The 115,343-nt window shown below is 68.5% G+C and carries 89 protein-coding genes and 2 pseudogenes (1 of these 91 running past the window's edge); 69 read left to right on the top strand and 22 right to left on the bottom strand.

Features of this window, described 5'->3' with window-relative positions:
• Positions 1–522: the 3' portion of an AraC family transcriptional regulator gene (locus tag ACL03I_RS27125; protein WP_412807258.1), read on the top strand. 417 nt of this gene lie to the left of the window's left edge; only the last 522 of its 939 coding nucleotides appear in the window; the start codon falls outside the window, past its left edge; the stop codon is at positions 520–522.
• A 306-nt stretch (positions 523–828) separates the two neighbouring features.
• Here ACL03I_RS27125 and ACL03I_RS27120 read toward each other — a convergent pair whose 3' ends face one another.
• Positions 829–1,647: an alpha/beta fold hydrolase gene (locus tag ACL03I_RS27120; RefSeq protein WP_355076106.1), complete on the bottom strand. Its 819-nt coding sequence runs from the start codon at positions 1,645–1,647 to the stop codon at positions 829–831.
• Positions 1,648–1,750: 103 nt separating this feature from the next.
• Here ACL03I_RS27120 and rpsN point away from each other — a divergent pair.
• The 10 genes and pseudogenes from rpsN to ACL03I_RS27070 form a co-directional block, all read left to right on the top strand.
• Positions 1,751–1,855 (top strand): annotated as a pseudogene (rpsN, locus tag ACL03I_RS27115) (type Z 30S ribosomal protein S14); the annotation flags it as partial.
• Between the two features lie 114 nt (positions 1,856–1,969).
• Positions 1,970–2,389, top strand: a complete 420-nt coding sequence (locus tag ACL03I_RS27110; protein ID WP_412807257.1) for a WXG100 family type VII secretion target — start codon at positions 1,970–1,972, stop codon at positions 2,387–2,389.
• Between the two features lie 10 nt (positions 2,390–2,399).
• Positions 2,400–2,699, top strand: coding sequence for a WXG100 family type VII secretion target (locus ACL03I_RS27105; protein WP_412807256.1), 300 nt, complete (start codon positions 2,400–2,402; stop codon positions 2,697–2,699).
• On the top strand, positions 2,696–4,009 hold the full coding sequence (locus tag ACL03I_RS27100) for a polymorphic toxin type 24 domain-containing protein (protein ID WP_412807255.1): 1,314 nt from the start codon (positions 2,696–2,698) through the stop codon (positions 4,007–4,009). The genes ACL03I_RS27105 and ACL03I_RS27100 overlap by 4 nt, the downstream gene beginning before the upstream one ends.
• On the top strand, positions 4,009–4,416 hold the full coding sequence (locus tag ACL03I_RS27095; RefSeq protein ID WP_412807254.1) for a HEAT repeat domain-containing protein: 408 nt from the start codon (positions 4,009–4,011) through the stop codon (positions 4,414–4,416). The genes ACL03I_RS27100 and ACL03I_RS27095 overlap by 1 nt, the downstream gene beginning before the upstream one ends.
• A gap of 48 nt (positions 4,417–4,464) precedes the next feature.
• On the top strand, positions 4,465–4,938 hold the full coding sequence (locus ACL03I_RS27090; protein WP_412807253.1) for a hypothetical protein: 474 nt from the start codon (positions 4,465–4,467) through the stop codon (positions 4,936–4,938).
• A gap of 176 nt (positions 4,939–5,114) precedes the next feature.
• Positions 5,115–5,459 carry a hypothetical protein gene (locus ACL03I_RS27085; RefSeq protein ID WP_412807252.1) on the top strand — a complete coding sequence of 115 codons (345 nt, stop codon included), beginning with the start codon at positions 5,115–5,117 and terminating at the stop codon, positions 5,457–5,459.
• 173 nt (positions 5,460–5,632) lie between these two features.
• Complete coding sequence (locus ACL03I_RS27080) at positions 5,633–6,016, top strand: hypothetical protein (protein WP_412807251.1); 384 nt, start codon at positions 5,633–5,635, stop codon at positions 6,014–6,016.
• A gap of 65 nt (positions 6,017–6,081) precedes the next feature.
• Complete coding sequence (locus ACL03I_RS27075; protein WP_412807250.1) at positions 6,082–6,495, top strand: hypothetical protein; 414 nt, start codon at positions 6,082–6,084, stop codon at positions 6,493–6,495.
• Positions 6,496–6,819: 324 nt separating this feature from the next.
• Positions 6,820–7,647: a Fic family protein gene (locus ACL03I_RS27070; protein ID WP_412807249.1), complete on the top strand. Its 828-nt coding sequence runs from the start codon at positions 6,820–6,822 to the stop codon at positions 7,645–7,647.
• A gap of 352 nt (positions 7,648–7,999) precedes the next feature.
• Here the strand turns inward: ACL03I_RS27070 and ACL03I_RS27065 are convergent, their stop codons facing one another.
• From ACL03I_RS27065 to ACL03I_RS27055, 3 genes are all read right to left on the bottom strand, one after another.
• Positions 8,000–8,206 carry a DUF397 domain-containing protein gene (locus ACL03I_RS27065; RefSeq protein WP_412807248.1) on the bottom strand — a complete coding sequence of 69 codons (207 nt, stop codon included), beginning with the start codon at positions 8,204–8,206 and terminating at the stop codon, positions 8,000–8,002.
• Between the two features lie 116 nt (positions 8,207–8,322).
• The gene (locus ACL03I_RS27060; RefSeq protein ID WP_412807247.1) at positions 8,323–8,529 is read right to left on the bottom strand and encodes a DUF397 domain-containing protein; all 207 of its coding nucleotides are present in this window, start codon (positions 8,527–8,529) and stop codon (positions 8,323–8,325) included.
• Entirely contained in the window at positions 8,519–9,418 is a 900-nt protein-coding gene (locus ACL03I_RS27055) for a helix-turn-helix domain-containing protein (protein ID WP_412807246.1), read from the bottom strand. The genes ACL03I_RS27060 and ACL03I_RS27055 overlap by 11 nt, the downstream gene beginning before the upstream one ends.
• Positions 9,419–10,098: 680 nt before the next feature.
• On the opposite strand from ACL03I_RS27055, the gene ACL03I_RS27050 reads away from it, so the two are divergent.
• On the top strand, positions 10,099–10,713 hold the full coding sequence (locus ACL03I_RS27050; protein ID WP_412807245.1) for a hypothetical protein: 615 nt from the start codon (positions 10,099–10,101) through the stop codon (positions 10,711–10,713).
• A complete protein-coding gene (locus ACL03I_RS27045; RefSeq protein WP_397073863.1) occupies positions 10,710–10,919 on the top strand; it encodes a hypothetical protein in 210 nt (69 codons plus the stop codon). The genes ACL03I_RS27050 and ACL03I_RS27045 overlap by 4 nt, the downstream gene beginning before the upstream one ends.
• Positions 10,920–11,057: 138 nt before the next feature.
• Here the strand turns inward: ACL03I_RS27045 and ACL03I_RS27040 are convergent, their stop codons facing one another.
• The 3 genes from ACL03I_RS27040 to ACL03I_RS27030 form a co-directional block, all read right to left on the bottom strand.
• Positions 11,058–11,261, bottom strand: coding sequence for a hypothetical protein (locus ACL03I_RS27040; protein ID WP_355076126.1), 204 nt, complete (start codon positions 11,259–11,261; stop codon positions 11,058–11,060).
• A 151-nt stretch (positions 11,262–11,412) separates the two neighbouring features.
• Positions 11,413–11,739: a helix-turn-helix domain-containing protein gene (locus ACL03I_RS27035; protein WP_355076127.1), complete on the bottom strand. Its 327-nt coding sequence runs from the start codon at positions 11,737–11,739 to the stop codon at positions 11,413–11,415.
• Between the two features lie 123 nt (positions 11,740–11,862).
• A complete protein-coding gene (locus ACL03I_RS27030; protein ID WP_412807244.1) occupies positions 11,863–12,519 on the bottom strand; it encodes a Uma2 family endonuclease in 657 nt (218 codons plus the stop codon).
• 283 nt (positions 12,520–12,802) lie between these two features.
• Between ACL03I_RS27030 and rpsH the strand changes: the two genes are divergently transcribed.
• The 9 genes from rpsH to map all read left to right on the top strand — a co-directional run bounded on the left by rpsH (position 12,803) and on the right by map (position 18,344).
• A complete protein-coding gene (gene rpsH / locus ACL03I_RS27025; RefSeq protein ID WP_039795549.1) occupies positions 12,803–13,201 on the top strand; it encodes a 30S ribosomal protein S8 in 399 nt (132 codons plus the stop codon).
• A 14-nt stretch (positions 13,202–13,215) separates the two neighbouring features.
• Positions 13,216–13,755 (top strand): 50S ribosomal protein L6, encoded by a 540-nt coding sequence (rplF, locus tag ACL03I_RS27020; RefSeq protein WP_356964784.1) that lies wholly within the window; start codon positions 13,216–13,218, stop codon positions 13,753–13,755.
• A gap of 2 nt (positions 13,756–13,757) precedes the next feature.
• Positions 13,758–14,165 carry a 50S ribosomal protein L18 gene (gene rplR, locus ACL03I_RS27015; RefSeq protein ID WP_355076134.1) on the top strand — a complete coding sequence of 136 codons (408 nt, stop codon included), beginning with the start codon at positions 13,758–13,760 and terminating at the stop codon, positions 14,163–14,165.
• A 31-nt stretch (positions 14,166–14,196) separates the two neighbouring features.
• Entirely contained in the window at positions 14,197–14,856 is a 660-nt protein-coding gene (gene rpsE, locus ACL03I_RS27010) for a 30S ribosomal protein S5 (protein WP_039795557.1), read from the top strand.
• A complete protein-coding gene (gene rpmD / locus ACL03I_RS27005) occupies positions 14,856–15,035 on the top strand; it encodes a 50S ribosomal protein L30 (RefSeq protein WP_039795559.1) in 180 nt (59 codons plus the stop codon). Before rpsE ends, rpmD begins: the two co-directional genes overlap by 1 nt.
• Before the next feature lies 1 nt (position 15,036).
• Positions 15,037–15,480, top strand: a complete 444-nt coding sequence (gene rplO, locus ACL03I_RS27000; protein ID WP_039795561.1) for a 50S ribosomal protein L15 — start codon at positions 15,037–15,039, stop codon at positions 15,478–15,480.
• Positions 15,481–15,652: 172 nt separating this feature from the next.
• Complete coding sequence (secY, locus tag ACL03I_RS26995) at positions 15,653–16,975, top strand: preprotein translocase subunit SecY (RefSeq protein ID WP_355076137.1); 1,323 nt, start codon at positions 15,653–15,655, stop codon at positions 16,973–16,975.
• Positions 16,972–17,517, top strand: coding sequence for an adenylate kinase (locus ACL03I_RS26990; protein WP_355076139.1), 546 nt, complete (start codon positions 16,972–16,974; stop codon positions 17,515–17,517). Before secY ends, ACL03I_RS26990 begins: the two co-directional genes overlap by 4 nt.
• Positions 17,518–17,546: 29 nt before the next feature.
• Positions 17,547–18,344: a type I methionyl aminopeptidase gene (gene map, locus ACL03I_RS26985; protein WP_355076141.1), complete on the top strand. Its 798-nt coding sequence runs from the start codon at positions 17,547–17,549 to the stop codon at positions 18,342–18,344.
• A 433-nt stretch (positions 18,345–18,777) separates the two neighbouring features.
• On the opposite strand, the gene ACL03I_RS26980 is transcribed toward map, so the two are convergent.
• The 4 genes from ACL03I_RS26980 to ACL03I_RS26965 form a co-directional block, all read right to left on the bottom strand.
• A complete protein-coding gene (locus tag ACL03I_RS26980; RefSeq protein WP_397277082.1) occupies positions 18,778–19,575 on the bottom strand; it encodes a class I SAM-dependent methyltransferase in 798 nt (265 codons plus the stop codon).
• 36 nt (positions 19,576–19,611) lie between these two features.
• The gene (locus tag ACL03I_RS26975) at positions 19,612–20,043 is read right to left on the bottom strand and encodes a DUF4254 domain-containing protein (RefSeq protein ID WP_355076145.1); all 432 of its coding nucleotides are present in this window, start codon (positions 20,041–20,043) and stop codon (positions 19,612–19,614) included.
• Positions 20,040–20,498, bottom strand: coding sequence for a DNA-directed RNA polymerase subunit beta (locus tag ACL03I_RS26970; protein ID WP_356964781.1), 459 nt, complete (start codon positions 20,496–20,498; stop codon positions 20,040–20,042). Before ACL03I_RS26970 ends, ACL03I_RS26975 begins: the two co-directional genes overlap by 4 nt.
• Positions 20,499–20,845: 347 nt before the next feature.
• Positions 20,846–22,369, bottom strand: coding sequence for a hypothetical protein (locus ACL03I_RS26965; RefSeq protein ID WP_355076149.1), 1,524 nt, complete (start codon positions 22,367–22,369; stop codon positions 20,846–20,848).
• 166 nt (positions 22,370–22,535) lie between these two features.
• Here ACL03I_RS26965 and dtd point away from each other — a divergent pair, with 166 nt between their 5' ends.
• From dtd to ACL03I_RS26870, 19 genes are all read left to right on the top strand, one after another.
• Positions 22,536–22,979: a D-aminoacyl-tRNA deacylase gene (gene dtd, locus ACL03I_RS26960; RefSeq protein ID WP_355076151.1), complete on the top strand. Its 444-nt coding sequence runs from the start codon at positions 22,536–22,538 to the stop codon at positions 22,977–22,979.
• Between the two features lie 184 nt (positions 22,980–23,163).
• Entirely contained in the window at positions 23,164–23,487 is a 324-nt protein-coding gene (locus ACL03I_RS26955) for a hypothetical protein (RefSeq protein WP_412807243.1), read from the top strand.
• 18 nt (positions 23,488–23,505) lie between these two features.
• Positions 23,506–24,006, top strand: a complete 501-nt coding sequence (locus ACL03I_RS26950) for a YbaB/EbfC family nucleoid-associated protein (RefSeq protein WP_412807242.1) — start codon at positions 23,506–23,508, stop codon at positions 24,004–24,006.
• Between the two features lie 37 nt (positions 24,007–24,043).
• The gene (locus ACL03I_RS26945; RefSeq protein ID WP_412807241.1) at positions 24,044–56,971 is read left to right on the top strand and encodes a WXG100-like domain-containing protein; all 32,928 of its coding nucleotides are present in this window, start codon (positions 24,044–24,046) and stop codon (positions 56,969–56,971) included.
• A gap of 45 nt (positions 56,972–57,016) precedes the next feature.
• A complete protein-coding gene (locus tag ACL03I_RS26940; RefSeq protein WP_039795825.1) occupies positions 57,017–57,301 on the top strand; it encodes a hypothetical protein in 285 nt (94 codons plus the stop codon).
• A gap of 29 nt (positions 57,302–57,330) precedes the next feature.
• Positions 57,331–57,822: a DUF6301 family protein gene (locus ACL03I_RS26935; RefSeq protein WP_364430821.1), complete on the top strand. Its 492-nt coding sequence runs from the start codon at positions 57,331–57,333 to the stop codon at positions 57,820–57,822.
• Complete coding sequence (locus ACL03I_RS26930; protein WP_355076160.1) at positions 57,819–58,262, top strand: TY-Chap domain-containing protein; 444 nt, start codon at positions 57,819–57,821, stop codon at positions 58,260–58,262. The genes ACL03I_RS26935 and ACL03I_RS26930 overlap by 4 nt, the downstream gene beginning before the upstream one ends.
• A 105-nt stretch (positions 58,263–58,367) precedes the next feature.
• Positions 58,368–59,966: a hypothetical protein gene (locus tag ACL03I_RS26925; RefSeq protein WP_412807240.1), complete on the top strand. Its 1,599-nt coding sequence runs from the start codon at positions 58,368–58,370 to the stop codon at positions 59,964–59,966.
• A gap of 474 nt (positions 59,967–60,440) precedes the next feature.
• Positions 60,441–62,267, top strand: a complete 1,827-nt coding sequence (locus ACL03I_RS26920) for a hypothetical protein (protein WP_412807239.1) — start codon at positions 60,441–60,443, stop codon at positions 62,265–62,267.
• Positions 62,264–63,037, top strand: coding sequence for an ESX secretion-associated protein EspG (locus tag ACL03I_RS26915; protein ID WP_412807238.1), 774 nt, complete (start codon positions 62,264–62,266; stop codon positions 63,035–63,037). Before ACL03I_RS26920 ends, ACL03I_RS26915 begins: the two co-directional genes overlap by 4 nt.
• A gap of 55 nt (positions 63,038–63,092) precedes the next feature.
• Positions 63,093–63,449 carry a hypothetical protein gene (locus ACL03I_RS26910; RefSeq protein WP_355076168.1) on the top strand — a complete coding sequence of 119 codons (357 nt, stop codon included), beginning with the start codon at positions 63,093–63,095 and terminating at the stop codon, positions 63,447–63,449.
• A gap of 38 nt (positions 63,450–63,487) precedes the next feature.
• On the top strand, positions 63,488–63,775 hold the full coding sequence (locus ACL03I_RS26905; protein WP_412807237.1) for a YbaB/EbfC family nucleoid-associated protein: 288 nt from the start codon (positions 63,488–63,490) through the stop codon (positions 63,773–63,775).
• A gap of 99 nt (positions 63,776–63,874) precedes the next feature.
• A complete protein-coding gene (locus ACL03I_RS26900) occupies positions 63,875–64,192 on the top strand; it encodes a type VII secretion target (RefSeq protein WP_412807236.1) in 318 nt (105 codons plus the stop codon).
• Positions 64,189–65,571, top strand: a complete 1,383-nt coding sequence (locus ACL03I_RS26895; RefSeq protein ID WP_412807235.1) for a hypothetical protein — start codon at positions 64,189–64,191, stop codon at positions 65,569–65,571. The genes ACL03I_RS26900 and ACL03I_RS26895 overlap by 4 nt, the downstream gene beginning before the upstream one ends.
• 32 nt (positions 65,572–65,603) lie before the next feature.
• A complete protein-coding gene (locus tag ACL03I_RS26890; RefSeq protein WP_355076176.1) occupies positions 65,604–65,945 on the top strand; it encodes a PE family protein in 342 nt (113 codons plus the stop codon).
• 34 nt (positions 65,946–65,979) lie between these two features.
• Positions 65,980–66,981 carry a PPE domain-containing protein gene (locus ACL03I_RS26885; RefSeq protein ID WP_412807234.1) on the top strand — a complete coding sequence of 334 codons (1,002 nt, stop codon included), beginning with the start codon at positions 65,980–65,982 and terminating at the stop codon, positions 66,979–66,981.
• Entirely contained in the window at positions 66,978–67,769 is a 792-nt protein-coding gene (locus ACL03I_RS26880) for an ESX secretion-associated protein EspG (RefSeq protein WP_412807233.1), read from the top strand. Before ACL03I_RS26885 ends, ACL03I_RS26880 begins: the two co-directional genes overlap by 4 nt.
• 62 nt (positions 67,770–67,831) lie before the next feature.
• Complete coding sequence (locus ACL03I_RS26875) at positions 67,832–68,140, top strand: WXG100 family type VII secretion target (protein WP_355076182.1); 309 nt, start codon at positions 67,832–67,834, stop codon at positions 68,138–68,140.
• Positions 68,141–68,199: 59 nt separating this feature from the next.
• Positions 68,200–68,493 (top strand): WXG100 family type VII secretion target, encoded by a 294-nt coding sequence (locus ACL03I_RS26870; RefSeq protein WP_356964767.1) that lies wholly within the window; start codon positions 68,200–68,202, stop codon positions 68,491–68,493.
• A 68-nt stretch (positions 68,494–68,561) separates the two neighbouring features.
• Here the strand turns inward: ACL03I_RS26870 and eccE (ACL03I_RS26865) are convergent, their stop codons facing one another.
• Positions 68,562–70,214: a type VII secretion protein EccE gene (gene eccE / locus ACL03I_RS26865; protein WP_412807232.1), complete on the bottom strand. Its 1,653-nt coding sequence runs from the start codon at positions 70,212–70,214 to the stop codon at positions 68,562–68,564.
• Between the two features lie 265 nt (positions 70,215–70,479).
• Here eccE (ACL03I_RS26865) and eccB (ACL03I_RS26860) point away from each other — a divergent pair, with 265 nt between their 5' ends.
• Complete coding sequence (eccB, locus tag ACL03I_RS26860; RefSeq protein ID WP_412807231.1) at positions 70,480–71,988, top strand: type VII secretion protein EccB; 1,509 nt, start codon at positions 70,480–70,482, stop codon at positions 71,986–71,988.
• A 25-nt stretch (positions 71,989–72,013) separates the two neighbouring features.
• On the opposite strand, the gene eccA is transcribed toward eccB (ACL03I_RS26860), so the two are convergent.
• The gene (gene eccA, locus ACL03I_RS26855; RefSeq protein ID WP_364430858.1) at positions 72,014–73,846 is read right to left on the bottom strand and encodes a type VII secretion AAA-ATPase EccA; all 1,833 of its coding nucleotides are present in this window, start codon (positions 73,844–73,846) and stop codon (positions 72,014–72,016) included.
• A gap of 237 nt (positions 73,847–74,083) precedes the next feature.
• Between eccA and eccD (ACL03I_RS26850) the strand changes: the two genes are divergently transcribed.
• Genes eccD (ACL03I_RS26850) through eccCa (ACL03I_RS26840) form a run of 3 tightly spaced genes read left to right on the top strand, consistent with a single transcriptional unit; the run spans position 74,084 to position 81,099 of the window.
• Positions 74,084–75,562: a type VII secretion integral membrane protein EccD gene (eccD, locus tag ACL03I_RS26850; RefSeq protein ID WP_412807230.1), complete on the top strand. Its 1,479-nt coding sequence runs from the start codon at positions 74,084–74,086 to the stop codon at positions 75,560–75,562.
• Positions 75,559–76,974 carry a type VII secretion-associated serine protease mycosin gene (gene mycP / locus ACL03I_RS26845; protein WP_412807229.1) on the top strand — a complete coding sequence of 472 codons (1,416 nt, stop codon included), beginning with the start codon at positions 75,559–75,561 and terminating at the stop codon, positions 76,972–76,974. The genes eccD (ACL03I_RS26850) and mycP (ACL03I_RS26845) overlap by 4 nt, the downstream gene beginning before the upstream one ends.
• A 45-nt stretch (positions 76,975–77,019) precedes the next feature.
• Positions 77,020–81,099, top strand: a complete 4,080-nt coding sequence (eccCa, locus tag ACL03I_RS26840; protein WP_412807228.1) for a type VII secretion protein EccCa — start codon at positions 77,020–77,022, stop codon at positions 81,097–81,099.
• Positions 81,100–81,264: 165 nt separating this feature from the next.
• Here the strand turns inward: eccCa (ACL03I_RS26840) and ACL03I_RS26835 are convergent, their stop codons facing one another.
• Together ACL03I_RS26835 and ACL03I_RS26830 are read right to left on the bottom strand one after the other, a co-directional pair.
• Positions 81,265–81,870, bottom strand: coding sequence for a GNAT family N-acetyltransferase (locus ACL03I_RS26835; RefSeq protein ID WP_356964761.1), 606 nt, complete (start codon positions 81,868–81,870; stop codon positions 81,265–81,267).
• A gap of 3 nt (positions 81,871–81,873) precedes the next feature.
• Positions 81,874–82,677, bottom strand: a complete 804-nt coding sequence (locus ACL03I_RS26830) for a GntR family transcriptional regulator (RefSeq protein WP_355076198.1) — start codon at positions 82,675–82,677, stop codon at positions 81,874–81,876.
• A gap of 358 nt (positions 82,678–83,035) precedes the next feature.
• On the opposite strand from ACL03I_RS26830, the gene ACL03I_RS26825 reads away from it, so the two are divergent.
• On the top strand, positions 83,036–83,347 hold the full coding sequence (locus ACL03I_RS26825; RefSeq protein WP_355076200.1) for a DUF4254 domain-containing protein: 312 nt from the start codon (positions 83,036–83,038) through the stop codon (positions 83,345–83,347).
• Between the two features lie 50 nt (positions 83,348–83,397).
• Here the strand turns inward: ACL03I_RS26825 and ACL03I_RS26820 are convergent, their stop codons facing one another.
• On the bottom strand, positions 83,398–87,009 hold the full coding sequence (locus tag ACL03I_RS26820; protein WP_412807227.1) for a nucleotide-binding protein: 3,612 nt from the start codon (positions 87,007–87,009) through the stop codon (positions 83,398–83,400).
• A 512-nt stretch (positions 87,010–87,521) separates the two neighbouring features.
• Between ACL03I_RS26820 and infA the strand changes: the two genes are divergently transcribed.
• The 8 genes from infA (at position 87,522) to truA (ending at position 92,397) form a co-directional block, all read left to right on the top strand.
• A complete protein-coding gene (infA, locus tag ACL03I_RS26815) occupies positions 87,522–87,743 on the top strand; it encodes a translation initiation factor IF-1 (RefSeq protein WP_003418601.1) in 222 nt (73 codons plus the stop codon).
• A 150-nt stretch (positions 87,744–87,893) separates the two neighbouring features.
• On the top strand, positions 87,894–88,007 hold the full coding sequence (rpmJ, locus tag ACL03I_RS26810; RefSeq protein ID WP_011207363.1) for a 50S ribosomal protein L36: 114 nt from the start codon (positions 87,894–87,896) through the stop codon (positions 88,005–88,007).
• 248 nt (positions 88,008–88,255) lie between these two features.
• A complete protein-coding gene (gene rpsM / locus ACL03I_RS26805) occupies positions 88,256–88,627 on the top strand; it encodes a 30S ribosomal protein S13 (RefSeq protein WP_039795645.1) in 372 nt (123 codons plus the stop codon).
• 9 nt (positions 88,628–88,636) lie between these two features.
• Positions 88,637–89,050 carry a 30S ribosomal protein S11 gene (gene rpsK / locus ACL03I_RS26800; RefSeq protein ID WP_039795647.1) on the top strand — a complete coding sequence of 138 codons (414 nt, stop codon included), beginning with the start codon at positions 88,637–88,639 and terminating at the stop codon, positions 89,048–89,050.
• A gap of 20 nt (positions 89,051–89,070) precedes the next feature.
• A complete protein-coding gene (gene rpsD, locus ACL03I_RS26795) occupies positions 89,071–89,676 on the top strand; it encodes a 30S ribosomal protein S4 (RefSeq protein ID WP_355076205.1) in 606 nt (201 codons plus the stop codon).
• Between the two features lie 108 nt (positions 89,677–89,784).
• Positions 89,785–90,843: a DNA-directed RNA polymerase subunit alpha gene (locus ACL03I_RS26790; protein ID WP_039796155.1), complete on the top strand. Its 1,059-nt coding sequence runs from the start codon at positions 89,785–89,787 to the stop codon at positions 90,841–90,843.
• 50 nt (positions 90,844–90,893) lie between these two features.
• A complete protein-coding gene (gene rplQ / locus ACL03I_RS26785; RefSeq protein WP_355076207.1) occupies positions 90,894–91,415 on the top strand; it encodes a 50S ribosomal protein L17 in 522 nt (173 codons plus the stop codon).
• A gap of 106 nt (positions 91,416–91,521) precedes the next feature.
• Entirely contained in the window at positions 91,522–92,397 is an 876-nt protein-coding gene (gene truA / locus ACL03I_RS26780; RefSeq protein ID WP_412807272.1) for a tRNA pseudouridine(38-40) synthase TruA, read from the top strand.
• Between the two features lie 142 nt (positions 92,398–92,539).
• On the opposite strand, the pseudogene ACL03I_RS26775 reads toward truA, so the two are convergent.
• Positions 92,540–92,977, bottom strand: a pseudogene (locus ACL03I_RS26775) (Hsp20/alpha crystallin family protein); the annotation flags it as partial.
• A 173-nt stretch (positions 92,978–93,150) separates the two neighbouring features.
• Between ACL03I_RS26775 and ACL03I_RS26770 the strand changes: the two are divergent.
• The 5 genes from ACL03I_RS26770 (at position 93,151) to ACL03I_RS26750 (ending at position 98,760) form a co-directional block, all read left to right on the top strand.
• Positions 93,151–93,984 carry an LLM class F420-dependent oxidoreductase gene (locus ACL03I_RS26770; protein WP_412807226.1) on the top strand — a complete coding sequence of 278 codons (834 nt, stop codon included), beginning with the start codon at positions 93,151–93,153 and terminating at the stop codon, positions 93,982–93,984.
• Positions 93,985–94,268: 284 nt separating this feature from the next.
• Entirely contained in the window at positions 94,269–95,672 is a 1,404-nt protein-coding gene (locus ACL03I_RS26765; protein ID WP_412807225.1) for an MFS transporter, read from the top strand.
• A gap of 46 nt (positions 95,673–95,718) precedes the next feature.
• The gene (locus tag ACL03I_RS26760) at positions 95,719–96,378 is read left to right on the top strand and encodes a response regulator transcription factor (protein WP_195084845.1); all 660 of its coding nucleotides are present in this window, start codon (positions 95,719–95,721) and stop codon (positions 96,376–96,378) included.
• Between the two features lie 28 nt (positions 96,379–96,406).
• Entirely contained in the window at positions 96,407–97,828 is a 1,422-nt protein-coding gene (locus tag ACL03I_RS26755; protein ID WP_397277113.1) for a sensor histidine kinase, read from the top strand.
• Positions 97,825–98,760, top strand: a complete 936-nt coding sequence (locus ACL03I_RS26750) for a TAXI family TRAP transporter solute-binding subunit (protein WP_412807224.1) — start codon at positions 97,825–97,827, stop codon at positions 98,758–98,760. Before ACL03I_RS26755 ends, ACL03I_RS26750 begins: the two co-directional genes overlap by 4 nt.
• A 5-nt stretch (positions 98,761–98,765) precedes the next feature.
• Here the strand turns inward: ACL03I_RS26750 and ACL03I_RS26745 are convergent, their stop codons facing one another.
• Positions 98,766–99,089: a metal-sensitive transcriptional regulator gene (locus tag ACL03I_RS26745; protein WP_355076219.1), complete on the bottom strand. Its 324-nt coding sequence runs from the start codon at positions 99,087–99,089 to the stop codon at positions 98,766–98,768.
• Positions 99,090–99,285: 196 nt separating this feature from the next.
• Between ACL03I_RS26745 and ACL03I_RS26740 the strand changes: the two genes are divergently transcribed.
• Together ACL03I_RS26740 and ACL03I_RS26735 are read left to right on the top strand one after the other, a co-directional pair.
• A complete protein-coding gene (locus tag ACL03I_RS26740; RefSeq protein ID WP_379252010.1) occupies positions 99,286–100,095 on the top strand; it encodes an S-methyl-5'-thioadenosine phosphorylase in 810 nt (269 codons plus the stop codon).
• A 5-nt stretch (positions 100,096–100,100) separates the two neighbouring features.
• Positions 100,101–101,090, top strand: coding sequence for an NAD-dependent epimerase/dehydratase family protein (locus tag ACL03I_RS26735; protein WP_412807223.1), 990 nt, complete (start codon positions 100,101–100,103; stop codon positions 101,088–101,090).
• 1 nt (position 101,091) lies between these two features.
• On the opposite strand, the gene ACL03I_RS26730 is transcribed toward ACL03I_RS26735, so the two are convergent.
• Complete coding sequence (locus ACL03I_RS26730; protein WP_412807222.1) at positions 101,092–101,277, bottom strand: hypothetical protein; 186 nt, start codon at positions 101,275–101,277, stop codon at positions 101,092–101,094.
• A 200-nt stretch (positions 101,278–101,477) separates the two neighbouring features.
• On the opposite strand from ACL03I_RS26730, the gene ACL03I_RS26725 reads away from it, so the two are divergent.
• Complete coding sequence (locus tag ACL03I_RS26725; RefSeq protein ID WP_355076227.1) at positions 101,478–102,038, top strand: NADPH-dependent FMN reductase; 561 nt, start codon at positions 101,478–101,480, stop codon at positions 102,036–102,038.
• 15 nt (positions 102,039–102,053) lie between these two features.
• On the opposite strand, the gene eccE (ACL03I_RS26720) is transcribed toward ACL03I_RS26725, so the two are convergent.
• Positions 102,054–103,697 (bottom strand): type VII secretion protein EccE, encoded by a 1,644-nt coding sequence (eccE, locus tag ACL03I_RS26720; RefSeq protein ID WP_412807221.1) that lies wholly within the window; start codon positions 103,695–103,697, stop codon positions 102,054–102,056.
• 112 nt (positions 103,698–103,809) lie between these two features.
• Here eccE (ACL03I_RS26720) and eccB (ACL03I_RS26715) point away from each other — a divergent pair, with 112 nt between their 5' ends.
• From eccB (ACL03I_RS26715) to ACL03I_RS26700, 4 genes are all read left to right on the top strand, one after another.
• The gene (gene eccB, locus ACL03I_RS26715; protein ID WP_412807220.1) at positions 103,810–105,294 is read left to right on the top strand and encodes a type VII secretion protein EccB; all 1,485 of its coding nucleotides are present in this window, start codon (positions 103,810–103,812) and stop codon (positions 105,292–105,294) included.
• A 548-nt stretch (positions 105,295–105,842) separates the two neighbouring features.
• The gene (locus ACL03I_RS26710) at positions 105,843–106,022 is read left to right on the top strand and encodes a hypothetical protein (RefSeq protein WP_412807219.1); all 180 of its coding nucleotides are present in this window, start codon (positions 105,843–105,845) and stop codon (positions 106,020–106,022) included.
• A gap of 23 nt (positions 106,023–106,045) precedes the next feature.
• Entirely contained in the window at positions 106,046–106,252 is a 207-nt protein-coding gene (locus ACL03I_RS26705) for a hypothetical protein (RefSeq protein WP_397277123.1), read from the top strand.
• An 85-nt stretch (positions 106,253–106,337) separates the two neighbouring features.
• The gene (locus ACL03I_RS26700) at positions 106,338–106,622 is read left to right on the top strand and encodes a hypothetical protein (RefSeq protein WP_355076237.1); all 285 of its coding nucleotides are present in this window, start codon (positions 106,338–106,340) and stop codon (positions 106,620–106,622) included.
• A 150-nt stretch (positions 106,623–106,772) separates the two neighbouring features.
• Here ACL03I_RS26700 and mycP (ACL03I_RS26695) read toward each other — a convergent pair whose 3' ends face one another.
• Positions 106,773–107,888, bottom strand: coding sequence for a type VII secretion-associated serine protease mycosin (gene mycP, locus ACL03I_RS26695; RefSeq protein WP_355076322.1), 1,116 nt, complete (start codon positions 107,886–107,888; stop codon positions 106,773–106,775).
• On the opposite strand from mycP (ACL03I_RS26695), the gene ACL03I_RS26690 reads away from it, so the two are divergent.
• The gene (locus ACL03I_RS26690; protein ID WP_355076325.1) at positions 107,862–107,993 is read left to right on the top strand and encodes a hypothetical protein; all 132 of its coding nucleotides are present in this window, start codon (positions 107,862–107,864) and stop codon (positions 107,991–107,993) included. The genes mycP (ACL03I_RS26695) and ACL03I_RS26690 overlap by 27 nt on opposite strands.
• A 185-nt stretch (positions 107,994–108,178) precedes the next feature.
• Here the strand turns inward: ACL03I_RS26690 and eccD (ACL03I_RS26685) are convergent, their stop codons facing one another.
• Positions 108,179–109,645, bottom strand: coding sequence for a type VII secretion integral membrane protein EccD (gene eccD, locus ACL03I_RS26685; protein ID WP_412807218.1), 1,467 nt, complete (start codon positions 109,643–109,645; stop codon positions 108,179–108,181).
• A gap of 170 nt (positions 109,646–109,815) precedes the next feature.
• Here eccD (ACL03I_RS26685) and eccCa (ACL03I_RS26680) point away from each other — a divergent pair, with 170 nt between their 5' ends.
• Together eccCa (ACL03I_RS26680) and ACL03I_RS26675 are read left to right on the top strand one after the other, a co-directional pair.
• Entirely contained in the window at positions 109,816–113,847 is a 4,032-nt protein-coding gene (gene eccCa, locus ACL03I_RS26680; RefSeq protein ID WP_355076241.1) for a type VII secretion protein EccCa, read from the top strand.
• Entirely contained in the window at positions 113,847–115,274 is a 1,428-nt protein-coding gene (locus ACL03I_RS26675; RefSeq protein ID WP_412807217.1) for a type VII secretion-associated protein, read from the top strand. The genes eccCa (ACL03I_RS26680) and ACL03I_RS26675 overlap by 1 nt, the downstream gene beginning before the upstream one ends.
• Positions 115,275–115,343: the final 69 nt, after the last annotated feature.

Below are 115,343 nucleotides of genomic sequence, written 5' to 3'. Positions count from 1 at the left end.
CCCGTCCTGGTGGTGACCGACGACGTGGAGGTGTGCGCGTGGATGGAGTCGATCGCCGCCGATGCCGCCCGGCGTCCGGCCGGAGCGCAGGCGATGATGGACCGGCTGCTCGACTGGGCGCTGGTCTGCACGCTGCGCGACTGGTTCGAAGAACTGGACGCCGACGCGCCGGGGTGGTACAGAGGGCCGGCCGATCCGGTGGTCGGGCCGGCGTTGGAGGCCATGCACGGAAAGCCCTCCGCCGGTTGGACAGTCGCGTCGCTGGCCGCCGAGGCGGGGGTATCCCGGGCGCTGTTCGCACGGCGGTTCTCCGAGGTCATGGGCCAGTCGCCCCTGGCGTACCTCACCGAATGCCGGATGGATGAGGCGGAGGAACTGCTGGCTGACCGGAGTCTCACCGTGGCGCAGGTGGCGAGGGCCGTCGGCTATGCGGACGCTTTCGGTTTCAGCGCGGCGTTCAAGCGACTTCGAGGTATCCGCCCCACTGATTTCCGCGCTGCCACCACCGGTCTCGGAGCGTGAACCGGTTCCGCCGCTTCGAGACCGACTCCAGCGCGTTCTGGATCGGCAGAGCCGAGTGAAGACTTCCGACGTCGTCGATACACATCGAAGAGGTGCGGGAATTTCGCCTCGACGCCCACGCCGCCGAGTACCGCCCGCACCGTGACGGATTCGTCCGCCTGGAACACGTGGCGCTCGGCGACATCAGCTTCGCCGACCTGGTTCGGTAGTCGCTGGCTCGGCCAACCTGCCGGTACCGAAAGCACTGGTCGGGGGTCGCGTGGTAGCGGCGGGGGTAGGACAAGTATCCGCCGCTACCGCACCGCCTCATGCCTTGATGAAATCGAGGATGTCGGCGTTGAGCTGCGTGGCGTGCGAGATCATGATGCCGTGTCCGGTCGCCGGGTATTCCTTGTAGGTGTTGCCGGGAATCAGATCCTTGATCACCCGACCGCAGAGGTCGATGGGAGCCGAGGCGTCGGCGTCACCGTGGATGACCAGCGTGGGCACGGTGAGCGCGCGCAACTCGTCGCGGAAGTCGGCGTGGTAGATCGTATTCATGATCTCGTCCGCGGCGAGAAGTGAACAGTCCATGCACTTCTGCACCATCCACGCGATCCGCGCCGAAGACACCTGGTTGCCCAGATGCGTCGCGAAGAATGCCTGCGCGTTCTGTTCCATCCACAGCGGCCGATCCGCGGCGCGGGCCGCGTTCACCGCATCGAAGACCGCCTTCGGCACGCCGTTCGGATTGTCCTCGGCCTGTGCGAAATACGGCATCGTCACCGATACCAGCGCGACCCGGCTGATCCGATCGCTGCCGTACCGGGTCAGATACCGGACGATCTCACCGCCCGCCATCGAATGCGCGACCACGGTGACGTCGCGCAGATCGAGATGGTCCAGGAAAGCGGCCAGATCCGCGGCGAGCGTGTCGTAGTCGTACCCGTGCCCGACCCAGTCCGACTTGCCGTGTCCACGCCGGTCATACGACAGGCACCGCAGGCCCTGCTTGGACAGCGGCAGCATTTGCAGCTCCCACGAAGTGCTGCTCAACCAGCCACCGGCCAGGAAGAGCACCGGCTGTCCGGTACCCCAGTCCTGGTAGTGCAGGGTGGTGCCGTCGTGCGATTCGAAGTAGGGCATCGTTTTCTCCAATCCTTGGTTGCCCATCATCATCTCGGGTCTTGATAATGAAGTCGATTACCTCTCGGGTAAGTGCCCTGCTTCCCGACGAGCAGCGCCGATTTCTCGATGTGTTCGCTGCCGCCGCCCCCATACGGTCTACCGCAAGCTCGGCCTGTGCCACGTCTGCCGCGACGACCTGCCGGGCGTGCACAAGAGCTCCTGGTGAGCTGGCGCTCGGCTGAGCGTCACCAACTGCATCGCGAGCGAGGGCACGGACTCCATACGAGTCCGTGCCCTCGCTCGCGTTTGGGGCAGCGGTCGTTCGGTGTTCCGAGGCCGGGTGAGCGCCGTTTTCGCGTTCGGCATTGTCGGGCAGCGCTTTTCCCGTCGCTATGGCCGGAGTACTTTGTCGGTGGGACTGTTCGGTGACAGAGGGGGCAGAGGGTTGGTCGGGGAGCAGCCATCGCTGTCGGTCGATACCGATGCAGTCAAAGCCTTGGGGCGCTTGGCCTTCGATGTCGCCACTCAGTGTCGGGACGGGTATTCGGCATTGGAGACCGATGTCCGCGACTTGCTGGAGAGCTGGACCGGTAGCAACGCAGGCGCTTTCGCGGCCGGATGGGAAGAGTTCCATCAAGGGGCGGTGCAGGTGTGGGATGCGCTGTTCGAGCTGGCGGAGAAGCTGGGAATTACCGCGGACACCGTGCGCGGCGCCGATCAATCATTCGCGGCGGGCGTCAGCTCGCTCGATCTGCCTTGAGGGGGACCGCATGTCCGACGCAGAGGCCTTCTCGGTCGAGCTCGAGAAACTCGAGAACTTGGCCGCCCGGATCCGAGGCTTCGCGGGGTTGCTTGCCGATCAGCTGGCGGCGATCGACCAGAAAGTCAAGGAAGTCGACGCCGCGTCGGCCGGTGCGGCGATGGTGGCCTACCGGGAAGCGCACGACGAGTGGTTGGCGGGAGCCACCGACATCGCCGAAGGGCTCACGGCTTTGGAGGAGGCCGTGAACCTCGCCCACGACGGCTATACCGGAGCTGTTGCCAAGGGCTTGAGGATCCTCGGCGTATGACGGCTTTGGCTGTCGATCCGAAGGCTTACTACCAAGCGGCCACCAACTGCTTCGACGCGGCCTCCGCGCTGCGGGACAGCTTTCTGTACATCTTCGCGGAGCTGTCCGAATGCGGATCGATGGCGGGCGTGGACGAGAACGGCCAGGAGTGGGCACGCTCCTACAACACCTCCGCCTACGAAGCGGTGGGATTCTTCCAGGACGTCCACTCCACGCTGTACGCATACGGCAGCGCCCTCAACGACATCGGCTTCACGCACGCGCAAGCCAACGCAACCATGAAGGGCGCACCGCAGACGGACCGGCCGACAGACCCGGGAATGCCTGTGTTCGGCCCGTTCTCGGTCCCGGCTTCCGCTGGTGGACCCGGCCACGGGATCGTGGACAAGGGCATCAATATCATCAGCCACATCGGCATCCCCGTTCCCGACGGCGACACCGGAAAACTCGCCAAGGCAGCCGACGCCTGGGATCGCCTCGGCACGATCTACCAGAACACGAACGCCCGCGACAAGATCACGATCGCGGCGAGCCTGTTCGACAGTGTGACCGCCGACGACGCGGGCCACATCCGAGACGGTCTCAAATCCCTTGCGAGCTCCATCGATCAACTGCTGACCGCTTGCACGCAGATCAGCGAATCCTGCCTCGCATACAAGGACGCGCTGACGGAACTCCGCAATGAGATCAAGGGCTTCTTGGATTCTCTCGTCCAAGAGCTTGCCATCGATGCCGCGATCACCGTGGGTCTGTCGTTGATCAGCTTCGGTGCGGGAGCGGTTACCGCCGCCAAAGCTCTGGACTCGGTGCGGAAATGGGCCGGGAAGATCAAAGACGGCATCATCGCCTGGCGAGCCCGCAAGGCGCTCCAGATCGCCGGTATCCGCCAGGAGGCTAGGGACGCCGCTGTCAAGGCCAGAAAGGTGGTCACCGACCTACGTGATCGGCTGCGTAAGAAGGCTGACGACTCCCCTAAGCCACCGAAAAAGTCACTCAAGGAAGAGTTGGACAACGCCCAGGTATGGACCGGGCGAAACTTACCAACTCAGGGCGGTCCGCCGAACGGATACCTCGTCAAACGGGACGCTCAGGGAAACATCACGCATTACTCACATTTCGATGCTGACGGGGTGGCGACCAGCCGAGTAGATGTTGTCGGAAAGCCGCACATGGACAAGACGACAGGGCAATATATTCCGACACCGCACGTTGTGGAAGTTCAGAAGAATATAGACCCCGCCACAGGCCGGATTTTCGCGCGTACCATCAATGACAGTGTCAGACCCGCTCTACCTGAGGAGATCCCATAGTGAACACAGCAGATGAGCAAGTTGGTCTGCGGGCAGCGCTGGAGCATTCCCGAAGCGACGAAGGACTGGTACGGCTTCGCGCCATCTCCGAGTTGAGTGCCCTGATCTTCGATCCTCAGGCGCGCAGGCGTCTTGTGGAGATGCTGGACGATGACGTGGTCACGATGCAAATCGAAGCGGCCGAGGTTCTGGTGCGATATGGCGGCCAGGAGGGCCTGCTGTCGGTTCTGGAAGAACTTGGCCGGCGAGATGACGGTGATGTCGATTACATCGCATACCGACTCAGCGATCTGGACAATTTAGGGGATTTTCCGGTTCTGGAGACCGCATCCGCCATTGCTGAATCGGACATATCACCCGATGCGCGACGCGGTCTGAAAGATCTGCACGACGTCATGGGGCGATGAAGGAGTGTGGAGGAATGTCCGGGGTGCGCTACCTGAGGAGATTTCAAAGTGGACACCGGTGAAGCCGATGCTGCGCTGTCGTCGATATTGGCGCACTCCCGGAATGATGATAATGCCATAAGGGTCGAAGCAATACCTGGCCTCGGGCGAAACATCCGCTCCAGCAGTGCGCGAGAACGACTGCAGGAGATATGGTCGCTCCCATCGGAGCAAGTGATTCAACGACTGTCCGAACTTCTCGGTGACGATGATATGGCGGTAGAACTGGAAGCGACCGAGGTTCTGGCTCGTTTCGGTGGCCGAGCCGGGCTCGTGGCCATCCTCGGAGAGTTAGGGCGACGTGTCGACGATCCTGATTCCGACTATATCGCCTACCGTTTACAAGAGTTGCAAACAAATGATGGATTACCGATCCTGCAGAATTCTCGTAAGATCATGGATCAGTCTCCCTCGCATGAAGTGAGCGAAGGAATAAATCAGATCGAACAGCTTTTCGGATATTTGGCTCCGAAAGATAAATAGTATGCACTCGGTAAGTGCATGGTCGTGAGGTTTCGGACAATCAAACGTCGACGGAAACGGCTTCGCCGGAGTGGCGTTCATACGCGCCCGGACCGCCACACTCTCAGTCTGTGACGCGGTATGTTTTCGCGAATGGTAGTCATTAGAACGCGATTTCGAAGGTTGGAGGAGTGTAGGTGGACGACCATGAGTTCATTGAGCCGGAAGAGTCGGAGTTCTTGGAGGCTTTCGGGGCCGATCGTGTAGCCATCCCCGAAGCTACCGCTTCCTTTGTGGTGAGTATCGACTCCGACGATCGGAACAAACTGGAATTATCATACGATGTAATAGCGCGGTCCGCCCGAGTGTGTTGGTTACAGGACTCGATGCTCGTGGTGGATATTTTCCGAGAACAGGTGAACCGTATTGCGGTCGAACGGGGCGGGGTATTCATGATATCGACCAGCGGAGTCGATCTGTCGGGCGAATTATCTGTAGAGGTTTATCCGATCCGGATCAGAGATGTGTCGTTGACCCGGTGAATTATGTCGGTCGTATGCCGCTCGCGCGGAGCGCTGTCGGAGACAGGATTTATACATCGGTCGACGCGGCGTGGTTGGTACTCTCATCTTGTGAAGAGCTCGGACAATTGCCACGTCGATGGCATGGCTTTGTCGAATAGTTGGCCGGTATCCCCACCGAACTGGATTCGTACATGACGCGAGATTACTCGGACTATCCAGCCCTTTCTAATCTGTACCTCGAGGATAGCTACGTCCTCGATATCATCGAGCGGCCCGCCGAAGTCGTGTTCGTCCTCGAGGCGGTGCTGACACCCGAGCACCCGAGGTATCGCGCCCCGGGCGCCCGGGAGCAGCATTGCTACGTCCGTGGCAACCTCTTTTTCGTGAAAGTGAGCCGCATCGAATGGCTAGAGCGATCTTTTCGGAAGTATAAGGATGCTTCAGGCTCGGAAGATTTGGGAAACGTGGATGTGTTGACCAACACTGACGCGGTGTATTACATGGAGGGCGATTGGGGAAAGGTGCGAATCTGGAGCAACGACGATCCACAGTTCGAGTTTTCGGAGAAGCCGTAGTCAATGTTAGCGTGGATAGGCAAAAAGTTTGGAGCTGGTGCTAGGGTGTTGAAGGCATATTTTCCGTGATCGAGAAGTTGAAAAACTTTCTTCTCTGCAATATCGCGGACGACTGGGCCGCGATCGGCGAGTTCGATGGGACGATCGAAAAAATCGCTGCGGGAGAATACTCGCGAAGTTACGTACTGGGTGTTATCGAAGAATTGGCGAACGATGGATACATCGAGTTCGGCGCGTTCCCGGGGGGTGGCGAGGGGTGGGAACCCTGGAAAGTCGGTATCGAGGAATCGATCAGGCGTATTTCTGATGGCTATAACGGAGTGCCCGGATACCTGAGCATCGCTGATGACGAGATCGGCTCCAGCGAGATTTTCAGAGCGAAGATAACCGAAAGTGGCAGACGGCGATTGCAGGAGCTGGGCGATCCGTACGAGAACTATGGCGATCCGTGGGCAGATGATCCCTACTTGCGTGCATAAGAAGGTCATGCCCTTGCCATCGCAGTTGAGGTGGCGTTGTTCGTAGTCCTTGCTGTTGAAGGGTAAGGCTCGGCCGTTCGGAACGGGATCGCGGTCTCCCTATCGGGACCGGGGCTTCGATCCTGGTGCCGCTTCGTGCGCGGTGACGCCAGGCTTGCCGTATCCGGTGCGCAGCGTCTGCGATGTGGCGATTGGAGAGGCTCCCGGCGATCTGGCCGGAGCGTGCCCGCCCGGATGCAGTCCCGCGCTGCCGTCTCGCGGGGAACCTTAAAGCCGAGCCAGTCTTATTAAAGGTTATCTGTTAACGTTTAATAAGGAGGTGGCATGGCAAAGTTTGCGCGACGGCGGTGGGCCGGCAACCTGGATGGTGGCGGCCTGTCTCGACGGGACCGTGGCTCTGGCACATACGAGGTGTACCTGCCCGATTCGCTGGCTGGTCGCCGCATCGTCTTGACCAGCGAGACCGCCGCCGACGTGGTCGACGCGGAGGTGGCGATCACTCGTCTCGATACCGAGGCGGTAGCACTTGTGGAGACCGAAGCGTTGTCTCGGTTGCTGCTGCGCGCCGAGGCCATCGCATCGTCACGGATCGAGGGGCTGGTGGTCGGCGCGCGTCGGCTATTGCGCGCGGAGGCGGCGCGCCAGCTGGAGGGCGAATCATCGGACGTGACGGCCGCCGAAGTTCTGGCGAATATCGACGCTATGGCACTGGCCACCAGTGCGGTCGGCCGTGGTGAGCCGATCACTGAGGATGTTCTGCTCGAAATCCACCGGCGGCTGCTCACCGGCACCAGACTCGCACAGCACGGCGGGTGTTTCCGAGACGCGCAGAACTGGATCGGCGGCAGCTCCTTCAATCCCTGCTCGGCCGCATTCGTTCCGCCGCCCCCAGAGCTCGTCCCCGAACTGATGAAGGACTTGATCGCGTTTTGTAATAGCGACGATCTGCCCGCTGTCGCGCAAGCCGCCATCGCCCACGCACAGTTCGAGACGATCCACCCCTTCATCGACGGCAACGGCCGAACCGGTCGAGCATTGATCCATCTGATCCTGCGCCGTCGTGGCGTGGCCGAACGCGTCGTCGCGCCTGTCTCGCTCATCCTCGCCACGTGGAGCGACAGCTATATCGACGGTCTGACTCGCTTCCGGTAGCCGTACAGCGTCTGGCCGAAGCCGGAATCCTGCGCCAGCTCACCGTCGGTCGCCGCAACAGGGCCTTCGAGTCGCCTGAGGCGATCAGTGCTTTCACCGCCTTGGAACGACGTCTTGCCAGCCCAGAGGGCAACACTCGAACATCGGACCCAGCACGCCCGGTGCCGTCGAGGAAGATGCAGTCTGGCCGCTGACCTGCGGCCGACGAGGGCATCGGCTCTCCCCCGATTCGAGCGCCCGCGAGCTTCTCGGGACGCCAGCGTCATCACGCACGGCTCGTCGTTCGACTGGGAGTTGGCTGCTGTTGGACTACTGATCGTCTGGCGCTCGGGAAACGATCCAAGGCACGGAATTATCGGCAGGTGAATTCGCCGTCTTTGGTTGCGGACAGGAAGGTGTCCCAGGCAGCGGGGGTGAACGTGAGGGCCGGGCCGGTCGGGTTCTTGGAGTCGCGCATGCCGATCGTGCCGTTGTTCAGGTGGGCGATCTCTACGCATTGGCCGTTGGAAGCGCTGTAGCTGCTCTTGAACCAGCGGGCTCCGGATAGGTCAGCGGTCACCGTCAAAACTCCTTGCTGCTCGGCGGAGCAGGTCGCGCGTGGTCTTCTCGGCCGGGAGAGTTGGTGGGGCCGGGAGGTGTGAGCCCGGCCGCGGGGGCGGCCGGGCTCGAAAGTTCTCAGCTGTGGGTGAATTCGCCGTGTTTGGTTGCGGACAGGAAGGTGTCCCAGGCGGTGGGGGTGAAGGCCAGGGTGGGGCCGGTCGGGTTTTTGGAGTCGCGCATGCCGACTGTGCCGTTGTTCAGGTGGGCGATCTCTACGCATTGGCCGTTGGATTCGCTGAAGCTGCTCTTGAACCAGTGCGCTCCGGATAGGTCAGCGGTCACCGTCAAAACTCCTTGCTGCCCGGCGGAGCAGGTCGCGCGTGGTCTTCTCGTCCAGGGCCGTCTCTCGGATGGCGTCGGCCATTTCAGTGTAACGCTGCACCAATTCGGGCCTTTCCAGGTAGAGATCACTGCTCATCCCGCCGTCGAGGTAGACGACCGGAGGTTCGATCGGTCTTCCTCTGCTGTCCGTGCCGAAGTCCAGGAGCACGAATGAGCCGTGCAAGATGCCGCGCGTGTATCCGGCCGAGTACGGGTGGATTCGCAGAGTGACGTTCGGCCGGGTGCTGACATCGGCTAGATACCGATGTTGTGCGGCCATCACCTTCGGGCCGCCGACCACCCGGTAGACCGCTGATTCATCGAGAAGCACGTGAAGGTCCACCGGGCGGGTCTTGCGGGTGACCGCCACTTGCCTGTTGAGGCGAAGACGCACTCGTTGCTCGATGTCCTCGTGAGGACCGTCGTGCAGAAAAGCGCCGATCAGTGCGCGGGCATAGTCGGCGGTTTGTAGCAGTCCAGGGACCTGCACCGCATAAGACGTGAGCCGCCGCGCCGACCGCTCCATCCCGACGTACATGTTGAAAGCATCCGAGAACAGTCCGCCGAGCGGCGTGATGCCGTCCTCGTCTCGCGCCGTCGCCGCGCGCGACGCCAGTCCCACCGCCTGTTCGGTCTGCTCGGCGGTCACCTCGTAGAGCATGCACAGTTCGCGCACGTCCTGGCGGCGTGGTTTCACCGCTCGTCCGGTTTCCAGGCGTTGTAACCCGTTGAAACTGAGTTGAACTTCCTTCGCGGCGATGGCGATCGTCAGGCCGCAGCCTTCACGCGCCTCGCGCAGAAATCTGCCGAGCTGGCGGCGCAGCAGCGTCGGCGACTCGACTTCGGTCATCGGCTTTCCCCCAGGTGAATGAATCCAGCACACGGTCTGAACTGCATCCATTGATACACCGAAAGTCGATGCTGTCCTGGGCTTTCGGAGAAGTTGTCGGGAATACGCGAATCAGGTCGAAGTAGGCGGTGCCCGGCTGGTGTGCTGTGCGTGCGCCAGGCCGCTGAACAGGACTTTCTCGATGCCAAGCGGCAAGCATTCCGCGATAGGGCGCGCTTCCGACTCACTCGATGGCAGGGGAACACCATGCAGGATGGCTCCTTTCGGGACACTCCCACAACCAGGTGCGCGTTCTACCGCCGTATCGGCGGACTCGCCGCACGTGTGGACCCGCACACCGGCCGCATCACGGTCCCGGCTGGCAGCGTATGGGGATTGGGGATGGCGGCGTATCTCGGCCACGAGGTCCGCGAGGAACTCCGGCGGCGAGGAAGCGCTATCGGGCCGATCGTGTCGTACCCGAGATCGGGCTGCTGGGTCTTTCTCGTGCGTCCCGATCTCCCGGACTCGACCGCTGCGTGCGCCCAGTTGTATCGGGCTGGTGTCACGGTTTACGGCCACGGCCGGGCGATCGCCTTGCCGTCGCCGGCCGATCGCCCTCCTGCGGTGCGGCATTGGGTCGAGCCGCCTCGAGACGGTTTTCGTCCCTCGGCGATGGTGGTGATCGCGGCGATCAGCCGATGCCTTCCGCCGCGAGCGATCAACCTGTCCGCGCTCGGTTTTGCCGGAACTTCAACGCCGACCAGGGGAGTTCGGTGACAACCGGTCGGCGAATTGACCCGGATGAGAAGCAAATTCGTGAGCTGCGCCTGCCCGGCACCCGTGCATTCTTCGATATCTTCAACGGCCGCATCGAACCGGCGGACGCGCTGATGGTGTCGGCCGTGGGGCTGCTCGGCGTGTGGGTCCGGCACTACGAGAGCCGCAAGCCTGGTCGTCCGATGAGCCACCGGCTCGCCTATCCGATGGACCTGCATATCTGGGCGATCGACCGATATGTGGAAGACCTGCTCGAAACGGCGAGCCGCGAGGGTTACCGGCCTGCTCCGGATGCCCAGGAGACGCATTACTCCTACGGCGAGCTGGTCAGCCTGCTGACTGCGGATTTCGTGCGCTGCCGCCGAGAGGAACAGCAACCCGGCGGCATCACCGAGGATCAGATTCTCCACCACGTGCGGCACTGGGACGGGTTCAACGCCATGGTGGAAGCGGTAGCCGCCGGGCGACTGCGACCGAAGATTCCGCGCAACACGGGACCCGCGCCTGCCGCCGCCGAGCCGCAGGAGAGGGCGTGACAACCCCGCGCCCGGAGGAGCCCGATGTCCACCTGCGCGTACTGATCGGCGGCCTGAGTCTCGACTTCGCCGCTTGCCATACCGCAGCCGTGCGGTTCATCAAGGAGTGGCGTGCGGTGCGCGCTGCTGCCGACCTCATCGTTGTTCCTGGTGATACCGCCGGCCTGCCACGTTTGCCGTGCGAGCGCCTCTACTTGCAGCCGTGAAGACGCTCGCGCCACAAGCCGCGGACGAATCTTCGACTCGGGCATAATCACCCCGTGCGACGGGGCCGCGAGTGGCACACCGTCGAGAGGCCTACTCGGCCGATGGCGCGGTGGTGTGCCACTCGCGGACGCCGCGTGTCATCGGCGGTCCGGGTTGCAATTGAGGTCACCGGCGAGGATGTCGTCGATGCGTGCGGCGAGTGTGGGATCGCCGCTGGCGAAACGATTCAGGCGTAGCGGCCGCGATCGGCGGACCCGCATCGCGGCCAGGTGAATAGCGTCGCGAAGGATATCCGCACTGCTGACGCCCGTCCGCATTGCCGCGTCCTCGATGACGGCCAAGTCGGCAGTATCAGCGTGGACCGTGATTCGCTCGAGAGGCATATGCACACTGTGGCAGAGGTGTGCGCGAAGCTGTCGCGAGCCATATGGGAGGCGGTTCATTTCGGCTCTGTGCGAGGGGACGAACGCCGGAAGCCGGGCGCAGCGAGCGCTACGCCGCGCTGGTGTGCGGTGTGAAGCTGACGCGTGCGTCGTCGGCGTCGATGGTGATGTGCAGCGAAGCGTCCAGGGCTCGTGCCAGCTTTGTCAGCAGCGGAAGGGTGGGGACGGCGTCGGATCCCTCGATCCGGGAGATCTTCGCCTGCGTCGGTCCCGCCCGGTCGGCGAGTTCCGCTTGGGTGAGTCCGAGCTCCGTGCGACGGTTGCATACGGCGGCGGCGAGTTCCATGGCCAGTCTGATTTCATGAAGCACTTCGCTGACGGCCTCGGGCTCGGTCAGCCCTTGGTCGCTACCCGTCTGCCATCGACTGTGGGGCATCACAGCTCTTCCTTCTCGATAGTGCGAAGGAACTCGTCGTGGGTGGGGCCGTGTTCGGCCTCGCATATTCTTCGCATCTCGATAGCGGGTTTGCCCTCGGCCTCCTCGCGGTAGGCGGCGCGGTCAGAACTCCAGCTCCGACCAGGGGATGTGGATCGGGAACGGGAATTCGATGGTGATGGCATCGGAGTTCTTCGGGGACCACTCGTCCGTTACGAGGTAGTTGGCCGTGCGCAAGGGGTGCACGCCGGGCGGAAGCAGCTTGCCGTGGGTCGTCTCCAGCGCGAAAGCGCGGACCATCTCGATGGCACTCCTCTCGCGTTCCAGCGTCACCTCCCAGTACATGGGGATGCCTGCCCTGGCATAACGCGCCTGCTTGGCGTACATGTCGGTCTGGGTGTTCGACGGAGAAAGGACCTCGCCGACCAGCAGGACGTCGTCGGCTCGGATGTCTTGATACGGAGCATCCAGGCAGCGATAGACGAGAAAATCGGGTGTCACGAAGTCGGATTTTCCGGCCTGGCCGAAGAACACATCGGTTTCGAAGTCGACGCGCCAGCAGCGCTCGGGCTGCTTCGCCATGCCTTCGCGAGCGCTTTGCTTCAGGGCGCTGGTCAGCGCGAATGTGAACGCCTGATGTTCGGCAGGCCCCCGTCGTAGCCAGACGACACGCCCATCCCACAGTTCGATCTGCCCGGCGATTTCTTCGGGCAGCTGCTCGAGCTCCTCCCACGTCATGTACTCGGGGAGGTCCGGTCGTTCGGTGCTCGGACTTGCCATGGCTTCATGTTAGCCCGGTCACGGGCTGTTTCCGCTGGTCATGAGTCCAGCGAAGCGGGCACCTCACAGACCCCGATTTTGCCCAGGTGAACCCCTTGCCTACACTAGAGCGGTTGCCTGGGCACCTCCATGTCCGCATGCGTGCGCTCGGGCGATCGAACCTCCTCCGGTCGGCAAGGGTCGGCCGGACCATCCGAATTGTCGTAGGCCCACCGCTGGGCATGCCGATGTGCATGGCTGCGCTGTATGGGAACCGCGGCGAGAAAGGTGTCTAGGTCGAACCATGACCATGACTGATCCGATCGCAGACTTCCTGACACGTCTGCGCAACGCCAACTCGGCGTACCACGATCAGGTGAAGGCTCCGCACTCGAAGCTCAAGGCGAACATCGCCGAGATCCTCAAGCGCGAGGGTTACATCGCCGACTACCGGACCGAGGACGCACAGGTGGGCAAGACGCTCATCGTCGACCTCAAGTACGGCCCGAGCCGTGAGCGCAGCCTTGCAGGCGTGCGCCGCGTCTCCAAGCCCGGTCTGCGCGTGTACGCGAAATCCACCAACCTGCCCAAGGTGCTCGGCGGCCTCGGCGTGGCGATCATCTCCACGTCCTCCGGCCTGCTGACCGACAAGCAGGCGGCCAAGCAGGGCGTGGGCGGCGAAGTCCTCGCTTACGTCTGGTAAGGGAGGTCAGGACAATGTCGCGTATTGGTAAGAAGCCCATCGCAATCCCCGCTGGCGTCGACATCACCATCGACGGCCAGGACATCTCGGTGAAGGGGCCCAAGGGCACCCTGTCGCTCACCGTCGCCGAGCCGATCACCGTCGCCAAGGGCGAGGACGGCCAGCTCGAGGTCGCCCGTCCGGACGACGAGCGCCGCAGCCGCGCGCTGCACGGCCTGACCCGCACTCTGGTGTCGAACATGGTCGTCGGCGTGACCCAGGGCTACGAGAAGAAGATGGAAATCTTCGGCGTCGGTTACCGCGTGGCGCTGAAGGGCCAGAACCTCGAGTTCGCCCTCGGCTACAGCCACCCGGTGCCGATCGAGGCCCCCGAGGGGATCACGTTCGCGGTGGAGTCGCCCACCAAGTTCTCCGTGTCCGGAATCGACAAGCAGAAGGTCGGCCAGATTTCGGCGGTCATCCACGGCCTGCGCAAGCCCGACCCGTACAAGGGCAAGGGCATCCGCTACGCCGGCGAGGTCGTTCGCCGCAAGGTCGGAAAGACGGGTAAGTGATCATGGCGCAAACCGAAAACCAGAAGGCCAAGCGCATCCCCCTGGGCAAGGACGTGTCGACGCAGCGCCGTCTGTCGAAGACGCGCCGTCACTTCCGCCTGCGCAAGAAGCTCGCGGGTACCACCGAGCGTCCGCGCCTGGTGGTCAACCGCTCCTCGCGCCACCTGCACGCGCAGCTGGTCGACGACTCGGTCGGCAAGACCATCGCCGCCGCCTCGACCATCGAGGCCGACGTGCGCGCGGTGGACGGCGACAAGTCGGCCAAGAGCAAGAAGGTCGGCGCCCTGCTGGCCGAGCGTGCCAAGGCCGCCGGTGTCGAGGCCGTCGTGTTCGACCGTGGTGGGCACGACTACCACGGCCGGATCGCCGCACTGGCCGATGCCGCTCGCGAAGGTGGGTTGAAATTCTGATGATCGATAACAAGAACGGAAGGAACGTCTGATGCCGGGACGTCAGAGGCGTGACGGCGGAAGCGGACCCGCCGGACAGAATGGCAGCGCCCCCGAGGGCGGCCGCGGCGATCGTCGCGGTGGCGGCGACCGTAGGGGCGGTGGCGACCGTCGCGACAACGCCGCGGAGAAGAACCAGCTCGAGCGGGTCGTCGCGATCAACCGCGTCTCCAAGGTCGTGAAGGGTGGTCGGCGCTTCAGCTTCACCGCCCTCGTGATCGTCGGTGACGGCAACGGCCTGGTCGGCGTCGGCTACGGCAAGGCCAAGGAAGTTCCCGCGGCCATCCAGAAGGGTGTCGAAGAGGCTCGCAAGAACTTCTTCCGCGTCCCGATGATCGGCTCCACCATCACGCACCCGGTTCAGGGTGAGGCGGCCGCCGGTGTGGTCATGCTGCGTCCGGCCTCGCCGGGTACCGGTGTGATCGCCGGTGGCGCGGCTCGTGCCGTGCTGGAGTGCGCCGGTATCCACGACATTCTGGCGAAGTCGCTCGGTAGCGACAACGCCATCAACGTCGTGCACGCGACTGTCACTGCCCTCAAGCAGCTGCAGCGTCCGGAAGAGGTCGCGGCTCGCCGTGGCCTGCCGCTCGAGGACGTCGCCCCTGCCGGCATGCTGCGTGCGCGCGCTCAGGCTGCCGGAGGTGTCAAGTAATGGCAGATCTCAAGGTGACCCAGATCAAGAGTTCGATCGGCGCCAAGAAGAATCAGCGGGACAGTCTTCGGACCCTCGGTCTGCGCGGTATCCGCAAGACCGTGGTCCGCGAGGACAACGCCCAGAACCGCGGGCTGATCAACGTCGTGCGCCACCTCGTGACCGTTGAGGAGGTCTGACATGACCATCAAGTTGCATCACCTGCGTCCGGCTCCCGGCGCCAAGACCGAGAAGATCCGTGTGGGTCGCGGTGAGGGCTCCAAGGGCAAGACGGCGGGCCGTGGTACCAAGGGCACCAAGGCGCGCAAGAACGTCCCGGCCGCCTTCGAGGGTGGGCAGATGCCGATCCACATGCGGCTGCCCAAGCTCAAGGGCTTCACGAACCCGTTCCGCACGGAATACCAGGTCGTGAACGTCGGCAAGATCGCGAAGCTGTTCCCCGAGGGCGGCGAGGTCGGCAAGGCCGAGCTCGTGGCGGCCGGTGCGGTTCGCAAGAACCAGCTGGTCAAGGTCCTGGGCGATGGTGAGATCGGCGTCGCGGTCCAGGTGACCGCGGACAAGGTCACCGGCGCGGCGAAGGAGAAGATCACCGCCGCCGGTGGCACCGTCACCGAGCTGGGCTGACGGTACTCTGCATTACAGCGGCGCCGGACGAGTGGAGAGCTCGTCCGGTGCCACTGTTAGAGTTCAATTGTTGTCTGCCAAGCCTCGTCGTGGTTTTCGGCGTCCCTTCTATGTCGAGCAGGGACATCGCTGAACATCCATGTCATGACCATGTCGTTCGCCAGGAGGATCAGTGCTTTCCGCCTTCGTATCGGCCTTCCGGACTCCGGACTTACGGCGGAAGATTCTCTTCACGCTGGGGTTGATCGCGTTGTACCGGCTGGGTGCCTCGCTGCCGTCCCCCGGCGTCGACTACAAGGCGGTCCAAGAGTGCATCGACCTGGTCTCGGGCGGTGAGTCCGGCGGCATCTACCAGCTGATCAACCTGTTCTCCGGTGGTGCGCTGTTGCAGCTGTCGGTCTTCGCGATCGGCATCATGCCCTACATCACCGCGAGCATCATCATCCAGCTGCTCACGGTCGTCATCCCGCGGTTCGAGGAACTGCGCAAGGAAGGCCAATCCGGCCAAACCAAGATGACGCAGTACACCAGATACCTGTCGATCGCCCTCGCGATCCTGCAGGCCACCGGCCTGGTCGCGCTCGCGGCCCGCCGCCAGCTGCTGCAGGGCTGCCAGAAGGACATCCTGGCCGACACCAGCATCTTCGGCATGATCATCATCGTGCTCGTGATGACCGCGGGCGCGGCGCTGGTGATGTGGTTCGGCGAGCAGATCACCGAGCGCGGCATCGGCAACGGCATGTCCCTGCTGATCTTCTCGGGTATCGCCGCCCGCATCCCGAGCGAGGGCAAGGCGATCCTGGACAGCCGGGGCGGTCTGGTCTTCGGACTGGTGTGTGTCGCCGCGCTGGCGATCATCACCGCCGTGATCTTCGTCGAGCAGGGCCAGCGCCGGATCCCGGTCCAATACGCCAAGCGCGTGGTCGGCCGGAAGATGTACGGCGGCTCCTCGACCTACCTGCCGTTGAAGGTGAACCAGGCGGGCGTGATCCCGGTCATCTTCGCCTCGTCGCTGCTGTACCTGCCGAACCTGGTGGCGCAGCTGACGGGGTCGCAGAACAACCAGAATCCGAGCTGGTGGCAGGAGATCATCCAGAAATACCTGGTGAATCCCGGCAACCCGGTGTACATCGCGATCTACTTCAGCTTGATCGTGTTCTTCACCTACTTCTACGTCGCGATCACCTTCAACCCGGAGGAGCGCGCCGACGAGATGAAGAAGTTCGGCGGCTTCATCCCGGGCTACCGGCCCGGCAAGCCGACGGCCGACTACCTCAACTTCGTCCTGAGCCGTATCACCCTCCCCGGCTCGATCTATCTCGGTCTGGTAGCGGTGCTGCCGAACCTGTTCCTCGACATCGGCGCCTCCGGCGGTACCCAGAACCTTCCGTTCGGCGGTACCGCGGTGCTGATCATGGTGAGCGTCGGTTTGGACACCGTGAAGCAGATCGAGAGCCAGCTGATGAATCGAAATTACGAAGGGTTCCTCAAGTGAGAGTTGTACTGCTCGGTCCGCCGGGCGCCGGTAAAGGCACCCAGGCCGTCCTGCTGTCGGAGAAGCTGGGCGTTCCGCACATCTCCACCGGGGACCTGTTCCGCGCGAATATCAGCCAGCAGACCCCGCTGGGTCGCGAGGCGCAGAAGTACATGGACGCGGGCGACCTGGTGCCCAGCGACGTGACCAACCGCATGGTGGAGGCGCGGGTCAACGAGCCCGACGCCGCCAACGGCTTCGTCCTCGACGGCTACCCGCGCACGGTCGACCAGGCCGACGCGCTGGAGAAGATCCTCAAGCACATGAACACCACGCTCGACGCGGTGCTGCGCTTCGTCGTCCCCGAGGACACCGTTGTCGAGCGGATGCTCGCGCGCGGCCGCGCCGACGACAACGAGAGCGTGATCCGCAACCGGCTGCGGGTGTACCGCGAGGAGACCGAGCCGCTGCTGGACCACTACGACGGCCTGGTCGTCTCGGTGGACGGCGTCGGCGAGGTCGACGACGTCAACGCGCGGGCGCTGCGCGCGCTGGGCCACTGAGCCGACTCGCGATGGAGCGCTGAGGGCGGATGGTCTTCAACCGCAAGAAGAAGGTCGTGCCGTTCCGGACGGCAGGCGAACTGGACGCCATGGCGGCGGCGGGCGCGATCGTCGGCCGCGCTCTGGTGGCCGTGCGCGCGGCCGCCAAGCCCGGCGTGTCCACCGCGGAACTGGACGAGGTCGCCGAGCAGGTGATCCGGGACGCGGGCGCGGTGCCCTCCTTCAAGGGCTACCACGGCTTCCCGGCGTCCATCTGCGCATCGGTGAACGACCGCGTGGTGCACGGGATTCCGACGGCGGGGGAGATTCTCGCCGAGGGCGACCTGGTGTCCATCGACTGCGGCGCGATTCTCGACGGCTGGCACGGCGATTCGGCCTGGACCTTCGGCGTCGGCACCATCATCGAGGCCGATCGGTTGCTCAGCGAGGCGACCAAGTCGTCGATGGAGGCCGGTATCGCGGCGATGTTGCCCGGTAACCGGCTGACCGACGTCTCGCACGCCATCGAGCTGGGCACCCGTGCTGCCGAGAAGGAGCACGGGCGCGGCTACGGCATCGTCGACGGCTACGGTGGGCATGCCATCGGGCGCGAGATGCACCTCGATCCGTTCCTCGCCAACGAAGGCGAGCCCGGTAAGGGCCCGAAGCTCGTGGTGGGATCGGTGCTCGCGATCGAGCCGATGCTCACGCTCGGTACCACCCAGACGAAGGTGCTCGACGACGACTGGACCGTGGTCACCGTGGACGGCAGTCGTGCGGCACATTGGGAGCACACGGTCGCCGTCACGGAGGACGGACCCCGGATCCTGACGTTGCGTCCGGAGTAGTGCACGGCCGTCGGACGGGTCCGGTTCGGTGACACTGCGCGGCGAGGAAACGAGCCGCACCGACGCCAGGATTCCTGGTCGATCTCGCCGCTTCTCCGCGTGCAGGCACCATGCGCCGACACGCCACCGGGCGATACCCAGCGTTCGCTGGATCGGTGACGTCGTTCCTTGCACCCGCGTCCTTCGCGTCGAGCCGAAGCGGTGGGCCGGTCGGTGCCCGTGCGGGGTGGAACGGTTACTTTCTCCTTGGTTTCGAACTGTTCTGAACGATGCCGTCAGCGTATGGCGGGGCAGTAGCCGGTGACCTGAGTAGACCGCTACTCGAATCGGCTTGGCGCACGCCGCAGTTCGCCGCTATCCGGCCTGCTCCGTGGACACCGCGACGGGGCGGGCAACGCTGTGGCCTGGCTATTTCGTGTGCGTAAGTAGCCGTTCAATCCGCGCGGCGCAGAGTCGTTCGCAGCACCAAAGTGACTATCGGCAGATCGAATTCGCCTTCGGCCGTCTCCGGCCTCGCCAGCAGATAGGCCCTGGTCCGGGCGAGCACCTCGGTCCGCTCGTCGGGGGAGATCACCACCGTGTGCGATTGCGTACCGATGGTCGCGGTCAGGGACTCTGCGGTGCGCCGATGTCGGTGCGGGAAGGTGGACCGCTCGAACACGTGCCGGCGGAACAGCGGGTGGTCGGGTAGCGCCACTTGTTCGCTCGGCGGCAGGGGCGTGGATACGCTGGACCCGGCCACCTTTTTCAGCCCCGCGACCCACTCCACGGAGCTGTCGTCGGTGTTCCACAAGGCAGCGAGAACGCCGCCGGGCCGCAGCACTCGGAGGAACTCCGGATAGGCACGGTCCAAGTCAAACCAGTGGAAAGCCTGCCCCGCGACGATCGCGTCCACCGAATCGTCCGCGAGCGGAATGGCTTCGGCCGTACCGGCGTGGGCGGCGACGTCCGGGAATCGGCGGGCGAGTTCGGCGCGCATGTGCTCGTCCGGTTCGACGGCGATCACGGTGGCGCCTGCTTCGAGCAGACCCTCGGTCAGCTTGCCGGTTCCGGCGCCGAGATCGAGGACGGTCAACGGTCGCCGGTGGGCGACGGAGGCCAGCGCCCAGCGGATGGCCGCGGCGGGATAATCGGGACGGTGTTCGGCGTACGCGACGGCATGTGCGCCGAACGAACTCGCCCTTCTGGTGTGCAAGGCGAGCTTTTCTTCGTAGTCGTCCGGACTCCCCATCCGTTTCACTCTACGGATGGGGAGCCGCGACGGAACCTAAGATGCGCCGGGAAGTCTCCGGACGCCCGCGCAGACCTCGGCGGCCAGGTCGTCGTAGCCGACGGCCAGTTCGGCCAAGCGCTGCCAGGCGTCCCACAGATCCCATTCCGAACTGCTGGCCAGCGCCGCGTAGGCGTTCGCGGTGAACTGGGCCAGGCGATCGATCACGGCGCCGACGGTCTCGGTGTGCACGTGCGCCGCGCCGTGGGCGGGCGGCAATTGCGTGGTGATCCAGCGATCGATGTCGTGAATCAGGCTCGCACGCAACGCGTCTATCTCGCCGAGTGATTCGGGTCCCGCGCTGAGCCTGCGTTCGTGCAACGTGGTGAGTTCGTGTGCGCAGCGCAGCATCGGATTGCTCTCGTGCATCTCGCCTCGGCAGGCTTGCAGCACTTGATGTTTCGCCGGAAGAACCGCCCCGGTGGTCATCGCCCGGCCGTTCTCGTGCAGGACCGTACGGTGTCGATGATGGACGAGCCGGAGGGACGGAAACCGTTCTCGGGAGCCACGATCCAGTGCCGATAGTCGGCGTCGGCCACGGCGGGAGACGGCAGTGCGATCTCACCGCCGGAGGGCACGATGGAGACGTTGAGACGGAACAGTTCCGCGAACAGCCGGACGTCGTCGGGTAAGTCGGGGCGGGTGAGGAAGGTCCACCGTTTGGACCGAACGTGAGAAACGATCGGGCCCAACGCTATTCGGCGATGGGTGAGATCGTCGCGAACTTTCTGCCCCAACGCGGCGGGCATCGTGATCGCGCCGACGAATCCGGCGCGGAGGACGATTCGGCCTATCTCCGGATGGACTCCGGCGGGCAGGTCGCAGGTGTGTCGATAGTAGGCGCATCGGGCGGTCGGGGTATCCGCCAACGCCAGTTGGTCCATAGGGCCCTCGGGTAGCTTCGTGTGACTTTTTCCAAGCCGCCCGGACGGCGCTGCGGCACCAGTGCTGTGATCCGGTTCATCGTGCGGGCGTTGTCTCAGTAGAGCACTCCATGGAGCGGATCAAACATTCCGTTCAATTAGTTCTCGAGAAATTCGTTCGCCCGCCGGTTACCGGCGGGTGTGGTTACCGGTAGGGTGCGCGGGGATGCCCCGCGTTCAACTCGGCGTACGTAATTCCTGGTCAAACGACCTGTGTAGATGCGGGGCGAGAACGCGGGGAGTTTTGTTCAGCGCCGTCGCTGACGGGTGCGCTACCTTGCCGCAAATCGATACCGCGGCAGCGCGCCTCAGGGTGTCGTGCGGAAGTACAGCACGCGGTCGCCGTGCTCGGACAATGGCGTGTCGACACTGATCTGGCGCAGGCCGCAGTCCGGCAGGTAGGTGAGGTTGGCGAACACCTTCGTGTTGCCGAAGGCCGCGCGCAGCTTGCTCTCCGTCGCCCGGTCGGGGTTGTACAAGGCCAGCGTCTCGAAATCGAGTGGCGCGAGCGGTTTGTCGAGGGGGGCCTGCCCGGCAGGACGGCCGAGCGCGGCGTACTGGGTGGCCGTACCGCGCTCGTACCAGCACAACTCGTAGGCCACGTCCTCAGTGACCGTGATCGCCGCGACCGGCCAGTCCTGGGAGAGGCGCAATGCCAGTGGATGTTTCGCCACCGGGGTGAGTTCCCAGTTCAGGCTCATGACCGTCACCCAGCCGCCGTAGGGCTGGTCGATCAGCACGATGTCGTCGCCGAGGGTGGCGGAGGTGTTCAGCTTCGGCTCGCGGATCTTCCACTTCGACTCGGTCGTACCGAGATAGCTGTCGCGGTCGAGGGGATAGGCGTCGTCGACGGCGTAGGCCGCGATGATCGCGGCGCGCACCTGGGCGATGGCGTCCCGTTCCGGCACGTAGACGCTGAGCGCGCCGAAGGTGGAGCCGATCTGGACCGGCGTCGACGGCTGATCCTGCTCGGTGCCCGGCGCGAGCGGTCGCAGGCCGACGAGAGCCAGCTTCCAGTTGATCTCCTCGACGGTCGACAGGTCGCCGGAGGATTTGAACATGATCTGCTGCTGGGTGAGCCGTCCGGCTCCCTCCAGGGTGCGGCAGCCCAGTTCGACCAGCGCCCGGTGCGACTTGGGAGTGAGATCCAGGTCCTGGATGCCGCAGGCGCGCAACCGGATCGACATGGTGGTGGAGGTGAACGCGGCGTACCGCTCCCGGTACATGGCGATGGCCTGCTTGCGCGACCGGCCCACCATGAGCGTGCGCAGCAGCGTGCTCAAGCTGGCCAGGTACTTGCCGGACAACTCCGGGTTCGCCGCGGCCAGGCCGGCGCGGATGCGGGCCGCCTCCTCGGTCGCGGCCACGGCGGCGTCCTGGTCCAGCCTGCCCAGCCAGACACCGCACTTGGACAGGCCGTCGGCGCACGGGCCCGCGACTTCCGGATGCGCCCGCGCCACTTGCCGGTAGACGTCACAGGCGCGCCGGATCGTCGTGGTGGCCAGTTCCCTGCGCCCGCTGTGCCGTGCCGCCTGCTCGAAGGAGCGCAGCGCGTCGTTCAATTCCCCGGCCAGACGGGCGGTGAGCACTTGGCCCCTGGACAGCAGGCGCAGGCGGATCGCCACCGCTTCTTCGGCGGGCGCCAGCGCTTCCCTTGTGCGGTCGCGCGTCGAGCCGTTGTTCTTGGTGGCGATCAGCCCCTTGGCGAGTTCGCCGAGCGAGGTGGCCAAGCGCAATTCGGATTCGACCGTCCGGTCGAGGGCCGCATACCGATCCGCCGCGATCTGACGCTCCATCGCGTCCAGATCCATCGCGCTCCTCGTTTCCAGCATGATCCTCCGCCAACGCGCGGCAACCGCGCAACACATTCTTCTGCGCACCGAGTTTGTCACGCTTGCCGCCCGCGCGCACCTGTATCCCGCCAGGCAGACCGGGTCGTTCGGCGGTCGGCGACCCACGCGGCGGCCGACGCGATGGCGGAAGGCATGATCGAGGGTTGTGCGAGCCCTTCTACAGCGCGTGAGATCGGCCCGGGTGACGGTCGGCGAGCAGGTCGTCGGAAGGATCGATCCGGTGGTCGACGGCCTCCCGCACGGCCTGGTCGCCCTGGTCGGCGTGACGCACTCCGACACCGAGGCGACCGCGCGGGCATTGGCCGACAAGGTGTGGCGGTTGCGCATCCTCGACGGGGAGCGCTCGGCCGCGGACCTCGGCGCGCCGATTCTGGTGGTCAGCCAGTTCACGCTGTACGCGGACACGAAGAAGGGCAGGCGTCCGTCGTGGTCGGCGGCCGCGCCCGGCGCTGTCGCCGAACCACTCGTCGAGCACTTCGCGGAGGCGTTGCGCGAACTCGGCGCAACCGTGGCCACCGGGCGGTTCGGCGCGCACATGCACATCGACCTGGTGAACGACGGTCCGGTCACCCTTATGGTGGAGCTGTGAGCTGTTGTCCTGCTCCGAAAATCGGGGGCTCCGAGCGTATCTGGTGATCCGCGCCGCGCTCGACCTGGGCGCGGAGTCTGCCCGCAAACATCGAGGAATTTCCCGTTCACGTTGACGTCACTGGTGATTAGTCATCCGCTGTTACCGTGGGTGGGAAGGACTCGAGGGTGGAGGAGCGGACGCAATGGCGGACAATGTCGAATTCGATGAGCATCTGTTCCGCAAGGCGGCCCAGAAGACGGGGCATGTCCAGGACCGGATCACCGGCATCATAGACAGATTGAGCACGTCGATCGCGGCGCGGGGGAACTGGTGGGGCAACGACAGTATCGGCCGTAACTTCGCCAACGGCCCGGACGGCTCGGGCGGTTACACCACGACCAGGGACAACCTGATCAAGGGCGCACGAAACATGGCGGGCACGTTCGAGAACTTCAGCAAAGGACAGACGAAGACCGCGAATCTGCTGCGCGACATGGAGCACGGCAACCGCGACGGCATCCGCTGACCCGGGGTTCACCGACCGATGACGAACGAGCAAGCCAAGGCGGACTTGGCCGACATCCTCGACGGCGTCCAAGAACAGATGCGGATCATCGCACGGTTGCAGCAGGAGCGCGCCGAACTGACCGGCCGCGCGACGGTGCGCGGCAAGCGGGTGACGGTGGTCGTGAACGCCGACAACACGGTGATCGATACCCAGTTCGGGCCCAATATCGAGGACCTCAGCCATGCCGAGATCGCCAAGGCGGTCACCGAGGCCGCGCAGCTGGCCAGTGCCGACGTGGCCCGCAAGACACGGGATCTGATGGCTCCCTTGGACACTCATCGGGCCCGGATGCCGAAGCTGTCCGATCTGGTCGATGGCATGCCCGAGGTGCGCGCTCCGGAACCCGTCCCGGCTCCGACGGCGCCGCCGAACGCGCGGGAGCGCAGGGAGTTCTCCGACGGCAGCGGCATGCGCTTCACCGATACCGAGACGGTAGAACGCGATCGTGGTGGATCGGTCACCGATTCCAGCTGGTGACCTCGGTGGCCGCACCGGGCCGTCGAGGTAGCTGAGCATGGCCATCGAGCTGCCCGGCGCGCTGAAGTACCTCGAGCCGATCGTCGGCATGGAGTGGCCCGAGGGCAACGAGGACCAGATGTGGGCCTTGGGCGGGGACTGGCGGACCGCCGCGTCCGAGTTGCGCTCGGTCATCCCCGACATCGTGGCGGCCAAGAGCGCGTCGATGACCGCCTATCCCTCGGGCGACGGCTACGAGGAGATGGTCAAGGCCTTCGACAGCTTCCTGACATTCGGCGGCGGCAACCCGCAGGACGACCAGACGCTGTCGAAGCTGGCCGACTACTTCAAGGAGATCGGCGACTCCGCTTACGACGTCGGCACCGAGATCGAGTACGGCAAGCTGATGTACTGGTCGTCGCTGGCGTTGCTGGCGGGGGAGCTGGCGGCGTCGTTCGCGTCCGGCCCGTTCAAGCCCGCGGTGGACGCGGCGGCGATCGCGGCCACCCGGATCGCGGTCCGCATCATCGGTCAGCGGTTGGTGCAGGCGGTGATCCAGCGCGTGGGCCGGATCGTGGCGAACCGGTTCGTGAGCTTCCTGCTCCGGCACATCGCGATCGACACGATCCTCGGCACCATGCAGGAACTCGGCGTGCAGGCCTATCAGGTCGAGCAGGGGCACCGCAAGAACATCAACGTCGAACAGGTCGTCGTCACCGCCGTCAGCTCCGCGGCGGGCGGCGCCGCGGCGGGGCCGTTGGGCGAGAAGCTCGGCCACGCGCTGACCCGGCGGTTCGGCCCGGAGTTCAATCCGTTCCTGCACGGCATCATCACTGGGACGACGGCGGGATTGGCCGGCGCGGGAGCGGGTTTCGTCGGCGCGACCGCGACACAGTTCGGCTTCGATGTCGCGACCGACGGGTTGGACCAGGCGCTGCAGAACCTGGGGAACACGCCGGTCGACTGGCGGATGTTCACCGCGGGCGCCTCCAACGGCGCGATGACCAGCGTCGCGAAGGTCGGTTCCGCGCACATGTGGAACAAGATGATGCCGACCACGATGAGTCGTCCCGACTTGGGAACCCGCCTGAACAATCTCTTCGCCGACGCGGGCGGGGCGCGGGTGGGCTACCGGCCCGATGGCGCGGGAACGACCGGCGCGGGCGACGGCAGTCTGGCTCCAGGCGCTGGGAACACTTCCGGTGCGTCGGACACGTCCGGGGCGACGAACGGTGCGGGCGCTCCGCGCGCCGGAATGCCCGCGGCCGGCGGCAATAGTTCATCGAACTCCGGCGGCACGGATACGTCGCGCGCCACCGGTGCGTCCGGGGGAGATCGGGTTTCGAGCGCGGCCTCCGATGGCGCGAGGTCGGAGGGCAACGACGCCGGGCGGAGTGGTGAGTCCGGCACTCCGGCGCAGACCGGCGAGCAGGGCACGTCCGGCGAGCGCGCGTCGTCGGGTGAGCGCGCGTCGTCGGGTGAGCAGTCGTCCTCTGGTGAGCGGTCTACGTCGGGTGAGCAGTCGTCGTCTGGTGAGCGGTCTACGTCGGGTGAGCAGTCGTCGTCTGGTGAACGGTCCACGTCGGGTGAGCAGTCGTCCGGCGAGCACTCGTCGTCGGGGGAACGGTCCACCGGTGAGCGGTCGGCGTCCGACACCGGCGCGGGGCTCGCCGACGAAGGAAGACAGGACCGCGGCGCCGGAGCCGGTCGGTCCGAAGAGCCGAATATCGCCGCGGGTCAGCATGATAGGGCTACCGAACCGGGGGCCGCCCAGCGCGGCACCGTCGACGGCGTGCAGAACACGGAGACGCGATCGGTATCGGACACGGCGCCGACGGGCGCGACGCCGGCCGTGGGCGCTCCGCTGACCGGCCACCCGGCGTCGCCACACGCCGGACCGAGTATCGCGAGCACGCCGCCGTCCACTGGTGTCGCGCCGGGCGCGACGCACGCGTCTCCTGCTTCGCCGGGATCGAGCGACGCACGGCCCGCGTCGTCCACCGATTCGCGCGCCCAGGCCGCCAACCCGGACAGCAGGGCGGCCGCCGACCGGGGCCGGGCCGGTGTGGCCGATCGCGCCGCCGGTTCCGCTCGCGACGAGGCCGGGGTGCGTGCGGGCAAGGCCGACTCCGAGGCGCCGCGAGCCGAATCCAGGCGGGAGGCGGGCGCGACCCGTCAGGTCGGGGAGACGCGCCAGGACGGCGGGGCGCGCCCGGCCGGAGAGACGCGTCAGGCGAATGCGGATCGACCGGGCGAGGCGTCGCGATCACGCGATACCTCGGAATCCGACGACGGCAGGCGCGATACCGCGGAACCGGTTGTGCTGCCGCTCGCCGGTGACGCAGGTGAGTCCAGACCGGCGCGCCGCCCCGGCGGGGATACCGATGGCCCGGCCCGCCGCCCGGGCGGGGATGCTGATGGCCCGGCCCGCCGCCGGAGTGCGGACACCGATGGCCAGGCTCGCCGGGACACCGACGAGACGACGCGGGACGATCCGGATTCCGATGCGCAACAGGATCATCCGAAGAATCGCGGGGAGTGCGCCAGGCTGTCGCTCGCGGAACTCCAGGAGGCCACCGGTAGCGATACCATCCGGCCGCCGGACGAGCCGGTCGGCGAGCGCGGCATGTCCCTGCGTGAAATCGAGGAGGCCGCGGGCGGGCGTCTCTGGGACTACCCGGACGGCGGGCCGGACGAGTCTCGTCACCAGGGCATCGCCGACGAATTGCTGCGGATGGCGGCGGGGATAGACTCGCGCGATGTCGCCGAAGGCCGTGGACCGCGCGCCCTCGTGGTGGACGAATACACCGGCCCGGTCGACGAGCACGGGGTCGGCGCGCACGCCTACACCTTGACCGTGCGCATGCATCCGGACACCGGCGAGTTCCGCCTCGAGGTGTCCGACCCGGGAGCGGAGAGCCGCAAGGGGTTCCCGCCGGACGTGCCGTCGGACCTCCGCTCGGTATCGGCGATCCTGTTCGACGGTGCGGGAAAGGTGGTGCCGCCGAGCGGCTCCGACCCGCGCGTGCGGCCGGCCGACGATCGGCCGATCTATGGTCCCGAGGGCGAGATCGCGGGTCGGCGCGATGGCGAGACGCCGAAGCAGTTCCGCGCGCGGTTGCGCGCCGAGATGGCCGACATGCACTCCAGGCGCGCCGCCGAGCAAGCGCGGCAGCTGCGTGACCTGATCGACCGAATCGATGAGGCGGATCTGCCCGAAGGGGTGACGAAACGCTCGCTGCGGATCAAGGCGGGACAGGCCGAATGGCATGCCCGCGAGTTCCGCAAGAACGCCGACACCTGGTGGCGGGTCGCCGGTGGGCGTCCCGCAGACGATGCCCCGATACCGCCGCGTTCGCCGTCGGACCCGGTGCGTTCGCGCGATGACTCGAATGCACTTGACCCAGCACGGGTTGCGCCGGGTGACCGTGAACCGGGCGCTGCGGATGAAGCGAATCGGCCGTCTGATCCGGCGACGCCGCCGCGCGTCGGCGACGAGGTGCCGGAACCGGGTGATCGGAAGGTGGCGCCGCTGGACCGCGGCGATACGGAACCGGCGCGCTCGCGTGACGACTCGAATGCGTCCGATCCTGAACGTGTTCCGCCGGGTGACCGTGAGCCGGGCGCTGCGGATGAAGCGAATCGGCCGTCTGATTCGGCGACGCCGCCGCGCCTCGGTGACGAGGTGCCGGAACCGGGTGATCGGAAGGGGGCGCCGCTGGACCGCGGCGGTGCGGAGGGCGATGGCGCGCGGCCCACACGCGACCGCACTCCGGCGCTCGACGAGTCGCCCGACTTCCTCGGTGAATCCGACGACGCCGAGCACCGGTCGGAGCACGGCGACGACGATGTGCCCACCGGTATGTACCGCGACGCCGACGGGGTGCTGCACAAGTTCGGTGATCGGCCCGACTCCTACCGGGATCCGGACGGAACGTGGCATCACGAAGACGACGCCGCGGGCACCTACCGCGACGACAGCTTCCGGCTGCACGACGAGCTGACCAAGGAATATCTCAGCGATCCGCTGACGAGCCGCCCCTACCGGTTCATGGCCGATCCCGGCGACAAGCAGCCGTACGCCGTGGTCGACGCGAAGATCGCAGCCCAGATCGCGGAAACGGTCACCGAGCGGGCGACGGTGGAGGCGCAGCGCAACAAGGCCAATGACGCGGTCAAGCGGCACATGGCGGAGTTCGAGATCAAGAAGATCAGCGATCTGGCCGAGGAGAAGCTCCCCGGGCGCGTGGAGAAACTCGAGATCGAGATTCTCGAATCCGACCTCTCCGACGAGGAGAAGCAGGCGAAGCTGGATCGCCTCGGCGAGATGGAGCGCAACGCCGCGGAGTTCAACCGGCTGGGTCCGTTGCTGGTGAAGGCGTCCAAGACGCTCGGCGAACTGGCGGGCAGGGCGTTCGGGCTCGACTCGGAAGCGCGGCCGGGGGCGATACTGCTGTCGCCGTTCGAGGGCGCGATCGATGGCGCCGATACCGTCGACATAGCGGTGCTGGTTCCCGGCGCCGACGGTGGTCCGCCGAAACTGGTGGTGATCGAGGCCAAGGGTGTCCACTGGGACCTTGGCGGTTCGAAAGTAGCTGAAGCGCAACAGGGTTCGCCGGAGTATCTGCGCCGTACGGCCGCGATCGACAAGAACTTGCGGCGGATTCTGACCGAGACGCCCGAGGAGATGGCGGCGCGAGGCGTCGACCCGGACAGCGCTGCGGGGCGGGCGCTGGCGAAGGCGCGTGAGCAACTGCTGGAGGCGCACCGGAACGGGACGCTGGAGGTCGAGTACCACCTGGTGCACGCCACCAAGAATGGCGTTGTCACCTCGCGCGAGTTCAACCTTCATCGGGACGGCGCGCTGGTGCGGGTCGATGTCATCGGCGGCATCGAATCGCCGGCGCTGGCGCGAACACCGGCTCGAGCGCCGCTGGCCGACGCCTCGGTACCTGATGCCGACGCTCCGGTACGCGATACCGGCACCTCGGCGCGCGACACCGGCACTCCGGCGCGGGACGCCGACGATTCGTCGGTCCCGCCGCAGGACGGCGACAGCGACGTGGCCGCCGCCCGCGATGCGGAGCTGCTCGGCGTTCCGGGCGAGGACGAATGGTCGCACCTGAGTCCGGAGGAGGTCGGCGAGCGGCTGCAGGAGCACCTGCGCGACGCCATGCGGAACCCCGACTTCGAAGTCTTCGGGTTCGACCTCGACGGTCTGAACCCCGAGGTGGTGCGGGAATACGCCAGGGCAATGGTCGATCTGGTCGATCGGTTCCCGTCCGCCGACCTGCGCAGCATCGGTATCGGCGGGCTGCCGCCCGAGGTGATCGGCATGGCGCAGCCACGGCTGGACGCGTCCGGCCGCATGTTCACCGAATCGATCGTCCTCAGTTACGACCACGCGACCGGTGCGCAGACCTTCCGGGACCGGATGCGGATCGGTGTGGACAACGGCCGGTTCTCCGCGGAAGTTCTGGGCCGTCCGGTCCGTGCCGTCGTGGCGCACGAATACGGGCACGCGCTCGACCACGCGAGCCAGCAGAGCGCACGCCATCGCGCCGAGGAACACCTGTACGAGCGCTATCTCGACGACGACACCCGCGACCCCGGTCTCGCTTTCGAGGATTGGCTGCACCAGCTCAGCGGCCACAGCTTCGACCGCGACGGCAACCTGCGGCCGGAAGAGGCGCTGCCCGAGGCGTTCGCCGATCACGTGCTCCGTGGCGACGACGAACCGGTCAGCGCGCCCGCCCGAGCGCTACACGACCTGCTGACCCGGCTGGCCGCCGAGCCGCCGGAGAACAGCGACGCGCCGCTCTCGCTCGACGCCGACCACATCGACCTTCCGAACGACGGTTCGCGAGCGCGTGACCCCGACGACTCGTTCGGTCGCGACGGGGACGTCCTGTTCGAGGGCGACCTGCCGGAGGACGGGACGCCGCTGTATCGCGGCATCCCCCGGTTACTGCCCGACGGGTCGGTGAATCCGTCGTATCGCGAGGCGATTTCGGGACGCGCGGTGCCACGCGGAACCGTGGACTTGTCCGCCGAAGAGCACATCTCCCAGCGCCGCGCCGCCGAGAGCGACACCACGTCGTGGTCGCGTACGCGCAGTGCCGCCGAGGCATTCGCCGACGGCGACGGGGTGATCCTGGAATGGCGCACCGGGGCGCCGCCGGAGGGCGCGTCCTGGAAGTACAAGCCGATCTTCGATCTGCCGGACCAGTTCTCCCAGGTGCTGATCCAGGGGACGCTGCACGACGCGCGCGCGACCAGGTTCGTCGCCGCCGACGCGCATCCCGATCTCGCGGTCGGGGAGCACCCGGAGCAACCGGCGGGCGACCCGGCGCCGCCACGCACGCCGGATGACGAGCCCGCGGCGCATGCCCCCGACACCGAACTGCTCGGCGCACCGACCGATGACGAATGGTCGCGCCTGAGCCCGGCGGAGGTCGGCGAGAAACTACGCGACGACCTGCGCCGGATGACGGACAACCCGCAGTTCGAGGTGTTCGGCTTCGACCGCGACGGTCTCAACCCGGAGGCGGTGCGCGAGATCGCCCGCGCGATGGTCGACCTGCACTCGCGCTTCCCGCAGGTCGACATCCGCCGCATCGGCATCGGCGACCTACCGGACAAGGCGATCGCGGAGGCGCGTTCCGGGTACGAGGACGGGCACCACTACACCGAGTCGATCACGGTGAGCCCGAAATACGTCGCGAGCGCGCGGGACCTGCGGCAGACGATGACCGACCGGGTCGGCGACGGGTTGTACGACCGGGCGGTCCTGCGGCGGCCCGCGTATTCGATCGCCGTCCACGAGTTCGGGCACGCGCTGGAATCCGCGGGTGACAACGCCGCCAGGCGCGGAGCCGAGGACCAGCTGCTCGACCACTACATGGACAACCATCCGGACAACCGGACGATGGACGGTTTCACGGAATGGTTGCGCGACAACCTCAGCGGCTACAGCCTGACGTCCCAAGGGATCGAACCGTCGGAGGCGATGGCCGAGGCGTTGGTCCAGGTGGTCGCCCACGGTCGCGACAACGTGGCCGAGCCGGTCCGGATGCTGTACGACCGGTTGATCGATGCGGTCGAGGGCGATGCGAAGCTGCTCGGTGCGCCGTTCGACGACGAGTGGTCGCGGCTGGGTCCGGCGGAGGTCGGGGAGAAGCTGCGCGACACGATGCGGCGGATCACGGGCAATGCCGAGTTCGAGGTGACGGGCTTCGACCGGCCCGGCCTCAACGGGGAGGTGCTGCGGGAATACGCCCGGTCGATGGTCGAGATGTTCGAGCGGAACCCGCAGGCGAATCTGCGTCGATTCGTCGTCGGCGAGCTGCCGCGCGGCGTCTTCGCCGAAACCGGGCAGTTGATCGAGCACGGCACCCGGCGGGTGTACGCGGACGACCTGCTGATCAACGAGCACTATGCCGCGAGCGCGACGGAGTTCCGGAAGGCCGTCGAAGAGAGCGTCGAATCGGGATGGTTGCATTCGAGCGCCACCCGCAGGCCCGTCCATGCGCTGGCGGTCCACGAGTTCGGCCACATCCTCGACATCAGCAGCGGTGGCTACGCCCGGCGCAAGGTCGACGCCGCGTTGCTGAACCACTACATGTCCAAGCAGCTGGGCGAACCGACTACCGAGGGCTACCTGGCGTGGCTGAAGGACAACCTCAGCGGATACAGCTTCGACAAGTCCGGGCAGCTCAACCCGGCGGAGGCGCTGGCCGAGGCGTTCGCCGAAGTGCGGTCGCGTGGCCTGTTCCAGGTGAGCGAACCAACGCGGGTGGCCTACAGCCTGCTGCACGAAGCGGTCGACCGCGGTGGCCGCCGCGGGTGGCTCGGCCGGTTCATGGACGGGCTGCGGCTGGAGCGGTTCATCTCGCGCGATGAGCCGGGCGGGTTCGAACGCGACGCCGTCGAAGCGCCGCAGAACTCCGAGCGACACGCGGTTCGGGCAGACGACCCCCGGGACGGGGAGGAGCCGCGACGCCGAACCGATGCACCGCCCGCCGATCTCACCGAACCCGTCACCGCCGGTAGCGACGCGAACGGCGCGCGTGATCTGGTCCGCCCGGACGAGGCGCAACCCGCAGGCTGGCACCATCGCCCGACCGATGTGGCCGCGGCGGAAGTACGTGAAGTGCTGGTGCGCAGCGAGATCGGCAGGCAAGCGCTCACCCGGCTGCGCGACCTCGGCGCCGCCGTCCGGTTCGAGGAACCCGGCGACGGTCCCGGACAGCCGGACGGGTTCGACGGGCGGACGATGGAAGTGTTCATCGGCACCCGTGGCCGCGACCAGCTGGCGCAGGCGGCGGCGGTCGTGCGGGCGGCGGAGCTGGCCGGTGCGGTCGCCGAGGGCAGACTCGAGGTGAACCCGGCCCGGATCCGCGCGCTGGACCGCGCCGATCACGTCGCCGCGCGGGTGCGGGTGGAGGCCGAAGCGCTCGGCCGCCAAGCCGAATTCCACCGGGAGATGCGCGAGGCCGGTTACGACCCGTACGGCGGGCCGGTGCGCGATGTGATCGATGCCGCGCAGCGCAGCGCGCTGGAATCGGCCTATCTGGATGTCTTCGACCGGCCCGTCGAGCCGGATGGCCTTGTGGACGACCCGGCGCGCCGGGCGATCCGGGATGCGGAGGCGGTTCGGCTGACCGCCCGGCGTGACGCCGCGGCCGCGGCGGTCGACGCGGCGCGGGCGCTGCGTGCGGAGGCGGCTCGCGGCCTGGCGGACGACGGGCAACTGAGCACTCGCCCCGCACTGGCCGACACCATGGAGCAGTTGCACGGCCGGACGATCCGGATCGACCAGGCGAGCGCCTGGCGGGACCGGTTGTCGGAACTGGAGCGGGCGTCGCTGCGGGTGTTCGACCTCGAGGAGGTGCGCAACCGCGCCGACGCGGACCTGCGTCGGGTGTTGGACCTGGATGTCTGGGAACGGCAATCGGATTCGGGCGTGGACAGTGAGCGACGGCGCGCGGCGGGCGTGGCCGAGTTGCTGGTCGATCCGCGATTCGACGCACCGGAGGATCCACGCAAGGGCGTCAGCGGACGGCACGAGGCGGGCGAGGAGTGGGACGCCGCGCACCGCTCACCCGAGGGGGCGGCGGAATACGCTCCCTCCGATCTCGCGACGGCCCGCGAACTGGATCGGCTCCAGCGGGCGGAGGCGGCGGCCAGGCGCGAGCTGGCGCGCGTCGAGGCGGATTGGGATCGCGCGTTCCGGCGGCTGCAGGACGGATTCAACCTTCCCGACGATGAGATCCCGTCCACCCGGCAGGAAAAGTTCGACCTGGTCCGGGAACGGTCCGAGCGTATCGACATCTGGAACGGCACCAGCTACGTGCTGCTGCTGGCGGATCTGACCGCGCAGCACACGCGGGCGACCACGGAGCATGCCCGCGTACTGGGCGAGATCACCGACATCGTGCGGCGGGACCTGTCCGACCGCGCCGCCCTGGCCGGAGAACCGCCACCCACCGACATCCGGGTGCGTTTCGACGAATCCGGTGACCTGCACGTCCTCCGAGACGCCGCCGACGCGCCCGCGCCGGCCGATCCGCCCCGGCACTGGGTGGGCGAGGGGACGCACCAGCGGACGATCACCGAGCACGCGGCCGCATTGCGGAACGAGGCACTGGTCGAACTCAGCGGCAGTCGACAGGGCAGATGGGCGGCGGCCGTGCTCGAGCGGCTCGGGGTGGACATCCGGTTCAGCGCCGAGTCCGAGGCGAGCATCCGTCGCATGGACAGCGGCCGCTACGGACTGCGGCCGGACGCGGGCTACAACCCGGTCACCAATACCGTCGTGCTGGAATCCGACGCCGGATCTCGGCGGCACGCAGCGGAATTGGTGCGCGCGGCGCGGCTGGCCGAGCAGATGAACGAGGCAGCGGGCGAACCGCTGGCGCGGCTGACCCTTTCCCGCGACGAATACGTCGACCTGATGCTGGACCGGATGGCCGAGGCGTACGCCCTGATGTACGCGGGCAACGCCGACGACACCGGCATGATCGATCCGAACCGGATCGGCGTCGACGACCTGGAACGCGCCTACGGCAAGGCCTACGACGACGCGCTGCGCTACGCCGAGAAGACGTACTGGAAGTCGGGCGTCGTCCGGTCCTTCCCGCTATACCACCGGGCCGCCTTCCGCGCCGGTGTGCGCGCCGTGCGTGAGCACCTGAACCACCTCGGGCCGCACGTCGACTGGCGCGACTACGGCGATCACTTCGGGGCGGCATGGGACCGGGCGCACGGCATCACGCCGACCGAACGCGTCGTCGATGCCGACGCACAGGCGCGCGACAGCCGTGCCAGGGCCGGGGAGCGCGCCACGCATGTCGCGCTGGAGATCGAAAGCCTGCGCATGCTGCGCGATCTGGGCGAATACGTCCCGGTCAGCCCGGCCGAACGCGCGTACACCGAGGCCTACGACAAGGCGTACCCCAAGGCGGAGAAGGCGCATCGCCGCAACCCCGAGGCTCCGCCGCCGGAGCAGGCCGCCCACCGGGCGGGACGCGAGGCGGTACGGCGCTATCTCGACCGGGTCGGCTTGGACCGGGCCGAGATCGCCCTGGACGTCGTCCGCGCGGCGGGCAACGAGGACGAGTCGCGGTGGGGTCATCCGCAGGTGCGTGAGGACGGGATCGCGCCGCGCTCCGAAGACCCCGCGACGCGCGAGATCGGGCGCGACGACGACGCCGAACTCGCCCGGCGCGTTCTGGATCAGGAATTCGACGGCGAGCCGCATCCGGAGCGGCTCACCGATCGCGTCGCGCGCTACCCGGCCGATTCCGAGCCGGGGAGGCGGCCGCGCCTGGTGGTCGTCGCCGAACCCGGACAGCACATCGACGCCCTGCGCGAACTGGCGGCGAACCACCCGGAACTCGCCGACGTGCTCTGGGACCGGTCGCACTACCTCGACTACCGCGAGGCGGTGCGCGGGGCAGGCGGCCTGCCGACCATGCACCACATCACCGTCACGGCGGCGGAGGGGCCGTACCGTCACCCCAGCAGGACCGAAGCGCTCACGGAGATGCTGGCGCACTATCTGCTCTACCGGGCGGAGGGCCGCACGCATCTCGGATTCGAGGAGTGGCTGAGACAACTCGGACCCGACGCGTTCTACACCGCCGAAGACGCCGAGAAGGCCCGCGGTACCAGCCGCCAGGGTTTCCACGTGCCGGGCAGGCTGACCGAGGGCTTCCACGAGGCGGGGCACCGCACCGCTGCCGACGCCGATCCGCCGTTGACGCCGCCGCATCCGGCCGAGGTAGCGCACCGGTTGTACACCCGCCGGATAGCGCTGCCCAGCGACTCGGGAATACCACGCCCGTCGCATCACGAACTGGAAATCTTCCGAGTCGGGTCGACGGTGCTGAGCATCCACCTGGAACCCGATGGCAACGGCGGCTGGCGGGTGCCCGCTCCGCTGTCGAACCGATCGGAATCCGATGTCCTGTCCACGCATCTGCAGGGTCTGGCCGCGCCCGACCGGAAGAAGCTTGTCGCGCGGATCATCGAGCTGCTCGGCGACGGCTCCACCGACTTGGCGGATCGCGCCGCGCCGCGCAGCAGGTTCGGCCGCTTCATCGATCGGTTGACGCCGGGCAGGGCGAGCACACCGGAAGGCGAACAGCCGCACCGCGTCGAGCGGTCCGGGAATGACGATCCGCACGTCGATCGGGACCGCGTGGCGGACGAGTCCCCGCGCGGTTCCCATCCGCCCGAGGACATCGCGGCGGACGTGCCCGATACGGAGGTGCTCGGCGCCGCGACCGCGGACGAGTGGTCGCAGCTGAGTCCGCACGAGGTCGGCGAGCTGTTGCGGGACCGGCTGCGCGAGGTCACGGGCAACCCAGGGTTCGAGGTGTTCGGCTTCGACCGGCCGGGCCTGAACCCCGAGGTGGTGCGCGAATACGCCAGGGCCATGGTCGAAATGCACCAGCGGTTCCCGCACGTCGACCTGCGTGGCGTCGGCATCGGCGAGTTGAAGCGGGGCGAGCTCGGGTGGGCCGACGGCCAGATCGACGACGTCACCAAAAAGGTCTTCACCAGGGCGATCGTCCTCAGTCACGAGCATGCCACGAGCGCGCGCGACTTCCGTGCGGCGGTGCACAACGCCGTAGGCAACGACCAACTGAAGCCGATGATGTTGCGGCGGCCCGTCTTCGCCGTCGCGGTGCACGAATACGGTCACGTGCTCGACCACGCCGGTGGTCTCGCCGCGCGGATGCGGGCGGAGCGCCATCTGCTCGAGCTGGCCGCCGCGGACCCCGACGGCGATTTCGGCGAGTGGCTGCGGGAACTCAGCGGGTACAGCCTCGACGAGGACGGCCTGCTCGACGATCACGAGGCGGTGGCCGAAGCTTTCGCCGAAGTCGTGCTGCGCGACCACTTCGGCGATCTCGGCCCGGCGAGCAAACCCATACGCGCGCTGCACGATCTGTTGCTGCACCACGCGGAGCAGGGCGGAATCGGCCGTGCCGTCGACGCGCCGACGAACGACCGCCTGGTTCTCGACACCCACGACGACCAGGTCCGCGCCCTGCTCCGGCAGACCGACTACGGCAAACAGATTCTGGCGAGCTTGGACAGCGGCCCGATCCGCACCGGCTACGAAGACACCGCGCCGGACGGGCGGACCGGCGAGTTCCGGCGTCGCGAACTGTCGGCGCTGGCGTTCACCGCGGGCAATTCGCACGTGCGCCAGGCGCTGGCTCTGGCGCACGAATCGCTGCACGCGCAACGTCATCTCCAGCGCACCACGGCGAACACACCCGAGCGCATCCGCGCGATGTCGCGCGATGAATTCGTCGACGCGATGGTCGACGAGGAAGCCGCCGCCAGCGGCAGGCACTTCCGGCTCGCGGCCGAACTGCGCGCGCTCGGCTACGAGATCGCCGAACATCCGCTCGAAGAGCACTACCGGGAAGCGTTCGACCGGGAGCTGTCCCGGCGGCGCTGGGACAACGCGGGAACCCGCACCGAGGCCCACGATCTCGGCGTCGCGGCGCTGCGCGAGCCGCTGCGCCGGACGGAATGGAACAACGGGCGCAACTACGCCGACTACTACGGAAACATCTGGGACGAGGCCAATGTCGGCCGCGACGGCGCGGCGGAGGCGGGCAGGCACCATCCGTTCTCGCCGACCACCGCGGACGAACTATGGCACGGCGCGCTGACCCGCCAGGACGCCAGGCTGCGGGCGCGGGAGGCCGCCGCGGAATTCGCCCGCCGGGCGGAGGCGCTCTTCGGCACCCGCGACGTCGCCCGATCGACGATCGATCGGGCGCTGCGGGAGGCGCAGGACGCGGCCACCCGGTCGGATCACGATGCCGAATCGCTGCGCAGGCAGCACGATCTGCGTGTGCTGAGCGACGCGGCGGATCTGCGGGACCAGGCCGGGACCCGGCTCGAGGGGCAACAGCACAGTCTCGCCGCATCGGCCGCGCGGGGCGTGCTCGGCGCGGCCATCCACGGTGAGCCGGGCGCCCGGGTGCTCACCGATCACGTCGCTCATGTGCCGGGTGAGCCGGACCGGCTGGTGATCGCCGCGGAAGCCGGTGACCACGAGCGGGTCATGCGGGAAGCCGAGCGCGACCCGTTCGCGGCCGCGCTGCTCGGCCGCGACGATGTCGACCGCCGGTTCCTCGAAGTGGAGATCGACGACTTCGGCCGCGTGCGCGTCCGATCCGTCGACGAGCCAGGGCCGATCGCGCCGAGCGACCCGGTCGGTGCGGTCACGCCGCGCGATCTCGCCGGGACCGCGGCAGCGGAGCGGACCGCCCGTCTCCGTGCGGAACTGGCCCGGACCGAGATCGGCAGGCAGATCGATCGGGCGCTGACCGAGCACAAGGTGCGGGTCGAGTACGAATCGGACGCGCCGGATCGCTACTACCCCGCGCAACGGCGATTGGTCCTCGATCCCGGCCTGACCGACACCCAGCAGATACTCGCCCTGGTGCGCGGCGGCACGCTCGCCGATCTGGCCCACGCGCCGGACATGCCCGACGCCGCCCGGCTCCGGACGCAGTCGTCGCGCCGCGCGTACGTCGGCGCGATGCTCGACCTGGAGACGGCCGCGCGCATCATGCAATTCGCGGCGATCGGTGAACTGCGCGCGGCGCGGCACGAGATCCCCGAGACCGAACTCGAGCGGGTGTACACCGAGGCGTACGACGCCGCGCACGCGGCCGCGCGGGCGGCGGAGCCGAACGCCTGGCCCGAGGATCTGCAGGACAAGGCGCGCGAGGCCGCGTTCGAGGCGCTGCGCCCGCTGATGGACGCCGAGACCGTCGGCCCGGATCGGACCCACGCCGATTTCTACGGCGACGCCTGGGACGCCGCGCACGGCACCCGCTCGTTCGACCAGGTCGTGGCGGATGCGCTGGCTTCCGGCGAGATCGGCGCGACGCTACTGCGCGAGGGCGATTCGGCGCACAGCGCCCGGAGCGTCGAGTTGGTCCGGTTCGCCAACGGCACCGAACTGATCCGCAAGATCGTCGTCAATCCGCGGCACGCCGTCGCCGAGGTACTCACCGGGGCGCTCGGCCGGGCCGTCGACGCCCCCGTGCCCGAGTCGGTACTGCACGAGCCCAACGTCGTCTATCAGCAGGTGATGCCAGGTGAACCGGCCGGGGACCGGCACCGCGATTTCGCCGATCCGCACGAACTCGGCTACGCCGATTCGATTCCCGGCCGCGCCCTCGGCCTGCTCGACACCGTGGTCCGGCCCCCGGACCGGGATCGTTTCGGCTGGCTCGCCGGGCCGGACCGGCAGCTCGCAGGCATCGACCACAGCCGCGCCTTCGAGAACAGCGCCGAGGCCCGCGACGCGGTGAGCCCGTTCGCCGAAGGATTCCTCGCCCGCGACGCCGACGGAAGCGTCCGCTACCGCGACAACGAGCTGACCCGCGAGGCCGTCGACATCCTCATCGAACGGGTCGCCGCGCTGCGGCCGCAGTTCGAGCGCTACGGCCGCACCGACTGGCACGACCTGGCCATGGAGCGGCTGGCGCGGGTACGCGAGCACGCGCGCGACATCGCCCCTGTGCCGCCGCCCGACGCCATCACGCCGGTCGGCGACGACCACACCGTGGTCCGCGAATACGACCGACGCAACACCTGGCTCTACCCCAACGGCAAAGGCGGCATCCACGTCACCGTCGACACCGAGGGGGTGCTGCGCGTCCATATACAGCCCGCCACCAGAGCGGCCGACGGCGCGGGCCTTTTCCGCAGCGCGATGTCCGAATTCGGGCACCTGGTGACCGAGATCCGGGGCGAATGGCACCGGGACGGTGGTCCGGGCCACGACCCGGACCTCTACCGGACGCCCGAGGAAACGATGCGCGACTCCCTCCTCGGCGAGCTGGCGGCCGAGCACGGCTTCACCGAAATACGTGTCGAAGCAGGCGATCCCGCGCCGACAGTGCGTTTCAGCGAGCCGGAGTTCGCCGACGCGGACACGCACTCGACGCCGGACGCCACCGGATCGCGCGAGCGGGTCGACGACAACCAGCGGGAACCGGCGGCGGACGACGCGGCCGACCAGCCGGAGCGCGCCGACAGCGAAGTCCGCGCCGACGACCTGTGGCAGCTGAGCCGGGTCGACGCCGAATCGGCCCAAGTGTGGCAGGTGCTCGAACAGTCCGCCGTCGGTCGCGAGGCGGCGGAACTGCTCCGCGCGGAGGGCGCCCGAGTGCGGTTCGCCGACCTCGGCGACGAGATCGGCGCGGCCGACGTCTTCGACCGCCGCACCATGGACATCCGGATCGACACCCATGACCGCGGACAGGTGGAGCTGGCCGGCGAACTCGTGCGTGTGGCCGCGCTGACCGAGGCGATCCGGGCAGGGCAGGTGGAGGTCACGCCGTCCCGGATCCGGGGCATGTCACGGGAGGACTACGTCACGGCGCAATTGCGCGCCGATGCCGTCGCGACCGGCAGGCAGGCGGAATTCCTGCGCGAACTGGAGAACGCCGGGTATCCTGGCCGGCCCACCGCGCTGGCGTCGGTCGAGGTCGAGTACCAGCGCGCGGTACGCAGGCAGTACCTCGAGGCCTACGACGCGGCCGTGGCCCGGGCGCAAGAGGCCGACCCGGCGATGGATGCCGGCCGGTTGCGCGAACGGGGACGAGAGGCGGGCGTCGAGGCGCTGCTCGCCGGTGACCTGTTCGACCCGCTGTGGTCCGCCGAGGAGAGCGCGAGTGCCCGCAGCACGCACGGCCGGGACTGGGACGCCGCCCAGCACCATGAGCGCTCGGCCGCCGAATACCGGCCCGCGACAGCGGAGGCCGCGCGCGAGACGCAGGACCTCGTGCGCAGGCACGCGGCTCACACCAGGGAGATCGGCCGCATCGACGCGGTGTGGGATGAACTGGTACACAAGCTCGACGGATTCGATCCCGAGCACAACGCCCTCGATCGCCGCGCGCTGGCACAGGATCGAGCGGACGTGCTCGCCCACCTGCGTGAACTCGCCCGCACCCGGCGCGAACTCGGCGACGACCAGCTGGTCACGTTCGACGCTCAGGTGCGGATTCTCAGCGAACTCGCCGCCGATCGCGGGCGCGCGGTCGCGGCGCGGGACGGCGTCGCTCTCGAACTCGCGGCGCGAGTCGGGCACGACCTGATGGACCGGCAGGTTCGCGAGGCCGGTGGCAGCTGGCTCACCGACCGGGTGGCGTGGCTGCCCGGACGGCCGCCGAAGGTGTTCGTCGCGGAGACCGGTGACCGGTTCACCAGGGTGACCGGCGACGAGGCGCCCGACACGTCACTGCGGCACACCCTGGTGGTGGAGGATGTCGTCGCCGACCGGGTGTGGGTGGACGTCGACGACTCCGGCGCGGTGCGGTTGCGGCACGAGCAGACCGATCCTTCCGCGGTCCGGTCCGAGGACGACGGCCACTGGATGCGCGAGCGGACGCCGAATCCGCCCGACGATGTCGCTCGACCGGAGCGGCCCGCGGCCGAGGAACCGGTACCGGCCGACCACCTGGCCAACCGGCTCGACCGCGTGATGCGCGAGCTGGACGGCGACAACCTGCGCGTCTACCAGAACATGCGCGGCGAGCGGGTGCGCGGCGACGGCAATTCCGTCGGCCGGTGGGCCATGAGCACCGTCGACCGGCTCGGCGTCGATATCCGGTTTACGTTCGAGGACCCACCGGCCGCGCGTGACGGCAGGCAGCAGCTGCGGTCCGACAGCGGCTACGTGCCGTCGGCCGACAGCATTGTGCTCCACCCGAATTCGTCGGCGCTCGAGCTCGCCGAAGCGTGGGTGCACGCCGCCGCCATGGCCGAGCAGACGCGGGCGGGCGACGGTCCGCTGGAACGGCTCACGCTGTCGCGTGACGAGTACGTCGGCACGATGCTCGATCGCCAGGCCGAGGCGCACGCCAGGGCTTTCGAGTTCGCCCGGGTCCGCGAGGAACGCGCGAAGTACCAGAGCGAGCGGGAGCGAACCCCGGACGAGCCGCGCACCGTCGAACACGACGACCGACTGCGCGAGACGTTCGACGAGGCACGCAAGAAGGCACGCAAGATCGCCGCACGCGCGTATCGCGACAACTCGTCGGTCCGGCCATCGATGCTCGACGCGGCGGCCTACCGGGCGGCGGTGCGCGAGGTGCGCGCCGCGCTGGTCGAACGCGGGCCGCTGATCGACGGCGTCGACTACGCCACCCACTACGCCGCGGAATGGGACCGGGCCAACGGATTCACCGCCGCCGACCTCGACCACGCGCCCAGCCCGCACAAGGCGGACTCGCCCGAGTTGCGGCGGATGCGCACCGGTGACTTCGCTGTCGAGATCGAAACCCTGCGCGTGCTACGGGAATCGGGGCGCTTCGTGCCCGTCGGCCCCGCCGAGACCGCCTACACCCAGGCCTACGATCGGGCCTACCGGAAGGCGTCGCACGCCGACGACGGCGTGCCGCCCGAGCGTCGCGCGCTGGACGCCGGGCTGACGGCGCTGCGCAAGTACGTCGACAAGGTGGGGCTGCCCGAGGCCGAGATCACGATGGAAGTCGCCCGTTCCGCCGCGGACAACCACGGCCGCTACCAGCCGTGGCCGATGGCCGATGATGCGGCGGAGCCGGCGCGGCACGCTCCCGTCGAGGCCGACGACTCGGCGGTGGCGCGGCGCACGGTCAACGCCCTGCTCGACCGGGATCCCGCCGGTGTCCGCCTGACCGAACGCATCGCGCTGTTCACCGGTGAGCGGGGTGTGCACCGCTTGGTCATCGTGGCGCAGCCCGGCGGGCATATCGACGCGTTGCGTGAACTGGCGGTGCGGAATTCGGCATATGCCGAGGTGTTGTGGAGCGGAACGCATCGCCTCGACTACCTTGCCGTCTCGCCGGACGACGGTGGCACCCGCTGGCTGCCCGCGGGGGTGGCGGAGGGGCCGTATCGCGCGCCCGACCGCTACGAGACGATGCAACAGTTCTTGGCGCAGTATCTGCGCTATCGCGAGGCAGGCCGCACCGGTCTCGGCTTCGAGGCGTGGCTGCGTCAGCTCGGTCCGGAAATGTTCCACACCAGGCAGGATCAGCGGGAAGCGGACGCACACGAAGCCTACGAGGGCCGCCAGAACAAGGGCTCGCTGCGCCACGACGTGCTGACGAACTTCCGTACGGAACCGGAGGTCGGCGAACCGCATCCGGCGGTGGTGGCCCACCGGCTGGCCACCAGGCAGGTGCCGCTGCCCGAGCCGGGGAGCGGACCGGGCGTGTCGTGGCCGCGGACCACGGTCGGCAGCATCGAGATCGCCGATTACTCGTTCGGCATCGTGCTGGAGGCCGATGGCAACGGCGGGTGGCGCGTGCCGGCCCCGACCGGCGACGGTGGTTTGGACGACGCCTTCGGCAGGCTCTTCCACGGCATGTCCGACGGCAGTGTCAAGAAGCTGGTCAAGCGGATCTCCCGGTTGCTCGGCGACGGCGGGTCCGATCTGGTCCGGCGCGAACCAAGGGGAGCGCTGCGGCGCATGGCCGACCGGCTGTCCTTCGGATCGCGCGACGACGCCCCGCGCTCGATCGACGCGGGCGAGATCGAGCACAACCCGCCGCAATTCGACCGGCTGCGCACCCCCGACCCGGATCAGGCCCGCCGCGCCGAGGCCGACCGGCGGCAGGCGGTGCTGGACCGGCTTGCCGCGCAGAACCACGACGCGGTGCGCGAACGCGACGCCGCACGCGCGGCGAAGGATCCGGAACGGCTCGCAAGTGCCGAGGAGCGCGTGGAGCGCCTGGACCGGGCGATGGCGACCGCCCTGGAACGCGACGCGTTGCTGCGCGCGGATGCCCGGCCGGTCACCGATCGCGTGGGCATCCTCGCGGGCGAGCCTCCGATGGTGCTGGTGGTGAATCTCGGCGGGACGGATCCGGCTCACGCGCTGGCCGATGCGGCCGCAGGGCATCCGGAGGTGGCGGACGCTTTGGCTCGAGGCGCACGGCCGCGCGAGCTGCGGGTCGACCCCGACGGCACCATCCGGGTCGTGCCGATCGCCCCGCGCGCGGATGCGGCCGCAGGCGGAGAGTCGCGGCACACCGCGGCCGGGCGGCGATCCGATGACCCAGCCGAGCCGGGTGAATCCGGAACCGCGAAACCCGGCTCCGGCGAAAATGGATCCGATTCCGCGAAGCTCGGCGACGGCGATGCCGAGACCGTGCGGCTCGGCTCCGGCGAGGGTGAAGTCGATGTGAAGTCCAGCCCGGGCGGGGGTGAAGTCGATTCCGTGAAGCCCGGCTCCGGCGAGGGTGAAGCTGATTCCGTGAAGCCCGGCTCCGGCGGGGGTGAAGTCGATTCCGTGAAGTCCGGCTCCGGCGACGGCGATGCCAATCCCGCGAAGCCCGCTTCGGGTGACGGTGGTGCCGAGAAGCCGCCGACCGCACCGCGCTCCGCGGACGACCCCGGCGACGAGCCCGGCCCGCCCTCCGACTGGTACTTCCGGATGCGGATCGAGCAGGCCGACTGGGAGGCGGACATGGCCGCCGACCACGCCGCCTGGTTGCGCGAGCAGGCCGACGCGAACCCGGACGACCGCTGGGCACGGTTACGCGCCGAACAGGCGGAATGGAACGCCCGCATGGCCGCCGACCGCGCGGCCTGGTTGCGACTGGAGCAGGCGGAGAACGAGAGCTGGTCCGCCACGCTCGAAGCGGACCGGATGCGGCGCATCGCCGACGCCGATCCGGACGACCCATGGGCGGAACTCCGCGCGCAACAAGCGGAATGGAACGCCCGGATGGCGGAGGACCGGGCGCAGTGGTTGCGCAGGCTCTACGCGCCGATCGGGAGCGAACCACGTGCCGATTCGGCCACACCGGACTCGGCGGCTTCGGCACGGACCGACTCCGCGTCGTCGTCCGCCGCCACTCCGGAGACGGACACACCCCCGCTCGGCGCGGACGAGTCGCGGACCGGTGGCGCCGATGACGACCCGCGCGCTCGGATGTCACCCGAGACGCGGACGGAATACGACCGGCTCGCAACCGAACTTGAGCAGGCGCAGGCCCGGCGCGACGAACTGCGCTCGCGGCGCGACGAACTGGCGGGACGGCTGCCGATCGATGACGCCGACGACTGGGCGGCCCTGCGACCCGGACCGGACGGCCTGGACCGGACGCTGGAGGAGCTGCGCGGACGGACCATGCCGGTCAGCGAGATGCCGGAACGTCTCGCCCGGATCGACGAACTGGAACAGAACGCGCGGGACTTCGCCGACGCCGACGCGGAAACCGCCCGCCTGGAAACGCAACTCGCGGATCTCGAACTGTCCACCACTCCGGTGGGCGAATACGACCGGCTCGTCCAGCAGCGCCAGGCCCTGACCCGTGAACGCGAGTTCTGGCGGGCCAAACGTGAGGACCGCGCCGCCCGCTGCGAATCCTGGGGTGACAGCGTCGTTCTGGACGAGTCGGCGTTGCGCGGGGATCAGCTGGAGACCACCGTGCTGCGGCTGTACGAGGCCGCGAACGTCAGGACGGTCGACGACGTCGGCGGCCCCGACGACGCGCCGCACACCGACCGGGTCGCGCCGGAGCCGCTGGAACTCGAGCATCGCAGGCGGACGATCGAGAAACTCGCCGCGGCCGCCGAGCAGGTCAACCAGCTCGACGAGCGGATCCAGCAGGTGGACCGTCGAATCGATGAGTTGCGCAGGGCAGGCGTCGGAGCGCAGCGGTCCCGGCCGCAGGACGTGATCGACGCGCTGGAAGGGCTGGCCCAACAGCGGGCCGACGCGCTGCGCGAGGTCAAGCCGCTGCGGCACGAGCGCGACGACCTGGCGGCGCGCCTGGGCCTGCTGGATCCCGAAGGCCGAGTCGATCAGGCGGCCTGCGAGCCGGAGCGGCTGGACCGGACCGTGGCCGACCTGCGCGCGGCGGTCCGGGACGGGCTCGCCGACGGCACGCTCTCCGAGGCGGAGGCCGACGCTCGCCGCCGGGACATCGACGCGCTCGATGCCGTCGCACGCGAGGTGAACGACGCGCACAACGCGATCGGCCGCATCCAGGACGACATGGCCAGGGTTGCGGGCGCGTATCGGGATTTCATCGAACGCATCGGCGGCCGGATGGTGACCGACCGGGTCGGCATCATCGACGGCGAGCGCCCGCGCATCATCGTGTTCGGTGCCCGGCCCGACCCGTCCGCCCCGCGCGCCGATCACGACGCCGCTCTGGCCGACGCCCTGCGCCGCAGTTCCGATGTGGCACAGGCGATCGTGCGCCCGGAGACCACGGTCGACTACCGTCACGTGCTCGCCGACCGCGAAGACAACGTGCGGACGCAGGACATGGACCCGCCCGAGATCGAACGGTTGAGTACCGGGTGGATCGGCGGTCGCCGCCTGGACATCACCTCGTGGCGCGACGCCGACGGCGTCTGGCACCGCGTCGATCCGACCCGTCCGGACTGGGAATTCGGGCGCGATCGCAGCGAACCGCCGAAGAAGTACTCGCGGAAGGAACTGCCGGACGGTGTCAGCGGGTGGGCGATGGAGGACGTCGTCAACGACATCACCCTGCCGACCGACGACGTCCCGCCGGGCATGATCCCGGACAGCACCCTTCCGCTGCACATGCCGCAGGCGCCTTCGCGGTACGACACCTCGGGCGTCGACGAGCACGACGTGTACACCCAGCACTGGGGCGGCGATTCGTACAACGTGGTGCGCCTGCTGCTGATGGCGGCGCAGGTGCCCAAGCATCCGGCGGTGAAGGCGTGGATCCAGCGTCATCCGGAGATCGGCGAGTGGGTGCAGGCGCGGCCGTGGCTGCGACATGTGCCGCCGTTCGGCACGGTGTTCCGCAACTACGAATGGTTCGCCCCGCCGCAGCGCAACATCCAGCCGATGCACCGGCCGTGGAATGCGGCCGACCATGTGCCGCCGGGCGACCGGGTCGACATCCCGGAGGGCCTGCGGCGCGAGTGGGACCGTGACGTCGCTGCCTGGCAGCGGGTCCAGGACTGGGCGGACGGGGAATACGAGCGCTTCCTCGCCGACGACACCGACATCGACCGGATCGCCGACGGCCTGGACCGGCATCGGCGCGCCGAGCAGGAAACCCGGGCGCGCGAGGTGGTGGACGCCGTCGCACGGCTGGTCCGGCGGCAGCCGGGTATCGATCCGCTCGGCGACGTCGACGCGCAACTCGGGCGCATCCACGACGAGATCGACCGGATGGCGGCCGACCTCGCGGACCGGTTCGCCGCCGAAGACCCCGACGCGATTCGCGACACTGTGGAGGACATCCGCGAACTGGTGGCGGGCGGTGGCGATCCCGACGACATCGCCACCGCGCTCGCCGAGCACATGCGCGACGACGTTCCCGTGTTCACCCGCGAGGAACTGGCGCGCATCAAGGACCACCTGATGGTCGACGAGCATCGGGTACGCGAACACAGCGATCCGGCCGGCCGGTACACCGACGAGAAGATGGACCGCCTCGCCGATGTAGCGGAGGCGTGGCAGCGACTGATCGACGGCGTCCCGCTGTCACAAGACTTCGTGCTGCTCGACGACATGCTGGCCGAAGCGCGATTCCTGGATGAAGATCCGCTTTCGACCTGGCAGCAGGCCAACGCGCACGCGATCACGCTCGGCTATCACTGGGACGCCGACCGCCCGCCGTTGACCGATTGGCGCGCGGGCATCCCGTACGCTCCCGCTCCGCTTGCACCGGACCCGGGCTACCTGCCGCCCGCATCGGGTGCGACGCCGTCGCGGCCGCACGGCCCGACCGATGGCCCCGGCGAAGGACCCCGCGGCGGCGATCGCCGCCCGCCCGCCGGAGAGGAGCCGTCGCGTCCACGCGAAGAGGACGAATCCTCGGCGCCGAACGCCGACGGCGGTGCGCAGAAGCCCCCGGAGGATCCACCCGCACCCGCGAGTCCGGACGAGCCCGACGAGCCCGACGACTCGGGTGACGGTGAGCAGGGTGCGCCGCGGACCGATCGTCCCGAGGACGAACCGGATGCGGCGTCGCCACGCACCGCTCGTCCGGACGAGTCCGATGATTCGGGTGACGGTGGGCAGGGTGTGCCGCGGACCGACCGTCCTGAGCGCGAACCGGATGCGGCGGAGGCGTCGCGCACCACGCGTCTGGGCGCGTCCGATGATTCGGGTGACGGTGAGCTAGCCGTGCCGTCGACCGACCGTCCCGGGAGCGAGCCGGATGCGGCGTCGCCGCGCACCGTGCGTCCGGATGAGTCCGGTGAAAGTGCGTCGGACGACCCGCGGAACGCCGCGCCGCACTCCCCATCCGTCACCGCGCGCGACGATGCGCACCGAGCGCTCGCCGACCTCGACGAGCTGCACCGCCGAATCGACCAGCAGCTCGACGACCTGTTGCGCCGCGCGAGTACGGATCTGGACCGGATCGAGCAGCGCGCTCTCGACCGCCTGGCCGACATCGAAGTCGAGATCGCCGCACGGTTCGACGAGCTGTCCGCTCGGCCCGACCAGGGCGTCCCGGCCGCAGCCGAGGTCCCGCCGCTCGCGGCGCCCACGGCCCGCCCGGGCGCGGAGAACTCGGCCGAGGCGGCGCTGGAGCGCATCCGCGCGGAGTTCGACGACGCGGCCCGGCGCACCGACGAACGATTCGACGAGCTGCTTCGCGACACCTTCGCCCAGCTCGACGGGATCGCGACGGACCTCGATCAGCACTTCGACGCCGCCGTCGCCCGGCTCGACCGGCTCGCAGGCGGGCCGGACGACGCGGCACACCCGTCTCCGGAGGCCCAGACGCTGGACGAGTTGCACACGCGCCTGCTGGACGAACTGGACGAGATCCACCGCCGCGCCATGGACCGCCTCGACGCACTCGAACGCGAGCTCGACGGATTCCCCTCGGGCACAGAGCCAACGCCACCGCCCGCGCCGGGGGAACCAGTGGCGGGAACTACGCGCGTGGGCGATCCGGCTCCGGGTGACGGCGACCGGTCTCCCAGGAGACCCGTCGCGGGAAGTGCGCGCGTCGGCGACCCGGCTTCACCCGGAGAAGCTCGGGAAACCAGAGGGCCTGTCGCGGGGAAAACACGAGCCGACGACCTAGGTGCGACTGGCGGCGAAAGGCATACGGGTGTTGACGCCGAGCATCTGTCGGCTGAGCGTGATGCGGCGGCACAGGAGTTGGCGGATGCGCGGGCCGACCTCGCGGACGCTCGCCGTGGGTTGCCGGTGAACGAGGAGGATCTGACGCGGGATGCGTTGGACGATGCGCTCGAAGCCCTGGGTGGCCGCACGATGTGGGTGGATGAGCAGGGCCCGTGGCAGGAGCGGGTTGCACGGCTCGAGGATGCGGCGCGGCGGGTGTTCGACGCGGAGGACGCGTTCGCGCGGGTGGACGACGCTCGCGACGAGGACGGCCAGGTAGCCCGTCCGATATCGGACAACCCCGGCGAAGAATCTGCTTCGCGTGGAGCGGGCACCGTGGCCGGGGAATCGGTACGTGTCGACGCCGAACCGAGCCGCCCGACCGCCCGGCGTGATGCGGCGGAGCGGGAGTTGGCGGACGCGCGGGCCGACCTGGCGGATGCTCGCCGTGAGTTGCCGGTGAACGACGAGGATCTGACGCGGGATGCGTTGGACGATGCGCTCGAAGCCTTGCGTGGCCGCACATCGCGGGTGGACGAGCAGGGGCCGTGGCACGAGCGGATTGCGGAGTTGGAGCGTGCCGCGCGGCGCGTGTTCGACGCCGAGGACGAATTGGCGCGGGCCGAATACGCTCGTGCACAAGCGGCTCGGGCTGCTGACACCGAATCGCCATCGGAAGACATAGGCGCAGAGCCGGTTACACGTGAGGTCGAGGCCGAAGAACCGGTGCGCGCCGACGCCGACCAGGATCGCCCGGTCGCTGGGCTGCCTGACACCGCCGAACCGCGGGCGGAGGCCGCAGGTGCGGATGGTGAGCCGCCATCCGGGCCGCCGCCCACGAATGCCGAGCCACCGGCCGATGGCCGTCCGGATGGTGCTCGTCGCACCGGCAATCCCGTTCACGACGTGCTCGAATTCCTTCGCGAACAGCGCGATTGGACCGATCAGCGCGATGCCGACCCGCTCACCGATGCCGAGGCCGAGCACGTTCGCCTGCTCGCCGAGGCATTGGGTCTCGACGAGAGATTCGCCGCGCTGCGCGATCCGCTGGCCGCTCTGGCCGAACTCGCCGAAATCGCCAGGGCGCGAGGCTTCCTCGACGAAGCCGACGGCCCGCGCATGCGCTACCCGGACGATTTCGAGCCGCTCACCAGCGCGGAACGCTACGGAGACGAGCAGTTCTGGCTGGCCGAGGCGCCCGACGACGGCCTGCGCGACGTACAGGACGACTTGCGCCGCGCGGGCCTGCCGATCGAGCAACCGCGACCACCGCGACTGCCCGCGGCTGCCACGAGCCCGGATGCCCTGCAACCTGCCGACCCAGGCCGCACGGTCGCCGACTCGGAACGCCCGTCCGCGCAACGGGACGCGGCGGCCCGCGAATTGGCCGACGCGCGCGCCGGTCTCGCGGATGCGCGGCGTGGTCTTCCGGTCGATGACGAGGATCTGACACGGGACGCATTGGATGACGCGCTCGACGGCATGCGCGGCCGCACGTTGCGTGTGGATGAGCAGCAACCATGGCAGGACCGGGTTACGCGACTCGAGGATGCGGCTGGGCGCGTGTTCGATGCCGAGGACGGGCTCGCGCGGGCCGAAGACGCAGCACGCGAAGCCGATCCCGCGGCCGAAATTCGTCCAGAGGCCGACACCGAGCGCCTGACCGCGCAGCGGGATGCGGCGGCGCGGGAGCTGGCCGACGCAGGGGCCGATCTCGCCGATGCTCGCCGTAACTTGCCGGTGAACGACGAGGATCTCACCCCGGCTGCGTTGGACGATGCGCTCGAAGCCTTGCGTGGGCGCACATCGCGTGTGGACGATCAGGGACCGTGGCAGGACCGCGTCACGGAGTTGGAGCGCGCCGCCCGGCGCGTCTTCGACGCCGACGCGGAACTCGCTCGGTCGGAACGCGCCCTCGAGCAAGCCGCGACCACCAACGAACGGACACAGCAATCGGATGCACGTGACGCGACTCACGGTGTGGAGTTGCCGCGTGTCGTTGCCGAGCGTCTGTCCGCGCAGCGGGACGCGGCGGTCCGCGAATTGGCCGATGCGCAGGCCGATCTCGTGGCGGCCCGCCGTGGGTTGCCGGTCGACGACGCGGACCTGACGCCGGGTGCGTTGGACGACGCGCTCGACGGACTGCGCGGACGCACGCTGCGGTTGGACGAACAAGGTCCGTGGCAGGACCGTGTCACGGAGTTGGAGCGCGCTGCCCGCCGTGTCTTCGATGCCGAGGCGGAAGTCGCTCGGCTGGACGCTGCCCGCGCACAGGTCACTCGGGCAGCCGAGCCGCACTCGAATGATGCGAACCGAGAGCGTGCCGGGGATGCGCACGAGTCGTCCCGCGCTCCGCGTCCTGAACCGATCGACCGGACTCGCGACCGGCTCGCACGCCGATTCACCCTCGACGAGGACGATCTGTCCCCGGAGCATCTCGGCGCCACCATCGCCGACCTGCGTTACCGAAACCTGTTGCAGGCGGGCATGGTCGAGGCGCTCGCGGCAGCGACCGAGCGGGCGCGCGGCACGCGTCATCCGGACTTGCGCGCGCAGGTGCGCGAGACCCGCGACGCCTGGGCACGGCGGCTCCGCATCGATCCGGCCGATCTCGATCGCGATCCGGCCGGGACGGTGGAGCAGGCCCGTGCCGCGGTGCGCCGCGACGCGCAAGCCATCGCAGACCTCGCCGACGCCGTCCAAGCGGCCCGCGGCCAGACCGGCGCCGAGCCCCAGCCGGGGGAGACCCGCCGGTACACCCTCGAGGTCGATGGTGAGCGCGTGCCGGCGCGGCTGGTCGCCGACGAGAACGGCGGCTGGCGGGTGGAGACACCCGAACGTCTCGACGCACCCGGACCGGCGGACACCGACGTGCCCGCACCGCGGCAACCGGAGCGGCCGAAGTCGCGGCTGCGTCGCCTGTGGGAGGCACTGACGGCGGGATACCTCGGCGAGAGCCCGAAGTACCCGTCCGGCTCCGGCATCGATAGCGCGGGCCAATCGCTGATCGCGCACGAAGCGGGCCTGCCGCTCACCAAGCATTACGACCCGACTCCCGCGCCCGGCGACGAATACGAGGTGATGCAGACCAAGTTCAGTCCGGTCCGCATCCTCAAAGAAGCCGTCACCATGTGGCGCAAGCGGGAACTCGTCCCGTTCCTGAAGCGCCTGACCTCCCGGGTCGCCGACTCGGCGGCCGAGTACGGCACACCGGTCGCCCGCGACGGCGAGGAGTACCGGTACTGGCTGGAGGAGGCCGATCCGGAGCTGGTGCGCCGGGAACTCGGGGTGGAACTCGAGGAGCTGAAGCGACAGGCCGAGGACGCCGCCCGCGCGATCGCCGCGCCGGAGTCCAGGCCGGAGCCGACCGACGGCGAGACGCCCGACGCCACACCGGAACCGGCCCTGCGGTCGGGCGAGGAGCTGCCCGCGAGCACCGGTGAACTCGCCGACTGGCTGCACGAGTTGTCCGAGGCAACGGTCCGGCGGCAGGAACTGGCCGATGCCCTGGTGGCCGCGGCCGCTGCGCTGGGCGTCGACCTCGGTGAACCGACCCCCGAGAACGTCCGTCGGGTCGTCGATCTGCTGCGGTATCAGCAGATCCGCCGGATCGGCGCGCTCACCGGCCTCGCCGAGGCGTCCCGCCGGTACAACGCCGAGCACGAGCGGATCCCGTACAGCGACGAGGTCGGCTTCTTCGACGCCAACCCGATGAACCGTTTCCTCGGTGAGGTAGTGCGCGCCTTCGGCGGCAACCCCACCCTGTTGGACTGGCAGGGCGTCAACAACGGCGGTGAGCCGAGCCGCGAGTGGGGCGACCTCTACGACACCGACCAGCCGGGCCAGGACCAGGGCCTGCGCTCCTTCTTCGAGAATGCGCTGCGCCGCGACCAGATCAAGGACGAGCGTTCCGTGTGGGCGCAGCTGCTCGGCACCGATCTGCACGCGCTCGACGCGCATCAGCTCGCGAACGCGCTCGCCGACGAGATGGACCGGATCCGCGAGCACGCGCGCGGCATGACCGCCTTCCGCACCGACGCCGACGAGTTCCTGCGGGCCGATGCCGCGGCCGACGAACTCACGGGCCTGATCGGCGACATGGCCGGGCGGGACTGGGTACTCGCGCGGGGCGGCGCGATGCTGGAAGACGGTACCGGTCTCGGTCTGGTCCCCGGCGAGCCCGGCGGGCCGATGCGGTTGGTGGTCGTGGACGGCACGCTCGGCCACGACCGCGTCCTCGCCGACGCGCTCGCGGCGCACCCCAGGCTCGCCGAGGCTGTCAACGAGGGCATCGTCGAGGTCCACTACCTGGTCACCGACGTGCGTCCGGACCGGATCGCGATCGCCGACGGCGGGGCGACGCAGGTGCGTCACTTCACCGGCGAGGTCGAGGGACGCAGCCTCGACGTCACCGTGGTGGACGACGGCGACGGCTGGCGTGTCGTGCCGGACGCTGTCGTGAACTCCGACACGCTTCCTGTCGCGGACGAGGCGCCGGAACCGTTGTCGCGACAGGAGATCGGCGACGCCATCAGTGAACTCGCGCAGCGCCTCGACATCACCGAAGCGGAGCTGGCTTCCCCGGAACTGCTCGCCGAGCGGCTCGCAGTGCTGCGCGACGAGAACGCCATTCGCGCGGGACAGATCGAGGCGATCATCGACTACGCGCGCACCGCCTGGGACATCGACACCTATCACGAGGTCGGCGACGCGCGGCATGTGCTGGCCCACCGGCTCGGCCTGGACGCCGCGGACATGACACCGCGGCGCCTGGCCGAGGCGATGGCGGACCCGGATATCCGCAACGCCTTGCGGCAGCAACGGGCCGAGGCGCTGGTCAAATACGCGAAGCTGTTGCGCGGCATGGACCCGGCCGCGATCGATGCGGCCAACGACCGGCTGGTCCGGCGTCTCGACGCCTTGCCGGGAACAGTGCGGATCACCGGCCTCGGGCAGCTGGGCGAGGTGATCGCCAACCAGTCACATCGGCCGAACCTGCACCCCGACCTGGTCGACGCGCTCACCGACTACGCCGACGCGCTCGCCGCGGTCGATGTATTCGACCCGCGCGCCCACGGTGACCGAGCGCTCGATCCCCGCGTGTCCGATGTCGAGTTCCCGGTGCACGACAAAGCCGTTCGCCACCTGCTGGAGGTCATCGGCGACGTCGCCCACCTCACCGAGGCTCCCGGCCGGCTCGGCATGCTGGACGGCGACACCAGCGCCGCGCCCGGCCCCGATCGCGGGGCCGGGCGGGACTTCGCGCGCCTGGTCGGCGTGGACCTGACCGACGCGGGCCCGGAACGGTGGGCCGAGGTCTACGAGGTCTACCGCGACGGCAAGCTCGACCAGAACGAGCGACTGACCCCCGGTCAGCTCGCCGAAGTGCAGGCCGAGCTGCGCGCCGAGGTCGTCGGGCGCGCCGACGACATCGCCGCCCTCTCCGATCTCGTTCAACGCGCCGCCCGCGCCGATGTGGAACGCCTGTCCGCGCAGCGCGCCGCGGTGGTTCGGGAGTTGGCGGACGCGCAGGCCGATCTTTCGGATGCCCGCCGCGGTCTTCCGGTGAATGACGAGGACCTGACGCGCGATGCGTTGGACGATGCGCTCGACAACCTGCGTGGGCGCACGTTGCGGGTCGAGGAGCAGGGCCCGTGGCAGGAGCGGGTCGGAGCGTTGGAGCACGCGGCACGCCGCGTCTTCGACGCCGATGCGGAGGTGGCCCGTTTGGACGATGCCCTCGAGCAGGCCGATCGAGCAGCCGAGGCGCCCTCGCACGACCGAGCGCATCAGCCGGAGGGGCAAGACACCGGTCACGCGGTCGAAAGCCCACGTGCCGATACCGAGCGGGCGCGGCTGTCCGACCAGCGGGACGCGGCGGCGCGGGAATTGGCGGACGCCCGGGCCGATCTCGCGGCGGCTCGCCGTGGATTACCGGTCGACGACGTGGATCTGACGCCGCAAGCCCTGGATGACGCACTGGAAAACCTGCGCTCGCGGACGATGCGAGTGGACGAGCAACAGCAGTGGCAGGACCGGCTGACCGGACTCGAGGAGGCCGCCCGCCACGTCTTCGACGCCGAAGCGGAGGTTGCCCGCCTGGACGACGCTCTCGCCCAGACCCCCCAGCCATCCGACCGGTCGCCGAACGCCCCAGCAGAAGAACCAGCCCCAGGCGCGGCAGCGGAATCGGCCCGTGCCGAGGCGGATGCCGAGCGCGAGCGTCTGTCCGCACAGCGTGCTGCGGCCGCCCGTGAGTTGATTGACGCACAAGCCGTACTCGCGGATGCTCGTCGCGGACTGCCGGTGAATGACGAGGATCTGACGCGGGATGCGTTGGATGACGCGCTGGATGCTCTGCGTGGGCGGACCATGCGGGTGGATGAGCAGGGCCCGTGGCAGGACCGAGTCACGGAGTTGGAGCGTGCGGCCCGCCGCGTATTCGACGCCGAAGACGGGCTCGCGCGGTTGGACGAGACACTCGAGCAGGCCGCTGGAGCCATCGAGCCGCTCTCGCCCGACGGACCGGAAGAATCGGTTTCGCGGGCAGCGGAAGAGTCCGCTCGTGCCGAGGCGGAAGCGGAGCGGGCGCGTCTGTCCGCGCAGCGTGCTGCGGCGGAGCGGGAGTTGGCTGATGCGCAGGCCGATCTCACGGATGCGCGTCGTGGACTACCGGTGAATGACGAGGATCTGACGCGGGATGCGCTGGATGACGCGTTGGATGGCCTGCGTGGGCGGACGATGCGGGTGGATGAGCAGGGCCCGTGGCAGGAGCGGGTTGCGCGGCTCGAGGATGCGGCTCGGCGTGTGATCGATGCCGAGGACGAGCTCGCGCGGGCCGAAGACGCTGTGCGCGAGCATCCTTCGGAGCGCTCCGCGCATCGTTCCTCCCAGGAGGGCGCGTCCGGTTCCCGGACTGCTCGCGGTGGCGGGGAGACGTCACGCCGGGAGCGTGACGGTGGCGAGGATTCGCCGGAGAGCGGAACTCGCGTTCATCGCGACGGTGCTGACGAGTCGTCGGGCGGTGCTCGCTCGAACCGCGACGGTGATTCGGAGCCGCCCGCGGGTCCGTCGGGCCCGGGGCCGGTGCGTTACCGCCGGATGCCGCCGAACTGGGCGCTGCGCTCGCACATTCCGCATCCGCCGAGGGACTACGAGTTCGAAATGCCGGGGCCGTTCCTGAACGAAGTGGAGCGGTGGCCCGTCCCTATGCCGCAACCGGAACCCCCGAAGCCGCCGAACCCACCCCAGCCACCCACGCCGCCGGTTCCGCCGCTCCCGCCGGTTCCGCCGACGCCACCGGTTCCGCCGGTTCCGCCGACTCCGCCGACTCCGCCGGTTCCGCCGACGCCACCGGTTCCGCCGGTTCCGCCGACTCCGCCGACTCCGCCGGTTCCGCCGACGCCACCGGTTCCGCCGGTTCCGCCGACTCCGCCGACGCCGCCGACTCCGGTTCCGCCGACGCCACCGCCGGTTCCTCCCACGCCGCCGGTTCCGCCTATACCCACAGAGCCGCCCATACCCACGGAGCCGCCGGTTCCGCCGACACCCACGGAGCCGCCGGTCCCGCCGACACCCACGGAGCCCCCCACACCTACGGTTCCGCCCACGCAACCTCCGTACCCGTCGACGCCTCCCTTCCCGCCCGGCGGGCCGACACCCGGCCAGCCGATGCCTCCGTATCCGTCGACGCCACCGGGAACACTGCCCCCATACCCGTCGACCCGACCCTCATACCCGACTATGCCGACCCCCGGACCGTCCGCACCGCCATACGCGGGACCGTCCGCAGCGTATCCACCCACGTCACCGACCTGGCCTGGCAACACGAACGACCCCGGCCGGCCCGACGGCACGGTCCCGCCGGGTATGCCCATGCCCCCGATGCCGCCCGGCATGCCGATGACGCCAGCGGTGAACGGTGGCGCACGGACCAACGGCCGCGGGCCGCAGGGGAACGGGCGCCGCGGCCAGGACCCGGAACGCGGTATCTTCGTCCGCCCGTTCGCAGGCTTCGGTGTACCCGCGGAGTTCGACCCGATCACTGGCGCGCTGCGCGCCAACCCGTCCGAGGCGTCCACGCACGACGGCGTCTACGGTGAGCTCGGTGGAGTCTCGGTGGTGTTCTATCGACACGACGGAAGACTCGTCCTTCGTGTCGGTGACCGCACGGTCGAGCTCGACGGGCCCGTCGGCGTCGAATGGGGCACGGTGGGATGGCGCACCACCCGGTTCGCGGTGGCCATCGGCGGTGCCGTCTTCTGCGAGCTGACCTATCGCTCGGTGCCGGAGGAGATGGACATCGGCGCGCTGGTCCGAGCCGTGGTCGACGACCCGGTGCGCCGCGCCGAGATCTTCGCCGGATGACCGGACGGCGATGCGACAAGGTAACCATCGACGTGAGGAGTAGTGATGCGGATCGACCATCCGACCGATGACGAACTGCGAGAGAACTTCGACGAGATGCTCCGCTCCGTGCTGACCGGCGGCGGCATCCGCACGGAGACGGGCCTCGACATGAAGACCGAGGACGCGCTGTGGGCGATCGCCCGCGCCTATCCCGACGTGCCGGACGCGCTGGTCGACGCGGCCCGCTCGGCGTTCGCGGGCCAGCTCGACGGCTCCAACGCGCGCGAGCGGAAGGAGGCGCTGGCCCGCAAGATCGAGGAGATCAATCGTCGGCGGTCGGCCCGGTGAGCACCGATGTCACGACCTAAGGTGGGCCCATGACCGAATGGCGCGCGCTGACCGACAGCGAGATCGTCGACCTGGCCACCGGCCTGCGGTCGCTGGACGGCTCCCAGCCGATGGACGCGGTGCCGCGGCTGGCCGAGGCGTTCGGCTGGAAAGTGCTGACCGCCCATCCGGACCGGGCGATGCTGGACGCCGGATTCGGGATGGCCAGCGGAAAGATTCACGGACGTGCCGGCCTGATCGTCGACATCAAGCTGCGCGTCACCGATTTCGCCCCGGACGACGCGGACGGAAGGGCACGGTCGAGGGACGCGTTCGTGGCGATGGTCGCGGCGCTGACCCGCGCACTGGGCGAACCGACCACCCGGGTTCCTGGCGCCACGGCGGAGGTCCGCTGGGCGGGGCCGGAAACGACACTGGTGGTCGCAGACCTGGGCCGCTCGGTTCAGCTGTCCTCGACCGCCAATTCCTGGCTCGAACTGCACGATCAGGCCGTCGAGCTGGAGCAGCAGGAGCAGAGTTGACCGGGTGGGGAGATTTCGCCGCTGGTCTGGCCGTGGAACTGGCCGCGCTGCGCGCCGGTTCCATCGTGAAGCTGGTCGAGTCCGATACCGGACCGCGGCGGCGATACGCCCAGTTCCTCCAGCTCGATGACGCGCTCGAGGCCGAATTGGTCGATGACGAATGGCTCGACCCCGCCTTGCGCGCGGGTGCTGCGGGACGCGCGCTGATCGCCGAATCGGGTTGGCGCGAACGCGACACGAGCCACAACAACTGGTGGACCGAGCTGCCGTGGCCGAGTCCCACGACCGAATACCGCCGCCTGGCGGACATGGTCGTCACCGGGTTGCGCGACGGGTTCGGCATCGACGCCCCCACTGCCCTGGCCTATACGGGGTGGAACGAGCGTTCGGGGAATCGCAAGCTCGACCTGCCGCTACTGGGCCTGCGGCAGGAGCCGTGACGAGCACCGCGCGGACCGGCGCTGTATGAGGATGAACGACGAGCAGAGCAGGCATCGCGGCGTGTACGCCGGCTCCGATGCGGTGGATGAGGGGATTTCCGCGACGTGACCAGACCAGGCGGCCAGGCGACCGGCGACGAGCTCGGTGCTGCTCCAGAACACGGCGCTGACGAGCCGCACCTGTCGCCGTCCGCGGTCGAGGTGCCGGCCGAAGCGGTAGCCCGCCAGTCCACGGAGGGCCACGAGGTCGCTACGGAGGAGCCCGATGTCGGCTTCACCCTCTCCGAGGCGGCGCCGGTCGAAGATGTCGCCGAACGGGCCAAGGCGCTCATGCACCAGGTCGCCCGGGAGCTGGCCGCGGGCGGTCCGCAGGGCTGGCGGCGGGTCGACGCGGTGTTCGCGCTGACGGTGGCCGCGGAGGTCGCGCTGGCCGTCTACTCCGACGATCGAGAGCACGTCGCGCGGGTGACTCCCGAACCCGGGATCGTGGCGCTGGTCCGCGAGCATCGGGAGCTGGCGGCCGGGCTCGAGGACGGGCCCTGGTGGCGTTTGCTCTTCACGCTGACCAGCGACGGCCGGATGGAGGTCGACTACGACTACGGCGACGAGCCGTTTCCGGACGAGCAGTTGTTCCCGCCGGAGGTCTATCTCGCTGATCTCGCGGCGTTTCCCCGGGATTCGCTGCCGGTCTGGCTCGGCGCCTACGTCGGTCACGGTGACCGTCAGTCGCGACCGCCGCAGGTGGCGGCGGCGCAGGCGCGGGCGGATCGGGAGGCGGGCGTGCGGGCCGTGCCGTCCGAGGACGAGCTGCCTCCGTTCCCCATCATGGCCGCCCGGTGGGCCGTGCTCGCCGCAGCGTTCGTCGCGGCCGAATCACCATGGGGCCCAAGGCTGCTTCCTTCCGTGAGCTGGTTCGAGGGAGCCAAGCGCAGCGGTTGTTCGCTGTACGCGCTGCCCGGCGGGCGGGCCGTGCTGTCCGGCGGGGTGTGGAATGCCCCGGAACTGGCGGCGGCCTACAACGACGGCCTCCAGTTGCCCGATCTGTACGCGGGCGCGCCGGAATGGGTGGCGGGACAGGTGTTGAACCACCGCTGCACCAGCGGTCTGCTGTCGTTCTGCTACTGGTGGGAGAACGGCCGCTGGTACCGCGGTGCGTCACCGGGACCCGCCCGGTTCGCCGAGGCGATGCCGGGTGTGTGGAGCTCGGAGACGGTCGTGGACATCGTCGGCAGCCTGCTCGGCGACGACGCGAACGCGCGGCGGCGCGCGGCCGTCGGCGCGCTGGTGTCCGCCGCGGAGGCCGGTGTGGTCACGCGGGACACCCTCGCCGGTGTCTTCGATGACGACGAACGATTCGACGTGGACGGCGCTTTCTTCCAGCTGACCATGGCCGGGGTGACCATGACGGCGCCGGGGCCGATGTCGCGAGAGGACGCGCTCGCCCGGGTCGAGCGGTTCATCCGGGACAGCGGGGCCGATCTCGCGAACTATTCGCTGGAGGACCTGCGCGCCGATCGGATCAGCGTGGGCTGGATGGTGTACGTCCCGGTCGAGCCGGGTGAGATCGCGATCGGCCGGGCGATCTACTACATCGCCGATGACGGTGTGCTGGAACGGTCTTCGTCCTCGGTGGCGCCATCGGTCTACCGCGCGGAGTTCGAGCGGCGGTTCCAGGGCCGGCACGGTCCGGTCGGCGCGTCCTGATCTTCGTGTCTCATCTGCGCCGCGTCACAAACCGGCTGGTCGGGGGCGGTGTGCGGCGCGGAGGGGCCCACCAGGATTCGGGTCTGTACATGCCTCGGCGAACCGACTCACCATAGAATCGTTGGTGCGTCGTAAGACAATATTCGGTCTGCCGTAAGAACCGGCTGCCATATTGACGTGTGGCGCACAGCCGTTCACGGCACGCCAGCGATGAGGAGGGTCGTCAGCGTATGAGTTGCCGGGCGCAGGAGAGTGATCCCGTACGCGGGGGCGAACGGGACGCCGCGCCGTGGCGCGCATATCGTCGACGCCCACGTCGGGGAGGTATTCAGTTGTGCGGGTCGGAGTCTCTGCCTCCGGGATCGGACTTCGGCATCGTATCTCCCGGGGGCGTCGGCGCTCATCCAGTGCGCTTCCCAGCGATGACAACAGGTGCGGGAGCCTTCCGAATCGTCGAGACGGAAAGAGCGCGGCATGTCTGAGACGAATCCATGGAGCAGCCTGTCCCGCGAGGCACAGAACGGCACCTTGGAGCTGCGGCCCGGCACACTCGAAGCTCTGATCAACGCGGCGAACGGAGTTCGCGTCCGCGTCGCCTCGGTGAAAAAGGAGCTATCCAAGATCGATTCGCTGCCGCCGTTCGCCGATGTGTTGCTATCGGCCCAGGCGCTCGCCTCCCGATTCTCGGAAAAGGGAAAAGAACTCGGCAGCATCCTGGACGACCACATCACCATCCTCGACGATCTGACCGACACCTTCTTCGCGGCGGCCAGGCACTACCGAGGCACCGAGGAAGACAACAGGGTCGATTTCGCCGCGCTGGAGCGCCGGGTGGGCGAACACAGAGGTATCACCGAAAACCTCTCGAAGCGCTGGGATCCCGCCGGTTTGACCACCGCGGGCGACGGCAGCGGAAACACCTACGCGCATCCGGATTGGAACGAGGTCGGGAACCGAAAGCCCGAGGAGAACCACGGATTGCCGACGAGCCTGGCCGATCCGGGCGATGTGAAATTCGAACCGCGGGGCGTGCGTGCGGACGACCCGGAGAACTTCACGTATTCCCAGTATCAGACGATCATTTCGTCGATCACCGGGGGCAGTCCGACCATGCCGATCAAGGTCGCGCAAGCCGCGTCGGATTGGCGGTGGCTGGCCGGAGAACTCAAGGAAACGTTCGACATCCTCACCAACCAGATGACGACCAGTAGGTCGAGCTGGACGAGTCCGAACAACAATGGCGGTGCGGACCGAGCACGCCAAGCGATCACCGCTTATGGAACCGGCACCGATCAGCTGAATACGAATATGAAACTGATCGGTGACAGCCTCGAATACGTGTCGGAATGGCTGTACACCACCGGAGTGCTGCTCCAGCAGGGTGACGACTATCCGCCCACACGAACCTCGGGTGAGACCGACGACGCGTACCGGCAGCGGAAGGAAGAGGCCGCGGTCCGGAATTACGTCAGGACGATGCAGGCCGCCTATGTCCCCGGCGTAGAGGAGACCGACAAGGTCATCGCGGTACTGCCGGATCCGATCCCCCCGACCACCGGCCAAGTGCCGGGACCGGGGCCAGGGCCGGGCGGTCCAGGGCCGGGCGCCGCACCGGGGCCGGGGACAAGCGCCGCACAACTGGCGTCGATGCAGAACGCGCGACGGCAGGCCGAACAGCAGCAGAAGGCACTGGAAGACGCGCAGCGCCAAGCGCAATTGGACGCTCAGCGCCGCGCCGCCGAACAGCAGCAGCAACAACAACAACAGCAACAGCAGGCCGCCCAGCAGGCCGCCCAGCAGCTGGCGCAACAGGCGCAGCAGGCAGCCCAGCAGATCGCGCAACAGGCGCAGCAGATCGGGCAGCAGGCTGCCGGCGCCGCGCAGCAAGCGGCGCAACAGGCCGCGCAGCAGGCTGCGCTGGCGGGCCTGCCGGGCATGCCGAATCTGTCCGACGCGACGAAGAAACTCGAGTCGGCCCTGGCGAAGGGTGCGGGCGGCCCCGGTGGTTCGGCGGGCGGTCCCGGCGCACCGAAGTCGGCCGCGAACCAGAACCTGGAGAAGGCCTCGAAGTTGTTCCCGCGGGCGACGAACGCGGTGGCCGCGGCGGCCACTGGGCGCGCGGGTCTGGCGGCGGGCCAGGGCATGATGGGCGGCCCCGGCATGCCGATGGGCGGTCCCGGCGCCGCCCAGGGCGGCCAGCAGAAGGAGCACAAGCGCGCCGACTACCTGGATTCCACCGAGCATCTGGAAGAGGCGCTCGGCGACGCGCCCGTGGTAGCGAAACCCGTTGTCGAGCAATGAACGACACGTGGGAGTTCTCCGGTCTCGAATTCGCCGCGGCATGGCACGCGGCGAAGGAGAGCCTGCCGGATCCGTTCTTCTACCTCAGCGGCACGACCTATTACGACGACGCGTGCAGGCAGAAAGCCGAAGCGTGGCAGCGGATCCAGGCCCGCTGGGGCCGGGCGCTGGAGGAGTTGATGGACGTGCTCACGGTTCCCGACATCCGGCTGGTGATCCGCGGGATCGACGGCCGGGACGCGCGGAACCCGAAGGGCGCCATCCGCATGCTCGCCGGCCGCAAGGGCGATCGCGCGTTCCTGGTGACCCAGAAGCCGGGAACGGAACGCCGAACCGAGGGATTCACGGTCGCCGAACACGACGTTCTGTCGCTCGGCCACAGCGTGGCCGAGGCATTGCCGAAGGTCGACGCCGGGCGCGGGTCCGCCTTCGATCTCATCGAGCCGGGCGGCGACGGGCTGGACTATTCCTATGGCCGGTCCCCGGTGAACGACGTCGAAGACCGCACGGCTGGTCGCAGCGAGTCCTTCGATCGCGCGCCCGCCGCCACGGTGGGCACCATCGTGGTGGAGCAAGGGCATTCACGGTTCGGTCCGCGCGGTATCACCCGGGCGCACCTGGCCTGGCGCGATCTCGTCGACGACGGGCGTTACGCGATCGTGCCGGGCAGCCCGCCGACAGTGCTCGCGGCGGACGTCCGGCGACTGACCGAATTGATCAACGCGCGGATCGCCGAAGTCGTCCAAGCCATCAAAGACGAGCGGATGTGATCGATCGTATGCGCGCCATTCCGTTTTCGATCTCGATTCTTCGAAGGGGTTTTCGATGACCGCATCGCAGCAGGGGAACCCTGGCGATTTTCCTGCCGAATTCGTGGCTACTTCGCTCACCGGCTCGATTTCGGTGCGCACCACCGAAATGGGTCTGCCGCTGGGCGTCAAGGTCGACGCCGATCAATTGCGCCGCGACCCGGAGGCGCTGGCGGGCGAGGTGCTGCGATTGTGCAAACAGGCGGCGAACCGCGCGGGCCTGGCGCGGCGGGCGCAATTGCGGCAACTGGGATTCACCTCGGAGATGCTGGCGCTGGCCGGGCTGCCCACCGAGCAGCAGGTGGCGACGCAGGAGATCATCGACGAGCAAGAGTACGACATCGAACCGCAGAGCTGGCTGCGATCGATTTGAGCGGCAACGGAATTCGTGAGGTCGGCATGGTCGAAACAATGGACGAGCTCATCGCTCGCGTACAGAATCAGCTCTACCGGCTCACCGATCTCAATGACGCCATGAATGGGATCCGGGTAGCCGAGACATCGCCCGACGGCGCGGTGACCGCGGAGGTGGACGGCAACGCCGCGTTGATCGGACTCAGCTTTTCCGCCGCGGTGTCGAAACTTTCACCGGACGAGTTCGAGAAAACGGTCGTCGACACCGCGCGAGTGGCCGCGCACAAGGCTTTTGCGGAGCGCGGCGCACTTATCACCGCATTCAACGAGGAGGCCACCGGGTAGTCACCGGATGTTAACCACGACGGGATCGCGATACGCGGTCTTCGCTAGGTAAAGTTGAATACGAAACGTCGGGGGATGTTTCGGGATTGGACGATGATCATGAGCCACATTGAAGTAGTCCCGGATGCGCTGCGTGTGTACGGAAGCGAATCGGCGGCCATGGCCGCCGGAGTAGGGGCGATCGCCGCGACCGACCAAGCCGCGACGGTCGCCGCGGTGGTCCCGGTGTTCGGCCTGATCGGCCAAGAGTTCCTTGTCTCGTACGCTTTCGCCCAGGCCAACCACCTGTCGTCGGTGGCGCAGCTCGCCGCCGTGCACGCGGGTACGGCGTTGACGGCGCATCAGGCCGCCGCCACCTACGAGGGCGCGGACACCGCGTCGGGCGCGGCCATCGGAGCCATCCGCACGCGGTCATGACCACGCCGGGAGCCATTCCGCCACCCGGCGCCGATCCGCTGGATCCCACAATCCTGGAATTGCTGCGGGGCAGCGCGCTCGCGCCCATGCTCGACATGCCGGTGAACGACGTCTTGCGCAGCATGGGTTTACCGAATCTGCCGGAGATGCCTGCCTTCGTGCAGCTGCCGGAGCTGCCGCCGCTGCCGACGATCGATCTCGGCGCGCTCATGCGCCCGTTGACCGATCTCGCCTCCGCGTTCGGCACCGGTCGACTCGGCGCGCCCGCGCCCGCACCGGCCGGTGCCACCGCCGCGCCCGCGCCTCCGGCCGACCCGACGCAGTTGCTGCAGAACGTGTCCACCGTGATGCAGACGGTGATGCAGGTCGGCTCGTCGCTGGTGCAGACCTTGATGTCGGTCTGGCAGGGCATGGCGGCGATGGAGGCGGCGAAGAAGGCCGGTGCGGCGCAGACCGACGCGAACGAGCTCGCGGCGCAGAGCACCCAGGAGAAGTCGGTGCTCGGCAGCGCGGCGGGCAGCGTCTTCACCGGCGCGGGCCTGATGTCGGCGGTGCTGGCGAAGTTCTCCACCACCATGGCCTTCGCGCCGCTGCTCGCGGCATCGCCGGGCGGGCAGGGTTTCCTCGTCGCGTCCGCGATCGAGGCGATGACCGAGGCGCTGGCGATCACCGCCAAGACCAAGGCGGAGATGGTCGGGCACAGTGCGAGCATGACGCAGGCCGGTCAGAAGGTGCCGATCACGAACGCGCCGACGGGAGTGAAGTCGACCGAACAGCTGACCCAGCTGATGAGCATGATCACGCCGCTGATCAGTACGGCCGGTCAGGTGGCGCAGTCGCTCGGGCAGTTGGCGGCCGCCAATCCTTCGCTGCCGGCGCCGAAACCGATCAGCGCCCTCGGCGCGCACGAAGGCGCGGGTGAGCCCGGGGAAGGCAAAGAAGGCGGGGAAGGCGAGGAAGGCGAGCACGCAGGCGGCGCGGGTGGCGTCGGCGGTGGCGTCCCGGGTGCGATCGCCGCGGCTGCCGCCCCGCTGAACCCCTGGCCGGGGACCCGGGTGGCCGGTGGGTCGCTCGGCAGCATCGGCGGTGCGAGCGCCGCTGGTACCGGAACGTCGTCCGAGGTGTCGACCACCGTCGCGGGTACCGCCGCGGCGGGGACCGGAACCGGGGCCGGATACATGCCGATGGGCGGCGCGGGCATGGCGGGAGCGGCCCTGGCCCGCGACGGCGAATCGACCACCGACGCGCTGCGCGGCCAGATGGTCACCGGTCAGCACGGCGACGAAGTGGTCGGCCGGATCGAGGGGGTCTCGCTGCCGGTGGTCGGCGCGGCCGACGCGACATCGGAACCACCGCCGGATAAGGAACTCACGCTCTGACGCGAGTGCCGAGCAGTACACAGGAGGGTCTTATGAGTGACGGGCGGGGTCAGGTGTACGACAGCGTGCGATTCGACTCGGTCACGGCGGCCAAGGCGTCGTCCGGGCTGGACGCGCTGGCCGACCGGTTGGCGTCGGATCTGCGCTCCGCGGAGGAAGCGCTGACCGTCGTCCCCGCCGGCGCCGACGAGGTGTCCGGCCGGGCCGCGCAGACCGCGAACGACGTGGCGTCGTCGTACCTGGCCGGCGCACAGGCCAGCGTGCACGAACTGCGCAAGCTGGCGGCCACGTTGCGGCTGCACTCGAACCAGTTCGACGGCATGGAATCGGCCAACACGGCCGATTTCGACACCACGGGCGGCCGGTCGGCCTGACCGTCGTCGAGCAACCGAAAGGTCTTCCGCGGCAATGATCGAACCACCGCAGCCAGGTTTCACCGGCGTGGTGTGGACCGCGCGCCCGCCCGAGCGGCTCGCGCGCGAGCTCACCACGGGGCCGGGCGCCGTGCCGATGGCCGAGGCCGTCGCCGCGTGGTCGCGCCTCGCCGCGTCGTTCGGCGCCGCTGTGGTCGAGTACGAGAAGGTTCTCGCGGACGTGCGCGGGGCCTGGCAGTCGGGACGCAGCGACGAAGTGCTGCAACAGATCACGACTCTGCGGGATTGGCTGGTCGACGCCGCCGCCGCTGCGGCGGCCAACGCCGCGCGGTTCCAGGCCCAGGTCGCCGCGTACGAGATCGCCCGGCTGGCGATGCCGAACACCGCCGATCTGGAAACCCTTCAGCAGGTGCAACGAATGCTGGAGTCGGTGACCGGGATGCTCGGTACGCCGATCCGCGCGATCGCGGCGGACACCGACGCCGAGCAAGACGCGGCGAAGGCGATGGCCTCGCGGGTCATGCGGAACTACGAGATGGCCACCGAACCACTGGCCTTGCCGTGGCAGCACCAGCAACCGCCCGTCGTGGCGCCGGAGCAGGCGCTGGCCGCCGAACAGGCCGCGGGATCGGCCGAGGCCGCGAATTCGGCCACGATGCCGCGCGGTGCGGCGCCGATCGGTGCGATGCCGATCGGGACGGCGCCCATCCCGGCGATGCCGCGGGTGCCCACCGCGTACCAGGCGCCGGTGTACGCGCAGTCGGCCGCCACGGCCGAGGTCGTCCCGCGCGCCGCCCCGGCCACGGTGAACGCGGGTGGGCAGCCCGCTCCGCTCGTTCCCGGTGCGCTGGGGCAAGCCGGGCCCGCACAAGACGCGGCACGATTCCCACGCGCCGGACTTCCCACGGAGACGAGCGATCAGATCGGCTTCGAAGGTGGCATCCAAGCCGCGCCCGCGGTGCTCGGCGGCGCCGAACCCGCGACGCACGCCGTCGCGCCGAGCGAGGCCGGTGCCCAGACGGGAGGTGCGCCGTGACGTCGCTGACGAACGACGCGCTGCTCGTCGTCGCCGAGCGGCTCGGCGTGCAAACCTTGCCACTGGTGCTTTCGGTCGGGCCGCAACAGGATTCGATCGAGGAGTATCGCGCCGCGCGGGAGCGTGCGCTGTCCGGCCTGATCGGTGACGGCCTGCTCGACGCCGAGGGTGAAGTCGAATCCGACCTGGCCGGTGCGCTGTTCGTCCTAGCGCAGCCGGACCGCGAACTCGTCGCCCGCGTCTACACCGAGGACGGCGCTCGCCGCTTCTGCCTGGCGCGCCGGGGCGAACAGCACGCGCTCGCCGTCCGCTCGGGCGACAGCTTCGAGGTGACGTCGATCTGGGCCGACGGCTCGGACGCCGCACTGACTCGTCCACTGCTGGCCGCGCTCGGCTCGTGCGAACCCGCGCAGATCGCCGGATTCAGTGCGCTCGCGAGCGAATTGGCCGACCGGATGGACGCGGCCGAGGGCTCCGGCGATTACGCCGACGCGGTGTACGCCCTTGGCGTCGGCGAGCGCGACGCCGCCGTGCTCGGCCTCGCCTTCGGCTCCTGCCGCGCCTACGCCGAGATCGTGGCCTACGCCCATCGAGACGGGCTGACCAGCCGGGCGCCCGGCGCGGTGGTGGTGTACGACACCGGCCGCGGCCGCATCGTCGTCGCCCCGATGGTCGCGCCGGATCAGCAGATCTGGTCGACGGTCACGACGGGCACCGACCACCGGGTGACTCAGGCGGTCGCCACGTTGCTGGAAGGGCTGCCCGGGGGGAGGTGGCTGCCTCAGTAGCTGCTCGGTGAGATCGTCCGGATCTCCGCACCCATACAAGTTCTGACGAAAGGATCAACGAAATGGCTTACACATCTCTCGGCGACGGCTCGGGGAACACCTACGGTGTCGAAGCAGGCGGCATCGACAGCGTCGTCAGCCGCATGGAGGACTCGATCTCGACGCTGCGCACCTCGATCAACCAGATCGACGAGTCGGTGCAGGCCGTCGCGCGCGGCTGGCAGGGCGACGCCCACCGCGAGTTCAACACCGCGGCCCACGACTGGCACGACGAGGTCACCGCGCTCAACGGCAAGCTGGACCGGCTCTCGCAGGCCGTGACCTCCGGCAAGAACACCATCGTCGGCTCCGACCAGGCCGGTCTGGCGTGACCGCTGGACGGTGATGCCGTCCAGCCGGATCCCCAACCTCTCAGCAGAAGGAGACAACCATGACCATCAAGTACAACTCCCCGGCCATCACCGAGATGGTCAGTGACCTGAACCAGTACGGTTCCAACATGAAGGCGCAGATCGACGAACTCAACGGCGCCGCCGCCGCGTTCCAGCAGAACCTGCAGGGTGAGCAGGCGGTCGCGAACTTCACCAAGGCGCACAAGGATCTGACCGGCGAGCTGGAGGACACCCTCCAGAAGCTGGACAACCTGGGCGTCAAGGTGGAGAACGCGCTGAACCGCGCCATCGAGGCCGACGGCAAGGTCGGCGACGGTTTCGCCGCCTTCTGATCGCGGGGTAGCGACGAACAGCGGCCGGCTGGAACGGTAAGGGTTCCAGCCGGCCGTTTCGTGTGCGGTCAGCGGGCCGCGAGCGACTCGCCGATGTAGTGCATCTCGTCCGGTGTGGTGACCATCAGCACGGTCGCGCTGCGCGCGGCGGTGCGCACCGTGATCCGATTGGGCGCGTCCGGATCCTGGATGAGCGTGACGTCCGCGTCGACCGACCTGCCGGTATCGTCCGGCCGCCGCACGTGCACGATCGTCGCGCCGCCCGCGTGTGCGATCGGCGGAATTCCGTCGAACACCAGCACCGTCGTGCTCGGATAGGGCGCGGCGGGAGGCGGCGGGGGAGCGGGGGGATGGTAGCTGGCGCCCGCGGCCCGCGGAGCGATCGAGAGCACATGCGGTGCACCGAGATTCGCCACCATGGTGTGCCACGCCTCGGGCCTGGCGGTGTGCACGATGGCATGCGCGCCGAGCGCGGTGGCGCGCAGGATCACCTGCTGAGCGAGATCCAGGTTGCCGATCACCTCCAGGTGCCTGGTGCCCTCGCCGATCAACGGCACCGCGATGCCCTGCCCGCGCTCGTCGGCGCCGATGAGCTGGCCGCAGCCCGCCGTCGGCACCGCGAACTCGGTGAGCGCGGCCAGCGTGCCGCGATAGGCGATGTCGCTGCCCCAACGGCCTGCGTAACCGATGGGCAAGGTGTCCAACAGGATTCGCAGCTGGTTGCCGATCAGCTCGCGCAACCCTGGCAGGGGTGGTTGCTCGGGCGGTGCGACGGTGTCGAAGCGGACGACGGCGTTGAGCACAACGGTGTCGGCGAAATCGGTGCGCCGATCGTGGCGGCCCGCTCCCGGCCGCAAGCGCAACGTCACCGTGGTGGACAAGCTGGGCACCGCCCAGATGTCGGCCAGTCCGCGTGGGCCGATCATGTCGGCCGCGATCTGGTACTGGGTGAGGTAACGGCCTCGGTACTCCAACGTTTTCGGGGACTCGGCGAGTTGGTCGACGTCGAAGCCGTGGGTGAGCTGGCGCACGGCTGTGTTCATCTCGGTGGCGGTCAGCACGGACGCGGCGATGTCGTGTGCGGCGAGCCGGTTGGCGACCCGGCGGGTGGCGATGATCGCGGTGCGCAGCGCGCCGCTGCCACCGCCGCCGCGATTGTCGACCGCCTCGGCGTTGGCCAGCGGATCCATCCGCAGGACCAGCCAGCAAGTGCGGTGCGCGATGGCGGGCAGGGGGCCGAGGATGCGGTCGTAGAGTTGCGCGGCCACGCCGGTGCCCGCCGTGCGCGCGCCCGTGCTCACCACGTCGATGCCGGCCAGGGTCAGATCGAATTGATCGAGGCAGCGGGCGATCTCGGCGAGCGGGAGCAGTTGGTCGGTGCTGAGCGAACCACGGTCCAGCAGCGTCAGCGTGTCCGGCGGCGGATCGATCCGGAGCATGGTGAGCAGCAGATCGCCGTCCCAGCGCACGCCGTAACCGCCGCCCTCGGCGAGCGGAACGTCGAGGGCGGGAGCCTGTGTGAGGCGTTCGGCCGGGCGCAGTCCGGGACGTCTGCGGGCGATCGCGCTACCGAGGCGTTCGGCGGGCGTGTGTCCGCGCAGCGGCGCGAGACCGGCCAGCGCGACCACCGCGCCCGCGGCGATCGCACCCCAGATCGAATGGCTGACGGCGAGAACGGTCCACGCGACCGCGGCGGCCGATATCGAGACGGGAACTGTCACGCGCAAGGGAAAAATGCGAAACAACCAGAATTCCGGATCGCGCAGTGTGTCATAGTCCGATCGGCGTTGATTTCTCGGCGCAGGCGCATCCGTTATTTCACTATCGGTTGCCTCGCCGTTCATCGTTTCGTGCACAGTTGTTTGTCCCTGCTTCGCCTCGGTACGGCCGCCGTTGATCGGCTTCGGATTCCATCGGTTCAGGGCCGTCGGTGAATTACGGTACCGTGTCGAAGAGAATGGTGATCGATAGCTCGATGGAGACCATGTGCCTGCACAGCTGACCACCCGCGCTCAGGTCAATGGATACCGATTCCTGTTGCGCAGGCTCGATCACGCGCTGGTCCGTCGCGACGTGCGCATGTTGCACGATCCGATGCGTTCGCAGATCCGCTCGTTGTTCGTCGGCGCGGTGCTCGGCGTGCTCGTGGTGGCGGGCGCCGCGATCCTGGCCTTCCTGCGTCCGCAGGGCGCGATCGGCGACGCCGTGATCGTCTCCGGGAAGCAGAGCGGCGCGCTGTACGTGGTGGTACAGGGCCAGGACGGCAACAAGACCCTGCACCCGGTGCTGAATCTCGCGTCCGCGCGGTTGATCACCGGCGCCGACGCCGAGCCGCACGCGGTGAAGGACGACAAGCTCGGCGATCTGCCGCGCGGGCCGCTGCTCGGCATTCCCGGCGCGCCGAGCGCGCTGCCCGGTTCCACGCAGGGCAAGAATTCGGAGTGGTCGCTGTGCGAGACCATTCCGTTGTCCGAAGGCGGTAGCGCCGCCGCATCATCGGGTGGCACGACGACGGTGATCGCAGGCCACCCCGCGCTCGCGGACCGCATCCGGACCTCGAATCACGACGAGGCGCTGCTCGTCCGGCGCGACAACAAGACCTACCTGGTCTACGACGGCAAACGCGCCGAGGTGGACCCCGCCAATTCGGTGATGGCCAGAGCATTGGACCTGCGCCCCCAGCGGCCCCGTCCGGTCGGCACCGGGTTGCTCGGCGCGACGACGCAGGTTCCCGCGCTGGCTCCGCCGCAGATCCCCCGGGCGGGGGAGCGGGGGCCGGGCCCGCTGTCGGAGATCCCGGTCGGCGGCGTCATCTCGGTGTCCGGCGTGGGGCCGGACGGCGGTGCCGCGCTGTACGTCGTGCTCGCCGACGGTTTGCAGCCGGTGTCGCCGTTCACCGCGCAGGTGATCAGGTACGCCGATTCGCACGGCATGCGGGAGATCGCGACCATGCCTCCCGATGTGCTGGAACGGGTTCCGGTGGTCCGGCAACTGCCGGTCGACGACTTCCCGGTGCGTGCCCCGAGGATTCTGCCCGCCGAGGACGCGCCCGTCGCCTGTGTGGCCTGGGCGAAGTCGCCGGGCGCCGCTCCGGGGCAGGGCCAGGACAACACGGGTGACGGCCCCGGCGAGCGCGCGGCGGTCAGCCTGCTGGTCGGCACCCGCTTGCCGATCGCGGAGTCCGCGAAACCCGTCGAGGTGTCCACCTCCGACGGCGCGGGCGACCGGGTCGACGCGGCCTACATCCCGCCGGGTTCAGGGGAGTTCGTGCAGGTGACCGGCATGGAACCGGGTAGCCCGCGCCGCGACAGCCTGTTCTACATCGCCGATACCGGCGTGCGCTACGGCATTCCGGACGCGGCCACCGCGAACGTGCTCGGACTGGGCGGCCCCCCGCGCCTCGCGCCATGGGCGATCGTCGGCCAGATGGTCCCCGGGCCCACGCTGTCGGCGCGAGAAGCGCTGGTCAGCCACGATTCGCTGCCCGCGAAATAGCGCTCGCCGGGCCGCCCGACCGGACTCAGTCCGTCCAGCCGACGTTCAGCGAGGTGAGCAGGCTGGACAAGGCCAGCTCCATGTCCGACGCCTCGATGCGGCGCAGCACCGCCTCATCGATGTCGGTCAGGTCCAGCGATTCGTCGTTGGCCAGCCGGAATTCGCGCTCTTCCTCGGCCGCTTCGATCACGTTGCGGACGAACCGACCGTTGCCTGCGAGGTCGACGCCGCGGCGCGGCTGACCGCTCTGGTCGGTGCTCTGCATCGCGTACAGGCGCTCGCAGGCCCGGACCAGCTGCTCGAGCGCTTCTTCGGACAGATCCGAATCGCGTTTCCTGGCGATCACCTGGCCGATCTGCCCCAGTTCGTCCGCCGTGTAGGACGGGAACTGCAACCGCTTCGAAAAGCGCGAGGCCAGGCCGTCGTTGGCGGTGAGCAGCCGGTCGATCTCGCCGTCGTAGCCCGCGATGATCACCACGAGACGATCACGGTCGTTCTCCATGCGCGCCAGCAGCGTGTCCACCGCTTCCCGGCCGAACGCGTCGCCGCCTTGCAGACCGGTCTGGATCAGCGTGTACGCCTCGTCGATGAACAGCACGCCGTCCATGGCGGTGTCGATCAGCTTCTCGGTCTTGATCGCGGTGCCGCCCAGGTTCTGGCTGACGAAGTCGACGCGCTTGGCCTCGACCACCTTGTCGGTCTTCAACAGGCCGACGCCGCAGTAGATCTTCGCGACAACCCGCGCGATGGTCGTCTTACCGGTGCCGGGCGGCCCGGTGAAGGCCAGGTGCTGGCCGCGCGGCTGACTCGCCAAGCCCTTCTCGGCCCGGATCTTCGCCAGTTGCGCCGACGACTGGAGCTTCGCCACCTGGGTTTTCACCGAGGCCAAGCCGATCTGCGAGTCCAGTTCGGCTCTGGCCTCGACCAGGATCTTCTTCGCCCGGTCCTGGCTCTCGGCCTGTTCCATCTGCTCCATCGACGGCGAGGACGCCGGGTCCCACTTGTCGGTGCGCGCATCGATCACCTCGCGGCTGGTGACGGTGATCCGGTAGGTGCGGTCACGCATCGCGGCCGCGTTCGCCTCGAAATCCGGTGCCTGCGAGTACACCTTCTCGAACAGGGCTTGGGCTTCCTCCTCGTTGCCCGATTCCCGCAGGCACAAGCCGCGGCAGAACATCGCGGTCGACCGCGCCGCCGGGATCGGGCCCGCCTCGGCCTGCTGCATCCGCCGGATCGCCTCGCCGAACAAGCCGAGCTGGGCGCACGCGGTGCCGACCATCACGTGCGCGCCCGCCGCCAGGTACGGATCCTCCCAGTCCGCCGAACCGGCGAGCACCGCCATCACGTCGGGCCAGCGCTGGGTGTTGTAGTGCAGCACGCCACGGACATACGCGCAGATGCGGCTGTCGATCTCGCCTTCGGGGTTGCTCAGCTGTCCACCGCGGAACGTGTCGAGTTCGTCGAGCACCCGCTCGGCCTCGTCGTACTCCTTGTCGGCGATCAGCTGTGCCGCCCAGGCCAGCGTGACCTCGGTGTGGTTGGCCAGCGGGTAGTCGATGTACAGACCGGGCAGGAAGCGGCCCGCGAGTTCGCGTGGACGCAATCCGAGCCTGCGCTGCTCGCGGTAGAGCGTGCTCGCGCTGGTCTTGTGCAGATTGAACAGAACGTCCTTGGTCAGCTCGCCCGCGGCGGCGCGGCCGAGCCACGCGTCGCACATCGTGGGATCCCACTCCGTGGCGCGTTGAAAAGCCAGTTTCGCGTAGTCGAGATCACGTGCGGATTCTTGCCCCTCGATGGACAATCCGAGCGACAGGATTCCGGCATCGAATGCGCGTTGTGCTTGACGGTTGCCGGTCATTGCTGTCGAACCCCGAAATCTTCGTTTCTCGTAGTAGAGACGTTCATCTGGATACCAGACTACCGATCGCGCGTGGCCCGGTTCGTCCGTTACATTAGGTTCAGCTGCCGGGAGGTCGCAACGCAAGAGTCGGCTATGTGTGCGAGTGCTCGATGTGGTGAAGTCGGGCACTCGGGACGGGTTCCAGCAAATGTTGTCGATGCGTGAATCATTGTTCCGGATGAGGGCTGGGGAAGGTTGCCGTTGATCGAGTCGGCGAGCGGTATACGTGCCACCGAACCCGTATTGAGTCGTGTTTCGGTCATCGGTGGGAACACTCAGGTCGATGTCGGATTGCCGGCCACCGTGCCGATCGCCACATTCATCGGTGATCTGGTGGCGCTCATCGAATCGCGTAACCCGGAGCGGACCGAGGCCGAGGAGGAGTCGGCGCCGCTGGACGCGCGGCACTGGACCCTGGCCCGGCTCGGCCGGGAGGCGATCGCGCCGAGCCGCACGCTCACCGAGGCCGAGGTCTACGACGGTGAGTTGCTGGTGCTGCGGTCGGTGGCCGCTAAGGAAGCGCCCGCGCTGTTCGACGACGTCATCGACGCGGTATCACGGCTGACCGCCGAGGAATTCCGGAGCTGGTCCGGGGTGGCCGCCCGCTGGATGGGTCTGGTCGTGTCGGCGCTCAGCGTGCTGGTCACGCTGGTCGTGCTGGTGATCTCGCGCGGGCACGGCGATCCGATCGCGCCCGCTCTCGCGCTGCTCGGCTGTGGCACAGCGGGATTCGTCGCTGCGGGCATCGCCGCGCACAGATACGCCGACACGGTGACCGCGACCTGGTTGTCCCTGGACGGACTGCTACTGCTGTTCGGCGGCGCCGCGCTGCTGGTGCCGGGCACGCTCGGCAGTCCCCATCTGCTGCTGGGCAGTTCGGTGCTGCTGGTCGCGGCGCTGCTGGGCTACCGGATAACCGGCACCGGCGCGACGCTGTTCTCCTGCGCCGCCGCGCTCGCCGTGATCGCGGGCGTCGCCGCGGCGATCCACCTGATCTGGCATCCGGGCCTGCCGAAATTGTCGGCCGGTCTGCTGGTGGCCGGCATCGTGATCATCTCGGCGGTGCCGCGGTTGGCGGCCGTGCTCGCGCGGCTGCCGATTCCGCCGGTTCCCACCGCGGGCGGCGCGATCGACCCGGCCGACCACGAGCCGCGACCGACCATCGAGGGCATCGGCGCCATCGGCGCCAGCGCACTGCCCTCGGCCGCGGGACTAGGGGCACGGGCACGGACGGCCAACCGGTTCCAGTCCGGCCTGGTCGCGGCGTGCACCGCGAGCGCGGTCGTCGGCGCGTTCGGCGTGGCCGATCCGCTGGGTTCCGGACGCTGGCAGGGCATCACGCTGGCGGTCGTGACCGCGATCATCCTCGCGCTGCGCGGCCGCTCGTTCGCCGATCTCACCCAAGCCGCGACGATGATCGGCGGTGGGTGCCTGACTGTCGTGGCCCTGGCCGTCGGATTCGCCGTCGGGGATTCGGATTACACCTTGCTCGCGGCAGGCGTCCTGCTCGCGTTCGCCGCGGGTGTGGTCGGGTTCGGGGTGATCGGTCCGCACATCGAGGTCACCCCGGTGACCCGGCGGATGATCGAGATCTTCGAGTACTTGTTGATCGTGGCGGTGATTCCGCTCGTGCTGTGGGTGATGAACATCTACTCGATGGCCCGGAACATATGACCGGCAGCGCCTTCCGCCGGATTGTCATGCGGATGGCCTGCGCGGCAACGGTTGCCGGCGCCGGAATCGGCGTGCCGTGGCCGAGTGCCCAGGCGATCGCCCCACCCGGCATCGACCCCGGCGCGCTCGGCGCCGCACAAGGTTTGAGTGCGCGGCCTGCGCCGTTGGAGCCGACCGAACAGCGCGCCGTCTGCGCCGAACCCCTGCTCACCGGCGCGCCGCCGGGCGAGCCTCCGATGGCCCAGCGCGTGCTGGATCTGCCGTCGGCGTGGCAGTTCAGCCGCGGCGCAGGGCAGAAGGTGGCCGTCATCGATACCGGGGTGAATCCGCACCCGCGGTTACGGTCTTTGCAACCTGGCGGTGACTTCGTCTCCGACAGCGACGGCACAGTCGATTGCGACGGCCACGGCAGCCTGGTCGCCGGAATCATCGCGGCCCAGCCCAGCCCCGGCGACGCCTTCGCAGGCGTCGCGCCCGACGCGGACCTGCTCACCATCCGGCAGCTGAGCCTGGCCTACGAGCCGAAGGACCGCGGCGGCCGTGGCGATCCGCCGGGCAAGATCAGCAGCGACGGCTACGGCAGCGTGCTCACCCTGGCGGCGGCCGTGGTCCGCGCCGTCGATCTCGGCGCCACCGTCATCAACATCTCCGAAGTAGCTTGCACCGCAGCCGGTTCGGACACCGCCGACGCTTCGCTCGGTGCGGCGGTGAAGTACGCCTACGACCGCAATGTCGTCGTGGTCGCGGCCGCGGGCAATCTGCAGCCCGACGGCGCCTGCTCGAAACAGAACGAGGGTTCCGGCTGGAGTTCGGTGGCCACGGTCGCGAGTCCGGCCTGGTTCACGCCCTACGTGCTCTCGGTGGGCTCGGTGGACTCGACGGGCCAGGTGTCGGAGCTGTCGCTGCACGGCCCATGGGTGGGCGTCGCCGCGATCGGCCGCAATATCGTGTCGCTGGACAGCAAACCGGGCGCCACCGGCCTGGTCGACGGCGTCCAGACCACCGATGGAATCCGGGCCGTGGAGGGCACCAGCTTCGCGGCCCCCTACGTGGCCGGGCTGGCCGCGCTGGTGCGGGCCCGCTTTCCGGAACTCAGCGCGCAGCAGGTGATGGACCGCATCATCCGCACCGCGCACGGACCGGGCACCGGCCGCGACGACCGGATCGGCCACGGCCTGATCGATCCGCTCGCCGCGCTCACCGCGCAGCTGCCGGAGAAACCCGTGAGCGCGGGCGCCGACGCCGCACGAGCCGTCGCCGCGCCGGTGATCCCGCCGGGCCCCGACCCGCGGCCGCGCCGGATCGGGGTGATCGGCTCCATCGTCTCCCTGGCCTGCCTCGCCATCGGTGTGGCCGTGGCGTTCCCGTTCCGGCGGACCAGGCAGGACCTGAACGCGGAATTCGATCCGTAGCGCGGGCGCAGCTCGACCGCTCGCCGCCGACCGAACGAAGGAATCATGGCTACCGAAGGCTTTGTGCGCCGCCCCCGTATCGCGCCGCCCCGGGCGCCCGGTGGTGAGGTGGCGCTGACCGCTCCGCCGGAGATCGCGCGCGCCCTGCCCGCGCCGCTGATGATGAAGCTGATGCCGGTCGTCATGGTGGTCGCGGTGGTCGGCATGATCGCCATGATGGCGATGATGGGCCGCAACCTGCTGGCCAATCCGTTCATGATGATGTTCCCGATGATGATGCTCATGTCGATGGTCGGCATGATGGCGGGCTTCCGTGGCGGCGGCCCCAAGCGCGCGGTGGAACTCAACGAGGAGCGCAAGGACTACTTCCGCTATCTGGACCAGGTCCGCAAGGAGGTGCGCCGCACCGGCGGCAAGCAGCTGGAGACGCTCCGGTGGAGTCACCCCGAACCCGCCGACCTGCCGTCCCTGATCGGGACGAGGCGAATGTGGGAGCGCAGGCCCAACGACCCGGACTTCGGACACGTGCGCGTCGGGGTCGGCAGCCACCGGCTGGCCACCAAACTGGCGCGCCCCGAGACGGGGCCGCTGGAGGATCTGGAACCGGTGTCCACCGTGGCCCTGCGCCGATTCGTGCGCACCCATTCGGTGGTGCACCGCCTGCCGACCGCCGTGTCGCTGCGCGCGTTCCCCGCGATCAACATCGGCGGCCCGGTCGAGGACGCGCGCATGCTGGCGCGGGCGATGCTGATGGAGCTGGCCGCCTTCCACGGTCCCGACCATCTCGCCATCGCGATCGTCTGCTCGGACCCGGACGGCCCGGCCTGGTCCTGGGCGAAATGGCTACCGCACCTGCAGCATCCGACCCAGCGCGACGGCATGGGCTCGACGCGGATGATGTACCACTCGCTCGGTGAACTGGAAACAGCGCTGGCGGCCGAGCTGCTCGAGCGCGGCCGGTTCATGCGCAACCCACAGCCGACCCAGGGGCGACTACATCTGGTCGTCGTCATCGACGACGGCTACGTCAGCGGCAGCGAACGGCTGGTCAGCGAATCGGGCCTGGATTCGGTGACGGTGCTCGACCTCACCGCGCCGGAAGGCGGGCTCGCGGCGCGGCGCGGACTGCAACTGGTCGTCGGCGACGGCGAGGTGGCCGCGCGCAGTGCGGCCGGCGTGGAGAAGTTCGCCACCGCCGACGAGGTGAGCACGGCGGAGTCCGAGTCCTTCGCTCGCGCGCTGGCCAGATACCGGCTCGCGACGGCCGCGCAGATCGTGAGTCTCGGTGAGGGAACCACGGCCGATCCGGGACTGATGGCGCTACTGAAGATCCCGGACGCGGCCCAGATCGATCCGGCGCGGGTGTGGCGTCCGCGCACCGGCAGGGAGCGGCTGCGGGTGCCGATCGGCATCACCCCCGACGGCACTCCGGTGGAGATCGACATCAAGGAGTCGGCCGAGAACGGCATGGGCCCGCACGGCCTGTGCATCGGCGCCACCGGCTCCGGAAAGTCGGAATTCCTGCGCACTCTGGTGCTCTCGCTGGTCACCACGCATTCGCCGGACGCGCTGAACCTGGTGCTCGTCGACTTCAAGGGCGGCGCGACCTTCCTCGGCCTGGACTCGCTGCCGCACGTCGCCGCCGTGATCACCAACCTGGAAGAGGAACTCTCGCTGGTCGATCGCATGAAGGACGCGCTCGCGGGCGAGATGAACCGCCGCCAGGAGCTGCTGCGTTCGGCGGGCAACTACGCCAACGTCACCGACTACGAGAAGGCGCGCGCCGCGGGAGTGCCGCTCGATCCGCTGCCCGCGCTGTTCATCGTGGTCGACGAGTTCTCCGAACTGCTCTCGCAGAAGCCGGATTTCGCGGAGCTGTTCGTGATGATCGGCCGCCTCGGCCGGTCGCTGCACGTGCACCTGCTGCTGGCGTCGCAGCGCCTGGAGGAGAACAAGCTGCGCGGACTGGAATCGCATCTGTCCTATCGCATCGGCCTGCGCACGTTCTCGGCGAACGAGTCGCGTGCGGTGCTCGGCATCACCGACGCCTACCATCTGCCCAGCGTGCCCGGATCGGGATATCTGAAGAGCGACGCGTCGGATCCGTTGCGGTTCAACGCCAGTTACGTGTCCGGTCCGTACGTCGCGCCGCAGGGCACGGTGACCGGCGAGGACGGCAGCCCGGTCGCGGGCAGGCGGCCCGCGTTGTTCACCGCCGTGCCGGTGGAGATACCCGACCCGATCGATGCGGAGACCGAAGCGGAACCGGTCGCGCCGTCGAACCCGCTGCTGGAGCTGCCGCCGCCACCGTCGGCCGCTGGGGCCGTGCCCAGCGCCGACGAGGGCATCCCGGACACGTTGCTCGACGTGGTCGTCAAGCGGCTCACCGGGCACGGCCGCCCGGCGCACGAGGTGTGGTTGCCGCCGCTGGACGAATCCCCGACGGTGGACATGCTGCTGCCGGACCCGGACTGGCGTTCGCCGGTCAACCGGCACGGCCAACTGTGGATGCCGATCGGCGTCATCGACAAGCCCTACGAGCAGCGCCGCGATGTGCTCACCATCAATCTGGCTGGCGCCCAGGGCAATGTCGCGGTCGTCGGCGGCCCGCAGTCGGGCAAGTCGACGACCCTGCGCACCATCATCATGGCGACCGCGGCCACGCACACTCCCGAACAGGCGCAGTTCTACTGCCTCGACTTCGGCGGCGGCAGCATGGCGGGCTTGTCCGGCGTGCCGCACGTGGGCTCGGTGGCCGGTCGCCTCGACGGCGATCGGGTGCGCCGCACCGTCGCCGAGCTCACCACGCTGATGCGTCAGCGCGAGGAGCGGTTCGCCGCGCTGGGCATCGAATCGATGGCCGAGTTCCGGCGCCGCAAGTTCGGCGAGGACCGTCGCGTTCCGGATGGCACAGCCGGGCCCGCCGATCCGTTGGCCGACGACAAGTTCGGCGACGTGTTCCTGGTGATCGACGGCTGGGCCGCGATCCGCGAAGAGTTCGACCTGCTGGAGCCGCAGATCAACGCCATCGCGGCCCAGGGCTTGTCGTTCGGCATCCACCTGATGATCGGCGCCGCGCGCTGGGCCGAGATCCGCCCGGTGGTCAAGGACCAGATCGGCACCCGGGTCGAGCTGCGGCTCGGTGATCCGTCCGACTCGGAGATGGGCAGGCGCACCGCGCACCAGGTTCCGGTCGGACGCCCGGGGCGCGGTCTGACCGCGGACCAGCTGCACATGCTGATCGCCTTGCCGCGCCTGGACTCCGACTCCGACCAGGGCAGCCTGGCCGACGGTGTCGCGCAGGCGCGGGCCGGACTCGAACAGCAGTACCCGAACCGCCGCGCGCCCGAAGTGCGCATGCTGCCGCTGCGCTTCGGCAGGGACGAGCTGATGGCCTCGGCGAAGGCGGAAGGCGTCGAGCTCGGCCCCACCCGCGTGGTCGTCGGTCGCGGCGAGTCCGAATTGCAACCGCTGGTGCTGGATTTCGGCGTAGAACCGCACTTCATGGCCTTCGCGGACGTGGAATGCGGTAAGACCACCCTGTTGCGCAACATCGTGATGGGCGTGGTGGAACAGTCGACCACCGAGCAGGCCAGGATCATCATGGTGGACTACCGCCGGACCATGCTCGGCGTGGTCGAGGGCGACCACCTGGCCGGATACTCGACGTCGTCGCAGACTTGCGGTCCGATGATCCAAGAGGTGGCCGGGTATCTCGCCAAACGGATTCCCGGCTCGGATATCACACCGCAGCAACTGCGCGAACGCAGTTGGTGGAGCGGCCCGGAGATCTACATCGTGGTCGACGACTACGACATGGTGGCGGCCGGTACCGGCATGAACCCGTTCGCGCCCCTGTTGGAATACCTGCCCCAGGCGCGGGACATCGGCATGCATTTCGTGGTAACCCGCCGCAGCGGCGGTGTGTCCCGCGCGCTGTACGACCCGATTCTGGGCACCATGAAGAACCTTTCGGTGGAGACGCTGATCATGAGCGGGTCGCGTGACGAGGGCAAGCTGATCGGCGACGTGCGGCCGAGCAAGCTGCCGCCCGGCCGTGGAACACTGGTCTCGCGCAGCAGGGGTATCGAGATGGTGCACATCGCGCACTTGCCGCCCATCTGATCGGTTCGCCGTCGTGCGCCGGATATTCCGGCGTGCGCGGAGCGGCTCGTGAGTGCGCGGCACGATCGCGCACAAGGCGTCCTGCGATATTCGGTTACACCGTGCCCGTCGCGCGCGGAGGGCAGCCCCGGACAGCACGGATCGTTCAGTTGTCGCCGCGTGGGATCAGTTGTTCGGCGGCGGTGGGCGCAAAAGCGCAGGCGCGGCCACTCGCCCGACAGCGGGGACCGGCACGGGAAGTGCGGGATCCCAGCTATCGGCTCTTCGCTCGAACAGCGCGCGTGACGGGCCCAGCGCGAGCGGGCCCGCTATGCGCACCAAACGGAATCCCGCCGAACGGTAGTAGGCGTGCAGGTCGGTATTGGTGGTCCACGCGTCGAGCCGGACCCAGGCGCGGCCCTGCGAGCGGGCGAGCAGTCCCGCGTGCGCCAGCAGGTGATGGCCCACGCGCCGGCCCGCGAAACGCAGATCCACGATCATGTAATGGGCGATCACCGCATCGTCGAGTTCCCACGCCGACCATAGACCGGCGTCGGCGCGGTCGTTGACCGTGATCGTTCCCGCCGGTTCGCCCGCGACCTCGGCGATCCAGGTCTCGCCCGCGTCCAGCGACCGTCCCACGGCGCGAGCGAAGATCTCGATGGGCAGGCCGCGTCCGGCGACCGTCCACTGATCGGAGCCGCGCGCGGTGAGCCACGCCGTGCGCTGCACGCGCAGGCGGCAGATCATGCCGAGATCGCCCCATGTCGCCTGGCGCAGCGCGATCGTCATGGGCTAGGCCCGGCCGGTCCCGTGCGAATCGGCAAGCGTGGTCCGGATGACTGCGGTGCCTTCGGCGTCGCCGAGCTCGTAGGCGAGCCGATTGCCGGAGGCGAGCGAACGTTGCCGCGTGGCACGGGTGACGCGCTCGTGGTTGGCGCCGATGCGCAGGTGGTCGAGCAGGATGGTGCCGGTGGCGACGCCGAGCACCAAGGCTTCCTCCGCGGTGGCAGGCCGGGCGACGAGCGTGTCGCGGTGCGCGGTCTCGGCATGACCCCGGTCGGCGAGGCGGCGGGTGGTGCCCTCCGGAATATCGTGCGGTGAGTCGATTCCGGTGGCCTCGGCCAGATCACGGGGATAGAAGCTGACCTCCCACGACCACGGCTCATGGTCGAGATACTGGACCACCGTCCTGGCCAGCACCCACGAATCCGGCGGTATCCCCAACCAAGACGCGACTTCGGGGCTGGCGGGCTCCATCTTCGCGCTGAACTCCTTCGACGGCTCCCGGTGCGCGGCCCGCGCGATCTCCTCGAAGATGTCGTGCGGGGTCTGCGGCCGGTCGGGGCGGATGGAATCGGTGACAACGGATTCCAGGATTTCCTGGTTTCGAACGATCGTTCCGCGGGAAGTAGCTGTATAGACGAGATTTTCGGTCACCAGCACCTGGATCGCGTTGCGGGCCGTGGTAATCGAGACCTGCATTTGATCGGCAAGCTCCGAGTGACTGGGCAGTCGATCGCCCGGTTTCCACTTGGCTGCGCGGATCTCCTCGCGGAGGAGGTCTGCGATCCGGTGATACGTCGGACCGTCCGCCATCTTGCTCCTCGGTTGGTCATGCAGGTAACGAAGTGTACTCTCCGTGACTCCCTACGGCCCGTTAACGCTTGACAGGTGCCTTCAGAGGTTTATTGTAATGAAGTCCTGATCCGGTGTTGTGCGGCGATGACGGCGAGGCAACGTGGCAGGTTCGGATACAACGGTCGTAATGGCCCTCCCTGGCACACCTAGGTGTGTCGATCCTTCGGTGCGCTCTTCGGCACCGGGATTGCTTCCCACGTCCGACCTATTGGTTCGGGCGTGTCGCGGACACCGCGTGGTCGGTGGTCCGCTCTTGTGGTTCGCTCGTGATCTGGCAGTGCTACATGAGCGCCGCCTGGTCGGCCGCGGTGGTTCGGTGGACACCTCCGTGGCGGTGGTTCGCGAAATCGAGCGTCGCAGAGTCGAATTGGTGATGGCCATCGACGACTGGGTGATGCGAAGTGTGCCGCAGCATCGGCTCGGCGCCACTCTGCACACCGAAACGGTGGGTGCGGTGATCGATCGCCTCGCCGAGTCGTCGGTGCGCGCGCACCACGCGTTGATGACTCTGAACGCGCACGACGATTTGCTGCACAACGCGTGGCATCATCTCGCCGAACTCGCGGACGCCTATGACGATCTGGTGCGCGACGTCATGGCGGGCAGGCGGCGTCTGCCCGAGTGGTGAGCGGCTGATCCGTTCGCCCTTCGCCCCGCCGGGCCACCGCCCGGCGGGTGTCACGGGTGGTAACGACGATGATCGGTGGCGAAGTCGTCCGCGACGGTCGCGGCCAGCTCGACGTAGGCCCGCTTGGTCTGCTTGTGCAAGCGGTGCAAATCGATTTCGGCGCCCTCGGACATGTGCGCGTCGAACGGGATGATGTGCACGGCGCGGCACCGGGACAGGAAGTACTCCCGTAGCTGCTGGATACCGACGTTCGGCGATCCGGCCCGCGGGGAGTTGATCACCACCACCGCGTTGCGCACCAAATGGTCGTGGCCGTGCAGCGACAACCAGTCCAATGTGGCTGCGGCACTGCGGGCTCCGTCGATCGCGGGGGAGGAGATCAGTACCAGCGAGTGCGCCAGGTCGAGCACACCGGACATGGCCGAATGCATGAGCCCGGTACCGCAGTCGGTGAGGATGATGTTGTAGAACCGTTGCAGGATTCGGGCGACCGCGCGGTACTCCTCTTCGCTGAACGCCTCCGACGCGGCCGGATCACGTTCGCTGGCGAGCACTTCCAGGCGGCTCGTCGCCTGCGAGGTGTGCCTGCGCACATCCGAATAGCGCTGGATGGTCGAATCGAGGAGCAGGTCGCGCACGGTGGACCTGGTCTGCAGGGGCACCCGCTGCGACAGCGTGCCGAAGTCAGGATTGGCGTCGACGGCGATCACCCGGTCGCCCCGGATCGAGGCGAAGGTGGAGCCGAGACCCATTGTGGTGGTGGTCTTTCCGACACCGCCCTTGAGCGACAGCACCGCGATCCGGTAGTCGCCGCGGACGGGCTGCCTGATCCGCGCGACCAGTTCCTGCAACCTGCGTTCCTCGGCGGACATACCGGGGTTGATCGCGCCGCCGGACACGTGGTGCACGGCCTTGCGCCACCCGGTTCCCGGAGCTTTCTTGGCCCGGCGCAGCGGCACGTCGTCGAGTGAAGGCTGCTGGAACGGGGCGCCCTGCTGCCGGGCGGGCGGCTGTGGGTAGCCGGGAGGCGTGCCCCACTGCGGAGCGGGGTGACCAGTGGCTTGGTGCGGCGGCACGGAATGCGGTGATGCCGGACCGGATTCGGGCACGGCAGCATTGCGCCACTGGTCGACGGGGACCTGCGGTGCGCTGCCCGCTGCCTGATCGCCCGCGAACTGCGTCGGGTGACCGGCGGGTACGCCGCTCGAGGCGTTGGGGTGCGGCTGTGGCGCGCCCGCGTCGTAAGCCGCATCCGGACGGGGCTGAGGCGCAGGCTGCTGGTCGGAGTTCGGCGCTTGTCCGACCGGCGGCTGGGACGCCGAAGGTTCGTTCGGCTCCGCCGACAGCCGGTGGCGTCCGCCACCGGCGACAGGTCGCGCCGCCACCGGGCCGATGTCGGTCGCGCCGGCGCGGTTCGACGCCGGTGCGCTCGAGTCCCTTTGTGCGCGAGTCGCATCGACCGACCCCGCCGAGTCGGGCTGCACGGGGGCCTCCGGCGCGGTACCGGATGCACTGTTGTGCGGCGCGGGCGGGTCGGGCAGCGGTGGGAGTCGGCGCGGCGCGTCGGTCGCGGGCGCGGCGGCCTGCTCGGGCCGAGGAGCCGCGAGCCACGGCGGCGGACCATCGGGAATCACCGTCGTGGGAACGGGTGCGGCGGTCTGCGGGGCTTGCGCCGGATGCTCGGTAATGGGCGGTGTCCGGTGGGCATCGCTCGACGGCGTGATGTCGCCGGTGCCCAGTGTGGAGCCATGCTCGGATCCCGCACCTGCCGACGTTGTCGGGGCCTGAGCCGCTGCCGCGCTCCGGTTCACCCCGGCAGTGGTGTTCGCGCTGTGCGGTTCGGTCGGGCTTGCGCCGGTGGATGAGGTGGCGGTCTCGGCGCCGGTCGGCGTCGCTTCTCGGCTCTCGGCCTGCCGAACAGCGTCCGCTCTGCCGGAAACGGGATCCTCAGCGGAACGTGCCGCTGTCGGAGCGCCGTGCGGCCCTGCGTGCTCGTCCGTTGACGGCCCGGATTGCTCGCCGTGCGGTGACTGCGCATTTTCGCTCAGCGGGTCGGGGGCCTGCCACGCGCTGGATACTGGCGTGGCGGTCGGGGCCGACGGGTGTCCGCCCTGCCGTGCCGCGTCCTCCGGGCCGGTTACGGGCGAGGTCCCGCCACTGGTCGGGTCTGCTGACGGTGGAGCGGATGGCACGCCGGTCGGTGCCTGAGCGTTCTGCCGCGCGGTGTGGTCGGCCGTGCTTCGGTCGGGACTCGACGTCGCCGGGTCGATGGGTGGCTGCGGTGCGGGTTGTGTGCTGGTCGGTGTCGAGGAGTGTCCGCCCTGCCGCGCCGCCTGGTCCGGAGCGGATGGCACGCCGGTCGGTGCCTGAGCGTTCTGCGACGCCGTGTGGGCGGCCGTGCTTCGGTCGGGAGTCGGCGTCGTCGGGTCGATGGGTGGCTGCGGTGCGGGTTGTGTGCTGGTCGGTGTCGAGGAGTGTCCGCCCTGCCGCGCCGCCTGGTCCGGAGCGGACGGAGGCGCGGCGGGATATCCGGCTCGAGGCGGTTGCGCGGCCGGTTCGCGGCCGGTCGATGTCGAGGTAGGCCAGGTCTGGTTCGGACCGGCGGGTGGGGTCTCGCGAGACTCGCCGCGCTGAGTCGCCTCGTTTCCGGTCGGGCTCGGGCCGATCGGCGGGGTGGTCCGATTGGGCGGAGCCGAGTTCGGCCACAGGCTCGGAGCCACGGCCGACAGGGCGGCATCGAGGCGAGGGTTGCCGGTGGACGGCCATCCACCGTGCTTCGGCCCGAGCGGAGGTCGGCCGCCGACGGCCTGGCCCGGCGTGCTCTGGCCATGCGATGGCGGGGCATGCTCGTCGTTCCGGGGCGGAGCGGGCCGCTCGTCGGCTGGTTGCCGGGGCGGCGGCGGGAGCTCCGGCCGGTCCGCCTGCTGTTCGTTCGACGCGGGCGGGTTCGCGGACCTGCTGCCCAGTGGCTGGAAACCGGGTGAGGGCTGCGACGGATTGCGCGTGGGCAGGCTGTGCTGCGGAGCGCCGGTGCGCTCCGGCGGCGCTTGCCACGAATTGTCCTGCGCCGGTGGAGTGCGGTCGTAGCCGGGCTGCTGCCAGGACCCCTGCGGCTGCTGGGCCGCCTGTGGGTGGGGCCAAGACTCTTGCGGCTGCTGCCAGGCCTGGTATGGCTGTTGCCGAGACTCTTGCGGCTGCTGCCAGGCCTCTTGCGGCTGCTGCCGGAGGGACTCTTGCGGAAGCTGCTGCCGGGACTCCTGTGGCTGTTGCAGAGAATCTTGCGGCTGTTGCCAGGACTCCTGTGGCTGTTGCCAGGACTCTTGCGGCTGCTGCCACGACTCGTGCGGGGCACGAGCCGGTGCGGGCTCCTCCGGAACCGGCGCGGCCGCGCGACTCGCGTCGCCCTGCCGCTGATCCTCCTCGGCATTCCCCTCGTGCTTGTCGCGGCGCCAGCCCTTACGGCGCTTCTCCGGCCGTGCGGCATCCGGGCGTTCCGCCTCGGGCGCGCGGCCGCGCAAACGGCCGCGCCTGCGGCTGGGGGAGTCCTCGATGAGGTCGTCGTGCGGAAGGTTCTGTACCGGCGCTTCGTAGCCGCTCTGGCTGACGTCGCTCTCCGACAGCCACGGCGGCAGCATGGGCAGGCCGTCATTGCTACGGCTCACGACTGCGCCTCGCCGATGTTCGGCGTGCCGATCTCTCGCTCGCTGCGCTCGGTCACGACTGCCCTCGCTGCCCGCTCGGCTCGGTCGTGGCCAGGGACGCTCTGCCGTTGACTCGCTCGCTACGATTACTCACGGCCTCGCCTCCCTGCCGCTCGCTTCGGCCGTGACCGAGAGCGCCCACGCCGGTGGCTCGCACGCTGCGCCGGCTCACGCGTCCCCCTCGATCCGTTCGACCCAAATACCTGGACAGCGGCCAGTTTACGCGACAACCCGGTGCCGTCGCGGCGCAGCGTCCGAGGCCCGCCACGAGTGGGAAGACGGCTGCGAAACCGCTGGCGACACGGGTATACAGGGAGGCATTTTTGCCCGATCCGGAACGGATCGGTAAGCTGGAGCGGCGGTGCACCTAGGCGCCGCCTGTTTGTGTGCGAGCGGTTCGCTCCGGCGATCGGTCCCATTCGAGCAGAACCAGCAAACAAACCAGGTTGAGCGTAACCGGGATCGCGGAGGACATGGCGAAGAAAGACGGGGCCATCGAGGTCGAGGGTCGAGTTGTCGAGCCGCTGCCCAATGCGATGTTCCGGATCGAGCTCGAGAACGGACACAAGGTTCTCGCGCACATCAGCGGGAAGATGCGGCAGCACTACATTCGCATCCTCCCCGAGGACCGTGTGGTCGTCGAGCTCTCGCCCTACGACCTGTCGCGTGGCCGGATCGTATACCGCTACAAGTGATCGTGCCCGGCGCGATCGGCGTCGGTTGCGAGCCGGCAGTCCCGGCGTGAGCCGGGGCCGAGTCGAAGGACTCACACCAGAGCTTCCCCAGTCGCCGACTGGGGAAAAACTGTGTTCACACCCCTGTGAACCACAACAGATTGGACGGACGTGAAGGTTCAGCCGAGCGTCAAGAAGATCTGCGAGAAGTGCAAGGTGATCCGCCGTCACGGCCGGGTCATGGTGATCTGCGACAACCTGCGCCACAAGCAGCGCCAGGGCTGAGCGGAGGCGAGGGAGACCTCGCACCACCCGCCCGAGGCTTGCCGACGGCGAACGCTCGACGCGACACCAGCCAAGCACCGAACCGCAGTTCGGATTGGCAAGAAGAACTCCCAGCACCAGCCGCACGCTGCGGAAATCAGGGTTCGCCCTGGGCGTGCGCGCCTACCACCGGTTCGGAGGCCGGTGCCCCGCCAAGACGAGGGGACGGACAGGGAGCAGACCTCCGCAACGATTAAGGAAACTGCCAGATGGCACGTCTCATGGGCGTCGACCTCCCGCGCGAGAAGCGCATGGAGATCGCACTGACCTACATTTTCGGCATTGGCCGTACCCGCTCCAAGGAGATCCTCGAGGCCACCGGCGTCAGCCCGGACCTGCGCTCGAAGGATCTCAGCGACGACGATCTGACGAAGCTGCGTGACTACATCGAGGCTTCGGAGTTCAAGGTCGAGGGTGACCTGCGCCGCGAGGTGCAGGCCGATATTCGCCGCAAGATCGAGATCGGCTGCTACCAGGGCCTGCGCCACCGTCGTGGCCTGCCCGTGCGTGGCCAGCGCACCAAGACCAACGCGCGCACCCGCAAGGGCCCGAAGCGCACCGTCGCCGGCAAGAAGAAGTAGGGATAACCGATGCCTCCGAAGAGTCGGGCCGCGGGCCCGAAGAAGACCCAGAAGTCGCGTCGCAGGGACAAGAAGAACGTCCCGCACGGCAACGCGCACATCAAGAGCACGTTCAACAACACGATCGTGTCGATCACCGACCCGAACGGCAACGTCATCTCCTGGGCGTCGTCGGGTCACGTCGGCTTCAAGGGCTCGCGCAAGTCGACCCCGTTCGCCGCGCAGCTCGCCGCCGAGAACGCCGCCCGCAAGGCGCAGGAACACGGTGTCAAGAAGGTCGACGTGTTCGTGAAGGGCCCCGGTTCGGGCCGCGAGACCGCGATCCGCTCGCTGCAGGCCGCCGGCCTCGAGGTGGGCACGATCTCCGATGTCACCCCGCAGCCGCACAACGGCTGCCGTCCGCCCAAGCGGCGTCGCGTCTAGCGGGAAAGGAATAACGAACAATGGCTCGTTACACAGGCCCTATCACCCGCAAGTCGCGTCGTCTGCGCGTCGACCTCGTCGGCGGCGACCAGGCGTTCGAGCGTCGCCCCTACCCGCCCGGCCAGCACGGCCGCGCGCGGATCAAGGAGAGCGAGTACCTGCTCCAGCTGCAGGAGAAGCAGAAGGCCCGCTTCTCCTACGGCGTCATGGAGAAGCAGTTCCGCCGGTACTACGAAGAGGCCAACCGCCTCAAGGGCAAGACCGGTGACAACCTGCTGCGTCTGCTCGAGACCCGCCTGGACAACGTCGTGTACCGCGCCGGTCTGGCCCGTACCCGCCGTCAGGCTCGTCAGCTGGTCTCGCACGGCCACTTCCTGGTGAACAACAAGAAGGTCGACGTTCCCAGCTTCCAGGTCACCCAGTACGACATCATCGATGTCAAGGAGAAGTCGCTGGGCACCCTGCCGTTCCAGGTGGCGCGTGAGACCGTCGGCGACCGTCCGGTTCCGGGCTGGCTGCAGGTGCTCCCCGGCCGGCTGCGGATCCTGGTCCACCAGTTGCCCGAGCGCGCCCAGATCGATGTGCCGCTGCAGGAACAGCTGATCGTCGAGTACTACTCGAAGTAAGACTTGGCACAACGTGCCGCTGGTGCGTGGCCGCCCCGATGGGCGGCCAGGCACAACCCCTGAGACGAGGCGTCAAATAGCGGGCGCCCAAAAAGGAGGATGATCCACATGCTGATTTCACAGCGTCCGACGCTGACCGAAGAGGTCGTCGCCGAGAACCGCTCGAAGTTCACCATCGAACCGCTCGAGCCGGGCTTCGGTTACACCCTCGGCAACTCGCTGCGGCGTACCCTGCTGTCCTCGATTCCGGGGGCGGCGGTCACGAGCATCCGCATCGACGGCGTCCTGCACGAGTTCACCACCGTTCCGGGCGTGAAGGAGGATGTCACCGACATCATCCTGAACCTCAAGGGCCTGGTCGTGTCCTCCGAGGAGGACGAGCCGGTCACGATGTACGTGCGCAAGCAGGGTCCGGGCACCGTCACCGCCGGTGACATCGTCCCGCCCAGCGGCGTGGTCGTGCACAACCCGGACATGCACATCGCGACCCTGAACGACAAGGGCAAGCTGGAGATCGAGCTCGTCGTCGAGCGCGGTCGCGGCTACGTCCCGGCCGTGCAGAACAAGGCGTCCGGCGCGGAAATCGGCCGGATTCCGGTGGATTCGATCTACTCGCCGGTGCTGAAGGTGACCTACAAGGTCGAGGCGACCCGCGTCGAGCAGCGCACCGACTTCGACCGGCTCATCCTGGACGTGGAGACCAAGAACTCCATCAGCGCGCGGGACGCGCTCGCCTCGGCGGGCAAGACCCTGGTCGAGCTCTTCGGCCTGGCCCGTGAGCTGAACGTCGAAGCAGAGGGCATCGAGATCGGCCCCTCGCCGGCCGAGGCGGATCACATCGCCTCGTTCGGCCTGCCGATCGAGGATCTGGACCTCACCGTCCGGTCCTACAACTGCCTCAAGCGCGAGGGTGTGCACACCGTCGGCGAGCTGGTCGCCCGCACCGAGTCGGATCTGCTGGACATTCGCAACTTCGGTCAGAAGTCCATCGACGAGGTCAAGGTCAAGCTGCACGCGCTCGGCCTCTCGCTGAAGGACAGCCCCGCGTCGTTCGATCCGTCCAGCGTGGTCGGCTACGACGCGAGCACCGGCACGTGGAGCGACAGCGGCACGTTCAGCGACACCGACGGCGGCGAGCAGGACTACGCCGAGACCGAACAGCTCTAGGCCGCCGGGGTAGGCGCCCCGGCCCGGCCTCATACAAGGAGAACACCACAATGCCCAAGCCCAAGAAGGGTGCCCGCTTCGGCGGGTCGGCGTCGCACCAGAAGGCGATCTTCGCCAATCTGGCCACGGCGCTCTTCGAGCACGGCCGGATCACCACCACCGAGGCCAAGGCCAAGGCCGTGCGTCCCTACGCGGAGAAGCTGATCACCAAGGCGAAGGGCGGCACCCTGGCCGACCGTCGCGAGGTGCTGAAGGTGATCCGCAACAAGGATGTCGTGCACGAGCTCTTCGCGGAGATCGGCCCGTCGTTCGAGGGGCGCGAGGGTGGCTACACCCGCATCACCAAGACGCTGCCGCGCAAGGGTGACAACGCGCCGATGGCGATCATCGAGCTGGTTCGCGAGAAGACCGTGACCAACGAGGCCGATCGCGCCCGTCGCGTGGCCGCCTCGAAGAAGGCGGAGGAGGCTCCGGCCGCCGAGGTCGTCGAGGAGGAGGCCGACGAGGCCGTCGCCGAGACCGCCGAGGCTCCGGCTGCCGACGAGGCCGCCGAGGACAAGAAGGACGCCTGACGCTTCGCGTCGGAGTTCGCGCACGAGCCCGCCACCCGCACTGGGTCGGCGGGCTCGTTCGTTTCGACCAGAGGATCATGTGACCGTGGAGGAATCGGTGGGATCGATGTCGGGTCGACCGGGCGAGGACGCACCGGGCGTGCCCGGTATCGACGTGCCACGCACCCGGGTGCGGTTGGACATCGCCTATGACGGCACGGATTTCGTCGGCTGGGCGCGTCAGCCTGGTCTGCGCACCGTGCAGGGGGTGCTGGAGGACGCGCTGAGCAAGGTGTTCCGCGAGCCGATCCAGCTGACCGTGGCGGGCCGTACGGACGCGGGCGTGCACGCCGAGGGGCAGGTCACGCATTTCGACACCGCCGGTGAACTGGACGCGGCGAAACTGGTGCACCGGATGGCGCGCTTCCTGCCGAAGGACGTGCGGATCAGGCACGCGCGCCCGGCCGCGCCGGAGTTCGACGCCCGGTTCTCCGCCATCCGCCGCCATTACGCCTACCGGCTGACCACCGCGCCGTACGGTGCGGAGCCGCTCCAGGCCCGCAGCGTGGTCGCCTGCCGATCCGACGTCAATGTCGACGCGATGCGGGCGGCTTCGCGAAAGTTGCTCGGGCTGCACAACTTCGTCGCCTTCTGCCGCCGCAGGGAGGGTGCGACGACGGTACGGGAGCTGCAGCGGTTCGACTGGGTGCGCGATGGTGACCTGCTGATCGCCTACGTCAGCGCGGACGCGTTCTGCTGGTCGATGGTCCGCAGTCTGGTCGGCGCGGTCCTCGCCGTCGGCGAAGGGCGGCGGACGCCGGAATGGGTGGCCGATCTGTTGCGGGAGACCGAGCGCTCCAGTTCGGTGACCGTCGCTCCCGCACATGGTTTGAGCTTGATAGGCGTGGACTACCCGGCCGACGAGGAACTCGCGGCCCGCAACGCGCAGACGCGGGAGATGCGGTCGGTTCCGGTACCTGGCGGAGGCTGCTGCGGCGAGTGAGAATGTCCGCGCACTACCCGCACCCGTGCTCGGGTGCGGGTAGCGGACGCGGTCACTTCGATGACCGCGGGTATTGCTGCTGCGACTGTGCCGACTGCTGAGTCTGCTCCTGCTGGGTCGGCGACATCGGTGTGGACCGGCCGGATTGCGCTTCGATGGTCCTCGGTTCGTGCGACGCCCCGGAAATCTGGATGCGGCGCGGCTTCGCACGCTCCGCGATGGGGATCGTCACCGACAGCACGCCGTTGTTGTAGGTCGCGCTGATGTTCTCGACGTCGACGTTCTCGCCGAGGGACATCTGGCGCATGAAGGTGCCCGCGAAACGTTCCGAGGCGATCCACTGGACGCCTTCTTCGCTCGGCACGGTGCGTTGCGCCCGCAAGGTGAGCGTGCCGTTGTCGACGCTGACGTCGATCGAGCCGGGGTCGACGCCGGGCAGATCCGCGTTCAGAACGTAGTGATCTCCCGCTTTGAACAGATCCATCGGCATGAATCGCGGTGCGCGACCGGTTCCGGCAGTCTCACCGAGCAGTTGGCGGGCAACGGTGTCGATGTCATGGAATGGATCGAATCGAAGCACAGCAATCACCTCCATCTCCTAGTGGTGGCGCCGGCCAGGCGCCGGGCGCCGATAGCTGTGCAATAGCCACAGTAGCCCTCGGTAATCGGGACGGCATCGACCCGACGGGGCCGTCCTGGCAGTGCACGGGCCCGGCCGGAATAGCGCCCTCCTGGCGTGTGTTGGGTCGGGACATGGCATTCGACAGTCTCGGACGGTTCGGAGTGTGGCGGGCGTACAACGGGTTCAGCCCGGAAGACGCGCGAGAATTGGAGCGGCTCGGATACGGCGCGCTCTGGCTGGGGGCTTCGCCTCCGGCGGATCTGGCGACGGTCGAACCGCTGCTGGAGGCGACCGAAACGATCACCGTCGCCACCAGCATCGTGAACATCTGGGCGGCGCCCGCGAAGGAGGTGGCCGACTCGTTCCACCGGATCGAGGCCCGCTTCCCGGGCCGGTTCCTGCTCGGCATCGGTGCGGGACACCCGGAGCACACCGGTGAGTACCGCAAGCCGTACGACGCGCTTGTCGAGTATCTCGACGACCTCGACGCCGCGGGAGTACCCGCCGAACGTCGCGCGGTGGCCGCACTCGGCCCGCGCGTGCTGAAGCTGGCCGCCGAGCGGTCGCTGGGCGCGCTGCCCTATTTCGTGCCCGCGGCGCACACCGCGAAGGCCCGCGAGATCGTCGGCCCGGACGCGCTGCTGGCGACCGAGCACAAGGTGGTGCTGACCGACGACGCCGACACGGCGCACGCGGTCGCCGATGAGACCGTCAAGTTCTATGTCGGCCTGACCAACTACGCGTCGAACCTGCGCCGATTCGGTTTCACCGACGCCGACCTCACCGTGCCGCCGAGCGAGGCGCTGTTCGACGCCGTCATCGCGCACGGCACGCCGGAGCGGATCGCCGCCCAGCTGTCCGAACACGCCGACGCGGGCGCCGACCACGTCGCGGTGCAGATCCTCGGCGACAACTACCTCCCGGCTCTGCGCACCCTCGCTCCGCTGCTCACCGGGCGATCCTGACCGCCCGTCTCCGGCCCCCGGAGCTGTGTACCTTTGCTGCGCTGTTGACCGCGGGATCCTGACCGCCCGTCTCCGGCCCCCGGCGCTGTGTACCTTTGCTGCGCTGTTGACCGCGGGATCCTGACCGTCCGTCTCCGGCCCCCGGCGCTGCGCCGGGGGCCGGTTTTGTTTCTGGCGATCGTCCTAAGGGACTGTTAGGAAGCTTCGAGAGCCATTTCGCGCGCGTGTGACTGTCGACACACTGATCTGCGACGACGTGATGAGGCGTCGGAGAAGGAGATGTTGTGACTACGACACAGCCCGTCGGCGAGCGCCGGGTGGTCGCGAATGTTCTGCGCGGATCCATCGGCAATCTCGTCGAGTGGTACGACTGGTATGTCTACGCCGCGTTCAGCGTGTACTTCGCGAAGACGTTCTTCCCGAAGGACGATCCGACCGCGCAACTGTTGTCCACCGCCGCCGTGTTCGCGGTCGGCTTCCTGATGCGCCCGATCGGCGGGTGGGCACTGGGTCGGTACGCCGACCGGTTCGGCAGGCGCTCGGCCCTGACCCTGTCGGTGACCGTGATGGCCGCCGGTTCGCTGATGATCGCGGCGACGCCGGGTTACCAGACCATCGGCCTGGCCGCTCCGGCTCTGTTGCTGGTCGCCCGGCTGCTGCAGGGGTTGTCGGTCGGCGGTGAATACGCCACCAGTGCGACGTATCTGTCCGAGGTGGCCTCGGCGGGCAGGCGCGGGTTCTACTCGAGCTTCCAATACGTGACCTTGGTGGCAGGACAGCTCGTCGCGCTCGGGGTGCAGATCGTGCTGCAACAGTTCCTCGACGCCGGCCAGATGAACGCCTGGGGCTGGCGGATCCCGTTCGTGATCGGCGCCGCCGGTGCGCTGATCGTGATGTGGTTGCGGCGCGGCATGGACGAGTCCGAGCAGTTCCGCGCCGAATCCGGACAGCGGCCGAAGAAGACCGCGGCGACGGCCGCCGAGGTGCGGGAATCGCGTGGCTCCCTGCGGATCCTGTTGCAGTACCCCCGCGAATGCCTGCTGGTCGTCGGGTTGACGCTGGGCGGAACGGTCGCGTTCTACACGTACACGACCTACATGCAGAAGTTCATGATCAACACCTCCGGCATCTCCAAGTCGACCGTGGCGTGGATCAACTTCATCGCGCTGCTGGTCTTCGTGGTGCTGCAACCGCTGGCGGGGGCGCTGTCGGACCGGATCGGCCGACGCAAGCTGCTCATCTTCTTCGGCGTGGCGGGCACCTTGCTGACCGTGCCGATCATGACGGTGCTCGCGCGCACCACCAATCCGGTCGCCGCGTGGGGCCTGATGATGGCGGCGCTGGTGATCATCACGGGATACACCTCGATCAACGCGATCGTGAAGGCCGAGCTGTTCCCCACGAAGATCCGCGCGCTCGGCGTAGGGCTGCCCTATGCCTTGACCGTCGCGATCTTCGGCGGCACCGCCGAGACGATCGCGCTCGCGCTGAAGAAGGGCGGCCACGAGTCGCTGTACTTCTGGTATGTCGCAGGCTGCATCGCCGTCTCGCTGGTCACCTACTACTTCATGCGGGAGACCTCGGCCTCGTCGGCGATCGACGCGGCCGAACCCGCCGCGGGCGCCGACACCGGGTCCGGCGCCGCGGGAGCCGAGCCGGGTCGGCCGATGGTCACCGTGCGTGACTGACCGACCGGCACACGCGCCGGTCCGCCCACTGTGGGAGGATCGGCGCGTGCGGCTTGCGGTGGTCGAGGACGACGACGGCGTGGGAGACGCGCTGGTCGAGGCGCTCAACGCCCGTGGCTACCGCGCCGAACGCAAGCGCCGCGGCGCGGATCTGCTGATCGCACACCGCGACTACGACGCGGTGATTCTGGATCTCGGACTGCCCGACGGCGACGGTCTGCAGGTGTTGCGGCGACTGCGCGAGGTGAGTTCGGTTCCGGTGCTGATCCTGACCGCGCGCAGTGACGAACGCTCGATCGTGCGAGGCTTGCGCGGTGGCGCCGACGACTATCTGGTGAAGCCGCCGCGCATCGCGGAACTCGTCGCGCGGCTGGAGACGGTCACCAGGCGGGCGGCCGCGGCGGCGCGACAGGCGCAGTCGGTGATCGTCACCGGTGACGTGCGGGTCGATCTCGGCGCCCGCGTTGTCGAGGTGGCCGGGGAGCCGGTATCGCTGACTCAGAAGGAATTCGAGCTGGTCGAGGCGCTGGTGGAACGGCCGGGGGCCGCGGTGAGCCGTCAGCAGTTGATGGACCGCATCTGGGGTGACGCCTTCGTCGCGGTCTCGCGTTCGCTGGACGTGCACATGACGGGCTTGCGGGCGAAACTCAACCGGCCCGGCCTGATCACCACCATCCGCGGGTACGGGTATCGGTGGGGGCAGTGAGCGCGGTCCGGCGGGCCGGAGGTGTGCCATGCGGCGTCGCTTGCTGGTCGCGCTGACGCTGTTCGCGGCCATCGCGGTGCTGGCGTTCGCGGTGCCGCTGTCGCTGACCATCGCCACCAGCCGCACCCAGCAGCTGGTGCTAGCGCGCTCGGGGGACGCCGACCGCTTCGCCACCCTCGCCGACAACGCGGTCACCGCGGGGGACAGCCGTGCGCTGGCCGACGAGGTGCTGCGCTATCACGAGCTGTACGGCGAGAACGTGCTCGTGGTCGACGCCAGGGGTGCGCCGACGGTGAACGCGGGCGCGGACATGGACGATCCCGGCATCGTCGCGGCGGTGGCGGCCGCGCGCCGCAATCAGCGTCCGCACGCGGTGGACAAGCTGACGCCGTGGGGCGCGCCGAGCATGCTGGTCGCGCGGCCGGTCGGCACCGGCGTGCAGGTGAACGGGGCCGTGGTGATCGAGGCGTCGACGGCCCGTGCTCGCGGTGATATCGCGCGGGACTGGGCGGTGATCGTGCTCGGCGGCGTGGTCGCGATGGCGCTGTTCGTGCTGCTGGCGGTGACGATCGGCCGCTGGGTGCTGCGGCCGCTCGCGGCGCTGTCGCACGGTGTGGCGGAGTTGACCGCGACGCTGCCCAAGCCGCGCGCCGACACCGTCGCGCCGGTATCGATCGCGGGCCGCTACGGCGGGCCGCCGGAGATGCGGGCGCTGGCCGAGTCGTTCGACGCGATGGCGCTGGCCGTGGCCGATTCGGCGGACGCGCAGCGCCAGCTGGTCGCCGACACCGCACACGCGATGCGCAATCCACTGGCCGCCCTGACCATTCGCCTCGATTCCCTGGAACCAGCGATCCCGGCGAGCGCGGCGAGCATCTTCCACAACGCTGGCGCCGAGGTGGAGCGGCTCACCGCGTTGCTCGACGGCTTGCTCAGCTTGGCCGTCGCCGAGACCCCGGCGGCATTCGACGTCGCCCGCACGGCCGAGGGCGACGACCAGTGCGACGCCGTGCAAGTGATCGCCGACCGATTCGACGCCTGGTGCTCGGCATTCGAGGCGGCCGGACAGCGATTGCGCGTGGCGGCCGTGGCCGGGCCCGCCGACGTCGCGGTCCCGGCCGACGTGCTCGCGCAGATGCTCGACGTACCGCTGAGCAACGCGACACGCTATGCGGGCGCGGGCGCGAACATCGATCTGGTCGTCGCGACCGAGCCGGGCTGGGTCACGGTGACCGTCCGCGACGACGGCAGCGGTGTTCCTCCCGCTGAGCTCGACAAGCTGACCACCCGTTTCTTCCGCGGTTCGGCCGCGGGGGCCGGTGGCTCCGGGCTGGGCCTGCCGATCGCCGCCGCATTGGCGCAGGCGCGCGGCGGCGTGCTCACCGTGGCCGCGGTGCGTCCGCATGGTCTGGCGGTCTCGGTGCGCCTACCCGAGGCGGAGGCCCGATGACCGGCCGGGAGCCGATCGTCCGGCGCGGCGTCGGTCGGCGCGGCTTCCTCGCGTTGGCCGTCGCGGCGGGGCTCGCGGGTTGTGGGCCGGGCGGCCGGGGCGCCACCGCGCGGCTGGCGTCCGGCGAGGTCGGCGGCTTCTATCACGCCTTCGCGGGGTTGCTCGGCCTCGCCGCCGAAAACGCCGGGGGTGTGCGGATCGAGCGGGTCACCACCTCGGGTTCGCAAGACAATCTGGCATTGCTGGCGCGCGGTGAGGTCGATGCCGCGCTCGCGCTCGCGGATTCGGTGCGCGACAGCGCCGATCAGGTGTTCGCGCTGGGCCGGGTGTACGAGAACTACCTGCAGTTGGTCGTGCGGGCGGACAGCTCGATCGGTTCGGTCGCGGATCTGCGTGGAACGCGGGTGAGTCTGGGCGCGGAGGGATCGGGCGCGGCCTTGACCGGCGCACGGATATTGCGCGTCGCGGGGCTCGACCCGAGCGCCGACGTCGCGATCGCCCATCGCCCCTTGGCGCAAGCGGTGGCCGCCCTGACCGCTGGCGACGTGGACGCCCTGTTGTGGGCGGGCGGCGTGCCGACGGCACGGCTCGCGGTGCCGAGCCGGATGCGGCTCGTGGACATGGGCGAGCTGGCCGCGCCGATGCGGGACCGGTTCGGGCCGGTATACGACCGGGTGGCGATCCCCGCGGATGCCTATCCGGGCGGGGTCTCGGTGCACACCATCGGGGTGGCGAATCTCTTGCTGGCCGCGGGCAGTATGTCCGAGGAGGTGGCCGCGGCCATCGTCGAACTACTGGTGTGGCACGCCGACGCGCTGGTGCCCACCGAGGCGGCGGGCACCCAATTCCTCGACGGCCGGTCGCTGATCAGCACCGGCCCGATTCCGCTGCACCCGGGAGCTGCCGCGGTCTATCGCCGCTGGCACGGATAGTTCCGTCAGGACCTGACCAAGCGGGCGATGGCGTCGGTCGCTTCCTTGATCTTGGCCTCGGCCTCCGGGCCACCCGCGACGGCCGCGTCCACGACGCAGTGGCTGATGTGATCCTCCAGCAGGCCCATCGCGACCGCTTGCAGGGCTTTGGTCATGGCGGACACCTGAGTGAGGATGTCGATGCAGTACTTCTCCTCCTCGACCATCCGCTGCAGACCGCGCGCTTGACCCTCGATGCGCCGCAGCCGCTTGAGGTAGTCGTCCTTGGCGGTGATGTAGCCGTGCGCGGCGTGGTCGGCCGCCGTGTGGTCGTGGGGGGAAGCTGCCACCGATGTCTCCTCGCTGCCTGTGGTCGCCGGAACCGGATCAATACCCCCCTAGGGTACAGTTCCGGGGGCGTCTTGTCAGGTCGGGCCGCATGGTGCGGCAGACCCCGCCCGGTCGGAACGGTCCGTGTTCCGCCGGAAAGCAGGGTAACGCGGATCCCGGCGCGCGACGGCCACCCGGGGACGAGACAATTGAGGTATGAGTTCGCACCCCCGGCCCGCGCTCGCCGTCATCGGCGGCAGCGGCTTCTACGATTTCTTCGACAACGAGGCGACCATCGTCGAGGTCGACACCCCCTATGGTGCACCGAGCGCGGGCATCGCCGTCGGAGAGGTGGAGGGGCGGCCGGTGGCGTTCCTGCCGCGCCACGGCAAGAACCACGAATTCGCGCCGCACACCTTGCCCTACCGGGCCAATCTGTGGGCCCTGCGTTCGCTGGGCGTGCGCCGTATCTTCGCGCCTTGTGCCGTCGGCAGCCTGCGGGCGGACTGGGGCCCCGGCACAGTCGCGGTGCCCGATCAGCTGGTCGACCGGACCTCCGGTCGTCCGCAGACCTACTTCGACGGCGGCGGCATCCACGTGTCCTTCGCCGACCCGTACTGCGAGGAACTGCGGGCCGCGGCCATCAAGGCCGAGTCCGACGAACTGCACATGATGCACGCGGCCACGATGGTCGTGGTCGAGGGACCGCGCTTCTCCACCCGCGCCGAGAGCCGGTGGTTCGCCGCCCAGGGCTGGGAGCTGGTGAACATGACCGGCCACCCGGAGGCGGTGCTCGCCCGCGAACTCGAGATGTGCTACGCCGCCGTCGCCCTCGTCACCGATCTGGACGCCGGTCTGGAGGAGGGCGAGGGAGTGCGCGCCGTCGACGTCTTCGCCGAGTTCAAACGTAACCTCGTGCCCTTCAAGGAGCTCGTCCGTCGCGCGGTGGCCGCGGTGGACGGCACCGACACCTGCGACCGGTGCCGTGTCCACGCGGACGTGTCGCTGCCGTTCGAATTGCCCTGAGTCCGATGCGGGTGCTGGTCACCGGAGCGGCCGGGTTCCTCGGCGGGCACCTGCGCCGTGCGCTGCTCGCCACGGGACACCAGGTGACCGGGGTGGACCTGCTTCGCGACCACGGGCCGGACGCACGACCACCGGAAGGGGTCGAGCGGGTGGACGTGCGCGACGCCGAAGGGCTCGCACCCCTCTTGGACGGAGTGGACGTGGTCTGCCACTTCGCGGGTGTCACCGCGGGCGCGCGGGCCGCCGACTTCGCCTCGCACAACGATGTCGGGACCGCCGTGCTGCTCGGTGCCATGGAGCGGGCGCGAGTCGGCCGCTTGGTGCTCGCCTCGTCCGTCGCGGTCTACGGCGAAGGCCGCTATCGCGGCGTGCAGAGCGGTCCGTTCTTCCCCAACCTGCGTCGCAGGGCCGACCTCGACCGAGGCATGTTCGATCATCGCGCTCCGCACACCGGCGAGATCTTGACGTGGGAGCCGGTCGGCGAGGACGCGCCGCTGCGTCCGCGCGGTCCCTATGCGGCGAGCAAAGTCGCGCAAGAGAATTACGCGCTCGCCTGGGGATTGGCGACCGGTGGTGCGGTGACCGCCCTGCGAATGCACAACGTGTACGGCGCGGGAGCGCGGGCCGGGCTGGTGGGGTGGTTGCACGCCGAGCTGGCACAGGGCCGCGCGCCGCAGGTGTTCGAAGACGGCGGACAGATCCGGGATTTCGTGCACGTGCGCGACGCGGTCGCGGCCACCGTCGCGGCGGTCGAGCGTTCGCTGCCCGGTTTCGTCGCGCTGAACATCGCCTCGGGGCAGCCGATCACGGTGTGGGAAGTGGCCTCGATCATGTCGCGCGCCCGCAGTGGCCCCGCGCCGGTGGTAACCGGCCGATACCGCATCGGCGACGTCCGGCATTTCGTCGCGGACCCGGAAAAGGCGAGACGGGTATTGGATTTCACCGCCTCGGTGGCGCCGGCGCAGGGTCTGGCCGAGTTCGCGGTCACCGACTGAATCAGGCACCCGGATCGCCGGATGCGGCTCGGTGCGGCGCGAATGCCTCCGCGTGGGCGGTCGCCCATTGCTCGAAGTTGCGCGGAGGCCGACCGGTCACCTGCTCGACGGTCGGACAGAGCGTCGCCTCATCCAGCCTGCCCGCCACGAAGAAACCGAGAAACGCGTCGACGTACTCCCGCGGCATGGTGGCGGCCAGCTGCCTCGGTCTCGTCGTCGAGTTCGCGCGCCACCAGTGGTCGGTTCAGCACCGTGGCGAGTGCCGCGACCTGCTCCGCCGTCGCGGGGTATCCGGTGTTCCTGGTATCGGGCACTCGTGAACGGCGGGAGGTGCTCTGGAGCGCGCCGGTACGCGGTGGCCGGCCGGGCCCGAGTTAGGCTCGCGCGGTGGATACCCCGTTGCGGCTCGAGGTCATCGTGGCCAGTGTGCGTCCGGAGCGGTTCGCGCCGGTGGTCGCGGACTGGTTTCTACGTACCGTGCGCGCTCGTCCCGAATTCGATGTCGGCGTGATCGATCTCGCGCATACGCCGTTGCCGGTCGAACTCACCGACAACGAGGAGACCGCGGCCTATCGCACGCGATTGCGGGACGCGGACGCGTTCGTCGTCGTCACTTCGGAGTACAACCACGGTTATCCGGCGTCGCTGAAGACGGCGTTCGACACCGCGAAGCACGAGTGGCGCGCGAAGCCCATCGCTTTCGTCTCCTACGGCGGCCTTTCCGGTGGCTTGCGCGCGGTGGAGCAGTTGCGGCAAGTGGTCGCCGAGATCCATATGGTGTCGGTTCGCGAGACGGTCAGTTTCCACCAGGCCAAGAAGCGGTTCGACGAGACAGGCGACACCCGCGACGGGGCGGCCATCGACGCCGCGGAACGGATGTTGCGTCAATTGGCCTGGTGGGCACGTACTTTGCGAGCAGCTCGGACGGCCGATCCGTACCCCGGTTAGCGCTATCGCGCTCGCTCACTGCGGTTGCATCGCGCGTCGGCCGCGCGGCTGACCGATGTAGGTCGCCTCGCTCGGGATGGACACCAGCGTCAGGTCGACCTGTGCCGTGCCGGTGCGCAGCACCACGTGGTTGCCGATCGCGCCGGGCTGGTGGATGGCCAGGTCGGGGCGGGCGGCGGGCCAGCCCATCGGATCGCCCGTGACGTAGATGGTGGTGACGCCCGCGTGCGGGGCAGGCGCGAGCACCCCGTCCACCACCGTGGCGGTGAATCCCGCGTCGGACTGGTGGGTTTCGATCGCGATGGTCAGGCGCTCCGGATTGCCGATGGTGGTGACCAGGTTCTCCCAGGCCCGTGCTCGGTCGGTGCGGATGAGGATCCGTTCGCCGACCGCGAGCGCCCGGAAAACCAGCTGCTGCGCCAGGTACAGCTCGCCTGCGACATACACCGTGGAGATGCCCGCGCCGACGATGCGAGCCGCCACGCCGTTGCCTTCGTCATCGGAACCGATCAGCTGGCCGCAGCCGGAGGAGGGCAGGTGCAGATCGTCGACGATGTCGATCAGGTGCTCGATCATCGGAATGGTGTCGTCCACGCCGGGAACCGCGAGCGGCAGGTGGGCCAGCAGCCCGTCGCGGTGGCGTCCGTTCATCGAGATCATGCCCGGCAGCTCGGAGCGTTCGGGCAGTTCCCGTGCGGTCAGCCGCCAGGCGGCGCCGATGCTCACCGAGTCGGCGGAACTGCCGGGGCGCAGCCGAACCGCCACCGTCGTGCCGCGTGATGGGGCCACCCAGAGCTGGGCGAGCAGGTCCGATTCGAGTCGCTTGGGATCCAAGGCGCTGCCGATGTTCACGCTGTTGCCGATTTCCGCGTAGCGCCAGCCGTGTTCGAGCGTGCGCGGGTCGTAGCCGCCGGTGATCTGCAGGACCGCCTTGCGGATCTCGGGCGCGGTGAGGATGCGCGCGTTGCAGTCGGCATCCTCGAGCGTGCGCATGATGCGCTGGGTGGCGATGGTGACCGCGCGCGACGCGCCTTCGGCTCCGCCGCCGCGCCGGTCGGTGGCCTCCGGGCAGGCCACCGCGTCGAAACCGATCGCCAGCCACACCGTGCGGTGCGCGGTGGCGGGCAGCGGGCCCAGCAGCGATTCGTAGATCTTGCCCGCGGGCGTGCCGGAACGGCTGCGATGTCCGTGGCTGATGATGTCGATGCCGCTGAGCAGGATGTCGTGCTGGTTCAAGCATTTCGCCAGCTCCGCCAGCGGAAGCAGGTGCGAGGCGTGCACCGTGGTGCGGGCGATCCTGGTCAGCCCGCCGGGGGGAGGCAGTACCTCGACCACCGTCACCACGCGGCTGCCGTCCCAGTACAGGCCGAGCGAGCGACCATCGGTGCCGCGGAAATCGACGGTGTCGCCGAGTTCGTAGTCCCGGTGCGTGAGATAGCGCCAACAGGTCGCGATCCAGTCCAGCACAGTGCGTCCGGCGACCGGAATCAGCGGAATGAGCGCGACGACCACCGCCACGCCGAGCGTGGGAAGCCCCGGCAAACCGGCGAACAGTGCGACGACCGCGGCGATCAGCCCGATGATCTGGGCGATCAGCAGGTTCCGCATCGAGATGCGCCCGAAAAGCGGTCGTGGTCCCGCACCGGCCGGTTCCGCCATCGTCGTCCCCCAAGTACCCGATATCGGCCGGTTCGCCGCGGCCGAGCTGAACAACAGTCCCCGGGAACTGTACTGTGTTCGGCGAACGCGAGCACTGTTCGGGGGAGGAATAATGGCTTCGAAACCCACCACTCGCTGGCAGGTCAGCGGTTACCGCTTTCTGGTCCGGCGGATGGAGCACGCCTTGGTGCGCAGGGATGTGCGAATGCTGCACGACCCCATGCGTTCCCAGTCCCGCGCGTACGCGGCCGGTCTGATCCTGGCGTGTGTCGCACTGGCCGGATGCGGCGTGCTCGCGTTGCTGCGCCCGCAGGGCAAAGTCGGCGATGACAACAAGATCCTGATCGGCAAGGATTCCGGTGCCGTCTACGCGGTGATCGATAACGTGGTGCACCCGTCTCTCAACCTCGCCTCGGCCCGCCTGGCCGTGGGTGAGGCCGCCAAGCCCGCGACCGTGAAGGAGTCCGAACTCGGGAAGAAGCCGCGCGGCCAATTGATCGGCATCCCAGGCGCTCCCAGCTCGCTGCCCTTCGACAAGGAGGGGAAGGGGCGCGCGTGGACGGTGTGCGACACCCTGCAGCTCGACGGCACCAACAAGGCAACCACTTCGGTGCTCATCGGGGACCTGGAACTCGGCGCCAAGGCTTCCGCAATGGAGTCGGGTAACGCTCTGCTCGTCAAGGGCAAGGACGCCACCTACCTCGTTTACGACAACAAGCGCGCCCGCGTCGACATGAACAACAACGCGGTGACCGAGGCGCTGGGCATTCGCAATGTGGCACCGCGGCCGATCAGCGAAGGCTTGCTCAATGCGATACCCGAGGTGCAGCGAATCGAAGTGCCGCACATCGACGATCGAGGCGCGCAGCCGACATACACCATCGGTGATCATCGGATCGGCGAGGTGGTGCAAGATGCCGCGACGAAGCAGTATTTCGTGGTGCTGCACGATGGCAGGCAGGAAATCTCGCAGCTGACCGCCAACATCATTCTCAACTCCGACCCGGCGGCAGGCCGCAATCCGACGATCGTCCCGTACGAGAAGACCTATTCACCCATATCGACGACGCTGCCGGTGAAGGACTATCCGGCCACCGCGCCCGGGCTCGTGCAGATCAAGGATCGGCCGGTCACTTGTCTGTCGTGGAAGCCGATCGCTGCCGCGGAGGGCGGTGGTGGCAATCATGCCGAGCTTTCGCTGATCACCGGCGTGAGTCTGCCGATGCGGGAGGACGCTCGCCTGGTGCCGCTGGCCCAAGCCGACGGTGACGGCCCCAACGTGGACTCGGTCTACTTCAAGCCAGGTTCCGGCGCCTTCGTTCAGGGCACCGGCATCGAGCCGGACAGTCAGCGCAAGGACAGCATGTTCTACGTCGCCGATACCGGCGTCCGCTACGGCATCAAGGATGCGGAGGCGGTCAAAGCGCTCGGCATGAGTTCGGATTCCGGCGTGCGGCAACCCGAACCGGCGCCATGGCCCATCGTCGGCCTGCTTGCCTCCGGGCCGACTCTCAGCCGTCAGGACGCGATGGTGGCTCACGACGGCGTCGCGCCGGACGCCAATCCGGCGAAAGCTCTTGTGAAGAACCAGAATTGAGTTCCACCCACCCGTATCAGCTGTTGGTGGCGCTTCCGGTAACCACAGATCCGGCGAGGGGGAGTCTCACCGTAGGTACCCCGATGCTCTCCCGCGCGTGTGGGCTGGCTGGGGCCCGCGTGGCTGCGTTGGCTGAACTGGACCGCTAGCGGAAAAAGTTTGAAGATCGATGGAACCGATCTGCGATTGGGCGCGTCTATAGACAGTGACAGGCAAGATGTGGGATGGGGTTGCTGTGAGTGACACGAGCGCTATCGGTTTCGGCTCGCGCAATCTGCAGGCGCACGCACGTGCGGTCTCCGACAGGCGTCGGCACCGAATTCCGCATCAAGAGCCTGAGAGCGGAGGTTTGCACCCCCGACTCGAAACCGCATGAAATGCGGGTTGGCATCGCGCACGGAGTGCGATGTCGTTGCGTTCCACAATCAGGAGGGGAAGTCACATGCCATACACTCGCCAGTCGATCGCTGCAGGCGCAATTTTGCTCGCCGCCTTCGGTGCAGGTGCTGTCGGGTGCATCGCCTATGGCGGCAGCGTCTCCGGTTTCTGTGGCTATCAAGGAAGCGCCGTCAGCGGCTCAGCTGTCTCGTGAAGAGCAAGAGGCGATTGATAACAAGAACGCGGGTCGTCCCTACGACCAGGCGGCGTACAACCGTGCAATGCAGAAGATCAAGCAGGCCGAAAAGTACAACGGGGACAGGAATAAGCAGAAGCGCAACCGTCGATAGCCCGAGATCTAAAGGAGAACGCCATGGCGGGCATGCAATATCAAATAAACCATTTCTCGCAGTCCAACCCGGCCGGTCAAGGCCAAGAAGACGTTGCGAAATTGCTTCGTACGGTCGCAGCTTCGATCGAGGAACTCGGAGACGTCTCCATCCAGGATCTTGTCCTGCACAACGAGATCACTTCCGATGGCGTATGGCCCTCGATCACCGTCTACTATAGCGGCGCGTAGGTCAGGATTCGCATTCCGTAAGTATCTATGGATCCATATGGGTCACTTGTGTTTAAGCTGATCTGTACGAAAATTAAGGAATAAGATGAATATCAGGCGTATGGTCGGTGTTTGCGTAATGGCGGTCTTGAGCGCTGGCTGGACCGGAATGGCAGGTGCTGCCAACGCGGACCCCGTCACGGCTGACGGCATGTCCAAGTCGCACTGCGAGCAGGTCAAGGACGAGTTGAGCCGCAATGATCCCGAGAATAAGGCCGAGCGACGGCGTAAGAATGAGGAGCCGATGTCGACATCTCCATCGTGGGCGCCCTTCTACAGCTGTAAGCAGGGGCGGAACGGGTACTATGTCGACAAAATATATGTCGGCTGAGAAAGTTTCGGGCACCGCAATCTCTGCAGCCTTGGTCTTCGCGCCCGGCGTCACCTACGACTGCCAGCCGCAGTAGGAGGTGTTCTGACAATTGTGGCCCCGTCGAACGACGGGGCCACAACCGTTCCGTCATGTGGTTCCGAGTCTTTCTCAGTTGTCCTCACGGACCCCGAATCTGCGGCGGATCGGGAACGAGGCGAGTAGGCCCAAGATCAGCAATGTCGCGACGCTGCCGCTGCCGATCAGCGCCACATCCCGGGCGCGATTGTCCGGTGGTGGGGCCGGTGACGGGACCGGCAACCGCACGCTCAGGGCATCGGCCGGTCGTTTCGGCGGAAGAGTTCGAGGGATTTCGGCGGTGAGGGCGGCTATCGGATCTATCGCGCCGTAGCCGACGGAGGGATTCCAGCCTTCACCTGGCGCGTGCGCCGTCGCCTCGATGCGTTTGATCACGTCGAGGGCTCTGAGCTCGGGGAAACGAGCGCGGACCAGGGCGACAACTCCGGAAACATACGGCGCGGCGAAGCTCGTCCCCTTGAGTGGAGAGAGACTCTGGTTGACGTATTTTCCTGTTATCGTGCCGGTTCCGCGCGGATCCAGCGAGACGATGTCCTCACCCGGTGCGGCCACGCCGACCCAGGGACCTGGAACGGTGAAACTCGACGGTAGGCCGTTCTGGTCGATCGATCCAACGGACAGGACGTAATCGTCGTAGCGCGCGGGCGTGACGTTGGTGGTTACGTTGTTCCACGGATCACCGGTTGGATTCAGCGGATCGATCCCGGGATTGCTCGCCTTGCAGTTGTCATCGGTATTGCCCGCCGCGGCCACCACGACGGCGTCCATTTCAAGGGTCGCGTACCGCACAGCTGCGCCGACCGCGCCGTCGCTGAAGCTCACGCCACTGGGCATGCAGGATACGAGCGAAATATTGATGACCGAAGCGTGCCGGTCGGCGGCGCGTCGGATCGCGGCGGCGAGTGCATTGACGTTGCCGTATCCCTTGGGCGGATCTTCCGGCTTTCTATCCTGCCGGTTCGCGTAGTCGTACAGCGCGCTGGTCTGGCGAATCGACAGGATCCGCGCTTCAGGTGCCACACCCGAGAATCCCTGTCCCGCCTGTGGCTTCGCGGCGATGATGCCGGCGACGACGGTGCCATGCGCATCGCAGTCCTCGCTGACCCCGTCGCCGCCGTCGGCCACGAAGTCACCGCCCGCCTCCAGATCGGGCAGGCGGGGATGACGAGCGACGCCGGTGTCGATCACCGCGACGAGCTGGCCTTCGCCTCGGGAGAACTCCCATGCGTGCGCCAGGTCGAGCGAGCGCTGTGGAGCGGGAGGGGTGGGACCCTCGCCGCCCTGCTGGGTTGAATAGCAGGGCGTGTTGCCCGGGCGCTCGGTCTTGTCCGGCGGCCGTGCTGGATCCCCGGCGGGCAATTGGCCGGGATCCACCGGCGGCGGACGGTCGGCGTAGGCGATGCCCTGGCTAGCACCCACTCCGCACGACACGCTCAAAGAGAGCACCGCTGCGGCCGCACCGGTGCGCAGTGCCCGGTTCACAGCCCGCGAACGATGGCGTAGAGGTCCGCCACCCAGAAGACCAATGGCAAGACCGTGGCGACGAATGTGTACTCGAGCAGTTCGACGCCGCGGCGCATCGGTGGGGTGGCCGACTGGTTCGGGATGATGATGCCGAGGATCAGCGCCGCGATCAGGACCACCATCGCCGCGCCGAACACGGCCAGCGGCTGGTGCATCGCGAAACCGGCGCCGACCAACATGATCAGCACGATGCCCGCGCCACCGGAGATGAGAACGACGGCCTGTTCCGCGCCCGCGTAGGTGCGGCTGCGGAACATCAGCACCACGGCGCAGACCAGGGCGAGCGCGATGCCCGGCCAGTACGGGTCGTCGGACGCCGGGTCGGTGGCGCCGAGCGCGCCGACGACGGTGACCAGCGTGGTCGCCGCCACCAGGCCCGCGAGGTACATGCGGGCGCGTTCCGACTTCACCCGCAGCACCTCCATGGTCGGCAGCGCGCGGTGATCGTCCGGGTCGTCCTCGGTCGGATCGATGGGTGTGCCCGGCGAAGGCACCGGTGGCAGTGGCAATTTCGCCAGCAGCATGGAGACTCGCGGGGCCAGGGACAGGCCGCCGAGCCCGAGCGCCGCCACGCCGGCGCCGATCGCCCGCTCTGGCTGGTCGGTGAGCAGGCCGACCAGCGCCGCGGGCACCGCGTAGGTGGCGAGCGCGGCCCCGCCGATGAACAACGCGAGCCCGACGCCGGTGACCCGCCACGCCAGAATCGCCGTCGCCCCGGCCAGGACCGATCCGAGCAGGATGTGCGCCCAGCCGTAATCGCCCGGCACGTAGAGCATTCCCGCGCTGAACGCCGCGGGCAGCGCGCAGCCGCCGAGCACAAGCGCGGTGCCGTTGTCGCCGTACATCCTGCTCAGCACCATCGCGGTGACGACGAGCAGGATCGCGACCACCAGCGCGATCGAACCGCCGACCCCGATCGGCAGCGAGCCGGGGGACAGCAGCAGCCCGAGACAGCCGACGATCATGGTGAGCGCCGCGAGCACCGAGCCGGTGATCCGCGCGACCCGAGGGGTCCAGCTGCGGTAATGGTCGGCGTCGGCGATCGCGACGTTGTACATGATGTCGTCGAACAGCGGTGTCGGCGCGGTGTGCGAAGCGCTCTCCAGCATCAGCAGTTCGCCGTCGCGGACGCCGTGCTCGCCGAGGCTGAGCGAGTTGGAGAACGGCGGATGGCCGATCCGGGCGAGCACCCACTCCGCGGGCTCGTAACGCTCGCCCTCGTTGTCGAAGTCGTTGGAGCGGCTGTGCTGGGCGACCATGTCGACCACGCTCGGAATCACCAGCGCGACCGGCACGTCGACCGGTATGGCCATGTCGACCTGAGTGTGCTTGGCCAGAATCGTCACCCGGGCGAGGTCGGGGGCGCGGACGATCCCGCGCGAGGATTCTTCGTCGATGTGGTCAAGTCGCGCGTGCGTCAAGCTTCCCCCAACTCGGTCTTCTACCTCGTGATTCCACGACTCGGCGGGCCGGGGGCGAGCTTGCGAACCCTCGGTCCGGGCAGCAGAATGCTGGTCGAACTGTACGACATGTCGGCTGTGACCTCTACACTGAGGCCGAATCACAGCTGGCCGAAGGGGGAATCTCGTCGATGAGCACTGTCCGCTTCCAGCGCCGTGCGCGCCGCGAGATGCCAAGGACGCCCGGCGGCGAGGTCACGCTGCAACCCCCGCCCGAAATCCCCCGGGTCACACCGGGAAACCTCGTCCTGAAACTCATGCCCGCCGTGATGGTGATCGGCATGGTCGGCATGATGGCCCTGATGTTCACCCAGGGCGGCGGCATCGCCTCCAACCCGATGAGCATGATGTTCCCGCTCATGATGGTGTTCTCGATGGTCGGCATGTTCGCGGGCCAGGGTGGGGGCAAGGGGCAGAAGGCCGCCGAGGCCAACGAGGATCGCAAGGACTATCTGCGCTACCTCGACCAGGTGCGCAAGGACGTCGACGAGACCGCCGCTCAGCAGCGCGCTTCCGTCGAATGGAGCCACCCGGAGCCGGAACTGGTCTGGATGCTCGCGGGCACCAGCCGCATGTGGGAACGCCGCGCGGGGGACAAGGACTTCTGCCACGCGCGCATCGGTCTCGGCGGCCAGCGCCTTGCCACCAGACTGGTCGCTCCTGAGACCGGTCCGGTCGAGGAGCTCGAGCCGATCGCCGCGGTCTCGCTGCGCCGCTTCGTGCGCGCCCATTCGACCGTGCCCGATCTGCCGACCGCCATCGCGGTCAAGGGCTTCGCCACCATCGCGCTGGACGGCGACCGCGGCCAGGCGCGCGACATGACCCGAGCGATGCTGGTGCAGCTGTGCATGTTCCAGGCTCCCGACCAGGTGCTCGTCGCGGTCGTCTGCGGGCCGGACACCGCGCCGGAGTGGGAGTGGACCAAGTGGCTCCCGCACACCCAGCACCCCGACGCGCAGGACGGCATCGGTACCCAGCGCATGTTCTACGGCTCGATCCGGGAGGCGATGGCGGGGTTGCATCCGTTGCTCGGCAACCGGGTCCGATACTCGCGCAACCAGCCCGCCAACGCGAACATGGTGCATATCGTCATCGTGGTCGACGGCGGTCTGCTCGAGGCCGAGGACGATCAGTTGCGCGAATCCGGCTACGAGGGCGTTACCATCATCGACCTGTGCGGCTACGCGCCGCGCCTGGCGGTGTCGCGCGGCATCAAGATGATCGTCGAGAACGGCGAGTGCGTCGGCCGCGGCGCGACCGGCAATCAGGAGCGGTTCGCGCTGATCGACCGAATCAGCCCCGAGCAGGCGCAGCAGGTGGCGCGCAGGCTGGCCCCGTACCGTGCCGCCACCCAGCGCAGCAGCGACGTGGAAACCGATGACGCCGATGTGATCTCGACGTGGGCGCAGCTGATGGGCCTCGGTGACATCGGCACTTTCAACCCGGAGCACGCGTGGCGGCCGCGCTACGGACGGGAACGCCTGCGCGTCCCGTTCGGTGTGGGCGCCGATGGCCTTCCGGTGGAACTGGACATCAAGGAGGCCGCCGAGAACGGCATGGGCCCGCACGGCCTGTGCATCGGCGCCACCGGCTCCGGTAAGTCGGAGTTCCTGCGCACCCTCGTGCTCAGCTTGCTGGCCACGCACTCGCCAGACCAGTTGAACCTGGTGCTGGTCGACTTCAAAGGCGGCGCGACGTTCCTCGGTTTGGAGGGCGTTCCGCACGTCGCCGCCGTCATCACCAACTTGGAGGAAGAGGCCGATCTCGTCGACCGCATGAAGGACGCCCTGGCCGGTGAGATGAACCGCCGCCAGGAAGTGCTGCGCGCGGCGGGCAACTTCGCCAACGTCTTGGAGTACGAGAAGGCCAGGGCCGCGGGCGCCGACCTTGACCCGCTGCCCGCACTGTTCGTGGTGCTCGACGAGTTCTCCGAACTGCTCACTCAGCACCCGGATTTCGCGGAGTTGTTCGTCATGATCGGCCGCCTCGGTCGCTCGCTGCACGTGCATCTGCTGCTCGCCTCGCAGCGACTGGAGGAAGGCAAGCTCAAGGGCCTGGAATCCCACCTGTCCTATCGGATCGGCCTGAAAACGTTCTCCGCCAACGAATCTCGTCAGGTGCTAGGTGTGCCGGACGCCTACAACCTGCCGAACAATCCCGGTGGCGGCTACCTGAAGGCCGACTCCGGAGAGATCCAGCGTTTCCAGGCTTCCTATGTCTCCGGCGCGTATGTCGGCGGTGGCTCGCAGCGTGACATGACCGTTGCCACGCAGTCCGGTGAAATCGATGTCAGGGCGCGCGCGTTCACCGCTACCCATGTCGACTTCCGGGCGGCGGACCGCGTTCCGCTGCCGCCCGAACCGAGCCTGGAACCGGAACAGGACGAGGACGGCGAGCAGCTGTCCAACCTGAACATGCTGGTCGCGCGGATCCGCGGCCACGGCCGCCCGGCGCACGAGATCTGGCTGCCGCCGCTGGACGAGGCGCCGACGCTCGACCAGCTCGTCCCGCGCTCCGTTCTCACCGGCGAATACTCCCCGGTGTCCACGCTGCGTGCCCCGATCGGCATCGTCGACCGCCCGTACGACCAGCGTCGCGACCCGATGGTCATCGACCTGTCCGGCGCCCGCGGCAATGTCGCCATCGTCGGTGGCCCGCAGTCCGGCAAGTCGACGGCGCTGCGCACACTCATCATGGCGATGTCGTTGACGCACACCGCCGAACAGGTGCAGTTCTACTGCCTCGACTTCGGTGGCGGCACCCTGGCTAGCCTGCAAGGGCTGCCGCACGTCGGCTCGGTGGCCAGCCGGTTGGACGAGGACCAGGTCCGCCGCACCATCGCGGAGATGACCACCATCGTCCGGCAGCGCGAGGCGCGCTTCCGCCAGCTCGGCATCGAATCGATGACCGATTTCCGCAGGCTGCGCGCGATGGACCCGGCCGCCAGCCCGGGCGCCGCGGGCGCGCACGAGGATCCGTTCGGCGACGTCTTCCTGGTGATCGACGGTTTCAGCTCGATCCGCCAGGACTTCGAGATGCTCGAGCAGACCATCATGAACCTCGCCGTGCAGGGTCTGTCCTACGGTGTGCACGTGGTCATCGCGCTGAACCGCTGGGCGGAGGCGCGGCCCGCGCTCAAGGATCAGATCGGCACCAGGATCGAGTTGCGCCTCGGTGATCCGATGGACTCCGATCTGGGCCGCAAGTTCGCCTCACTGGTTCCCCAGGGGCGACCGGGCCGCGGTATGACCCCGGAGTGCCTGCACATGCTGACCGGCTTGCCCCGCATCGACGGCAGCTCCGACCCGACCGACCTCACCCAGGCCGTCGCGGACGCGGTCGCCGCCATCGCCAGGCTGACGCCGGGCCGGCACGCGCCGCAGGTCCGCATGCTGCCCGAACAGCTCCCGCGCGAGCAGCTGCTGTATCTGGCGGGCGATTGGCCCGCCCAGGTCGACCCGAATGCGAAGTGCCTGCGAATCCCGTTCGGCATCAATGAGTCCGAGCTCGCGCCGGTCTACATCGACTTCGTGGAGAGCCCACACTTCATCATCATCGGCGACACCGAATCGGGAAAGACGACGCTGCTGCGCTCGCTGATCGAGGGCATCGCCGCGTCGAACACCCCCGATCAGGCTCGCTTCATCATCGGCGACTACCGCCGCGGCATGCTCGGACTGGTTCCGGAGGGCTATCTCGCGGGCTATGGTTCCACGGCGCCGCAGTTCACCCAGAACATGAACGACCTGGCCGCGTATGTCGGCAAGCGCACGCCGGGCTCGGACGTCACGCCGCAGCAGTTGCGGGATCGTTCGTGGTGGAGCGGACCGGAGTTGTACGTCATCATCGACGATTACGATCTGGTCGCCACCTCCGCGGGCAACCCGGTCCAGGCGCTGCTCGAACATCTGCCACACGCCCGAGACCTCGGCTTCCACGTGATCATCGCCCGGCGCTCGGGTGGTGCGAGCAGGGCGATGTTCGAGGCGACGTTGGCTCGAATGCGTGATCTGGGCTCGGCGGGCCTGATCCTGAGCTGCAGCAAGGACGAGGGCGTCCTGATGGGCACCAAGCGACCGAGCCCGATGCCGCCGGGCCGAGGCACCTACGTCACCCGTAATGTCGAGGGCCTGGTCCAGACGGCGTGGATGCCGTTGCCCTGATGTCCGAGGTCGAGCTCGTCGTCACCGAGGCGCGTATCTGGGCGCGTGGCGCCGACACGCACTGGGACGCGCCGCCGTCGGTGGTCCTGGGCAGCAATGGCTTCGACCTCGTCGTGGGGCAATCGCTGAGCCCGCCTACCCACGTCGGTTCGGTGGTGCAATTCGTGCCCGCCGATGCCATAGCTTTGCCACCCCGCACACCCTCGGTGGTGGACGCGATGAGCGCCGTTTTCGCGAGTGCGCTCGAGCGTCTTCGTGTCGATACTCCGTGTGCCCGGATGACGTTGGTCTGCCCGACCGAATGGGGCGCGGCCCGTCGTGGCGTGCTCGCTCAGGCGGCGCGCCGTGTGGCCTCGGATGTCGTGTTCGAGGACATCGCGGTCCGTTCGGTCGCGTCGGACGAGGGCACCAGCCACAGTCGGCGAACGCTGGTACTGGAGTTCGGCACGCTGGCCACCACGGCGTCGGCGGTCATCCGAAGCCATCGCGGCGTGCATATCGAATCCTGTGAGCACGAGCCGACACTCGCGTTGGCCGAGATCGAGAGCGGATCCGCGGGCTTCGCCGCTCTGTGCAACCTGATCACTCGGTTGCTCGACAGCGGCCCGATCGACCTCGTGCAAGTGGCGGCTCTCAGTGATACCAGAAAACTGGACTTGCTCCGTGAGGCGATCCAGCAGTCCATAGGTGCCGATGTCGAGCTGCGTGCGGTCGCCGGTCCCGATCTCGTCCGGGGGCGGCGGACCGAGGCACGCGAAGTCCACGCCGCGCAGACACAGTGGATGCGACCGCTTCGCGAGCGTGCCGCGACACGACAGCCTCGATATGGCGCCGCGCGTATCGCGATCGCCGCGATCGCGGCCGTGGTGGTCGTCGCGTTGACGATTGTCGGTGCGGTTGTCTTGTCCGGTCGCCGCGGCGAAGAGACGGTAGCGGCGCCCAGCATGGAAGCGGCGTCGCCGACCGCCGCACCGCCGCCGGTCGGCCCGCCGGCCGAGGCGGCACCGGAGGCCTTCGGCCGAATCCGATTCCGTGTCCCGCCCGGCTGGCGTATTGCCCAGTCGCCTGACACGGGGCGCGCTCGTGTCGATTTGGTACCCGACGATGCTGCGCGGCAACGAATTACGGTAATGCAGGCGCCGCTGACGGCGTCCTCCAGTTACGCGCAGGTCGCGGCGAAGCTGGAAGCGCAGATTGCGCAGCGTCCGCCAGGGGTGCTGACCGACTTGCAGCAGGATGTGATGTTCGGTGGCCGTTCCGGCTTGGCCTACCTGGAACATCCCGGAGACGGATCAACCGTTCGCTGGCATGTTCTGTTGGAGTTCGGAATTCAGCTGAGTATCGGTTGCCAGTACGCAGGAGACGAATGGGGGCAATTGGAAGCCCCGTGCTCGCATTTCGGGGATACGGTCCGCGTCGTACCGTGAGGGGCGCGGGCACGCATACCTAGCCGACTCCACTGCGGCGCAAAACGATTCGAGCCCCCGGCACCGAAG

It is taken from the genome of Nocardia sichangensis (assembly GCF_047200615.1).
In the GTDB taxonomy this organism is placed as follows: domain Bacteria; phylum Actinomycetota; class Actinomycetes; order Mycobacteriales; family Mycobacteriaceae; genus Nocardia; species Nocardia sichangensis.
This window is presented reverse-complemented; position numbering and strand designations above follow the sequence as displayed.

Coding starts and splice junctions, on each gene's coding strand:
- ACL03I_RS27120 (WP_355076106.1), bottom strand. CDS start 1,647: ATGCCCTACTTCGAATCGCACGACGGCACCACCCTGCACTACCAGGAC.
- ACL03I_RS27105 (WP_412807256.1), top strand. CDS start 2,400: ATGTCCGACGCAGAGGCCTTCTCGGTCGAGCTCGAGAAACTCGAGAAC.
- ACL03I_RS27100 (WP_412807255.1), top strand. CDS start 2,696: ATGACGGCTTTGGCTGTCGATCCGAAGGCTTACTACCAAGCGGCCACC.
- ACL03I_RS27080 (WP_412807251.1), top strand. CDS start 5,633: ATGACGCGAGATTACTCGGACTATCCAGCCCTTTCTAATCTGTACCTC.
- ACL03I_RS27070 (WP_412807249.1), top strand. CDS start 6,820: ATGGCAAAGTTTGCGCGACGGCGGTGGGCCGGCAACCTGGATGGTGGC.
- ACL03I_RS27055 (WP_412807246.1), bottom strand. CDS start 9,418: ATGACCGAAGTCGAGTCGCCGACGCTGCTGCGCCGCCAGCTCGGCAGA.
- ACL03I_RS27050 (WP_412807245.1), top strand. CDS start 10,099: ATGCCTTCCGCCGCGAGCGATCAACCTGTCCGCGCTCGGTTTTGCCGG.
- ACL03I_RS27035 (WP_355076127.1), bottom strand. CDS start 11,739: ATGCCCCACAGTCGATGGCAGACGGGTAGCGACCAAGGGCTGACCGAG.
- ACL03I_RS27030 (WP_412807244.1), bottom strand. CDS start 12,519: ATGGCAAGTCCGAGCACCGAACGACCGGACCTCCCCGAGTACATGACG.
- rpsH (WP_039795549.1), top strand. CDS start 12,803: ATGACCATGACTGATCCGATCGCAGACTTCCTGACACGTCTGCGCAAC.
- rplF (WP_356964784.1), top strand. CDS start 13,216: ATGTCGCGTATTGGTAAGAAGCCCATCGCAATCCCCGCTGGCGTCGAC.
- rplR (WP_355076134.1), top strand. CDS start 13,758: ATGGCGCAAACCGAAAACCAGAAGGCCAAGCGCATCCCCCTGGGCAAG.
- rpsE (WP_039795557.1), top strand. CDS start 14,197: ATGCCGGGACGTCAGAGGCGTGACGGCGGAAGCGGACCCGCCGGACAG.
- rpmD (WP_039795559.1), top strand. CDS start 14,856: ATGGCAGATCTCAAGGTGACCCAGATCAAGAGTTCGATCGGCGCCAAG.
- rplO (WP_039795561.1), top strand. CDS start 15,037: ATGACCATCAAGTTGCATCACCTGCGTCCGGCTCCCGGCGCCAAGACC.
- map (WP_355076141.1), top strand. CDS start 17,547: ATGGTCTTCAACCGCAAGAAGAAGGTCGTGCCGTTCCGGACGGCAGGC.
- ACL03I_RS26980 (WP_397277082.1), bottom strand. CDS start 19,575: ATGGGGAGTCCGGACGACTACGAAGAAAAGCTCGCCTTGCACACCAGA.
- ACL03I_RS26975 (WP_355076145.1), bottom strand. CDS start 20,043: ATGACCACCGGGGCGGTTCTTCCGGCGAAACATCAAGTGCTGCAAGCC.
- ACL03I_RS26970 (WP_356964781.1), bottom strand. CDS start 20,498: ATGGACCAACTGGCGTTGGCGGATACCCCGACCGCCCGATGCGCCTAC.
- ACL03I_RS26965 (WP_355076149.1), bottom strand. CDS start 22,369: ATGCTGGAAACGAGGAGCGCGATGGATCTGGACGCGATGGAGCGTCAG.
- ACL03I_RS26955 (WP_412807243.1), top strand. CDS start 23,164: ATGGCGGACAATGTCGAATTCGATGAGCATCTGTTCCGCAAGGCGGCC.
- ACL03I_RS26950 (WP_412807242.1), top strand. CDS start 23,506: ATGACGAACGAGCAAGCCAAGGCGGACTTGGCCGACATCCTCGACGGC.
- ACL03I_RS26945 (WP_412807241.1), top strand. CDS start 24,044: ATGGCCATCGAGCTGCCCGGCGCGCTGAAGTACCTCGAGCCGATCGTC.
- ACL03I_RS26940 (WP_039795825.1), top strand. CDS start 57,017: ATGCGGATCGACCATCCGACCGATGACGAACTGCGAGAGAACTTCGAC.
- ACL03I_RS26935 (WP_364430821.1), top strand. CDS start 57,331: ATGACCGAATGGCGCGCGCTGACCGACAGCGAGATCGTCGACCTGGCC.
- ACL03I_RS26920 (WP_412807239.1), top strand. CDS start 60,441: ATGTCTGAGACGAATCCATGGAGCAGCCTGTCCCGCGAGGCACAGAAC.
- ACL03I_RS26915 (WP_412807238.1), top strand. CDS start 62,264: ATGAACGACACGTGGGAGTTCTCCGGTCTCGAATTCGCCGCGGCATGG.
- ACL03I_RS26910 (WP_355076168.1), top strand. CDS start 63,093: ATGACCGCATCGCAGCAGGGGAACCCTGGCGATTTTCCTGCCGAATTC.
- ACL03I_RS26905 (WP_412807237.1), top strand. CDS start 63,488: ATGGACGAGCTCATCGCTCGCGTACAGAATCAGCTCTACCGGCTCACC.
- ACL03I_RS26900 (WP_412807236.1), top strand. CDS start 63,875: ATGAGCCACATTGAAGTAGTCCCGGATGCGCTGCGTGTGTACGGAAGC.
- ACL03I_RS26895 (WP_412807235.1), top strand. CDS start 64,189: ATGACCACGCCGGGAGCCATTCCGCCACCCGGCGCCGATCCGCTGGAT.
- ACL03I_RS26890 (WP_355076176.1), top strand. CDS start 65,604: ATGAGTGACGGGCGGGGTCAGGTGTACGACAGCGTGCGATTCGACTCG.
- ACL03I_RS26885 (WP_412807234.1), top strand. CDS start 65,980: ATGATCGAACCACCGCAGCCAGGTTTCACCGGCGTGGTGTGGACCGCG.
- ACL03I_RS26875 (WP_355076182.1), top strand. CDS start 67,832: ATGGCTTACACATCTCTCGGCGACGGCTCGGGGAACACCTACGGTGTC.
- ACL03I_RS26870 (WP_356964767.1), top strand. CDS start 68,200: ATGACCATCAAGTACAACTCCCCGGCCATCACCGAGATGGTCAGTGAC.
- eccA (WP_364430858.1), bottom strand. CDS start 73,846: ATGACCGGCAACCGTCAAGCACAACGCGCATTCGATGCCGGAATCCTG.
- mycP (WP_412807229.1), top strand. CDS start 75,559: ATGACCGGCAGCGCCTTCCGCCGGATTGTCATGCGGATGGCCTGCGCG.
- eccCa (WP_412807228.1), top strand. CDS start 77,020: ATGGCTACCGAAGGCTTTGTGCGCCGCCCCCGTATCGCGCCGCCCCGG.
- ACL03I_RS26835 (WP_356964761.1), bottom strand. CDS start 81,870: ATGACGATCGCGCTGCGCCAGGCGACATGGGGCGATCTCGGCATGATC.
- ACL03I_RS26830 (WP_355076198.1), bottom strand. CDS start 82,677: ATGGCGGACGGTCCGACGTATCACCGGATCGCAGACCTCCTCCGCGAG.
- infA (WP_003418601.1), top strand. CDS start 87,522: ATGGCGAAGAAAGACGGGGCCATCGAGGTCGAGGGTCGAGTTGTCGAG.
- rpsM (WP_039795645.1), top strand. CDS start 88,256: ATGGCACGTCTCATGGGCGTCGACCTCCCGCGCGAGAAGCGCATGGAG.
- rpsK (WP_039795647.1), top strand. CDS start 88,637: ATGCCTCCGAAGAGTCGGGCCGCGGGCCCGAAGAAGACCCAGAAGTCG.
- rpsD (WP_355076205.1), top strand. CDS start 89,071: ATGGCTCGTTACACAGGCCCTATCACCCGCAAGTCGCGTCGTCTGCGC.
- ACL03I_RS26790 (WP_039796155.1), top strand. CDS start 89,785: ATGCTGATTTCACAGCGTCCGACGCTGACCGAAGAGGTCGTCGCCGAG.
- rplQ (WP_355076207.1), top strand. CDS start 90,894: ATGCCCAAGCCCAAGAAGGGTGCCCGCTTCGGCGGGTCGGCGTCGCAC.
- truA (WP_412807272.1), top strand. CDS start 91,522: ATGTCGGGTCGACCGGGCGAGGACGCACCGGGCGTGCCCGGTATCGAC.
- ACL03I_RS26770 (WP_412807226.1), top strand. CDS start 93,151: ATGGCATTCGACAGTCTCGGACGGTTCGGAGTGTGGCGGGCGTACAAC.
- ACL03I_RS26755 (WP_397277113.1), top strand. CDS start 96,407: ATGCGGCGTCGCTTGCTGGTCGCGCTGACGCTGTTCGCGGCCATCGCG.
- ACL03I_RS26750 (WP_412807224.1), top strand. CDS start 97,825: ATGACCGGCCGGGAGCCGATCGTCCGGCGCGGCGTCGGTCGGCGCGGC.
- ACL03I_RS26740 (WP_379252010.1), top strand. CDS start 99,286: ATGAGTTCGCACCCCCGGCCCGCGCTCGCCGTCATCGGCGGCAGCGGC.
- ACL03I_RS26735 (WP_412807223.1), top strand. CDS start 100,101: ATGCGGGTGCTGGTCACCGGAGCGGCCGGGTTCCTCGGCGGGCACCTG.
- ACL03I_RS26730 (WP_412807222.1), bottom strand. CDS start 101,277: ATGCCGCGGGAGTACGTCGACGCGTTTCTCGGTTTCTTCGTGGCGGGC.
- eccE (WP_412807221.1), bottom strand. CDS start 103,697: ATGGCGGAACCGGCCGGTGCGGGACCACGACCGCTTTTCGGGCGCATC.
- eccB (WP_412807220.1), top strand. CDS start 103,810: ATGGCTTCGAAACCCACCACTCGCTGGCAGGTCAGCGGTTACCGCTTT.
- ACL03I_RS26705 (WP_397277123.1), top strand. CDS start 106,046: ATGGCGGGCATGCAATATCAAATAAACCATTTCTCGCAGTCCAACCCG.
- ACL03I_RS26700 (WP_355076237.1), top strand. CDS start 106,338: ATGAATATCAGGCGTATGGTCGGTGTTTGCGTAATGGCGGTCTTGAGC.
- ACL03I_RS26690 (WP_355076325.1), top strand. CDS start 107,862: ATGACGAGCGACGCCGGTGTCGATCACCGCGACGAGCTGGCCTTCGCC.
- eccCa (WP_355076241.1), top strand. CDS start 109,816: ATGAGCACTGTCCGCTTCCAGCGCCGTGCGCGCCGCGAGATGCCAAGG.
- ACL03I_RS26675 (WP_412807217.1), top strand. CDS start 113,847: ATGTCCGAGGTCGAGCTCGTCGTCACCGAGGCGCGTATCTGGGCGCGT.